Here is a 115,343-nt window from a genome sequence, read left to right as displayed (position 1 = left end):
TTACTTTTTCTAAATGCAGGAGTAATATATCAGCCAGAATATATTTTTTGTAATACGCTGAGTCCAATTATATGGAGCGGAGGAACCAATTTGTGCAGTGTCACTAGGGGTGAATCTTTCAATTTTGCAAGTAGGGCTACTCTCAAAGTCCGAATCCGACAGCTAACTTCGTAAGCGTCTTGAGAGAGGACGGTGCCATGATGGATACATCACTTCATCGATCTGATTAGTATAGGAGAATATCAATCTATGTTTGAGTTCTTTTATACTAAGGAGGATGAGGTACATGGAACTAACACTTATTTGTGTTGGAGAAGAAAGCAAGGTAAATAGTTTAATAGATTTAGTAGCGTTTCAACATGAGTTAATTATTTTTACCGCAAACGAAGAGATAGCGGCTGAAGTGAGGAATTGTGGGTTTGATTGGACGTATAGCTGTAGTAAGGAGCAGGATTTTGCTAGTGTTTGTGAGTGTATTAAGAAGGTGATTTTACTAGGGGATGAGCTTCCAATTATTAGCTTCTTTACAGAACACATTCGCTTTTCTTTTCAAGCACCTATTACTGTTGTTACAAGGAATAAACGATACCCAGCGAGGCTCTATGAAACAATTGGAGCTACATTTGTCGTGTTTACGAATTGTGATAATATTTCTTTTTTATTTTTTGAATAGGGCGGGGGAGAAGAAGATGAAGGTGTTGTTACTAGGAGATATAGCGAATCGTTGGGCGGTATCGGTAGAGCGAGTTCAAGAATTGGTGGTACTTGATCCTATTTTTCCAAGGCCCTATATCATATTGCCATCGAAAGATGCTTTATATTTAAAAACAGATGTTATCGAATATGAGCAGCTACATGCAGAATTGTCACAAGTTTATATTCGCGGGAGAAATTTACGTGCTTTTTTACGAGGAGAATAAATAGTGAATAAAAATAGAGCGAATGCTAAGTGCAACAAGCTATGCACTTCATGTCATTCGCTCTTTTTATTTCGTATTTAAAAGATCATTTATGTGAAAAAGAAAGAAAAGACGAGAAAACAGATGAAAAAATATTAATAACACTCAATGTAAGCGTTTAAATAGATGGATATTTTCTTATTTTCAGTAATTTAGCTCTTTACAAGTGAAAAATAGAGGAGTATATTTACTCTCATAAATCATTCATAAAATTTCCAAAAAAACCTAAAATCGCTGAGTTCCAGAAATGGAGCGGGGGAACCAATTTTGTGCATTGTCACTTGGGGTGAATCTTTCAGTTTTGAAAGTAGGGCTACTCTTTAGGCCCGAATCCGACAGCTAACCTCGTAAGCGTTTAGAGAGGAGGTTTACTTTTTGTTGTTCATTTTTTGAACACTGAGTAGAGCTCAGTGTTCTTTTTTAATATTTTAATGGTAAATTTTAACAATTAGAAATGAGGGATAGCTATGTTAGATGTTGTAATGATCGGGATTTTTGTTGTGTTAGTTGCATCAATGGTAAGTCTTGCAAGTTGGTCAGATAAAGTTGTGAAAGAAGGGAAGCAATCATGATGATTGCCTTATCGATTATTGTTGCAGCAATTACGGTGTACTTAGTGTATGCATTATTAAATCCGGAAAAGTTTTAATTAGGGGGAGTCATTCATTATGATCTGGGTTGCAGTCGTTATTACAATGCTATTGTTTATTCTTGTGGCAAAGCCAACGGGAATTTATTTAGAGAAAGCCTTTCAAGGTAGTAAAAAGCTAGATAAAGTATTCGGGCCTTTTGAAAAACTTATTTTTAAAATTACGGGTGTAAAAGCATACAATCAAACGTGGAAACAGTACGCATTATCATTAGTTTTATTAAATGGATTTATGATTGTTGTCGTATATTTCATTTTCAGACTACAAGGAGTATTGCCATTAAATCCAGCACATATTGAAGGAATGGAGCCTACGCTCGCTTTTAATACAGCAATTAGTTTTATGGCTGATACGAACTTACAGCATTATAGCGGTGAAAATGGTTTATCTTATTTATCACAATTAATTGGAATTACATTCTTAATGTTTGCAGCACCGGCAACGACTTTAGCGCTCGTTATGGCATTTATAAGAGCGCTTGCTGGAAAAGAACTCGGTAACTTTTTTGTTGATTTTACGAGAGCACTAACGAGAGTATTTCTTCCTATCGCATTTATGGCGGCACTAGTGTTTGTTGCACTTGGCGTACCACAAACGTTAGACGGTGCCATTACAGCACAAACAATTGATGGCGCGAAGCAAAGTATATTACGCGGGCCAGTTGCATCATTCGTTTCCATTAAGGAACTTGGAAATAACGGCGGTGGATTTTTCGGAGCTAACTCTACACATCCTTTTGAAAATCCAGGGCAAATGAGTAATATTTTGCAAATGATGCTTATGATGTTGTTGCCAACAGCACTTCCATTTACGTACGGACGAATGGTAGGAAATAAAAAACAAGGTCGCATCCTTTTCGTTTCACTATTCATGGTGTTTTTACTAGGGTTTATAACAATTACGACATCTGAACTAAACGGGAATCCAGCACTAAATGAAATGGGTATTGAACATGTACAAGGAAGTACAGAAGGAAAAGAAGTAAGGTTCGGAACCGTATTTTCTTCACTATACGCAACAGTAACGACAGCTGCTGAAACTGGAGCGGTGAATACGATGCATGATACGTTAACACCAATTGGCGGTCTAGTTCCGCTCGTAAATATGATGTTAAATACAGTATACGGCGGCGTTGGAGCAGGCTTTGTGAACATTATTATGTATGCGATCATCGCAGTTTTTATATCTGGATTAATGGTTGGACGGACACCAGAGTTTTTAGGTAAGAAAATTGAAGGTAAGGAAATGAAATTAATTGCGGTAACGATACTATTTCATCCATTGCTCATTTTAGGATTTTCGGCATTAGCTCTTTCTACACATTTAGGAACAGAAGCGATTTCTAACTCGGGCTTCCACGGTTTAACACAAGTTGTTTATGAGTATACGTCATCAGCTGCGAATAACGGATCTGGATTTGAAGGGTTAGCAGATAATACACCGTTTTGGAATATTACAACTGGTTTAGTTATGTTTTTAGGACGCTATTTCAGTTTAATTACGATGCTAGCTGTTGCAGCTTCATTGAAAGAGAAGACGGTTGTGCCAGAAACAGTCGGAACGTTCCGTACGGATAATAGTTTATTTGGCGGCATTTTCATCGGAACAATTGTAATTGTCGGTGCATTAACATTCTTCCCAATGTTGGTACTCGGTCCAATTGCAGAATTTCTTACATTGAAGTAATGGAGGGTAAATGATGAGACCGGTAGTAGTAAAAGAAAAAAGAGTAAATGAGTCACAAATGCATGTTGTAGAAGATGAAGTTAGACAAGCGAAAACGATGGATCGTGATATCGTAACAAATGCGATGAAACAGTCCTTTGCGAAATTGAATCCAAAAGTCATGATAAAGAATCCGATTATGTTTGTTGTAGAAATTGGATTTATCATTACGTTCATTTTATCGTTTCTTCCAAGTCATTCTAGTAGTGTACCAGGATGGTTTAATATAACAGTTTCTTTCATTCTCTTATTTACAGTTTTATTTGCTAATTTTGCAGAAGCATTAGCGGAAGGACGGGGGAAAGCGCAAGCCGATTCTTTAAAACAGTCGAAGAAAGATGTGTTTGCCAATGTTGTAAAAGAAAATGGGAACATTGTTCAAGTTTCAGCAACGGATCTAAGAAAAGGTGATGTTGTTATTGTAAAACAAGGAGAAATGATTCCAAGTGATGGGGAAGTCATAAAAGGATTAGCATCTGTTGATGAATCTGCGATTACAGGGGAATCAGCTCCTGTAATAAAAGAAGCTGGCGGTGATTTTTGTTCCGTAACAGGCGGTACGATGGTTGTAAGTGATGAGATTACGATTATCATTACGAGTAATCCTGGTGAATCATTTATTGATAAAATGATCTCTTTAGTAGAAGGGGCTGCTCGCCAAAAAACACCGAATGAAATTGCTTTAAATACAGTATTAACGAGTTTAACGCTTATTTTCTTAATCGTTGTTGTGACGCTGCCGATTTTCACAAATTATTTAGGGTTTCAAATTGATACAGCTGTACTTGTAGCATTGTTAGTTTGTTTAATTCCAACGACAATTGGTGGATTATTATCAGCGATAGGTATTGCCGGGATGGACCGTGTGACAAAGTTTAATGTGTTAGCAATGTCGGGTAAAGCAGTAGAAGCTGCTGGCGATATTAATACAATTATTTTAGATAAAACGGGTACGATTACTTTCGGGAACAGAATGGCTCATACATTATTACCTGTAGGAAATGAAACGATTGAGCAAGTTGGAAAGTGGGCTGCGATTAGCTCAGTTTTAGATGAAACACCAGAAGGTCGATCTGTTATCGAGTATGTGCAAGCGAAATCTATATCATATAATAGAGAACTTGCGGAACAAGGTGAGTTTGTTCCATTTAAAGCAGAAACGAGAATGAGTGGTGTTGATTTACAGGACGGAACGAAAGTGAGAAAAGGTGCTGTCGGTAGCGTGATTGAATGGGTTCAGTCACAAGGTGGAACAATTCCGAAAGATGTAAATCAAAAAGCAGATTTCATTTCAAAAGAGGGCGGAACACCACTTGTAGTTGCAGTGAATAATCGTATTTACGGTTTAATCTATTTAAAAGATACAGTAAAACCTGGTATGCGTGAACGTTTTGAACAGTTACGTCAAATGGGGATTAAAACGGTTATGTGTACAGGGGATAACCCATTAACAGCAGCAACCATTGCAAAAGAAGCAGGAGTAGATGAGTTTGTTGCTGAGTGCAAACCAGAAGATAAAATTGCAGTTATTAAAGCAGAGCAAGATAAAGGGAAACTTGTAGCGATGACAGGTGATGGTACAAATGATGCGCCGGCATTAGCACAGGCTGACGTTGGATTGGCGATGAATAGTGGTACGACAGCTGCGAAAGAAGCAGCGAATATGATTGATTTAGATTCGAATCCAACGAAGATTATTGAGGTTGTAGGAATCGGTAAGCAATTGTTAATGACGCGCGGTGCGTTAACGACGTTTAGTATTGCAAATGATATCGCAAAATATTTTGCAATCATTCCAGCAATGTTTACACTTGCGATTCCGCAAATGGAAGCATTAAACATTATGAAATTAACATCACCACTGTCAGCGATTTTATCAGCATTACTATTTAATGCAGTTATTATTCCATTACTCATTCCATTGGCGATGAAAGGTATCGCATATAAACCGATGAGTTCGAATGCACTACTTGGCCGAAACCTACTTATTTATGGGCTTGGTGGAGTGATTGTACCGTTCATTGGAATTAAAGTAATTGATATGATTGTCGGCTTGTTCATATAAGGAAGAGGGGAAAGAGATGGCAAAGAAACAAAGTATACTATCACCAATCATTCGTATTACTTTTACATTTTTAGTGTTGTGCGGACTTGTATATCCACTTATTGTTACTGGTATTGCACAAGCAGTCATGAAGGATAATGCGGATGGAAGTCTAATATATAATGATAAAAATGAAGTGATTGGTTCTAAATTAATCGGTCAAAATTTCACAAATCCACGTTATTTTCATGGGCGTGTTTCTAGTATTGAATATAAAGCAGAGGCATCTGGTTCAAATAACTATGCACCGTCTAATCCAGATTTAGAGAAACGAGTAGAGAAAAGTATTGAAGAGTGGAAGAAACAAAATCCGAGCGTTCCAGTTACAGAAGTACCAATCGATTTAGTGACAAATTCAGGTTCAGGGCTTGATCCTGATATTAGTCCGAAGGCAGCTTCCGTACAGGTAGAGCGTATCTCGAAATTAACGAATATCTCGAAAGAAACACTAGAGCAATTGATTAAAGATCAAACAGAAGGTGCGGCACTTGGTTTATTTGGAGAGACCCGCGTAAACGTCTTAAAGTTAAATTTAGAATTACAGAAACTACTGAAATAGTAACAGTGCTACCTCAATCTAACGGATTGAGGTAGTGTTGTTTCGAAAGAAAGGTTGTGTGTGTTTTGTATGCAGATGACTATAAACCGACGTTTCAAAGGCGAACGCCAGAGGAATATTTAGAATATATTCGTCAGCAAAATCGTGGGAAGTTAAAGCTATATGTAGGGGCTGCTCCAGGAGTAGGGAAAAGTTATAAAATGCTCTATGATGCTAGAGAGATGAAAAAGGACGGTATGGATATTGTAATTGGTTTAATTGAAACGCACGGGAGAAAAGAGACAGAAGACGCAATTGCTGATTTAGAAAAGATTCCTTTAAAAGAAATAGAGTATAAAGGGAAAGTGTTTTATGAACTTGATGTGGAAGGAATTATAAAGCGTGCGCCGCAAGTCGTTGTAGTGGATGAACTTGCACATAGTAATATTCCCAGCTCTAAAAATAAGAAGCGTTATATGGATGTACAAGAATTGTTAGAGGCTGGTATATCCGTATTGTCAGCGTTTAATATTCAACATTTAGAAAGCGTTCATGACATTGTAGCTCAAATTACAAATGTAAAAGTAAGAGAACGAATTCCAGATTTTATTTTACAAAAAGCAAATGAAATTCAGCTCGTTGATGCAACGCCGGAAGTACTTCGGAAGAGGTTAATAGATGGAAAGATATATAAAGAAGAAAAAATTCAGCAAAGCTTACAAAATTTCTTTACGCTTAATAATTTAGGAGCACTAAGAGAATTATCACTTCGGGAAGTCGCTGACGATATGGACGAAAAGATTAGTCAAACAGTGATAGAACCAATCGGAGTGAAAGAAAAAATTCTCGTTTGTGTACAGTACAGTTCAACAGCAGAGAAATTAATAAGACGGGGCTGGCGCATGGCTGATCGCTTAAACGCTGAATTGTATGTATTAAATGTTGAAAGAGAAAATATAGACTCTCTTTCAGCTAGTAAAAAACAAACAATTGAAGAGTGGAAGTCGCTCACGAATCAATTTGATGCAAGTTTTGTATTAGAAGAAGCAAAAGGGAGAAAGCCTGCGGATGTTATTATTGAAGTCGCGAAAAGATTGCAAGTAACGCAAATTTTACTTGGGCAATCAGCGAGAACGCGGTGGGAAGAAATTCGAAAAGGTTCTATTGTAAATGAAATTATGAGACAGACGAAACATATTGATATTCATATTGTTGCGGATCAAAGAGTTTAAAATAGAGACCATCTGTAGGTCTCTATTTTGCTTTTTGTGTGGCAGGGAAGCGTAGCATTTTCATTGCATATAAGATTACAAGTAAAAATATAATTGCGCCTAGGAAGAAAATCCAAAAGTAATTTTGGTTAAATAAAAGAAATCCACCTATAAGTGGGCCTGTGCCCATACCAAGATAGCGGATGAAGTTGTACATACCGATAGCTGTTGCGCGTTCTTGTACGAATTCTTCCGTTAACAAAGTAGTGTGAGTTGGCATAGAAAGTCCTATACTAAAACCGTACAAAGATGTAACGATAATGATGAATGGGATATTAATGCTATATGTGAAAGAGAATAAAACGACACATATAATATTGAAGAAACTCGTAATAAATAAAGTTTGCTTTGTTGTGAGGCGTTTTTGCAAAAACTTGTAGCAAAAACTTCCCAGCATGATAGAAAGAGACATTGGTACAAACATAAGACCAATTTCCTTTACAGTTAAATGAAATGAATTTGTTAAAATACTCGGTAAAAAAACGAGAAAGCAAAAGTAAATACAAAATTGAATGAAGCCAATAAGAGTAATAGAAAATCCAGTTTTATTTTTTAAGATAAACCAGTAATTCTTTTTTGCTTGCGGTTGCTTCATTACAGTAGGTTTTGTTTCTGGAAGTAGTGAAAGGTTTATCATTAATAAAAGAATGCCAAGTATAGATAAAAATAGAAATACAGATAAGTGGCCATTTATACTGCCGAGATAACCACCAATGAGAGGACCAATCGCAGGTGCGAGGGCAAGTAACATTTGGTATAGGCTCATCGCTTCTCCGCGTTCTTTTCCTTCAAATAAATCGCCGATAATCGTTGCTGAAACTACAGGTATAGCCGCTATTCCTATGGCTTGAACAGCTCTAAAAAAGAGAAATAAATAAATGTTTGCCGAAAAAGCACATCCGATTGAACCAATTGTACTAATGACTAAACTAGGGATAAGGACAGATTTTCTCCCTTTTGTATCAATGAAAGGTCCATATACGAGCTGCATAATTGCAAGAATGAACGTGAAAAGTGAAACTGTTACATTTACAAGATAAAGAGAAGTATGAAAAGAACCTTGAATCATGGGCAAGATAGGTGTGTAAATATTTTGAGCGAAGGAACCAAGTAAGGCACTAATACAGACAACATATAAACTGAAATGTAGTTTGGATTTTTTCATTATGTTAACCTCCTCTTTTTTAGTTTCCTTGGAAACTAAATTTAGTTTAACATGTTTTTCTCACTTGTAAATATGGAAAAATGATTTTAAAATGGTATATAGCTAAATTGTTTCTTTGGAAACTTAGGGGGTGAACAGATTGGATTATGCAACGAAACAAATGGAAATACTTTCGGACATTCGTACACTTTTGCATAAAAGAGAAGAACATTTGAAAGGACAAAATGAGAAGTTTCTTCGTGAGACAGGTGTAAGTGGTATGTCTTTATCTGAGTTACATGTAATCGAGTGTATCGGGAAAAATGGTCTGATGAATGTAACGGCAATTACGATAGAAATGGGAATGACGAAGGGTGCGATTTCTAAAGTTTGTACAAAGTTGTTCCAAAAGAAATTCGTTGAGAAGATGCAAATGTTAGACAATCAAAAAGAAATTTTCTTTCGCTTAACGGAAAGCGGAAATGAAATATATAAAGCTCATGATAAATTGCATAAACAAGCTGAAGAAAAGTGGCTGTTACTCTTAGATAGATATACGAAAGAAGAACAAGATTTTATTCAGAGGTTTATAAAGGATGTCTCTGATCATTTGGAAATATAATTGGAAGAAAAAATTCCGTTTTCTCAAGTCTTTTAAATATAATTTCTGAAAGAACTCATATATAATAGAAACAGATACTTAACATGGTGAATAATTAAAGAGTCAATATATATAGAGGAGAGAGTAACATGCTTGAAAATACAGGGTTAGTATTAGAAGGCGGCGGTATGCGTGGTGTATATACGGGCGGGATATTAGAATACTTTATGGAACAAGATTTATATTTTCCATATGTAATCGGTGTATCAGCTGGTGCTTGTCATGCAGCGTCGTATCTTTCCAGACAAAGAAATAGAAATAAAACAGTAAATATTGATTATGCATCACATCCGAAATATTTATCGTATAAAAACTTATGGAGAAAACGTCAGCTATTTGATATGGATTTTATTTTTCATGAAATCCCAGAAAAGCATGTGCCGTTTGATTTTGAAACATACTTTAATAGCCCAGAGCGTTTCCTTGTAGGAACGACGGATTGTGAAACAGGACAGTCTGTTTATTTTGAAAAAGAGGGAACGAATGACGATGCACTAAATTTATTACAAGCTTCTAGTTCATTACCTTTCATTGCACCAGTAGTAAATTATCGTGGTAAGCAATTATTAGATGGCGGGATTTCAGATCCAATTCCAGTTCGTAAAGCACAGGAAGATGGATTTAAAAAATCAGTCGTAATTTTAACAAGAAATCACGGTTACGCAAAGAAAAAATCAAGATTTGGGTGGATTGCTGCGAAAGCTTATAAAAAATATCCGAATCTTGTTAACACGATGCTAAATCGCTATGAAGTGTATAATGAAACACTTCACTACATTGAAAAAGAAGAACAAGCGGGTAATTTATTTGTTATTCGTCCAGAAGTACCGCTTCAAGTAGACCGTATGGAAAAAGATACAGCAAAACTACAAAATCTATATGAGCAAGGCTATGAAGATGCAAAGAGACAGTTTGCAGATTTAAAAGCGTTCTTGCAAAAATAATAATTAGGCTGTGGAGATGGGATTCTCTGCAGTCTTTTTTATTATTGGTTTCGATACCGAATGTTGGTTATACACGTTTTTAGATTATGGTATAATATGGATAAAAGTATGTAGAGAGGTGATACATATGGAAAATGTATATAAAGGGCTTAGACATACTGGATTTATTATGATGCTTATTTTTGGTGGGGTATTTTTACTGCGCTGGTTCATTCATGATGAAATGCTACTGGATCAGCTTATTGGATTTAGTGTAGGAATGGTAATGGTTGTTTCGTCAGTTTTCATTCAAAAGTATAGTAAAGAATTACAGGTAGAAGAGAAATATTAAAAGATTATAAGCTCCTTCATATTTTGGAGGGACCGTTATAGTTTGAATGATTGTTATAAAAGAAAAGTAGAGCATCGAAATCCGATGCTCTACTTTTTTAATGTGGTAAGAATATCAATTGATAAGCAAACAAAATTCCAAATACATATACAAGTGGGTGAACAGCACGGAATTTACCTTTTGCCACTTTCATAAGTGGATATGAAATAAATCCAAGTGCAATACCTGTTGCGATACTTGATGTAAGTGGCATGCTTAAGATTACTAAGAATGCTGGGAATGCTTCATCAAATGCGTCCCAATCGATGTGGCGAACTGAACCCATCATAAGACTACCAACGATAATTAATGATGGTGCAGTAATAGCTGATACACCAGAAACGGCACTTACTAATGGTCCGAAGAATGCTGCTAGAGCGAATAGAACAGCTACTGTAACAGTTGTTAAACCAGTACGACCACCAGCTGCAACACCAGCAGAAGATTCAATGTAAGCTGTTGATGGTGTTGTTCCGAACATAGAACCGATTGTTGCTGAGAATGAGTCAGATAGAAGAGCTCGTCCAGCTTTTGGAAGTTTTCCATCTTTCATAAATCCACCTTGTTGAGCAACGCCAAGTAATGTACCTGTTGTATCGAATAATGTAACAAGGAAGAATGAGAATACAACGCCGTATAATCCGTAGTTAATTACGTCAGATACAGCAGTAATTGGATTTGAAACGATAATTCCTTCTGGTAATCCAGGCATTGATGTAACACCGTTTGAGAATGATAATTGTCCCGTGAAGAAAGCGATAATACCAGTTAATAGCATCCCGATAAATAGTGCGCCATTTACATTTAAAGACATAAGAACAATCGTAATTCCAAGTCCAGCTAATGCTAGTAGTACTGGAGCAGAGTGAAGATCACCAAGTCCAACTAAGTTTGCTTCATTTTTTGTAACGATACCTGTTAAACGTAAACCGATAAAGGCGATGAAAAGACCGATACCAGCAGTAATTGCATGTTTTAAGTTTTCAGGAATTGCTTCCATTAATTTTGTACGGAAAGATGTGAATGATAACAAAATTAAAATCATACCTGCTACGAATACAGCAGAGAATGCAATTGCGAAAGTCATGCCTTCATGAGCTTTTACAACAGAGTAAGAGAAGTAAGCATTTAATCCCATACCTGGTGCAATTGCGATTGGTAAGTTTGTAAAGATCGCCATAAATAATGTTCCGACAACAGCAGCGATAATGGTTGCTGTAAATGCTTGTTCAAATGGAACACCTGCATCCCCAAGGATAACTGGGTTTACGACAATGATATATGCCATTGTTAAGAAGGTAATAATACCTGCCATAATTTCAGTTTTAATAGAAGTTTTATGTTTTGAAAGGTTAAACATATAAACATCCTTTCTGTTTACGAATAATTTTCACAACAGTTATATATAATATTCGTTTTTTATCTATTTTGCAATAGTTTTGCATAAAAAGTTTACAACAATTCATATTTTGTGTCTTAAATTCGAATATTAATCGTAATATGATGTGCGAATTTCAGTTTTTATTATGCACATGATAAGAAAAAGGAGTTGAAAGAAATTATGCCGCAGCAAAAAAACTTTGTAACAATGCCAGCGCAACATCAAAATAAACAACCTGGTATTGAATCATTAATGAATCCTCTACCACAGTTTGAAGATCCAAATTATAAAGGTAGCGAAAAGTTAAAAGGAAAGAATGTATTAATTACAGGGGGAGATAGTGGGATTGGACGAGCTGTTTCCATCGCTTTTGCGAAAGAGGGAGCAAATATTGCGATTGCTTATTTAGATGAGGAAGAAGATGCTAATGAGACGAAGCAGTATGTTGAGAAAGAAGGTGTAAAGTGTGTATTGTTGCCGGGTGATTTAAGTGATGAACAGCATTGTAAAGATGTTGTTCAAGAGACCGTCCAGCAGCTAGGTAGTTTACAGGTTTTAGTAAATAATGTTGCGCAGCAATATCCGCAGCAAGGACTAGAGTATATTACAGCAGAACAGCTAGAAAAGACTTTTCGTATTAATATTTTTTCTTATTTTCACGTTGCGAAAGCCGCACTTTCTCATTTAAAGCAAGGGGATGTCATTATAAATACCGCGTCTATCGTTGCATACGAAGGAAATGAAACGTTAATTGATTATTCCGCAACGAAAGGGGCAATCGTTGCTTTCACAAGATCACTTTCTCAGTCATTAGTGCAAAAAGGGATTCGTGTAAATGGTGTTGCGCCAGGACCAATTTGGACACCACTTATTCCATCGAGCTTTGATGAGAAAAAAGTATCACAGTTTGGAAGCAATGTTCCAATGCAAAGACCTGGTCAACCATATGAATTAGCGCCAGCATATGTATATTTAGCGTCTGGTGATTCATCCTATATTACCGGGCAAATGATACATGTAAATGGGGGCGTTATTGTAAATGGATAGTTTTCATTTATAAGAGCAAAGTAAAGTTAATTCCACTTATTATAGTGAGCGCTAGGGGGGTATAGATGAAAAAGCTATGTTTCGTCATACTATTATTTTTCATTCTACCGGTTAGTGCTTTTGCTAGTACAGATCATTTAATATTAGTGAATCTTACGACAAACCAGTTGTCTTTTTTTGAAAATGGAAATTATACAAAAACATTCCCCGTAACAACTGGAAGAGATCGTACACCTACGCCTGAAGGTAATTTTTGTATTATAACTAAATATAAAAATAAAGAATACCATCGAAAAAAAATAGCTGGTGGTGCACCAAATAACCCTCTTGGTACGAGATGGCTTGGACTAGATAAAAATGAATATGCGATTCATGGGACAAATCGGGAATGGACAATTGGAAGTAGGGAATCAAATGGCTGTATTCGTATGCATGACAGGGATATACAGTGGTTATATGACCGAGTTCAATTACAGACGAAAGTAATCATTTCTCGGTTTCATACGAGCCCGGAATATGAAGCGAATAAGCTTGGTTATCGTGTTGTGAGCTGGAATGGTCGTAAAGTAGAAGAAGAGCAAATTGGTATGCTTACGTTAGTAGATCGCGCCGATATATATTGGCAAGAACCGAATGGACAGCTAACGAAAGTGAAAATGGTATTGCCAAACGAAAGATATGCAGTGTACTCAAAACGAAAAGATGGAATATATTATATAGGAAACAATTTGTATATTGTGGATGAAACAGGAGAAAAAATTCGTTATGAGAAAATTCCTTCTTCGATTTTAAGTAATATATATAAACGAAAATATAATGTTCCGTAATAGGCTACCGTATTATAGACGGTAGCTTATTTCTACTTCCAGTTTAACTGCAACTATTGTACTTTGCTGAATATAATACAGTACAGATAGGGGGCGGTTACATTATGAAAAGTGAATTTGCGTTTAAAGTTTTCTTAGTAACGACCTGTTTATTTATCGTGTATTTGTATGCTTTTCTCGTCTTTTCGTTTTATGTTCCATACGTTGATTTAATATTGTTCTTCGGATTTATTTGGGCGTTTGTTAAGGCAAGGGAAGGGGAGAAAAGTATATATCGGCGTATTACGTTATGCGGGACAGCCGTTCTCGTTATTTTGTACTTTTTTATTATGCATGATTTTTGGAGGGGAATGTAAAAAGCATACGATTAGTCGTATGCTTTTTATGTTTAATATTTTGGCTTAAATGTATGACAACAAGTCTCTACACTTGTTGCTACAGAACTTTCTAGCGTCTCGTTCGTTAAAACTGCACTTGTATACGATTCATTTTCAGTTTGACCAGTTTCATCCGCATCTGGCTGAACGATAATCGCACTTGCTTGACAAAAGTTACCTTGTCCCCAAAATGAACAATTGGAAACAGAGCATCTTACTTCTGGCATAAAACCCCCTCCTTATACATTAGTTTGGAATTTTACGTCCATTTCATGTGTAGAAGGAGTTTCCTTTTCTCGTTATTTTTTCGTTTGTTCAAACCATTCTTTAAACTTTTCTTTTGATTGTTCTCCGCTAATACGGCTTACTTCTTTACCATCTTTAAAATGAATAATCGTTGGCGTTCCTTTAATATCGTACTTATCCCAAGGCTCGTTTAAATTTTCAATATCAATTACTTTCATATCAACATTTAAATCTTTCGCTAAAGGTACAACAATAGGAGAGACCTTTTGACAATGAACGCAAGAGGTTTGATAAAAGTAAATCGTTTGTTCTTTTTTATCTTCTATATTTTTATTGAGATCTTCAAGAGAAATTTTATTTGAGTAGTAACCTTTTTCATCTGTCGATGCGTTTTTCTTTTCCATTTGAGTTACAGCAAAGATTGCCGCAAATAAGACGATAATAATACCGCCAAATATAAGCATTTTTTTCATTCTTTCATCTCCTTATTTGTTTTTGATGACAATAAAGCTACAAACAGCGATTGTAATAAAGCCGATAAGTGCTAAAAACGGGATTGTCACAAAGCCGAACCAGTTTATGTATTCTCCCGTACATGGTACACGGCCGCAAGCTGCCCCTGCAGCCGAAAATGCTGCGACTTTTTGAATTGCATAGTGATATAAAGAAATACAAGCACCAATACTTGCGATCGGTAAAGAATAACTTGCGATGCGATAATCTTTTTTTACTACAGCGATACCGAGCCATAAAACGAATGGATACATGAAAATGCGTTGATACCAACAAAGGACACAAGGCTCAAATTTCATGATTTCGGAAAAGTATAGACTTCCTAGTGTAGCAATAAACGAAGCTCCCCACGCGGTAAATAAAGCATATTCTTGCTTTTTTTCTCGTCCCATATTTTATACCTCTCTTATAATAGTTACATACTAAATTATAGTATGAAGTGGTACAGAAAAGAAAGAAAAAATATGTTTATCAATAAAAGTTTTATACGGGGAAACTTTTATTGATATGAACATTTTAAAAAAGCGCTATTCTCCAGAAGAGAATAGCGCTATAGTTTACATTTGAATTTGCTCTACTTCTTCTATATGTGACTTTTGGGATGCGTGGTCAATATATTGAAATAGGAGCTGCAACTGTTTATCAACTTCTGGAAGTTCTTTACTGTATTGATAAGCGTGTAAAAAATGCTCAATACGCTTAGAAAATAATTGATCGTTCGTTTGAACCATGAGAACGAGTAATTTATCCCAATTACAGCAATACGTGTAATAGAGAGCTTTATCATAGTCGTTATATGTTTGCACTGTGTACCCTCCTTACCGAGAGTTATATATAGTGTGTGATAAGTAAGGAGAAATACACTTGAAAGAATTTGTTAAGAAAAAAAGTGAATGAAAAAAACGAGGTATGTCCTCGTTTTTAAGCTTTTGGCATTGGCGTAGGTGTTGGTTTGCCATAGCCTTCTTTGTATTTATTATCGATATAGTTACGAATTTCAAGCGTTGATTTTCCTTTTTGTTTCATCGAAGCAGATTCAACTGCGATTTCTAGGCAATTGACGCAAGTCGTTGCATGAGAATCCCAAACAACTTCACCATTCTTTTTAATTTCACGAATAAAACAATTTTTATTATTTTTATGTCCTACACTTTCACCGCAACCGCAGTAACATGGAATCCAATCTAATAGTTCTGCATTTTGTCCAGCGACAGTGTAGATATCTTTCATTTGTGGATCAAGCTTGTCTAGGAAGGTAGGAAGTGTGTCGACTCCTTTTGTTTTCTCTTGAATGTCAGCTTGCTGAGTGTGCGATGCGTGGTCATGTTCTTCTTTTTTTGATTCAGAAGATTTTTGGTCATTTGTACTAGTACTTCCGCATCCAGCAAGAATTAAACTCAGTACTGCAAGTAAAGAAAATACATACTTTTTCATTCGCTTGTCCCCTTTACAAATGTATTAATCAAATTGTATCAGAGATTACGGTGTGTCGGGTGAAGATTTTTTTGACCGATTTTTGAAATGCCATCGAACTGAATGGAATAGAAATAAAATTGGGATATAAGCGTATACAATGTATAAACCAGCTTGAGATAGTACTGTGTTTAATGTGTTGATACTTTCACGGTTTGTGAAAAATAAGGATGAAATAAATATGACTGCGATAAAAAGTGGCAATGTAATTTTAAATGGTATGTGAAAAGATCTTTTACTAATGCAACAAGAAGACCAAATGGTTAAACAAAGATTAGGTAAAATAATAAGATACCATAGAAAAATAATAATGTACTCAAACCTTTGGATAAAAGGAACTTTAATGATTTTTAGCATCGTTAATGTTGGCCAAATAGTATGATGTAGTTGCCCAGGGCTATAGTACATAAGGGAAACGATGGCTAGTATTACGTATAGAATTGTTGTAAAAATAATACCACCATGTGCCCATTTGTTTAACGATTTTCCTTTTTTAATAAATGGATAAAAAACAAGGATTGCTTCAAATCCAAGAAATTCTAATGCAGATGCTTTGGTTGCAGTTAGAATTTCTAAAGGTGAATGATTTAGAATTGGGAAAATGTTACGGACATGCGCATATTTCATTGGAAAAACTAAGAATAACAGGACGAAAATCGGTATAATAACGCCCCAAAAACAAATTCCAGTTACAGAACGAAAGCCGCCTCTAATTATGTAATAGGCTACAAGTAAAAATAGGAAAGTTAATTTCCACGGTTTAATTGTAGGAAAGACCCAAACTTGAATAACTTCAATATACGTACGAAGAACAGTAAGACAAAATAATAAAAGGTATGCGGCAAAGCATACGGAAAAAATTTTCCCAATCCATTTTCCGAAACATGTCGTATGAATATTCATTAAATCATTATCTTTTTCTAACATTTTAAGCATACAAAATAAAACGATATGAGTTGCAATACCTGCAATAATAAGAGAAATCCAAGCATCATAACCGGCAAATTGCGCAATTATCCTTTGGTATCCTAACACTCCTACTCCAATTTGAAGAGAGTGTAATAGAAGGAATGTGAAATAAGGGGAAACAGTATGTGTTTTATCTTGTCCAGTCATGATAGCACCTCACTATTCACCGATACCAGATTGTACGACATTAATTTTCACATTAACAGCAATGTCTACGTTAGGATACATATCTTGAATTTGTTTCATGCTCCATTTTCTTGAATGACTACGAATTTCTTCACGTATTCCTATTGGATCGATTTTATTTTCTTGGAATTGTTTTATTAATTCGTTTAAATCCTTTTCAAGCATTTTTTCTATATGTCTTTTTACGTAAGTTACATTTTTACTCTTTGATAAATCCAGCCATCTGGGAGCATTTTTTACGAGTCCATTTAACTTCAAGTGTATGTTAACTTTCGGAATATCACCGTTTGGCGAAAGAGAGCACTCACTATTTCCAGATAAGTTTTGAGTAGCAATTACTCCTTTATGTTTACCTTGACGTATCGGAACTTCGTAACGCCCATTTTTCGTTGGATTAATGAGTAATTTAAATAAAAAAGACCTTTTCCTGTCTGTATACATAGCCACTTTATCCTTTTTTAAAAAAGCGAGTCCTTTAATGGAAGCAGATTTGTCTTCTGATACTTGAATGTAAGGAAGAAATGCATCGCATCCAGATGAATAGAAGTTATATAAAAAAATATTTAAAGCTGTCCGAGGGATTGTCTCATTTTTTATATTTTGTTCCAGTAATTCAGATAGATATAGCGATCCATTTGTTTTCACATGTTTAAGTAATTCTTCTGTTGAACCATCCACAAGTGCTAGTTGTACATCACGGCCAATGTTAGGGTCACGTTGTAAGTTGTTAATAACATCCCCAAGTCCATGTTCGCCAAATGCTTTTCCAAATAGGACAACACGCATTTGACCTACAGCAATCGTATGTGGAGATTTGGCGTTTAGAAGGGAAGAGATTGTTTCAATTGTACCTGCATGAGTGGATTGAGTTTCTGGTTTAGATTGTACGCCTTTTGTGTAATCCGGATATAAAATTGTTCCGCGAAATTTTTTGTTTTTTGTTATATCGAATCCACCTACGTGAATCATTCGCTGTGTATCAACTATATGAGCTTCTGTACAACCAGATTGGAAAATTAAAATGATAATGAAAAAGCATAAAAAAATATTTTTCATTTTTCCTCACCGTCACGTTTTTCTTTCGCTTTGTTTGGATCATAGCGCCATTTCTTTTTGGGCCTTAAAAAAGAAGCTCGTCCCGCAGTTTGACTAAATGGAAGACGAAGGAGTCCTTCAGCTGTACCTAAACCGCGAAATGGGTATAAAGGTAATAAATAAGGTGATCCAAGTGATTTTAAGCGAATTAAATGAGCCAATATGAATACAAATCCGACGATAAGACCTACACCTCCAAATGCTCCGGCTAAAATAATAAGAGGGAAGCGTAATATCCGGATAGTAGAAGACATTTTTACTGTCGGTGTTGTAAAAGAAGCTAGTGCAGACAGCGCAACAGCAATTAGTAAGATGGTGCTCGTTAAAGCAGCCTCAACTGATGCTTGCCCAATTACAATACCACCAACAATACCAATCGTTTGACCAACTTTAGTCGGTAAACGCGCCCCAGCTTCGCGCAGTAATTCGATTGTGATTTCTAAAAAAAGTGCCTCCAAAACAGGTGGAAATGGTACGTTGGCTCTGGAATAAATAATAGGGCCGAGTAAATCTGCTGGAATCATTTGATAGTGATACGTTAATACAGCTGTATAAATAGCTGATGAAAATAGAGAGAATGCCGCTCCAAAAAAGCGAACTAATCTAAGAAATGACCCTGCCATCCATGGTAAATAATAGTCTTCTGGAGAGACGAAAAAATCGAGTAATGTTGCTGGTCCAGCTAATGCATATGGTGAACCGTCTGTTAAAATGACAATTCCTCCGTTTAGTAATGCATAAACAGAACGATCTAAACGCTCTGTAGGTAGTAAAACAGGGAATGGAGAGTTACTATTATCACTAATGAATTGTTCAATCATAGTTGCATCAAAAGGGTAATCAAAATCAATATCTTGTAGACGTTGCGTTGCGGTGTTAATATGCTGTTCATTTGTAATGCCTTCGATGTAAGCAACTACGATTTTGGTTTTTGACATAGAACCAACGCTAACTTCTTTGAAGATTAATTGCTCGGTTACGATATTTCGGCGTAATAAATGTATATTTATATCAACATTTTCAACAAAACCAACTTTAGGGCCAATAACACTATATTCATTTTCCGTGTCATTTACTAAACGAGTTCCTAAAACGGTACTCTCGGCGCGTAGAAGTGCATACGTTGCTTGCCCTGAACCTTTTTTTAGTTGTAATAATACGTATCCACCTAATAATTTCTCACGAATATCATCAATGGACGGATTGATGAGGATGTCTTCAATAGATACGACATTTAAGATGTCATCAATATGTTGAATCTCCTCTAATTTATTTTTTATAGGTGCTAAAATGAATCGCTTAATAATAAGTGATTCTACTGTAGATTTATAATAAAACAAACATAATGTCCCATCTTCTATAATGTTATAAGAAGAAAAGTCGCTTGATTTTTTCATCGTATGGATAAAATCTGGAATAGAACAGAAGGTTTGTTTTTTCTTTTTAGATGATAAACGAAACATTTTCCCACCCCCTAACATATATCATTTACTTGTGTTAGTTTTTGGGAAAGACGGGAATTTATACTTAAAAATTGAAAGTTCATAAAGAAAAGGAAGAGTATTGAAAAACTCTTCCTTTTTGGCATATTAATTTGTTTTCTTTTCCTTAATAGACTTCACTAATTTAATCATTTCTGCTCGTATATCTTCTTTTTTTACATTTAATTTTTCTGCAATTTGTTTCATATCCATTCCGTCTTTTTTCATTTTTAGTACATCATCAAGGGGAGTATTACTTTTTTGAGAGATGATTGTTAATACCGTGAGCTGACGTAATCCGATATTATATTCTTTCATTTTTTGTTTTAGCCCGTCTGGTGTAGATTTTTGCATATTTGCTAATTGTTGCAGTAGTGCTTTTTTTGTTTCTTTATTCATATGATGCTTTTTCAACTTACTTGGGTCTACCCCGAAATGCTCTGCTGTTTTCTCCCAAGAATTATTTTGCTTATAGTAAGCTAAAACGTCCTTAATTTCTTTTTTACTCATTTTTGCAATGTGGGCAGCTTTCCAAATTTCATGTTTGTTATAGCCGAGTTTTTCGAGTGATTGCATTTCTTCTTCTGAAATTGGCTTATGATGATGCAATGTTACTTCTTTTGGCGTAGCAGCGAAAGTAGGGAAGACGGTTGCACCGAATAATAATGTTGCCATAGACATACTTACTGCGATTTTTTTGTACATATAAACTCCTCCTAGATAGATAATGTGGAAAACTGTACACATATCATTTCCATAAAATGTGAAATACTTGTGAACAAATCAAGTTTTTTTATTCACAGTATGAACTGAAGTTTTTGGAAGTTTTCCAACATAAAACATTGATTAATAGTAAAAAACTAAGGTATAATCGAAATTGAAAATCAATATCAACAATAAACGTATACATATAGATAAAAATAAGGGAGAGAAAAATATGACTACATATACTTCCATCGCAAATGTGATTAAAGAAAGACGTTCTGTTCGTACATTTACAGATAAAGCAGTAGACAAAGAGTTATTAATTGAACTATTAAACGACGCAACGTGGGCACCGAATCATAAACATCGTGAACCATGGAATTGTAAATTATACATTGGAGAAGGTCGTCAGAAATTAGTAGACGCAGTATTAAACTCTTTCACAGAAGAAGAAAGAGCGAAACGCGGTAAAATTTTATCGGATCGTTTCTTAAGCACGCCAGCACAAATTGTTGTTTACATAAATGAAGATCCACGTCAAATTCAACGTGACGAAGATTACGCTGCAACATGTGCATTTATGCAAAACTTCCAACTTCTTGCTTGGGAACGCGGTTTAGGTTGTGTTTGGAAATCAGGTGGATTAAACTACAATCCATTATTTATAGAAGGACTTGGTTTAACTAGAGGTCAACGCATCGTTGGAATTCTTCACCTTGGCTATTTCGATAAAGCACCAGAAGGAAAAGCTCGTACACCGATTACGGAGAAGATGGAGATTATTGAAGGTTAATAGATGAGACATTCTCGTTTTTATGAGGGTGTCTTTTTATTATGCAATCAATCCTCATGAAAGCTTGTTCTCAATCATACACTTTCTTAAGGGAAAGTGTAAGGAGGGAAAATAATGAGAGCAAGTGACGATAAAGCACTGCAATATGCAATTGCGGAAATTACGGAAATTGCGACTGGATTTGGGCTTGATTTTTATCCGATGCGTTATGAAATATGTCCAGCGGAAATTATTTATACATTTGGTGCATATGGGATGCCGACGCGGTTTTCACATTGGAGTTTTGGAAAACAGTTTTTCAGAATGAAATTACAATACGATTTAGGTCTTAGTAAAATATACGAACTCGTTATTAACTCTGATCCATGTTATGCCTTTTTATTAGATACGAACTCGTTAATTCAAAATAAATTAATTGTAGCGCACGTGTTAGCGCACTGTGATTTCTTTAAAAATAATATTCGTTTTTCAAATACGAAGCGAGATATGGTAGAAAGTATGTCAGCAACAGCTGAACGGGTGAAAGCATATGAGCATAAGTACGGAAAAGAAGAAGTAGAAACATTTTTAGATGCCGTACTTGCCATTCAAGAGCATATTGATCCGTCGCTTATGCGTCCAAAACTTGCGTGGAGTATTGATGATTTAGAAGAGGAAGAAGTAGAAAAGAAAAAGGCATCGCAATACGATGATTTGTGGAATTTAGATAATCGAAATAAAAAACAGGAACGCTCCAATGTGCGTAAAAAGAAGAAAATCCCACCACAACCAGAAAAAGATTTACTTCTCTTTATTGAAGAATATAGCCGTGAGCTAGAAGATTGGCAGCGGGACATATTAACGATGATGCGTGAGGAAATGTTATATTTCTGGCCGCAGCTTGAAACGAAAATTATGAATGAAGGCTGGGCTTCGTATTGCTAAGGTGCTTTTAATATAAATTTGTGCATCTATTGTTAAAAAATAGCCATGTATCGTATTATGAGGTAATATAATTTCTTTTTATGCATATAAAGATATTATATTATTATATAAAGAAAAATCCCTCTTGGATTGTCCAAGAGGGATAGTCCCAGCTCCACCAACGCGGCGGAGAAAGGTTTCCGTACTGAATATTCCAGCTTATCCAACGCGGTCAAGGAAGAATATCCACTAATATTATATGGTATAGGTAATTTTAATATGATATATTCGATGTGTCAATAAAAAATCCTTTTTTAGGGAGTACGGAGAATGAACTATCATATATATTTTGATGAATCGAATAAATTGGATTTAACTAAACAGTATTCTTATTATGGGGCATTTGGGGGAAATGCCGATGATTTATCTTCTTTAACAAAGGCTGTAAAACCTTACTATGCACATTCAAATAAAGAATTGCATTTTCGTGAATATAAAGATGATAAGCATGTGGCAAAATATTATCAAGTGCTACAAACTATTTTCGAACAAGATGTAAATTTTAATATTTTTATCGTGGATAATGCGCAAGCTTTTGCAATTACTGAGGAATTTAAATACACACATCAAGATTTGCGAAAGATGTTTTATATTAAGATACCTGAGCGTTTATTTTATGGTGTGACAAGAAACATTGAACAAAATTCAAATGTGCGTATCTTTGTAGATCGTAGTAGCGAATATCGTACAATCCGTTTATATTCTAAATTGAAAGAACAAATGAATGCACATGCTGTATATCGGAATATGAAATATCGAGTTATTCATGCTTCGTCTCAGAAATCAGAAGAGAGCATTCCTTTACAGCTCGTAGATTTGGTAATGGGAATTGTAGTATTTTTAATGGAGAAAACGTATGAAAACGATAGTGTTGTGACAAAAGTAAAAAGTGACTTAGTATATCGTTTTCTGGCTGAAAAATGTAATTTAGAGCATTTCCAAACAAAAATTAAAATCTTCCAATGGGATGGAATTGAGCAAAAGCCATTACAAGTACATCTTGCTCCATACATTAATAAGTTTTTCTTACATAAACAAACATTTGATATGCGGGAAATGGTAAAGGTACAAGAGCTATTACTAAAAAATCCAGATATTATGCTTAAAGACTTACGGAAAGAAATGGGATATTCAAACTCTTTAAGAAACATGCTAATTGGTTATTTAGACTATTTGAGTGGAAAAGGGAGAAATGCTGCATTACATTATGTTAAGAAAGATTAAAGGGTAAGTTTTTACCTAGTCGTCATAAAGATGTAATTAATTCCAATGGGTGCAGAGAGAATAATAAAAAACAAGTACATGCCTGAATTAGGATGTGCTTGTTTTTTATTATTTATTCATCAATTTGCTTAGTATCAACTCTATATGTGGAAGGGATGCTATGCATTTCTTGTAATTCATTACATGATTGTGCATTTAACAGATAAAAATCCTTTTTTGATATAGATTTTTTAAAAAGCTCTTCATATGCTAGCTCAATATTACAGAGAAGAGGACGTTCTTTATAAATTGTACATGAATGATTGTCAGTATCATAATGAATACAACAACCATCACCTCTGTTTAAATGAGATAAGGAGTCAATACCTTGTATGTTTTGACAACAGATTCCGCATTTGGTACAAGGAAAAGTCATCATAAAGTGAAAGACTCCTCGCTTAGCATAAACGAATTAAATTCCTCTTGGGTCTGATATTTAAACGATACATTTAATGTTTCGGCAAGTTGATGAATAGTCTCTTCTATATTGTCACCAGTATGAATCGTTTGTTTAACCAGCACAGTTAAGTTTTCTATTTGAGCACCAGTTTCTTGATAAAACTTACAAATACGTTCTTCTTCTTGTTTAATATAATCTATAAGGACTTTACTTAATTCTTCAGCCCTTTTTCGTTCCTCAATTGTTAGTTCCAATTCTTGTTGAGCGCGAGTAAATGCCCCATATAGTTGTTTCATTCCTAGCATTGCGACGGTGGCGCCGACAGCTGCACCGACAGGACCGAGAAGCATTGCTCCTGCTGCGCTGAATACAATTCCTGAAAAAGTAGTAACAGCGTTTTCACCAACTGTCTGTAAAAATTCCTCAATAGATATTTTTCCCTTTATAAGTTGGTAGGAGCTTTCTGTTAATCTAACGGCTGAAGAAGCAAGAGCTGCTGCGACATTCCCTTTCATCATTACACTATCTTTACCGATAAATTTGATGCCGTGGGCAATTCCTGCAACAGCGGCGCTTTTTCCAGCTTGTTTCCCACTATCTGTTCCTATTTGTATAAATCCATCTTTTATTTGTTGCGCCTTTACAAATCTCAACAGTTTGTTGTACAAGTGATACTCCGCCGCCTACACATGCCCCTGCTAAAGCACCATTCATCATAGAAGAGAATGTTCCTTCAGCAAATGTATATATTTTTTCTTTTAGTGCGTATGCTTGTGGTTGATTTGCAGCCTTTAAAGCTTCCTCATATGTAGTACCACCACTTGTAATATTGTTTGCTTCTAGTTTTCCTTTTATATGAGGACCAGCTTGTTCATAGTCTTTGGCGTAAATCCCTTGGGAATTTGCGCGTTTTTCAACTAATTCTCTTACTCTATTTGCTTTTTCACTGTTAACTAAACGGTCCATGTCTCCATATTTTTCACTCGATACCATTCTTGCTAATCGTGAAGCTTTAGCACTAGACTTTGCTTGTACTTCTTTAAGTAATGTATCTCCATTCTTTACTACGATATCAGCGGCAGCATGTGGATCTCCTAAAGAGTCTGTCGTAAAAGCACGCAAACTCTCACCATTCAAGGCAGCATCTTTATTAAATTTAGTTGCCTCAATAATTTCAAAAAGCCGTCCTTGTGTAATAGTAGGTGAACAGTTCATATATTGTTTTGCTACTTTTGTTAGTGTGTCCATTCCTGCAAATGTTTCAATAGTAGCATTACCATATCGTTCAATTTGCTCGGCTACAATTTGAGTTGCGAGAATGTCTAGATTATTTTTCATATGGCAATCACCTAGTACATGTGTTGAATTGATTTTTCTGTGTTTTTAAGGACGTCTTCTAAGATTTTGGATCGTTCACCGTTCTCATCAATAACGGGTGTATCTAATAACCTTTTCAAGATAATCGCAAGCTCAGCAGTATAACGGATTGCAAGTTGTTCATCATCGGAGAAGTTACGATAGTCGATACCTTTCTCATCGATGATAGAAATCATTGTTGCAATATAGTCACCAAAAAGGTTGTTTGTTTCAGTTGTTAAATCTGATAATTTAACAGTATAAGTTTGTATTTCTTTTAAAATAGAAATAGCACTTTTTAATTTCTCGATTTCTACGTTAATTTCTTCCCTTTTAATTTTCATTTCTTCTAGTTTCTTTTTGGTAGATGCAGCAAAAATCACACTTCCTAATGCTAGGGCAGGGGCAAGAGCAATACCACCTAACACAGCAGAGCCACCAGCCATTCCTAATCCACCAGCAGCTAGTGATCCACCACCTAAAAATGCTAACGTTGCATTTGTGGCAGCTACTCCACTTAAAGAAGCGATAGCAGTTCCAGTGGAAGCAGCGCCAAATGTTGTTGCAGCCCCGAGTGCTCCGAAAGCTGCAAGTCCACCGCCAGCAATTGCAGAAACACCAGATTTTAACAAATCAGATGCAGCGATGATTTGTTTTTCTATTTCTCGCATGAAGTGTTTAGAATCAGATACATCTTCAAGGGAATCAATAGTTGTTTTATTTGTAAAATCAACATTTTTTAATTTCTTGAATTCTGAAATGAATTCTTTCATTGTTCCACTAAGAATGTTCAGTTTTAATTCTCCATACTTTTCAAATTGAGTATTTGTATCTTGCCGTGCTTGATCAAATATATTAAATACAGTTTTGTATTGATTCTCCATCGATTCAGCAATATTCTTTGTTTCTTTCATGTTTTTGTATGATTCATGTCCTTTTTTTCCAGCGACTGCAGTGGCAACTGCAGCACCAGCAGCAACAGCTAATGGAATAAATGGTAATGGCATTCAAATCGTTCCCTTCATGAGAAATTTTTCCTATAATATAAATATAATTTAAATAATACGATATTATCAACCTAACATAGAATTCTATATGTATGTCTGAAATCTAAAACGATTGAATTGGGTGGGAATAATGTATCAATCTGTAAGGTATAACAAATATGAACTTCCAAAAATATTTATAAGAAATGGACGAGAATGCTTTTTTGATCCAATTAGAAAGAAATTAATTTTAATTTCTCCAGAAGAAATAGTAAGGCAACAGGTTATTCAGTTTTTAATTAAAGATATGCAAGTTCCGACTGAATATATTGAGGTTGAAGTACCGATGTCTTATTTTAAGAAAGGTTTAAAAGGAAGAGCGGATATTATTGTTTATGGTGAAAGGGATAATCAACTTATCCCTTTGTTAATTATAGAATGCAAAGCAAATCATGTTCCCTTAACGGAAAGTGTTTTTAATCAAGTTATTCGTTATGATGAAATGATCTTTGCGGACATGATTATGGTTACTAATGGTATCGAAACTATTTTTCAAGCATATTGTACAAGTACCAAATTATATAAAAATTTATCTGTTATCCCATCTTATGAAGATTTAGTTGAGAGACAGAATCTTCAAATTGTCCAGGAGAAAGTGGACGAATTGTGGGAGAGACCCGCCTTTTATGATAATTATTCTTCGCAAATAGTAGAGGAATCGAAAGATTGGGGATGGATTGGAGAAGATACTCCTAGTCAATTACATAATTTTATTATTAACTTTATGGGTTTACTACAAGATCAAAGATACCTTTTACGCTCTCAATTTTTTAATGGTGTTAATTTAATTGAAGATGGTGGATTGCGTTACATGTCCTATGGAAATGCAGCAGGTGGAACTTATCCAGGAGATTATCGATACTTTATTGTTGAAGACGGAGAAGGGAACCACCAGATTGCTAGTATGTCTATATTCGCTACAGCAAAAACCGTAAATGATCCAGTTTATAGAACACGAAAAGGGATAACTTATTTGGTTGTTGCAATAGATGATTTTGATAAGAGTCATAATTCTTTGCAATTAAGCATCGATAGATATGTTTTTATAGAAGGAACGAAATGCACAATATGGCACGATGGTACTTTAACGGCTGGAAAAAAAGGAGCTGTTAAAAGAGATAAGGTAATTCAGTTTATGAAACAGAGGGCACCTGAGTTAGTAAATGAAGATAATCAAATTATCTTGGGGATTTTAGATTATTCTAGAGAATTTAAATGGAAGTATCGAGATGTGAAGTTGTTTGTTGCTAATTTAATTAAGTATGCGATATTAAGAGATGATTTTCGAAAAGGTTATTTAGAATAAGAAATACTTATATCGGGAAGGTACTAGAACTCAGTAGGCTTCTGGTATCTTTTTTTATAAAGAAGATAAATTAGTTATTTAATATTTTTTAAAAAGTTATCAAATAACTAATTGACAAGTGAAGTTATAACTGGTAAATTTAAGTCAAGAAGAAAAAGTTATTAAATAACTAAGGAGTGAATAATGTGAAAACTAATTATGGAAGAAGTATTTATGCAGCTTTAGAAAGTATTCGAGGTTATGAAAGAGCGGAAAACTACAAAGGAATGATTTTATTAGCTGGTGTAATAAGTAAAACATTAGAAAAAAATAACAAACCACTCTCTTTGTTACCTAGTGTGTTGGAATCACATTCGAGTACACCGATAGCTATTCAAACATTTCTCTCACAACATCAAGAAGAGGAAATCGGAAAAGCAGCAGCTCGTTTGGCTGAGAACTTAGACAAAAATGCACTTCGTATGTTTTTACAAGCAGTGAGTAATGATGTGACAGGTACTATTGAGGAAGTTTATGCGATTACTTGTAAGTTAGATAATTTATCATCGAAAAAAACTAATCAACAAATTCCTTCATCAATGAAATTGTTATTTGAAAAAGAAATGATAAAAGAGACATTAAATGATATATATATTCAAGGAAATAACGATGATCCATTTTGGTCACTTGTTATTGCAAAGAAGTATCCGAAGCTAGCGGTTCATGCAGATACAATGTCTTTAGATGTATTTGATATGATGCAATTAGGTGCGTATGCATATGGAATATCCAATATTGTAATTAAACAGGGAGACGTATTAAAGAAACCGACTTTCATATTAGAGAAGGGAAATCTTCAACAGTTTGATTGTGTAATTTCTATCCCAGCAATAGGACCCATTAGCTCAAATGTTGGAGAATATGATGAATTTGGTAGATTTTTATTTGGACGATCTTCTAAACGGGATGCTACTTTAGACTACGTCTCCCATGCCCTTGCATCAACAAAGGCAAATGGTCGAGCTATAATTTTAACTTTAGGTGGTTCGCTATTTAGAGGCGGTGTAGAGGAGAAAGTTAGAACAGCAATTGCAAAAAGCAGACAAGTGGAGGGAGTAATCAAGTTCGCGAGTTCAATTCTCCTGAATACTGCGGTAGCACCCTATGCACTATTTTTAAATCGTAATCAATCTCTAGAGGTATCACCTAGTATTAGAATGGTTGATGCGAGTGAAATTATAGGAGTACAAGGTCGAGCTAAAGTATTAGAAAGTGAACATATTGAACGTATTTTATCATTGTATCAAAGTACCGAAAATGTAAATGGAGTAGCGAGCACTGTATCAATAGATGATGTCATTCAAAATAATGGAGAATTCATTCCAGAACGGTATACGATGTCCGAGAGAATTAGTTTACCTGTTATCGGTGAAAGAACTATAAATAAAATAGAAATGATGGATAGAGAGAAAACGGTTGAGCTAGGTGAGATTGCTGAATTAACAAATGGAATCAATATTAAATCAAGTGATGGTCAACATTCTATTCAGATTATCAAAGCTAGTGATATTCAAGGTGGGAAGATAAGTGTAGATGAATTAGAGTCTGTATCAGTTGCAGACCTTTCAGTGATACAAAAAGCAAAGGTTCAAGCAGGAGACATTGTATTGCTTAGCCGCGGAACATCTATAAAATTTGCAGTAGTACCAAAAGGTATCGGAAATGCATATGCTTCTATGAACTTAATGATTATTCGCCCAAAAGAAGGAGTAGATCCTTATTTCGTTCAAACGTTTCTAGAGAGTCCTTTTGGAATATGGCAAATGGAACAGATTCAAATAGGTACGACGATTCAATTAATTAAATTAAGCGATATGAAAAAGATTCGTGTACCAAGCTTAACGCAGGAAGCACAAATTCAGGTAGGTAAGCAGTATCAATTAATAAATCAAACATACGAACAAGCATTGAATGAGGCGTATAAAGCCAAGGTGGAATCAACACTAGGTTTATATGAACAAATAGGACTAATAAATTGGACAAAATAATATCAATAAGTGAAAAAGTATTTGTGTCACTTATAAGAAGTTAGATGATGAAAATATAGTTACGGTGTTTAATCTTATTCAAATATCGTAACTATATTTAAATGAATGTAAAAATTTTACTGCATATGTATAATAAGAGTATACAATATTTAGAAGTTGGTGATGGAGATGAGTAAAAGTAACTTTTCGTTCTTTCGAGAAAAGTGGGATGTGTTAGCTAACCTTGGTGAGACGGCTGAGAAGAATATGCACCATGATCCTCATACAACATTGATGAAACTCCGTTTGTTTGGGGAAACATTAGCTAAAGTTATTTTGGCAATGGAAAATATTAAAGAAGCATATAATACGAGTCAGGTTGATCGTATACAAACATTACGTCGAGAAGGTTTACTAGAAAAAGAGCTTTACGATATGTTTGACGCAATTCGTAAAAAAGGAAATAACGCAGCGCATGAAGCTGGATATGGAACGGTTAAAGAAGCTCAAGCGTTATTGCTTATGTCATTCCGTTTAGGTATTTGGTTTATGGAAGTGTACGGTGATTGGGACTTTGAAGCGCCAGAGTATGTTGAACCTGAAAAGGAAGAAAAAGTAGATGCGTCGGCATTGCAAAAGGAATATGATGAGAAAGTAAAACAGTTAGAAGCAGAATTAGAAAAGGTTCGTAAAGAATCACAGTATGATACATCAGAGGACAAGCAAAGACGTAGTCGTATTTCAAAAAAATATGTGAATCGTTTACTTTTATCCGAAGAAGAGACGAGAACAATTATTGATGAAAAGTTACGTCAAGCTGGTTGGGAAGCTGATAGTGTTAATCTCACTTTCCAAAATGGCATACGTCCAGAAAAGGGACGAAATATGGCGATTGCTGAGTGGACTGTTAAAGGTGGTCGAGCAGATTACGCCTTATTTATTGGTAAACAACTTGTTGGTTTTATTGAGGCTAAAGCAAAGCATAAAAAAATTGCTTCTGTATTAGATAGCCAGACGAAGTTCTACGCCCGTAATGTTTATCAGCATGAAGATGAAACCTTAATGTCAACAACGGGTGAGTACAAAGCTCCATTTTTATACGCAACAAATGGACGTCCGTATTTAAAACAATTAAAAGATGAATCTGGTATTTGGTTCTGGGATTCTCGTAAACGATTAGAGCATTCACGTCCATTAGAAGGATGGCACTCTCCTATGGATTTACAGATGCTGTTAGAACAAGATGACCAGGATGCTGATAAGAAACTAGAAGAAGAAAGTATTGAAAAATTTAGTTTACGCCCTTACCAACAAAATGCCGTGCTGTCTGTAGAAAGTGGTTTAAAGGAAAGCAAGCGGAGAATGCTAGTTGCGATGGCAACGGGGACGGGAAAAACTCGTACAGCGATTGCATTAATGTATCGCCTTATAAAAACGAAAAAGTGTCGTCGAATTCTATTTTTAGTTGACCGTAAATCATTGGGGACACAAACAGAAGACTCTTTGAAAGATACAAAATTTGAGGGGCTTGCATTTACGGATATATATGATGTGAAAACATTAGAACATATATCACCTGAGATAGAAACGAAAGTACATATTGCAACGGTACAAGGTATGGTACAGCGTCTGTTTTATAGTGACAATGCAAACTTACCAACAGTTGGACAATATGATTTTATTATTGTTGATGAAGCGCACCGTGGCTATACAAGTGATCGCGAGATGTCAGAAGAGGAAATGGAATTCCGTGATCAAAATGATTATATTAGTCAATATCGTCGTGTGATCGATTATTTTGACGCAGCATGCTTAGGATTGACGGCAACACCAGCCCTTCATACGACAGATATTTTTGGTATGCCGATTTATAAGTATTCGTATAGTGAAGCAGTATTAGATGGATACTTAGTGGATCATGAGCCACCGTATGTGTTTAAAACCGAGCTAATGGAAGCAGGGATTAAGTTCGAGAAGGGTGATGAAGTACAAGTGTACGATGTCGACCAACAAGAACTAAAGTTAGAAGAGATGGAAGATACGGTTCAATTTGAAGTAGAACAGTTCAACCGAAAGGTAATTACCGAGCCTTTCAATCGTGCTGTTTTAAACAAGTTAACTGATTATGTTGATCCAACTAGTAAAGAGAAAACGTTAATTTTTGCAGTAAATGATGCACATGCTGATACGATTGTACGTCTATTAAAAGAGGCTTACAAAGAGCGTGGTGATGAAGTGGAAGATGATGCTATTATGAAAATTACAGGTTATATTCATAAACCACTTGAAGCGATTAAACGTTTTAAAAACGAGCGTTTACCGAATGTTGTTGTTACAGTAGACTTGTTAACGACAGGTGTTGATGTACCAGCTATTACAAACTTAGTATTTTTACGTCGCGTGCAATCCCGTATTCTGTATGATCAAATGTTAGGACGAGCAACTCGTTTATGTACGGATATTGGAAAAACACATTTCAATATTTATGATGCAGTTGGTATTTATGATAATTTAAAATCATACACAGACATGAAACCTGTTGTGAAACAACAAAATTATTCAATTGATGATTTGTATCAGTCATTAGCAAACGCTAATGATGAAAAAGAAGTGGGTTTTTATCGTGATCAACTTATTGCAAAAATACAACGCAAGAAACAACGCCTGCCAGAAGAAGCAAAGCAGAAATTTACAGAATTGACGAGTGGCAAAAGCATTGATGATTGGGCACATGAATTACAATCTGTAACACCAGAAGCAGCAAGAGAACAAGAACTTTTATTTGAATATGTTTCACAATATCGTACCCAAGGTGAAAAAATATATATTTCCAACCACGATGATCGTGTAACGAAAGTAGAGCGTGGATATGGGGAAGGGAATAATCGCCCTGAAGATTATCTTGAAGGATTTGAGCGTTTTGTAAAAGAAAACATCAACTTAATTCCTGCATTGCAAATTGTGTGTACGCGCCCAAAAGAACTAACACGTCAAGATTTGCGCGAGTTAATTACGATCCTTGAAACGAAAGGGTTCAAGCAATCTCACTTACAAACAGCGTGGAAACAGACGAAAAATGAAGATATTGCAGCAGACATTATTACATTTATTCGTCAAGCAGCTCTCGGCGATGCGTTAGTGGATCATGAGGCACGCATTAAACATGCAATGCAAAAGGTATATAGCTTACATGATTGGACACCGCGCCAAGAAAAATGGTTAGAACGGATTGAAAAACAGTTATTACAAGTACCAGTGTTAGCACCAACTCCAGAAGAGGCATTTTCAGAAGAACCATTCCGTAGTCGAGGTGGTTACAATATGCTGAAACGCGAATTTGGAGAAGAGATTGACAAGATTGTGTATACTATAAATGATTACTTATATATTAGCTAACAATGTGCCTCTATTATGAGGCACACTTTTCATGTAAAGGAAGGGAAAATAAATGAACAACCAAGAAATTGTACAAAAACTATGGAATCTTTGTAACGTACTTCGTGATGATGGTATTACATATCAACAATACCTAACAGAGTTAACATACATTTTATTTTTGAAGATGATGAATGAGAAAGGAAATTCATCTTCTAAAGACAGAGTAAATATAGAGCATGTTATTCCAGAGGAGTATCGTTGGAAAAGCCTAGTCTCTCGCGAGGGAATAGAATTAAAAGAACATTATCAACGCCTTCTTTTAGAACTTGGAAGTTCGGATAATAGCATTTTAAAACAAATTTATGCTGATGCAAGTACAAGCATCTCTGAACCGAAGAACTTAGAGAAAATTATTAAATCCATTGATAATTTAGATTGGTATAATGCGGAAAAAGAAGGACTTGGTGATTTATACGAGGGCTTGCTAGAAAAAAACGCAAGTGAAACGAAGTCAGGGGCAGGGCAATACTTTACACCGCGTGTATTAATTGATGTAATGGTAAAACTTGTTGATCCAAAAATAGGAGAAAGATGCAGCGATCCAGCCGCAGGTACATTTGGATTTATGATTGCAGCTGATCAATACTTAAAAAATCAAACTGATGATTACTTTGATGTTGATCCAGAACAAGCTGAGTTTCAAAAGACAGAAGCATTTACAGGAATGGAGCTTGTAAAAGATACACATCGTCTAGCTTTAATGAATGCCTTACTTCATGGAATCGAAGGACGTTTGGAGCAAGGAGATACTTTATCTAGTAATGGTAAATGGTTAAAGAACTTTGATGTTATTTTAACGAATCCTCCATTTGGTACGAAAAAAGGTGGAGAACGTGCAACGCGTGATGACTTAACATTTGAAACATCGAATAAGCAGTTAAACTTCTTACAGCTTATTTATAATGCATTAAAAGATGATGGAAATGCGCGTGCAGCAGTTGTTTTACCAGATAACGTATTATTCGAAAGTGGAATTGGTGCACAAATTCGTCGAGATTTAATGGACAAATGTAATCTACACACAATTTTACGTCTGCCAACAGGAATTTTCTACGCGCAAGGTGTAAAAACAAACGTACTATTCTTTACAAGAGAAAAAACAGATCGAGATAGTACAAAAGAAGTATGGGTATACGATCTTCGTACAAATATGCCTTCATTCGGAAAGCGTACTCCATTAACGGAAAAACATTTTGATGGATTTATGAAAGCGTATCATGCTGAAAAACGTTCAAATGTAGAAGATGAAAGATGGAATGTGTTTACACGCGAAGAGATTGCTAAAAAGGATGATAGCTTAGATATCGGCTTAATCGCTGATGAATCATTGTCTGCATATGAGAATTTACCAGATCCAATTGAATCGGCAGAAGAAGCAATTGGTAAGTTACAGCAAGCTATTACATTATTAAATGAAGTTGTAGACGAATTGAAAGTGGTGGAAGCAGCTGAGGTGGTTAAGTAATGGGGAAGAAGAAAAAGACCATTGAGGAATTATTGGAAGAATCTTTAGTAGTGGAGGAAGTACAACCTTATCAAGTACCTGAAAATTGGATTTGGATTAATTTAGGTAGTTGTTTAGAAAGCATTCAATATGGTTATACCGAGACAGCTTCATCGGAAGAAATCGGACCGAAATTTTTGCGTATTACCGATATCCAGAATGATAAAGTAGATTGGAATAGTGTACCATATTGTAAAATAAATGAAAAAGATTTGAAAAAATATTTATTAAAAGATGATGATATTGTTGTAGCACGCACAGGTGCTACAACGGGAAAAAGTTATTTAATTAATAAGCCAGCTATTGCTGTGTTTGCTTCTTATTTAATAAGATTGAGAAAGAGTAAAGGTATATATCCAAAATATCTATGGAATTATATGAAAAGTCCAATGTACTGGAAACAGATAATGGTTGTTAAAAAGGGAAGCGCACAGCCAGGAGCCAATGCTCAGATACTGAGCAATCTTTCTTTACCATTACCACCTTTAAATGAACAAAAACGTATTGCAGAGAAAGTGGAAAACTTGTTGAAAAAGATTGAAGAAGCAAAAACGTTGATTGAAGAAGCAAAAGAAACGTTTGAACTTCGTCGAGCAGCTATTTTAGATAAGGCGTTCCGTGGAAAATTAACTAAAGAATGGCATGGACAGCACACGATAAAAAATATTGATGTGGAATATTTAAATGAACCTTTTAAAATTCCACAAAGTTGGAGGTGGATTCAATTAGGTGAAATTTTAGAGATGCAAAATGGTTTATCTAAGCGAAGAGGAACAACAGGAAAGAATATTCCCGTCTTACGGCTTGCAGATATAAAAAATGGAAAGATTGTAACAAATGATCTTCGGGAAATTTTGCTAACTGAAAAAGAGACTGAGAAATATAAACTAAAGATGAATGATTTAATGTTTATTCGTGTCAATGGTAGCTTTGATTTGGTTGGAAAAGCTATTGTTTTTGATATTCCATTAGATGCAGCTTACTGTGATCATCTTATTAGGGCGACCATAAAGTCAAATGAGGTTAATTCACGATATATTTCATATTTTTTTGAATCACCTTTTATGCGCGAACAATTAAGAAGTAAGATTGTATCTTCAGCAGGACAAAATACCATTAGCCAGGGTAGTTTACTGAGTTTATGGATTCCTATCCCTCCTAAAGAAGAATGTGAGCAACTTGTTATTGATTTAGAAAATGTATTATCGAAAGAACAGAAGATATTAGAAAAAATGCAAGAGATGGATAAACTCAAGCGAATCCAGCAGTCTATTCTTTCAAAAGCCTTCTGCGGCGAACTTGGCACAAACGATCCAACCGAAGAAAGCGCAATTGAACTACTCAAAGATGTATTACAAGAAAAAATCAAATAAACTAATGAAAGGGCATCTAATTCCAGATGCCCTTTTGTTATACCTGTAACTTTACTCGCATACAGTAATAGTAGTTTACAAATATAACTTTATTCTCATAACATTACAAAGATAAGGAAGATGCGTAATGACACGTTGGTATAACGTGAATGAAGCATTGAAGGTATTGAAGAGTTACGATATTACGAGTTCGAAGCAAATGATTACTAGATGGTTACGGGAGGGAAAGATTGTGGGTGGGGTGAATGTGAATCGTAAGGAAGGTTGGCGGATTCATGAAAATGATTTAGAGGATTTTATCGAGAAAATGCGACCAGGTTTGAAAAAGTTATTTTTTCATAATGAAGATTTACAGAATGAATTGCAGCAGTTAAAGGAGAAAATGAATAAATTAGAACGTGGAGAACAAGTTGTTCCTGCAGCAGCGAAAAATAATGTGTACGAAGATTGGAAATTGCAGGTTCAATCTTCACAAAAACAGAATGAATTACTCTTGGCACAAGTGGAATCTTTAATGACAGAAAATCAAAAGTTGCGAGAGAAAAATGAATTTCTTCAGAAGGACCTATGTTTATTAATCGAAGAAAAAGCGCAGTTGTTTGAGGAAAAGCGAAATTTGTTGTTAGAAAAGAAATTCAATAATGAGATAAATAAAGGGATAATTCCAAATGAAAAAGGAATGATACAGGAAAGAGAATCTAGAAATAAAACAGAAGACAAGTTAACATTACCTGATTTTAAGCAGGCGTTGATAAAGTGTTCAGATTCAGAATGGAATGAACAGCAGCAGAAAAAGCTATATGATTACTTTTTAAAGCAACTATTTACTGATGATGGTGAATTGAAAGAAGAAATGAAAGGTAAAAATCAAAGATATTACTGTGATTTCGCAAATAAGGAATATGATAAATGGATGCCTTTCATTAAGTGTAAAATTAAACAATCTTTAAATGAGGGAATATCCGATCAAATATTAAATGAAACGATAAAAGGGTAAAGGGGATACTTTCCTTACCCTTCTTTTCTTGCAGGTATATGTTATTTTACTTTTTCTTGTAGGTTCCTCTTTTTATCATCGACCAGTTTCCGCTACGAGTTAGTGCCCACCATATTGAATTATTTTTTGGCTTTTTATAAGTTTCGAATTGCTTCTTGTTAAAAGAAGATTTTTCAAAGATATCGACTAATTCTTGTGCTGTATAAACTTTGCCTGATTCTACACTTTTTTCGAACTCTTGGATGAATAAGAGTGTTTGTTCGTTTAATGAATACTTTGTTTGCATGTTTTTTCCCCTTTAGCATATATTCCATATAAATTCATTATAACATCTCTCGATTTCATAAATATTTGAAAAGAAAGTTTAACAAATGTTATAAAGAAAGGTGTTGAATTAAAAAGTTCTGTTGATGATAACAGTTTGTTGTATATAGAAAATCCATGCTTCGAGCTTTTTTTATTTGTTCATACAAATCCCCTTTTTGAAAACCAAATACACATTTTGAAGAAATCCCAAATAATAAGTGATCTTCACCAAGCATTTTAATAAAAGAAGGTTTAGTATTCTGACTTAAAAATACAGGCTTAGGGTTGTCCATTCCAAAAGGTTCGAGTGTGTATAAATCATGAAAGAGCTGTTCAGAAAACTTGTCTATTGGTAATTTCGATAAGTAATAGGTGGGTGGGATTAGGCATGTTTGTGTTTTTGCAGCTTTTTGAATTGCTGAACGGAATAAAAGAAGGTGCTGTTCTTTCATTGGTATTGATAATCCAGCAGCAGCTCGATGCCCTCCGTATTTCTTCAAGTAATCTCCACAATCTTGAATGACTTTTACGATGGAGAAGTCTGTTTTATTAACGCTTCGTGCAGAGCCTGTCCCAGTGTTAGAAATAACAATGGATGGTTTTTTATATTTTTCAGAAATACGAGATGAAATCAATCCGATTACGCCAGGGTGGAAGTTACCCCAAACTACAATCACGTTGTCCTTATGTAACTGTTCTTGCGAGATTGTTTCTTCAGCAAGTTGGAATTGTTCTTTTGTCATTTGTTTGCGTCGATTGTTGATACATAATAGTTCGTTCCATTTTTCTTTATCTGTTTCGTTAGTTCTAAGCATTTCACCTGTAATATTAGGGTCAGCAATTCTTCCTGTCGCATTGAAAAGAGGACCAATTTGAAATCCAATCGTACTGCTATCCACTTTTTTCACTTTTAAAAGTTTGAAGAGTGTTTTTAAGGCAGGACTTGGATCATTGTTCATTTGTTTTAATCCGTATGAGCAAATAATACGGTTTTCATCTTTTAATGGCATCAAATCGGCAATCGTTCCAATTGTGGCTAACTCAATTAACTCACTACAATATTTTAAAAAAGGTTGTTTTATTGTTTCAAATAGGGCTTGTACAACTTTGAGTGCCACGCCAGCCCCAGCAAGAAATGGAAAGGGATATGTGTCATCATTTCTTTTGGGATTAATGAATGCATAGCAATCAGGGTGACCTTGTAAAATGTCATGGTGATCTGTAACAATGACATCTACTCCTTTTTGTTTAGCAACTTGCATAGCTTCGTGGGCGGATGAACCATTATCGACTGTAATAACAAGTGAAACATTTGAAGGTAATTCATTCATCACTTTTGCGGATAATCCATAACCTTCTGAACGGATTGGGAGTCGTACTGTTATATTGGCATTCAACTTCTTTAAGCCTTTATATAATAAAGTTGAAGACGTAATACCATCCGCATCATAATCACCAAAGATCATGATGTGTTCTTTGTTTTGAATTGCTTTGAGAATTCGATATACTGCCTTTTTCATATCTTGTAAAAGAAACGGAGAATGACAATGTTTCCAATTTGGAACAAGAAATCGTTCAATTGTTTCAAATTGCTCATAACCATGAAGATGTAAGTGATACAAAAATATTGGATGGATGTTTAATTGTTTTGCCATTGTTAATAGAACTTCCTTATTAGGAGGAGTATGCGGCATTTGAATATGTGGAATCCATTTGCCGCTCGTTGATGATAAATGATGTGTATTCATGATGAAGCCTCCATATCTATATAATAGGTTGTAACACAATTTCTAGTTCTTCTTCGTTATGTAGAATCACTTTTTCAATAATTGTTTGTATGAGTGGTTTTATTTCTTCAACAGGAACGATTGATAATGCATCATAGATGTTTTTTAATTTACTTTTCATCCATTCTTCTATTTGAAGTAAATTGATGTTTTCGTTTAATTCAGCGGTAGGTTGTAATGCGAGTTCTAAAGTTTCTAGTCTTCTTTTTTCTTCTTGTAAGTCCTCTAACTCGATTAACCCTGCAGTAAAAGCTTCAACTTTTCGTTTATATCTCTTTTTTGCGGTTGTCAGTTTCATCTGATTTGTTACGTCTGCTTGTCTTTTCTGTAAAGATAATGAAGGATGTAATGAAAAGCTAAATGATTCACATAGATTGGATAGTCCTTTTTTGAAAAGTTCCTCTAACTGATGTGCTTTATATTGCTTACTTGTACAAGTTCCTTTATTTTTGTTAGCCGAACATCTGTATACTCTGTATCGATTTTTTGTTGAACCTGACCAACCGATACTCATTCCAGATCCGCATTTTCCGCACTTTAATAACCCTCCAAGAAGATGTGGACTTGTTTGGGCGCGTGGAGCAAGGGAAGAAGTTTGCATCCGTTTTTGAACTTCATTCCATAATTCATCTGTAACAATGGCTGGAGCAGCATTCTCTTGGATAACCCACTCATCTTCTTTTTTGAATTGCTCTTTTTTCTTTGAGCGATCTTTTCGGTTCCATACGACAGTCCCTTTGTAGACGGGATTAGATAGTAGTAATTTGATGGAACGAATAGACCATTGCTTATTCTGCCGAGAAGGAATACCAAGTGAATTTAGTTTTTTAGCAATTGCATAGAAACCGTGACCTTCTTGTGTGTACCATATGAATATATCTCGGACAATTTTTGCTTCATTTTCATAAATAACGAGTTCTTTATTTTCTAATCGATAACCAAAAGGGTGTTGTGTAAGCCATTTTCCTTTAGAAGCAGCATGATACATATTTTCAAAGACACGTTCGCGAATGCGTTCCCTTTCAAATTCGGCGACTGCTCCTAATACTTGGAGAGTTAATCGTCCAGATGGTGTATTTGTATCAAATGATTCACTAATAGAAACAAATGAAACGTCGTGTTCTTGAAATAAGTCAATTAATGTGAGCAAGTCTAATAATTTCCTACTCATTCGGTCTAGTTTAGTTACAATAATTTTTTTAATGTCACCAGCTTTTACATCTTCAATGAGCCTTGTTAAATGGGGTCGATCGATGCTTTTTGCAGAAAAGCCATCCTCAACATAAACTAAGACGTCTTCACCCCAACCCATTGCGCGGCAATAGGCTGCTAAGCGTTCTTGTTGTTCCTCTAATGAAACGCCTTCTTTCACTTGGTCATCTGTAGAAACGCGGCAGTATAGCGCAATAAATTGGGAAGACTGTTCGTTCATAAAAAACACCTCCTTGTCCATATGTATATGAAAGAAAAAGTTCAACATGATAGATACAAGTTATAGGGTTGTCCTCGTTTCCTCCCCGCATAGATATAGTTCTATAGGGGGGATTTGCAAATGACAGATGGAAACGTCACAATCTCGATTCGAGTCAAAAATGAACAGACGTATATTCACAATTCATTAGAACTTCTGAGTGAATCGGATTTATGTAAGTTGTCCGAGAAGTTTTTTCAATTTGAAAAGCAATTGAAAAGTTTAGCAGCCGTTCACCTCCTCAAATGTAATGAAAGTAAATGTAATATAGAGCAAGTTCAAATCAAAATGAAACAGCAAAAGGAGAATTCATCCTTCATTGGATAAACTCTCCTTTTTTTCTTGTTTGTATTCATATTTATGAACATTTTATTTTTATTTATGAATAATTTTCCGATAGATGTCTATACTATGCATAGAAATTATTTCAAGTTTTGTTGGAAAATATTGAGTCCCTTCGCTAACATTTCAAGTAAAAAAGCAGCAGCTTCTGGGTTTTGTTGATGTAAATTCAATAAAGGTTCTTGCATGGCATTTACCTGTAAAACAAAATTTTGTTCGGTTTCATTTAATGAGTGGATTGAGCTAAATAACCCTAATTCTTCTTGTAGTTTTGGAAGAAGTCGAAGAGGAATGTTATCTGTTTTACCAGTCTCTAAATGACTTAAATACCCTGCTGAGACATCAAGTATAGCTGCGAAGTTATTTAAACTAATGCCTTTTTTTTCGCGTAATATTCGAATGGTTGCTCCTACATGTTCTAACAATTTTGTTCAACTCCTTATAAAAAATATAGATGAAAAGGAAATGATTGAAATGTCAAAGATGAAAGAAATGAAAAAGTTAACACTTGGCTCTGTACAATATGTTCATGATCCTGAAGCGGCGCAAAAATGGTTTGATTTATATATTGAATGTGTAAAAGAAAAGATGTTACAAGAAACTTCTAAAAATGATGGACAAGCGTATATTGAAAATATAGAGGGAGGTGAGTCCTGTCGTTGAAACGGACAGTTGCTTACTATAGAAGTTCAACAACGCTTCAAGAAAATTCGATTGTAATGCAACGCTCTAAGGTGGTGCATTACAGTGTTCAAAAGAAATTTCCAATTCATGAAGAATATAAAGATGAATATGTATCATCTCGAAAGATTAAGTTGTTAGATCGTCCTAGTATGGCGAGGTTAATACAAGGTATTAAAGAGGGAACGATTGAACGACTCCTTGTGTATAAACGAGATCGGTTAGCTAGAAATTTAAATGAACACTTAGAATTGTATAAGTTATTCAAAGAACACGATATTAAAGTTTGTTTTGCATCTGAAAATGAAATTGCTATGACATATACTGCGATAGGTGAATATCTTGAGTGTATTTTAGGTGCCATGAATGAGCATGAAGGAAAACAAATTGCTGAACGGATTATGGAAACTAGAATTGCGAATTTTATAGCAGGTAAATCATCAGGTAATGTGCCTTTTGGTTATAAAACGAAAAAACGAGATAACGGTAGTACATTTATTGAACGTATAGAATCAGAGCTAAAGATGGTAAGAGAAATATATGATGCAATTTTGAGTGATAAATATAAAACATTACAGGAACTGTATCGTGATTTTAATGCACAAGGAAAGCTGAAGAGGAAAACAAGTTGGCATCAACAACTTATCCTTGAAACTGTGTCTAATCCGTTGTACATGGGAACGCAAAAAATGAATTCAAATAATCAGTCGATACCTAGGTATTTAACTGAATTGTCGATTGTTAATGAAGAAGAGTGGAATGAAGCCAACGATAAAATTTTAGGTATGCTAGTTAAACGAAAGCCTAATGTAGCTAAATTTCGGTTTCCGTTAAAAGAAATCCTGCAATGTTATGAATGCCGAAAAGATTTGACTACGAATGAAAGAATGCGAAATGGGAAAAATTATAAAGTTTATGAATGTAAAGAGCATAATGTATTTGTAGTAGCTGATAGCATTGAAAAAGATATTATAAGACATGGAAAAGAGTTTTTTACAAAGATGCTTCAAAGCGATTTTGAAAAATTATATAAACGTAGTCAACAGAAAAGTGTTGAACAGCTACAAAAATGGATAAAAGAACAGGAAAGAATAGTAAGTAATCAAGAAATACAGCTTGCGAAAAAAATTGATCGATGGTTAAAAAACGAAAGTGTTCATCATAAAAAAGAAATGGATTTGACTTATGATGAGTTGAAAGAAGAGAAAAATCGATTAGTGAAGTTACAAACAAGAGTATATGAGATCAAGCATATTAAAGAACAAGCGCAGCAATGGTGTAATGACTTGAAATATGAAAATGTCATTTTGGAATTAAGCGAAGAAAAACGAAAAGAATTTTATCGTGACATAATTGAAGTGATTTATGTCAGTGATTATGAGTATCATATTATTTTTAAGCATCCTTTTATGATGGTACAGGAGGTTTATTGTGAGCCAAAAAATAACTTATCAACGTCTCGAAGACATATTGAAAAAGGGAAGTAGGATAGCGCTTTACGCTCGATATTCCACGGGTAAACAAGATGAGAATGCGCAAATCCACGACGTAAGAAAATTTTTATCGGATTATGGCTGTGAATTATTAGACGATAATATATACATTGATCCGAAGACGTCTGCTGTTAAGGTGCCGATGGATCAAAGGAAGGATTTGCAGAGATTAATAAAAGATTCTAAGGAAAATAAGTTTGATTGTATTGTTTCTTATAAAAATGACAGAATTGCGAGGAATACGCAAGAACATAATGAGCTTCGAACAGAAATGCAAAGGCTCGGAATGCCAGTTGTTTTAAGTAGTACGAGAGAAATATATACAGTAGGAGAAATTGTTCCTCTGACAATAAAGGATGCGTTGACTCAAATTGAACCTCTACTAATTGCAGAACGAACAAGAGATACATTTAGCAGTAAAATAGAAAATGGTGAATGGACTGGTGGACAGGCACCGTATGGATATATTTATGATAAAGAAACGGAACTTTTTGAAATTACAGATAAAAAAGCGGAAGTTGTACAGGAGATTTTTCGTTTATTTAAATTAGGATATGGGCTCCAGCAAATTGCAAATAAACTCACTACAGATAAGCGGGATATAGGGCAGAAATGGTACAAAGACAAAATCAAATATATTATTACGAATCCTTTCTATGCAGGCTATATGACGATGAATCGTTATGTAAAAGGTAAGCTCCAGTTGAAAATGGAGACATGGACGTGGTCTAAAAAACAAGAAAATATTCCAGCAATCATGTCACGAGATGAATGGGAGTATTGTTTCTATTTATATGTTGAGAGACGGAAAAGTCAAACGGTAAGAAAAAGCAGTACCCCTTTTTGGTTACGAGATATATTACATTGTAACGAGTGTCAACAGCCGTACAAAACAAAAAATCAAAAAACGAAAAGTAAACGTAAAAATGGTGACGAAGTAGAGTATGGAAAAATTCTATACGAATGTAGAAATTGTAGTTTGAAGTTGGAAGCAGAAAAAGTTCATGACAAGTTTAAAGAAGATGTAGGGAGAGTTTTAAAAAAATTATTAGAAAACCATCGAGAAAATTTGATAAAACAAACACAACTACAGATAAAAAAGGAACATGAAGAAATTGCTAATGTTCAAAAAGAATTAACGAATAAACGAATAAAACTCATTGAAAATATTGATGTGTTAGATAAAAGGATTAGCCAATTATACAAGGACATAACAACGGGAAAGGGTCTTAAAGCGAATCATACAGAAGATGTATTAGGTAAAGAGGATGAACAAGATGATTGGAATAGCAAGCTTGTAGAAATATTGCTTACAGGAAGATCACAGAAGCATAATGATTTGGAGGGAATAAAGCAGCAACAGCAGCTGGTAGAGGAGAAACAAGAAAGATTAAACATCGCAATGAATGCGCTGAAAAATCAATATCAAGATGAGTTACTCAACTTTTCATTCGATCCAGAAAATGTACAGTCCATGCGGAATTTTTTACTACAATTTGTTAAGGCGGTATATGTATCAAAGGATATGCGCTTAGATTACAAAATATATGAAAATTTAATCAGTGGATGAGCCATCTATTTTATATATAAATAGGTGGTTTATTTGTTTCTGTGTGGGAATCTTTTGCATATCAAAAATAAATTTTCCACTTCAGTTTGGATTTGTGAGACAATAAATGAGAAGGGTATATTGTGATGGCAGATGACGATACATTTACTTCATTTCTCATTACAATCCTTCTTAGGATTGTAATGAGAAATGAACAAAAATAGATAATCTAATGTGTTGATATATCAGGTGTGTACAAGCTATCGAATCAGTAAGAAGATAAAGATGATCGAAAAGTTGTAGTATCAATAAATGGACAAGCTTTTATTAATTTGTACAGGCGGAGGATGGCTAACTCAATTGAAAGTCAATAAAGAGTTGCAATCAAATTATGCTCCACTTCGCTAAAACTCGTTCTTATATTTTCTATGAAACTACTTGAAGTGATAAAAAAAATCTCGGTTTTAGCGCAATGCTAGATACATACAGCTGATGGAATTCTCGGTAATAACAAGTGCTAGCGATCGCTGTTATTTGTTATTACCGAGAAAAAGGGGACAAGGAGTGCTTGTCCCTAGTGGTTTCAAGGGTTCTTGTCCATTTCATGTGGTTGCTACATTTTCAAAATTTAGGGCTCTCGGTTTTTAGGGAAAACATAAATAATTCTTTCGGTTTTAGAGCTTGTTCGGTCTTGTCCTATTTTCAAAGATTTGTAGAAAAGAATCGATTTTTATTAGGTATATTCGATTATAATGATTAAATATGCCTTTCTATTATTTACTAGGATAAAGTTACTGTTATAGCATTACTATTGTAAATTTGCTTAGGTAATATTATTAAGATTCTAAGAAAGATGGCATAGTATATAACCTCAAAACCAAGCTTGATATAGCTTGGTTTTGAGGTTGAATTTAGTTTTCATCCTCTGTAAAATGATCTTTAATGTCCTGCATAGCAGTAGGGAGGTCTTTTTCACCTTTTGCTACTTCAATAAAATTATCAAAACCTACAGAAGCACCTTCAGAAAATTTATCCCATTCCATGTTTTTCACCTCTATTATTTTATATTGAATTACTATTTACAGTCTTCAATTTGTTTTGCAAGTTCATTTCCAGCAATAGCACCTGCAGCTGTTCCTGTAATTGAACCAACACCAAAACCAATTGCTGCACCTACAGGTCCGCCACATACTAACCCTAATCCTGTTAATAAAGATGCCCCAGAGGCTCCTCCAACAACTCCACCAGTTAAATTACTTACAATCCTAGAAAGCACGGCTTGTCCTCCTTTTAAAATGTAATTTTAGTTTTCTTTTTTTTTTGTGTAACACCCTTCTTAAAGTAATTTTTTCCAATTTTTAGAATTATAAACATTAAGTAAGATAAACTTGTCTCATGTTTTCTATTCTTGTCTCATATATTTACTGTATAGGAGAAGAGGAGGGAAAACGTAATGAGTCAAGATCGTGCACTTGCATATGCTATCGATGAAATTACAGAAATTGCGACGGGATTTGGGCTGGATTTTTATCCGATGAGATATGAAGTTTGTCCTGCTGAAATTATTTATACATTCGGGGCATATGGAATGCCTACTCGTTTTTCACATTGGAGCTTTGGAAAACAATTTTTTAAAATGAAGCTTCATTATGATCTAGGACTAAGCAAAATTTATGAGTTGGTAATTAACTCGAATCCATGTTATGCGTTCTTATTAGATACAAATAGCCTTATTCAAAATAAGTTGATTGTTGCACATGTGCTGGCACATTGTGATTTCTTCAAAAATAATATTAGATTTTCAAATACTAAACGAGACATGGTCGAAAGTATGGCTGCGACCGCAGAACGAATAAAAGCATATGAGCACGAATACGGAAGACAGGAAGTCGAAAAGTTTTTAGATGCGGTACTGGCGATTCAAGAACACATTGATCCTTCATTGGTAAGAAATAAATTAGCGTGGACAATAGATGATATGTATGTGGAAGAAAAAGAAGAAACAAGAAAAACGGTTTATGATGATTTATGGGGTTTAGATGATGCGAAGAAAAAGAGAGAATCTCCACTTATCCGTAAAAAAAAGAAATTCCCACCGCAACCAGAAAAAGATTTATTGTTGTTTATCGAAGAATATAGTCGTGAGTTGGAAGAATGGCAACGGGATATTTTAACGATGTTGCGCGAAGAAATGCTTTACTTTTGGGCACAAATGGAAACGAAAATTATGAATGAAGGCTGGGCAAGTCTATGGCATCAAAGGATTTTACGAGAAATGGATTTAACTTCAAGTGAAGCAATTGAGTTTGCAAAATTAAATGCGGGTGTAGTTCAGCCTTCAAAAACAAGCATTAATCCGTACTACCTCGGAATCAAAATGTTTGAGCATATTGAAGAGCGATATGACAATCCAACTGAGGAAATGAAAAGAAGAGGAATAAAACCTGGATCAGGTAAGCAGAAGATTTTTGAAGTGCGTGAGATGGACAGTGATACATCCTTCATTCGTAATTATTTAACGAAAGAATTAGTTATGCGAGAAGATATGTACTTGTTCCAAAGGCAAGGGAAAGAATACAAAGTAGTAGATAAAGAGTGGGAACATGTACGAGATCAACTCGTAAATATGAGAACAAACGGTGGCTTTCCATATCTGATGGTTGAAGATGGAGATTACTTAAAAACTGGTGAATTATACTTAAAGCATTATTATGAAGGAATTGAACTTGATTTGAAGTATTTGGAGAAAGTATTGCCTTATATGTATCAGCTATGGGGAAGAACGGTGCATATGGAGTCGGTTGTGGAGAATAAGGGTGTTGTTTTCTCTTATGATGGGAAGATGGTGCATAGGAAGTATGTTTAGTATATAAATATATTTGGAGAGATGCCTATTGTTAAGCATTACTTTGAAGAGTGGTATTATTCATGAGTATCCAAGTGGTATATTGACACTAGAAAGAGTATTGCAAATGTTAGAATTAGATATTTGGTATTTAGATACGGATGGAGCAGTTGAAATTTATAGAACTTCTGAAATTGCGCATATCACAATAATAAAGTAGGAATGTGTAATCTAAAGGGAAGCTTAAATTAAGAGATCGAATGTATTATCTATTTCAAGAGGAAAAGGGTGTCGCGTAGTTGAATTTTCTACTATGTGACAACCTTTTTTAGTTTACTAATTTCATAGCTCCTAATGGATTTACAAGGTGGTATAATAAGTATATATTTGTATATATTTTCTTGGGGAGAGGGAAGTCAATATGACATTAACAGATGTATTGGGACATATAGGAACTTTTATTGTAGGATGCGTAACTGGCGGTGGTTTCACATTGTTTGCAATCAATCGTCAAAGTAGCAAGGTTACTCAGAACAATAACGTTGTTGGAGGAGATCTTACCGCTGGAGGAAAAAATGATCAACACAAAGAAAATCGTCCAGAATAATAATCGCGTTGATGGGGATTTAATTGCTGGAGATAAGAAGGTATATATTCAGAAAGAAATTGCAAGAGCTGCTGAACCTATCAGAGAAAATATTGGTTTTGAGATGGAAGCAGATGGTCAAAATACGGTGTTAATAAAAAAGTTAAAAGATGGGAAAGTAAATGCAACATCCAGGACCCTAGCAATAGGGTCTAAAATAAAGTCTTTGCAGTTATTGCTTAAAATATGTAAAACACAAAAAGGAAGACAAATAGTAGCTGATATCTATGCGAATTTAATGACGGTTATTAATATGAAATATTTGGCGAAAATGGAAGAGGGAGAGTTATTAAAAACAAGCATGGATAAGATGTATGTTGAATTTACAGATTTGGTCAGGAAATATGATGATTTAATTGAAATAGATGAATCCTTTATTGAAGGATTGCTGTATATAGCTACATCTAACTGTGCTTTGAGATGGAAAGTAGAGGAGGATGAGGCATCATGAATACAACGATGGTTATTAATAGAATGGATAATTGGTTTGTATTTAATGATGTTTATAATGATCCATTTTATGTGGCGATTACTTTGTTGGAGAGATTATCTAGTAGACCTAAGATGGGTTTAGAGTATAGTCGCTTGGATATAATAGGCAAGTTAAAGCATGAAAAAAGCCAAAAGTCTTTAGAAAGTATTGATAAAGCAATTATATTATTATCGAGTAAATCGCTTATTAGAATTCAAGATAATGCTAAAAAAATGTGTACTTCTACTTTATATATAACTCCTAAAGGGGTATTGGCGTTAGAGGAATTCAGAAAGGAAATGGAAAATGTTCATAAAAAAAATTAAAGTAAAGGGAAAGCTACAATTAGAATTAGAATTTCGAGAGAAAAATGTTATTTTAGGGAAGAATAACGCAGGAAAATCAACCTTAATGAATCTAATTATCTATGCCTTAGGAAGCAAAGTAGATGACTTTATTACTGAGATAAAAAAGGGGAAGTGTCAGCAAGTAGAATTGGATGTGCTTTGTAAAAGTGGAAACTTATATCGCTTTATAAGGGGGTTGCCTTACTCTGAAGCTGTAACGGTAATCCCTTTTGATAATGATGAAAATTTATTAGAAGATGAAATGGATATGCTTAATATAAGTGAGTTTTCTGATTTTTTACTAAAAGAAGAAGGGTATCAACCCCAAAACATTACTTTTAGTGGTAAACAACATGCAGCCTTAAGGTTTTATTTCTTATTAAGGGCAGTCTTTGTCGACCAAAATACTAATGCGATTTCTTTGCTAGCCAATATTGGAGGAAGAACCAATGGCTTTATTAATAATCAACGATTGATTAAAAAGGCGATCATTGAAGAGTTGTTAGGAAAAGAGAATCAAGGAATTCAACAAATGAGATTCGAAATGCAATCCTTAATTAAACAAAGAGCGGAGTTTAAATCAACTCTAAATGTAATTAATCAGATTATTAAGAAGGAATCCGAGAATGATAGAGATTTAATTCCTAAAATTGAGTATATTAAAGGTAAAATTGAAGAAATTTTAGTGCAGAAAAATAACTTATCCACCTCAAAGGTAGAAAATATTTTTGATATTAAAATTCAAAATGATAATGAGTTTGATAGAAAGCTTAAGGATAAAAAGAATCAAAGAGAATCTCATGTAGATTACATAAGAAAACTAAAGTTAGAACTAATGGATATAGAAGAGGTAATCGATCAGTTTGAAAAAGAGCTAGAAGATTTGAGAAAAATGATGGTGGCTCGTCAAATATTCACACAAATTCCTATAGATTCTTGCCCAGTATGTTTAAATAAAATTTCTATGGGGAATGTAAAAGAAAATTGTTCATATTGCAATCATAATCCAAATGCTGACAATGAGGAGAATTCATTAAAATACAAAAAAATGTTACAAGAGTCGTTAAAGGAATCATTACAATTGAGGAAAGAGTTGAAAGAGGTATTAACCCATCATTTAGAAATGAAAGAAGATTTAGATTCTGAAATTCAAGAAATGAATAATATATACATAGAAAATGTACAAGCAGAGAAAACACCGTTGGATGAGATGGTACAATCAATTAAAGAAAGATATGAATATTTAATTAAAATGGAGAATAGCTATAGTGATTTCTTAAGACATTTAGAATTTAGAGAATTAATTCAAGGGCAAATGAAAGAGGTTAATGATTGTATAAAAACTTTGAAAGATGAGTTAACAGCATTGGAAAATCATAATTCTGTTGAAGATATAAGTAAGATCAATCATTGGGAGTATTTATTCAGTAGTGTACTAGGGATTACTTTCGGGGAGCAGTGTAAAATAGCATTTACTAAAGATTATATACCTATTATTAATGGAGACAATGCTCAAACCATTGCATCAGCTAGTTTAAAAGTGGCGATAAGACTAGCTTATGTAGTATCACTATTCAAATTGAAAGATATAGAAGATATTAACCATTTAGGTTTCATTTTACTTGATTCTCCTAAGGATAAAGATTTGGATCAGAATAAATATAGAAGATTTTTAGAGATAACAAGTGCGAGTGAAAGCGGACAAATAATTTTAACTGGTAGTATTGAAGAAGAGCATTTATACGATTCTGCTTTTAGGGAGGATCAGATATTATTAAGATTAAACGAGGGGGAAAAGCTATTAAAGGAGAGCGTTTAAAGGAGATTTAATGAATGAGTTTGAAACGATTTTATAAGTTTCAAACTCATTTTGTTGTTTGGGATAACTCTCTTTGTTGTATACGGCTAAAATGTTCGAGATATTTTTTTAGAAAATCTATATTTCGTTATAATATAGATTGAGAGGGGAATCAGGCTATGGAGAAAATATTAACAGCAATTATTGGATCAACGGTATTAAGCGCCTTAATTACAATGCTATATACCAAATTCTTTAATGAAAAAAATCATCAAGCAAAATACATTATTGAAGAACGGCAAAAATGGAGAAATGAGATCAGAGATAAATTAATTGATATTTGTACGACGGAAGATTTATCTATTGTAGATCAATGTAGAACTTTTATTAGATTGAGGTTGAATCCTAATGATGCAGAAGATATCAAGATAATAAAATGTATGGATGAAATATATGAACATATGAAAGTAGGTAGTAAGGAGAATTATTTATCTTATCAAGAGCAGTTAAAATACTTAGGAAGTATTCTTTTGAAACATGATTGGGAAAGAGCAAAACAAGAAACTAAGTTTAAGCGGACATCATTATTTAAGTTAGTAGGGATAATAATGATTTTCTCTATTTTATCTCGACTAGACTATGATTTAATACATTTTTTAGTGGGAAATACGGTGTTCCAAGCACTGGGGAAATATTATCCAGAAATTAGAAAAGAAATAGGTGTTAGCACTGTTAGTTTATTAGTTAATTTAGTAATAAGTTATGTATTGATTAACGGAATGTATAGGTTAATACTGTCGATAGCAATGAAATGTATCAAAAGAGGACAAGAGGATGGAACTTCGGGTGTATGGTATACGATTTGTTTAGGGATCAGTAAGAAGAATAATTTTCGAATAACCAAAGAGAATTCTAGTCAATCAGAGTAGCCATATGAATAAAGAAAATGGCATCTTAATGGGAGGATTTTGATGAAATGATCAAAATAAAAGAAATTTCTATAGCAGGTTGGAAATCTTACGATGAAAAAGGTGTACATTTAAGTGAATTAAAAGATTTTAACATCATTATTGGACCAAATAATACGGGGAAATCAAACTTAATACATTATCTTATGTATATATACTATGATTTTTCTTTTTATGTACCATATAAAGAATGGCTTGATCAACTTAAAGAAAACTACAAGGAAGAAAATTCATGGAATTTACTAGGTGGTAATATTAGCAGTTCTATAGTAGTTGAAGACTTAGAGAATGAAAAAGTCTGGACGTTAGAGGTGATTCATCCAAAAAATACCGAAGCTAAATTTAAGGCGAGCCTTCAGCAAGGTGAAGAGGTTAAAAATTTCGAAGAGAATTCCAAGGCATCTTATGAATGCTGGAAAATGTTAATGGATAAGTTTGATCATATAGTACCTCAAAGAGATTATAATCGTTTTGCAAATGACTCTACAATTGGATTTGATGGTTCGCAGTTAATTAGCTATTTTGATAAATTGAAACCTGAAGAATTTAGCGGATTATCTAATGATTTGACAACTTATTTGACAGATATATTAGGTGAACAAACGATGGTAAAGAAAATAGAGGTTCTACCTAATTTAGATGTAAACCCAGATAGATATTTTTCTAAGAACAAAGCAAAACAGAATCTTGATGGTAGGGATAGCGAGGGGGCTCATTTTCCAGACGTAGCAGACTTAGAGGAAATGGCTGAAAAAGAACAGAAAATACAAATTATTATTGAACAAGGAAGAAATGAGAAGATTCCTTTAAATTTAAATGATTTAGGGACAGGCATTACACAAGTTATTATAATACTATGTTTTCTTTGGTTAAGAGCGAAAATTCACGGTCATAAAAATTTGATTTTATTTATTGAAGAACCAGAGTGTAATTTACATAACGATACATTAATCAGATTTATGAAGTTGTTAGAAAATAAGTTTCAGTATCAATTTTTTGTAACAACACATTCTAATGCATTATTAGACTATTTCTCTACTCGATCAAGTGCTGTTTATAGGGTGCAAAAGACAAGTGGGGGAGCCTCTAGATTTTCTCCATGTTTAAGAAATTTAGATAAATTCCATTTGTTAGATGATTTAGGTGTGACTGCTTCACAACTGTTATTAAGTAACTGTGTAATATGGATTGAAGGTCCTACTGATCGTATTTATTTAAAGAAATGGATAGAGACAAGATCTAACCTTAGAGAAAATGAACATTTTATTTTTGCTATGTATGGGGGGAAAAACCTTTATCATTATACTTTAATGGACGCGGAGGACCATAAAGATTGGATAAAAATATTGAAATCAAGTAGATATGTAGCTATAATAGCGGATTCTGATGGTACATCAGAATTACAGCAAGAAAAAGAAAATACAGCTATTCAGAGAATAAAAAATGAACTGAATACATCTAGGGAATTAGATGATTTTTGTTATATATGGGCTACTAAGAATGTGAAAGAAATTGAAAATTATGTGCCGTATGATTTGCTAAGTCAAGCTATAGAAGAACTTCATAAGGTCCGCAAATATGAACGGGATACAGGTTTACTAAAAAAGAATATAAACTTGTATGAGTCTTTTGGCAAATACTTTGCAAATATGTATACAGGGAAAAATGGACAAGCTTTAAATGAGGATGAAGAAAGAAATGTTTATAATGCGATTGTAAAACTTAAAGTTCCAATTGCACATTATGTCTCTGATAATTGGAAACAAGAATTTGTAGAGCAAAATGAGGAATTAAAGGAACGTTTAGAGGGCTTAATAAATCATATAGAGATGGCTAACAGGATCAAAATATGAATATAAGTATTTCAAAATTTAATGAGATGAGATTTTCTGGGTGTAATAAGCACCTTAGCAATACGAAGGCTGGGCATCCTTCTGGCATCAACGCATACTTCGCGAAATGGACTTAACATCTGATGAAGCAATCGAATTTGCAAAATTAAATGCGGGCGTCGTTCAGCCATCAAAAACGAGTATTAACCCATACTACCTCGGTATTAAAATGTTTGAAGATATAGAGGAGCGCTACAATAACCCTACTGAAGAAATGAAACGACGCGGCGTAAAACCAGGATCTGGTCGAGACAAAATCTTTGAAGTACGCGAAATCGAATGGGATGTATCGTTCCTAAGAAACTATTTAAATAAAGATCTTGTTATGCGAGAAGATATGTACTTATTCCAGCGCCAAGGAAAAGAATATAAAGTAATAGATAAAGAGTGGGAACATGTACGTGATCAACTCGTAAATATGCGTACAAATGGTGGCTTCCCGTACTTAGTAGTAGAAGACGGGGACTACTTAAAAAACGGAGAATTGTACATTAAACATAGTTACGAAGGAATCGAGCTCGATTTAAAATACTTAGAAAAGGTATTACCATATCTTCATCAGCTGTGGGGAAGAACGGTGCATATGGAGTCGATTGTGGAGAGTAAGGGTGTTGTGTTTTCTTATGATGGGAAGATGGTGCATCGGAAGTATGTGTGAGGGGAAGAACGGACATAGGATGCTATGTTCGTTCTTTTTTTATTTGGAACAAGGTCAAATATGCTATTCTTGAAAAAAGGGAGTTACATAGAGAAATGGAGCGATTCAAATGAGCAAAATAGGGGTATGTAAGGTTGATATTACGCCGCCGTTAGGTATTGATTTTGTCGGATATCATAGAGAGACAGGAATAAATAATGTTGAAGAGCGTATTTATGGGACGGTTTTTGTATTTGAAAAAGATGAAATGAAAACTGTATTTATAAGTATTGATAATATTGGAATGTTAGTAGAAGATACGAATATGATTCGTGAGCGAGTAGCAAGTAGGCTTCATGTTCCATTTGAGCGAATAACAGTTGTTTATACACATACACATTCTGGTCCAGAAACTGTTGGTGAGCAACCTTTAGTAAGATCGTATAAAACGATTTTAGTAAATAATGTGGTGCAAGGTGCTGTTACTGCGAATAACAACTTGAAGCGATGTGAAGTTGGCTGGGGTGTTACGACAGGTGATATTGGGGTCAACCGAAGAGAGAGAACATCTGATGGAAGAGCGAAGATGGGAACAAATATAGAGGGCGTTGTAGATAAAAGAATTGGGATGTTAGCAATAAAAGATGCTGAAACGAAGGCGTTATCTGGGATTATAGTATTTTGTACGGCCCATCCGAATGTTTTAAAAGGTGATAGCGATGCATTATCAGCGGACTATCCGGGGATGACAAGAGAGATTCTTGAGAAGATCGTAAACTGTCCTGTTATTATTGTTCAAGGTGCTGCTGGTAATGTGAATGCGAAGTATCGAGGTTCTAAGGAAGCATTAACACAAATGGCTTATACGCTTAGTGGACATGTATTAACGATGTTACCGACAGTTACATATAGCCCAATTGTAAATGTAAGAACGATTTCGAGTATGGTGCAAATGAAGTTGAAGAATATCCCTGAAATTGATGAGATACGAAGCATGGCTTGGTTAGCTGAGAAGCAGTGGGGCGTGAATACGGATGAATGGCTTACTATCGTTTTAGAGAAATATAAGCAAGGTATTCGGCATTTAACTATTGATTTAGAAGTGCAACTGTTTCAAGTGAATGATGGTATGTTTTCAGGTATACCGATGGAACCTTTTTCGGAAACGGCATTAGAAGTGAAAGAGAATCTTCAAAATGAATTGGCTTTCTTTGGTGGATATATGAACGGATATATTGGTTACTTGCCGACAAAGGAAGAAATTTCATATGGTGGTTATGAAGTAGAATTAAGTCCTGTTGTGTATGGAACGGTTACGAATTTATTGATGCCACCGGAGGAAAATACAGCAGATGTAATCGTACAGAAAGCTATAGAACTATACGTAAAAGAACTTAGAGAGATCTAAGTTCTTTTTTGTTTCAAATTTGTGAAAGAAAGCCATATTAATTGAAATTAACTTTTTTATAATTTATTATATACCCATACAGGTATAGGTTTTGTGTTTGTTGTGCATGAGAAAATTAAATAATAAATAATATGGAGGTTTAAAATATGTCCAGAAAAATAGTTGTAGTAGGCGGAGTTGCCGGCGGGGCCTCAGTAGCTGCAAGGCTTCGTCGTTTAAGTGAGGAAGATGAAATTATTATGGTTGAACGCGGTGAATACATTTCATTCGCAAACTGTGGATTGCCATATTATATTGGCGGTGTCATTACAGAAAGACAAAAATTATTAGTACAAACTGTTGAAAGAATGTCGAAGCGTTTTAATTTAGATATACGTGTATTGAGTGAAGTAGTACAGATTAATAAAGAAGAGAAAACAATTACGATAAAGAATGTAACGACAAATGAAACATATAACGAGAAATATGATGTGTTAATTCTTTCACCAGGGGCAAAACCAATTGTTCCATCTATTCCAGGGATTGAAGAAGCGAAGGCACTGTTTACGTTACGAAATGTACCGGATACAGATCGTATTAAAGCATACGTTGATGAGCAGAAACCACGTCATGCGACGGTTATTGGTGGCGGATTTATTGGTGTGGAGATGGTTGAAAATTTAAGAGAACGTGGAATTGATGTTACTCTTGTAGAGATGGCAAATCAAGTGATGCCACCAATCGATTATGAAATGGCGGCATATGTGCATGAGCATTTGAACAAGCACAATGTTGAGCTTGTTTTTGAAGATGGTGTAGATGCATTAGAAGAGAACGGGACTGTTGTACGTTTAAAAAGTGGCTCAGTTATAAAAACAGATATGATTATTTTAGCAATTGGTGTACAACCAGAGAGTAGTTTAGCGAAGGATGCAGGATTAGCATTAGGAGTTAGAGGGACGATAAAAGTAAATGAGAAATTTCAAACGTCTGACCCACATATATATGCAATTGGTGATGCGATAGAAGTGAAAGATTTTGTTACAGAAATAGAAACGATGATTCCTTTAGCGTGGCCAGCTAATCGTCAAGGTCGTATGTTAGCAGATATTATTCATGGTCATACAGATTCTGTATATAAAGGTACACTCGGAACTTCTGTAGCTAAAGTTTTTGATTTAACAGTTGCTTCGACTGGAGTAAATGAGAAAATATTAAAACGATTAAATATACCCTATGATGTAGTGCATGTACAGGCAAATTCGCATGCGGGATACTACCCGAATGCTACGCCAGTGCTAATAAAATTAATTTTTAATAAAGATAGTGGGAAAATTTACGGAGCACAGGCTCTAGGACGTGACGGTGTAGATAAGCGTATGGATGTTATCGCAACGGCAATAAAAGCAAATTTAACTGTACTTGATTTGCCAGATTTAGAATTATCATATGCCCCGCCATATTCTTCTGCAAAAGACCCTGTAAACATGGTAGGGTATGCAGCAAGTAATATAGTAGATGGTTTTGTGGAAACAGTCCAATGGCATGAAATAGATCATATTGTTGAAAATGGTGGATATCTTATTGATGTTCGAGAGCCTAATGAACTAAAACAAGGAATGATTAAAGGTTCTATTAATATTCCGTTAGATGAATTACGTGATCGTTTGGATGAGGTGCCGGTAGATAAAGAAATATATATTACTTGTCAACTTGGTATGAGAGGGTATGTAGCAGCACGCATGTTAATGGAAAAAGGGTATAAGGTAAAGAATGTAGATGGTGGTTTTAAATTGTATGGAACAGTATTACCAGAACGTATTGTATATTGATATTTTTTCATCTTCCACTTCAAAATTTGGTGGAAGATGAAAGCCTATAGATGAAGGTTTCGCTTTGTATTTTGTGAATGTATAAGGTAAAAGTTTAAAATAGGGGTTTACAAAATACCCTACAGGGTATAATATATTGTCATAAGCTATAAATGGTGACATAATGGTAATGAGGTGATTATACAATGGAATATAATCAAGACATGAAAAATAGATTAAAACGTATTGAAGGGCAAGTTCGTGGTGTGCTTCGTATGATGGAAGAAGGAAAAGATTGCCGAGAGGTTATTACACAGTTAACGGCATCTCGTTCTGCACTTGATCGTACAATTGGACTTGTTGTTGGAACGAATTTAGAGCAATGCTTGCGTGAACAGTTTGAAAGTGGTAATGGTTCAAATGAAGAGTTAATTAAAGAAGCTGTTCAATTACTTGTAAAAAGCCGATAATCTGTCAAACGTAAGTGTTGACAGATTTTCAAAAACATTTTAATATACCCCTACAGGTATATGTATATAAGTTATGGAGGAATCACTATGAGTATAAAAGTGGATATGAGTTTAGATTGTAAAGGGTTAGCTTGTCCGATGCCGATTGTGAAAACGAAGAAGGCGATAGAAGGATTGGCATCAGGACAAGTGATTGAAATTAAGGCAACAGATAAAGGATCTACAGTAGATATACAAAGCTGGGCAAATAAAGTAGGGCATCAATATATCGGGACGAAACAAGAGGGCGATGTTTTGATGCATTACATTAGGAAAGCACATGAGCATGAAGTGAACGAAGTAGCAAAGTATCCTCATACAATTACGAATACGGAGTTGGAAGAGAGATTATTAAGCGATGAAGAGTGTATTGTATTAGATGTTCGAGAAGCAGCGGAATTCGCTTTTGGTCATATTCCATCGGCCATTTCGGTGCCGTTAGGAGAGTTAGACAGTGCAGTTTTAGATCAGACGAAACAAATTTATGTTGTTTGCCGAACTGGTAACCGTAGTGATGTAGCTTGCCATATGTTGAAAGAGAAAGGTTATGAAAATGTGAAAAATGTCATTCCAGGTATGTTAGAGTGGCAAGGGAATATAAAGAATTAAATTTTTTTAAATGTAAATATACCATAGGGGGTAAAAAGATGAGTGTTAAATCATTACAAGCAAAAGATGTTGCAGAGAAAGTTTTATTCGGAGAGTTGTTTATTTTAGATGTTCGTAATGAGACGGATTATGAAGATTGGAAAATTGAAGGGAAACAAATCTCATCTATAAATAAACCGTATTTTGATTTGTTAGATGGTGTAGATCATATTGTAAGTGAATTACCTAAAGATAAAGATGTTTTAGTAGTATGCGCAAAAGAAGGGTCTTCTATATTTGTGGCAGAGCAATTAACAGAGGCTGGATTAGAAAATATTTATTATTTAGCTGGTGGTATGAAGGCATGGAGTGAATATGTAAAGCCTGTAAAAGTTGGAGATTTAAAAAATGGCGGAAGTATGTATCAGTTTAACCGTCTTGGAAAAGGCTGTTTATCTTATATGGTCGTTTCAAACGGTGAAGCAGCAGTTATTGATGCAGTAAGAACAGTTGAAGCGTATGAAGAATTTGCGAAAGAGCATGCTGTTACGATTACGAATGTAATGGATACACATTTACATGCAGACCATATTTCTGGAGGACGTAAGTTAGCGGAAAAAGTAGGTGGTACGTATTGGTTACCGCCAAAAGATGCGGAGGAAGTTGTTTTCTCATACGAACCGCTTGTTGAAGGATCTGTTATTACGGTGGGGGGTACTAAAATTGAAATTGACGCATTATACTCACCAGGGCATACGATTGGAAGTACGTCATTTATTGTAGATGATTCCTATTTATTATCAGGCGATATTTTATTTGTAGATTCAATCGGGCGTCCAGATCTTGCTGGGAAAGCTGAAGATTGGGTAAGTGATTTACGTAATACTTTGTATAGCCGATATAAAGAACTATCTCAAAGTTTAATTGTGTTACCGGCTCATTATTCAAAAATAAGTGAAATGGACGAAAGTGGTATTGTTAGTGCAAAATTAAAAGATTTATTTGAGCATAATGCAGGTTTAAATATTGAGGATGAGGGAGAGTTCCGTAAAGTTGTAACAGAGAATTTACCACCTCAACCGAATGCATATCAAGAAATTCGTCAAACAAATATGGGACAATTAAATCCAAATGAAGACGAAGAGCGTGAAATGGAGATTGGTCCAAACCGTTGTGCTGTTCATAATTAATTCGGTTTCAAATGAAATAAACACAGGAGGTATATGAAATGAATGCCAAGCAAGTATTAGATGTAAAAGGATTAGCGTGTCCAATGCCAATTGTAAAAACAAAGAAGGCAATGGAAGCATTACAATCAGGAGAAGTGTTAGAAGTACACGTAACAGATAAAGGTGCGATTAAAGATATTCCAGCATGGTCACAAACAGGCGGTCATGAAGTGTTAAAGCATACAGAAGAAAAAGGCGAATTAAAGTTCTGGATTAAGAAGGCTTAATGATAAAAACAGGAGGTATATGAGATGAATGTAAAGCAAGTATTAGATGTAAAAGGATTAGCGTGTCCAATGCCAATTGTAAAAACAAAGAAGGCAATGGAAGCATTACAATCAGGAGAAGTGTTAGAAGTACACGTAACAGATAAAGGTGCGATTAAAGATATTCCAGCATGGTCACAAACAGGCGGTCATGAAGTGTTAAAACACACGGAAGAAGATGGTGAATTAAAGTTCTGGATCAAGAAAGCATAGCATTTCAATAATAGGCGGAGGAGCAAATCATCTGCTTATTATTGAAAGTAAAGAGGATAATCATATATGTTCTATATAGTTATACCCCTAATAGTATTGGTGCTGGGAAGTTTAGTAAAACGTTACATTCCCGTTTTAAATGTTGCATATATTTCGTTAGAACAAGTAAGGAAAATTGAAAGTGTTATTGTAGATGTACGAAATTATACAGAGAGCGACAGTGATAACAATTCTAGAATTATGTGTATACCATATGCGTATTTAAAACGGTATTATCATGAAATACCAAATAAGCCTTTGCATCTTATTGTTCATAATAAAGTGGATCGGAATTTAAGTATACGCTTTTTAAGAAAGAAGGGGTTCCATATTCAAAGCTATAGTATGTATTTGGATAGGAAAAAAGTATAGAAGGAGTTTGAATAGCTTTATGGATGTGAAGACAATATTGAATATAATCTTAATTGTACTTGTATCGTGGTTTATTATTTCTCGATTCTTACCAGCTAGAGGAGTAAAAAACATTTCCGGAAAAGAATTAAAACGTATGATGGGACAAAATAATAAACAATTTATTGATGTGCGAACAGCTGGTGAGTATAGAGGGAACAATATTAAAGGGTTTCGGAATATCCCATTAAATGAACTAGCTAATAAGGCGCAACAATTAGATAAACAGAAAGAAGTTATTGTTCTTTGTCAAAGTGGAATGAGAAGTAAGCAGGCTGCAAAAGTATTAAAAAAATTAGGATTTCAGCACGTTATCAATGTTTCAGGCGGTATGAATGGTTTGTGAGGAGGGAATGTAAAATGAAAGAAATGACAGCAAAAGAATTAGAAGAAAAATTGGTACGTAAAGAAGCAGTAAATATCGTAGATGTACGTGAAGTAGAAGAAGTAGCTGAAGGGAAAATTCCAGAAGCGTGTAACATTCCACTAGGATTATTGGAGTTCCGTATGCATGAGTTGGATAAAAAGAAAGAGTATATTATCGTTTGTCGTTCTGGCGGAAGAAGTGCACGAGCTGTTCAATTTTTAGAGAGCTACGGTTTTCAAGCAATCAATATGGTAGGTGGTATGTTAGCGTGGGAAGGTAAAGTAGAATAGGGCGAAACAATTTTTTATAAAAATAAAAATACCCCTATAGGTAATTGGAGGGAAAACAACATGGAACAACAGAAGAAAACAACAATCGTTTTATTTAGCGGAGATTATGATAAAGCGATGGCTGCTTATATTATTGCAAATGGTGCAGCGGCGTATGATCAAGAGGTAACTATATTTCATACTTTTTGGGGATTAAATGCTTTAAGGAAAGATGAACATGTGAAGGTAAAGAAAACGTTCATCGAAAAAGTATTTGGAAAAATGATGCCACGCGGTGCTGATAAGATGGGATTATCGAAAATGAATTTTGCAGGTATGGGACCAAAGATGATTAAAGGTATTATGAAAAAACATAATGCGATGCCGTTACCAGATTTAATAGATTTGGCGAAAGAGCAGGGGATTAAACTTGTAGCTTGTCAAATGACAGTAGATTTATTAGGGTTAAAAGAGGAAGAGATTATGGAAGGGGTAGAGTTTGCAGGAGTAGGAGCTTATTTAGCTGATGCTTCGGATGGGAATGTAAACTTATTCATTTAAATGACCTTCTTTTTAGAAGGTGGGGGATATAAGATGAGTTTAGTCGTATTACTTTTTATAATTGGATTTATAGGATCGTTTATATCAGGAATGGTTGGAATTGGCGGTGCAATTATTAATTATCCGATGATTTTATACATTCCGGTATTGCTAGGATTTACTGGCTATACTGCACATGAAGTGAGTGGTATTACAGCGGTGCAAGTATTCTTTGCAACTTTTGCAGGGGCATGGGCTTATCGGAAAAGTAATGATATGGATAAAACGCTCGTTGTGTATATGGGAGCTAGTATATTAATAGGAAGTTTCATAGGTAGTTTTGGTGCTAATGCATTAGAGGAACATACGGTCAATGTTGTTTATGCAGCGTTAGCAACAATTGCTGCTATTATGATGTTCGTACCGAAACGAAATAATGGTGATGAATTGAAATATAATAAATGGATAGCAAGTTTGTTAGCATTTATTGTAGGCGGAGCATCAGGCATTATAGGTGCTGGAGGTTCGTTCCTTTTAGTTCCGATTATGCTAGTTATTTTAAAATTGCCGATACGTACAACGATAGCAACATCTATCGCTATTACGTTTATTTCTTCAGTAGGGATTACAACTGGAAAAGTAATAACTGGACAAGTAGTTGTAATTCCAGCTCTTATTATTGCGATTGCAAGTATCTTTGCAGCACCGCTTGGAGCGCGAGTAGGGAAAAAGATCAATCAAAAAGCACTGCAATATATGTTATCGATTTTGATTGTAGGTACAGCTATTAAGATGTGGATTGATATGATATTGAAATAAAAGGATGGCGCTGCTTGCAGCCCATCCTTTTATTTATGCCCAAATCACTTTCATTAAGTTTTTATATTCGTCATTTGCTAATTTATATAGCATTCTCGTATGTTCAAAGACAAGTGCTGGATTAAAGTTTGGCTCTGAGAATGCAAGAGATGTTGAAATATCAATTGCATTTTGCTTGTTTAATGTGAATTTTGCAAATCGATAAGATGTATTTAATTCATTAATGGTATGTAAAACATCATTTGTTGCTGCTTCATTAGGTACGTGAGCAACATTGAAGCAGTATATATCTACAGTAGGATGTTCGTTTTGGAAAGCAGCGATAAGTTGAATTTTTGCGCCAGCTTCTGTCTCTAATCCTACTGAAAAATGAACAGAACCATCATTTTCATCTATATTTTCTTCCATGTATATATCGTTTGACTTTAAGTAGTCTTTAAAATCTGAGATGTTATGTTTTACTGCAGCTTTCATATGTATGAGCCCCCTGATAATTGGAATAGATTGCTACTATTTATTATAATTTAAAAATATTAAAAAAGATAGTTAGAAAGTTCTGATTTTTAATTGTGACGGAATAAAAAGAAGCAGTACTCTACCTCCATAGAGAACTGCTTCTTTATTATTCATTGTCGTTAGACGATGTTTCTGTATCTTCATTGCTATTTTTATTTTTCATTTCATTGTTACTTGATTCGCGTTCACTTGTATTTTCAGACTTAGATTCTTTTGTTTTCTCTGTACTTGTTTTTTTCGAATCAGAGTCTGTTTTTGTATATGCAGGTAATCCAAGATGAGTACGAAGATCGTTTGTAACCTTTGCTAATTCTTTTTTATCTGGATTGTAGTAATACGTTCGGCCGCCACCAGCGGATTTGCTACATGTATCGTCACCTTTTTCCATATAGCAGTCGTCACCTTGAATTTGTAATTTCTCGATTTCTGAATCCGATCCGTACTTATAGAATGAAAGCATATCATCAAATGTTAAGTTTGTAACGAATTGTCCGTTAATATCATCAATGATGTTGCCAACTTTTGTTACAGAACCAACACTTGTTAGTTTCTTTAAAATAGCCTCGATAACGAGTTGTTGACGTTGTCCACGCATTGCATCACTATCGATGTGTCTTGTCCTAGCAAGAGCAAGAGCTTCTTCGCCATTTAACTTTTGAACACCTTTTTCTAGGTGAATTGCCTCTGCATTATCATTGCTATCTTGCTCAGTAAATTCAACTGGTACATCAACTTCAATACCGCCCAAGTCATCGACGATTTTTATAAATGATTTAAAGTTAAATTTCACAAAATAATCGACAGGAACATTCATTAATTTTTCAACTGCATCAATGCTTGCTTGTGGTCCACCATTTTTTCCATTTTTAGCAGAACCGAATGCATGAGCGTGTGTAATTTTATCTTTTTTCTTTTCTATTGGAATATAAGTATATGTGTCACGTGGGATACTTAATAGTTTTACAGTTTTGCTATCTTTATTAAACGTTGCAAGCAACAGCGCATCTGTTCTAATAGCTTCACCATATTCTTTTCCTCGGACATCGCTTTCATCAACACCCATTACTAAGACAGAGACATTGTTTGTAATAGGTTTTACAGCTCTATCACGTAAATCAGATTTATCACCGCGTGCTAAATCATGTGCGGCATTTCGAACAGCAGAAGATGCTTTATTTACTAAAAACCAAGTATAACCGCCGCCTATTAATAAAACGAATAGTATAGCGCTTATAATAACTTTTATTTTTTTCTTATTTTTTTTCGGGTTACTGCGTGTATTTTCTTGCAAAGATGGGTTTTGCTCCATTTCCTGTACTCCTTCATTTGGATTGAAATACGACACTCATATCCACTTATTATAATGAAATTTAGCGAAAAAAAACATTACAAATCATTTACATTTCGTAAAAATTCAATTTATTTATAAAAAGTCAGATATTCTATATTTTATTTTTCAGATGTAGAATAAGTATAAGGTTTTTTAGTAGAAATGAAAATATGTATTGTGAGAAAGTAATAGAGAAGTAAGATTTGTTGAAATATAGCCAAGAAGAAATGAATAGGTCTACTTGTTTCTTCTATATAATAAAGAAGAATTTGACGGATAAAGGAGAGAACATAATGAATCATACATCATTCCGAGCAATCGTTGTGAACGAAACAGAAAATAAGCAGTTTGTAAGAAACGTTGTCGAGAGAGAAGTAAGTAGTTTACCTGAAGGGGACGTATTCATACAGGTTCATTATTCTTCACTAAATTATAAAGACGCTCTTTCAGCTACTGGTAATAAAGGTGTTACGAGAACATATCCTCATACGCCAGGAATTGATGCAGCAGGAGTGGTTGTGAGTAGTAAAGATGCTACCATTAAGGCAGGAGATCAAGTCATTGTAACGGGATATGATTTAGGGATGAATACTTCTGGTGGTTTCGGAGAATATATTCGCGTGCCAGCGTCTTGGGTTGTCCCTTTACCAGAGGGAATGTCATTAAAGGAAAGTATGATGTACGGGACAGCCGGTTTTACCGCCGCTTTATCAGTATATAAACTTATTAGAGCAGGAGTAATGCCTAGTATGGGAGATGTACTAGTAACGGGTGCTACAGGTGGCGTAGGAAGTGTAGCTGTTAGTATTTTAAGTAAGTTAGGGTTTAGCGTAGTAGGAGCGACAGGAAAAATGGAAGAGGAAGAGATGCTACTACGTCTAGGAGCGAAAAAGGTGATTCATCGCGCAGAATTGAATGATGAATCAGGAAGACCAATGCTTAAAGGAATATACGCCGGGGTTATCGATACTGTAGGTGGACATATGTTAGAAACAGCTTTAAAAACGGTAAAGTATGGCGGGTGCGTAACGACATGCGGTAATGTGGCAGGACAGGAATTACAAACAACGGTATATCCGTTTATTTTGCGAGGCATAAGCCTGTTAGGAGTAGATTCTGTACAGTGCCCAGTAGATGTGAGAAGAGATGTATGGACGCTCCTAGCAAATGAATGGGAAAACAAAGAGTTACTATCTTATACAGAAGAATGTACATTAGAAGAATTAGATGAGAAGTTTACACTTATATTGCAAGGAAAGTTAAAAGGTAGAACGGTTGTAAATATGAAATGAAAAAAGAGACGCTCATGTTAGCGTCTCTTTCCTATTATAATGATTGTTTTAAATGGACTTTACCTTGTTCACCTAAAACACCATCAGCGATATTTACAGCGTGATCGCCAATGCGCTCTAAGTTACTTACCATATCAACGAAGATGATACTTGCATCACCTGAACAGCTACGTTCATTCAGACGTAATACGTGACGTTTACGAAGAACACGTTCCATTTGATCGATTTTACGTTCTTTTGCAATAACTGTTTGAGCTAGTTCAGTATCGAAGTTTGTTAAAGCTTCAACTGCGTCTTGTAATGTTGAAATCGTTAACTCAAGCATTTCATTTAATTCAGCTAGTGCTTCGTTTGATAGGGAAACACGGTTTGAAATTTGGAAATCAACAAGTTCTACAAGGTTTTCTACATGATCACCGACACGTTCAATATCGCCAACGACACCTGCTAAAACGGAATGTTTTTCAGAATCTGTAGGTGAAAGCGGCTTTTCTGATAGTAAAACTAAATACTCGGTAATTTTTTTATCTAAGTTGTTAATAGCTCCTTCTAATTGAGTAGCCATGTCAGCGTGTTTTTTATCTTGTGTGTTTAAAAATTGGTTTGCTTCTTTTAATCCATGTAATGAAAACTCAGCCATACGAATAATCTCTTTTTGTGCTTCAGTTAAAGCAATAGCTGGAGATTGTTCAATAAAGATTGGATTTAAATGTTGCGGTTTGAAATCAATAGCAGCATCTTCCCCGCGAATAATTTTCGTTACAATCCATGCTAATACAGCGATGAATGGGAACTGAATAATTGTATTCGTTACGTTAAATGTTCCGTGTGCAAATGCAATTGTCATCTCTGGATTTAAGTTTAATGACGTTTGGAAGTATTGAATTAAATTTGTAAAAGGTATTAATAAAATTGTAAAGATGATTGTACCGACAATATTAAAGATAACGTGAACTAATGCTGCGCGTCTTGCAGCAATTGAAGTACCGATTGCTGCTAATACAGCTGTAATTGTTGTACCGATGTTATCACCAAACAATACAGGAAGGGCAGCTTGTAAATCGATTGCACCTTGACCGAATAGTTCTTGTAAAATACCGATTGTTGCACTTGAGCTTTGTACAATTAAAGTGAAGACTGTACCAACAACAATACCTAAAATTGGATTATCACTCATGCTAACCGTTAATTCTTGGAATGATTCTAAAGAGCGAAGAGGCTTCATACCTGTGCTCATTAGTTCTAAACCGAAGAATAACATACCAAAACCGAATATAACTTGACCTAAAGAATGTACTTTTTTATTTTTAAAGAAGAATAGTAAGATAGCTCCAACTGCCATAATTGGAAGAGCATATTCTCCGATTTTAATTCCAATAATAAATGCAGTAACTGTCGTGCCGATGTTCGCACCCATAATAACACCGATTGCTTGTCTTAATGTCATAAACCCAGCACTTACAAGTCCGACTGTTAAAGCGGTTGTTCCTGAACTTGATTGGATTAATACGGTAACTAACATACCTGCTAGTACACCCATCAGTGGGTTTGTTGTAAAGCGATCTAGAATATCACGAAGACGATCTCCAGCAGCTTGTTGCAGTCCATCGCCCATGTATTTAATTCCGAATAAGAAAATACCTAATCCACCAATGAACTGGAAGATCATATCTTGAACATTATATTCCACGCATTCCACTCCTTAAATTTCATGTACGATGTAATTATTAACTGAACCGTGAGGCAGTGTAAACGGTTTGCTAGTAAAATTTACACTAAATTTACAAAGAGAAGAAAAGTTTACAATTACTTAAAGAAACAGCTGTATTTTATTGGTTTTCATCTTATATAAATCTTAATTTTGTAAAGAAATCACACTTTTTAGAATAGTATTGTTCGGTTGAATATCAAGGAAAGCGTCTGCGAGTTCATCGTATATTTTTTGATGAAAATTTAAAAAATATGTAGGAAAATGCATGTAGTTTTATAACATCAAAAATAAGATAAAAAAGCCACTGGAATTATCCAGCAGCTTTTTCTGTGTTTTTATTTCCATGCTTTTGTCTTCTTACACTTGTAATGTAAATGAACAGGAAAGCAATAAGTAGTAGAGAGGAATAACGATATACAGTTGCGTAGTTTGTAAAATGTGCAATGAATCCAAAAATAATCGCGCCAGCACCAATTCCAAGGTCAAATGCTGAGAAGAATGTAGCTGTTGCGACTCCTCGTCGGTGCGGTGCTACTCGGTCAATCATCCACGCTTGTAGTGCAGGTTGAATCGCTCCGAAACCACTTCCGTAGCATGCTGCTGCAATAATTAAGCTTGGAATGGTAGTTGTATACGACAATAAAATAATCCCTGTAAACGTAATAATAACTCCTGGAATAATTACGAAAGAATGACCTTTCGCATCATATAACTTTCCGGAAAATGGACGAGTAACAGCGATTGCAAGTGCATTAAATAAGAAGAAGAGGCTTATATCAGCAATGCCGACTTCCGTAGCAAATAACGTAATAAAGCTTCCGATTCCCCCGTACATTAATGTAATACATAATATTAATAATGAAGGAAGTAAAGCTTTGCGCTCAATAAATCCATCGAGAAAGGTACCAGATGTTTGCTGTGGTGATTGCGGCGATTTTTTGATTTGAAGTAGTTTCGTTAATATTAATGAAACAATTGTACAGGAAAGTGCACATAAAAAAAGAATCGTGAAGTTATATGTTTGCATAAGCCAAAGTCCGATAAGTGGACCGAGCGCCATTGCAATCGTTCCAGAAAGACCGAAATATCCCATGCCTTCACCGCGGCGAGCTTGCGGAATTAAATCGGAAACGACAGTTCCATATGTAGTCGTTGTAATACCAAAACCAGCTCCGTGTAAAATTCGAACGGCAAGCAATAGGAAAACAGTTGAAGCGAAAAGATAACTACCCATAGCGAGTAAACAAATAGCAGTACCGATCATTAAAATGATTTTTTTGCTGAATTTTTGCAAGGCATTTCCAGTTAGCGGTCTAACAAAAAGTGCCGCAACAGTAAACATACCGACAACAAATCCAATATTGGAACTTGTACCTCCAATTTCTTTCACATAAACAGGTAAAGTCGGAATTAACATTTGAAATCCTAAAAACATACATAAGTTTGCTAGAATTAGCGCGACAAATTCTTTCGTCCATAACGGTTCTCGTTTTACGAGTATTGCTTCTCCCATATATTCATCCCCTATATAAAAAATTTCTCTTTTCTTTCGAGTATATGTATTGGCCAATGTAACAGTCAAGGAAGGTGCCTTGAAAACGTACAACAATTTTCGAGGTAAAAAACTGACAAATTTGTGGAAAGACTACACAACTATGAAAAAAAGATGTAAAGTATAGATGTATAGACTGGTAGTTGTTATGAATGATAGAAATTGTTTTTTCTTTAAAGAAAGCGGATTCAAAAAGTAGTGAATGAGAAGGGGATATATACTTTTTCGCTACATATATTTGAAAAGGTTTACAATATGATGAAGAAAGAGGCGTGTACATATGAGACGATTAGGTATTTCTATTTATCCAGAACATTCAACAGTAGAGAAAGATAAAGAGTATTTAACATTAGCAAGTAAATACGGATTTACTCGTGTATTTACATGTTTATTATCTGTAGATGGTGAAAAAGAGAAAATTATAGAAGAGTTTAAAGAAACGATTTCTCATGCAAATGCATTAGGATTCCAAGTGTTAGTTGATATTAGTCCAGCTGTTTTTGAGCAATTAGGTATTTCATATAACGATTTATCGTTTTTCCATGAACTAGGTGCGTACGGTATTCGTTTAGATGTTGGTTTCTCAGGATTAGAAGAATCAATTATGACGTACAATCCGTATGGCTTAAAAATTGAGATCAATATGAGTAACGGTACGAAGTATGTAGATAACATTATGAGTCATAGACCAAATCGCGAAAATTTAATTGGTTGCCATAATTTTTATCCGCATCGTTATTCTGGATTATCATATGATCATTTTATGAAATGCTCGAAACAATTTAAAGATTACGGTATGAGAACGGCTGCTTTTATTTCATCATTTGATGCAACATATGGACCTTGGCCAGTAACAGAAGGATTATGTACGTTAGAGCAACATCGTGAATTACCAATGACAACACAAGCGAAGCATTTATTTGCAACAGAATTAATTGATGATGTTATTATTGCGAATGCTTATGCATCAGAAGTAGAATTACAAGCACTAGGTGCATTAAATAAAGAGAAACAAACATTTGATATAGAGTTATATGATACAACGACAGAACTAGAAAAAATTATCGTATTAGACGAACCTCATTTTTATCGCGGGGATGTATCTGAATATATGATTCGCTCTACACAAAGCCGTGTGAAATATAAAAAAGAAGAGTTTAAACCTCATCATACACGTGAAATTAAGCGCGGCGATCTTCTAATTGATAATGAGCAATATGGCCAATATAAAGGTGAATTGCAAATTGCATTAAAAGATATGGTGAATACAGGAAAAACAAATGTAGTTGGTCGAATTGTAGAAGAAGAGATTTTCTTATTAGATTATTTGCAAGCATGGGATAAATTCGGATTTACATTAAAGAAATAGATAAAATAAAAGGGAAAAACTACTGATTTCAGCAGCTTTTTCCTTTTTATATATAAATTGCGAGAGGAAGAGCTATGACAAAGGTGCATCAGCGATTAGTTTCTATTTTAGAGGAGTTTTTAGAAGAGAAATCGATGTTAAATCGAGCTTTTTTAGCGAGCCGTTTACATGTATCAACGAAGACGATTCAAAAAGATATAAAATTATTAAATGATATATTGGAAGAAAATGGAGCGAAAATTGAATCGCAAAGAGGGACTGGATACGAACTAGAAATTATACAAGCGAAGAAGTTTGAAGAGTTTTGCGTGAGTCTATTTCAAAAACAGACGGAAAAGATCCCAACTTCTTACGAAGAAAGGATAGCTTACATTCTACAACGTATTTTAACGACAGATGGGTATGTGAAGCTTTCACAGTTAGCAGAGGAGATTTATGTAAGTAAATCGACTGTAAATTTAATTATGAAAGATGTGACAGATATATGTGGTCGCTATCAATTACAAATTGAAAAGAGACCGTATTATGGTATACGTATTGTCGGAGAGGAGTTTCATATTCGTTCTTGTTTATCACAATATGGTTTACCGCGTTATGACCATACTCCGTTTCATGAGCAATTTGAGCAGAATGATACATACTTATCGCTACCTCATATACCGCTTATCCGTTCGATTATATTAAAGTATATCGAAGGAGGAACGATATACTTATCAGATATAGAAATTGATAATTTAGTCATTCATATTGCAATTGCATTAAAGCGTTGTGAAGATCAACATTATATGAAAGGACTACATGTAGAGCAAGCTGAACTTATAATAAAGAAAGAATATACAATTGCGAAAGAGATTTTAGGGGATTTAGAGAAAGAGTTGCATCTTTCATTTCCAGAAGAAGAAGTTTTATATGTGACGATGCATTTATTAAGTACTGCTGTTACAGCGAAAGATCGTTATGAAAATGTGGAAGAACTATTAGGAAAAGATCTATATGCATTCATGCAACATATTCTTTTTAAAGTAGCGGAAGAACGGAATCTTATTTTTTATTATGATGAAGAATTATTATTTGGGTTTGGTGTTCATTTAAAAACGTTATTAAATCGTTTGAAGTATAAGTTAAATACGAGAAATCCTCTTTTGGCAGAAGTGAAAAAGAATTATCCGTATGCTTTTGAAATTGCGGTTCTCGTTGGAGATATAATTGGTGAATATACGGGAGAATCGATTCCGGAAAGTGAAATTGGTTATATTGCGATTCACTTTGGCGGAGCGATGAGCCGTTTACAGGAACAGAATCAAAAGAAAAGATGTTTATTAGTTTGTGCAACTGGTCAAGGAAGTGCCCAACTATTGAAATATAAAATTCTATCACAGTTCCGAGATAAATTAGAGATTGTGGGAATTACCGGTTATTATCAATTGAAAGTAGAAGACCTTTATAAAGATAAAATAGATTGTATTATTAGTACGATTCATATACCAAGTGGTTTACCTGTGCCTGTTATAAAAGTAAACTCAATATTTGATGATAAAGAGATTAAGTCAATTGGTCAGCAGTTATTTACGCATGTGAATACTAGTGTACAGCAATATATGAAGGAAGATTTAATCTTTTTAAATCACAATGCTTCTACGAAGGAAGAGGTTATCCGATTTTTATGTGAGAAAGCTGCTGAGAAAAACTATGTCCCAGAACACTTTTATGACTCTGTTATGGAAAGAGAGAATACATCCCCTACAGCGGTTGGGAATTTAGTTGCGATTCCACATCCGATGCAGTTATTAAGTGAGAAAACATTTTTGATGTTTTGTACACTTAATAAAGCGGTTGACTGGGGAGATAAGAAAGTACAAGTTATTATTTTATTTAGTGTAAAGCGCAATAATAATGAAGATTTACAAAAGCTTTATGATTTTTTATATGATATTATGTCTAATCAAAATACGATAGAGAAATTAGCTCAGGCTGAAGTGGTTGAAGATTTTCAAGAGATATTATTATCGTTATAAGAGAAGTATATAAAAACTTCCGTTACACAACGGAAGTTTTTTATGTTTAATTGTATGCGTTTTCATAATAAGATAACAATATAGAAAAAAGATGGCTTGGGGGAATTTAAAATGACTGATATGCAAACTCCATTTGCGTTAATTTTACATGGTGGCAACGCGAGAAGCGCGTCACTTGAAGCAATTGCTTTTGCAAGACAAGGAGATTTTGAGAATGCGAGTGAAAAGATGAAACTTGCTAGGGAAGAAATTTCAGCAGCTCATCGTATTCAAACAGACTTAATTCAAGAAGAAGCAGGAGGAAATCATGCAGAAATCAGTTTACTGTTAGTGCATGCACAAGATCATTTAATGAATGCAATTACAGTGAAAGAACTTGCTGAAGAATTTATCACTCTTCATAAACGAATAGAAGAGAAAGTGACAGTATAAGATGTACATTTTATTATGTTGTGCAGCAGGCATGTCAACGAGTATGGTTGTAAGAAAAATGCAAGAAGAGGCAATGAAACAAGGGAAGGATTATAAAATTAAAGCAGTTGATTCAGAACTTGTGAAACTGGAAATAAAAAATGCTGATGTTGTTTTAATTGGTCCGCAAGTGAAATATTTATTTCCAGCCGTAGAGTTTCTTGCAAATTCATACAATATACCAGTTGCGATTATAGACCAACGGGATTATGGCATGTGTGATGGTTTGAAAGTATTGAAACAAGCAGAACAATTAGTTTTAGCATAATTATATTTTTTTAAATATAAACATTATAATGTTATAACTTTATTTCATTCTTTCATAGAAAAGAGAAAGAGGAGGGGTTTTGATGAATGGTTTTATGAGTTTTATGGAACAAAAGATTATGCCAACAACACAAAAGATTGCCGGACAGCGACATTTATTAGCAATTCGAAACGGGGTTATTTCTACATTACCGTTAACGATTGTCGGATCATTTTTCGTTATCTTTTTAAACTTACCAATTGATGCATATATGGAGTGGATTGCACCGTTTCGCCATATTTTAGATATTCCATTCCGATTTACAGTAGGACTAATGGCGTTATACGCAGCATTTGGGGTAGGGGCTTCGCTCGCGAACTTTTATCAGCTCAATCAGTTAAGTGCAGGGTTATTATCTGTACTCGCCTTTTTACTAGCATCAGTTGAACCCATTCAAATTACGAAAGCCGTACCAGGTGTTATTGATGCAGGTAGATACATTTCAGTAGGAACATTAAGTGCAACATCTTTATTCGGCGCAATTGTTACAGCTTTAATTGCAGTAGAAATTTATCACTTTATGATTAAGCATAATATCTCAATTAAATTACCAGATAGTGTACCACCAGCAGTTTCAAATTCGTTTGCAGCATTAATTCCAACGTTAGCAGTTATTCTTTTATTCTGGGGCATTCGCTACGGTTTGAAATTTGATGTAAATACAACAATCACATATTTAATCGCACCACTAAAATCAGTATTAGTAGGAAATAATTTATTCGGCGGTTTATTAACAGTATTCTTAATCGTATTCTTCTGGTCATTCGGTATACATGGCCCTGCGATTTTAGGACCGATCATTCGTCCAATGTGGGATTCTGCAATTCTTGAAAATATGGAAGTATTCACAGCTACAGGAAATGCACATCAATTACCAAACTTATTTACAGAGCAATTTATTCAATGGTTCGTATGGATTGGTGGATCAGGCTCAACGTTAGCTTTAGTAATTATGTTTATGTTCTCTAAATCTAAGTTCTTAAAAGAGTTAGGTAGATTATCATTCGTGCCAGGCTTATTCAATATTAATGAACCAATTATTTTCGGGGCACCAATTGTAATGAACCCAATCTTAATTATTCCGTTCGTAATTACACCGTTAGTTACAACGACAGTATCATATTTCGCAGTTGTTTCAGGTATGATTCCGATGATGATGGCGAAATTGCCATTTACGATGTTAGCGCCAATTGCAGCGATTATTAGTACGGACTGGACAATTATGGCTGGTGTACTTGTACTTGTTAACTTTGTTATCTCATTCGTTATTTACTATCCGTTCTTCAAAATGTATGAGAAACAACAATTAGCAGGAGAGGAGAAAACAGAATGCTCGGAGCAATTATCATCTTAATTACATTTGTAGCGGGGCAGTGTATTGCACATTATTCAAAATGGGTACAAAGTAAATCTTTATTAGTTTTACTACTAGTATCAATTGTATTTATCGGTAGTTCAATGGGTGCCTATGTAATGCTAAGCTTACAATCACCGTACGTAATTATTGTACCAACGATTTTATGTGCAACATGTTTATCTGCAAAATATAGATTTACGAGCATGGCATTAATACAACGTGTGAAGGAGATGCAAAAGCATGGAGCGTAAATTAGGAATTTCACTTTATCCAGAGCATTCAACGAAAGAAAAAGATATGGCATACATTTCGGCAGCGGCACGCCACGGTTTTTCAAGAATATTCACATGCCTATTGTCTGTGAATCGTCCGAAAGAAGAAATTGTAGCTGAATTTAAAGAAATTATTCATCACGCAAAAGATAACAATATGGAAGTTATTTTAGATGTAGCTCCAGCTGTCTTTGATCAGCTCGGTATTAGTTATAGTGATCTATCATTCTTCGCAGAGTTAGGTGCAGACGGTATTCGATTAGATTTAGGGTTTGACGGATTAACTGAAGCGAAAATGACGAATAATCCGTACGGCTTAAAAATTGAGCTGAACGTAAGTAACGATATTGCTTACTTAGAAAATATTCTTTCGCATCAGGCAAATAAGTCAGCTTTAATCGGTTGTCATAACTTCTATCCGCAAAAATTTACTGGACTTCCGTACGACTATTTCATTCGCTGTAGTGAACGCTTTAAAAAACATGGTATTCGCACGGCAGCGTTTATTACGTCACATGCAGCTAACATCGGCCCATGGGATATTAACGACGGATTATGTACATTAGAACAGCATCGTAACTTACCGATTGAAGTACAAGCGAAACATTTATGGGCGACAGGGCTTATTGATGACGTTATTATCGGAAATGCTTATGCGAGTGAAGAAGAGTTAGAGAAACTAGGAAACTTAAATCGTTACATGTTACAGCTGAAAGTAAACTTTGTAGACGAGGCGACTGAAGTAGAGAAGAGAGCCACGCTGCAAGAATTACACGTAAGACGCGGTGACATAACAGAATATATGGTACGTTCTACAGAAGTACGTAAAAAGTACAAAGACTATGACTTCCCGGTGCGCGAAAGTGTACGACAGGAAAGAGGCCAAGTTGTAATTGGTAACAACTCATTTGGTAAGTATAAAGGCGAATTACAAATCATTCTAAAAGAAATGCCGATAGATGAACGAAAAAATATTGTCGGTACAATTGCAGAAGAAGAGTTATTCTTACTAGATTATGTAGGAGCTTGGACGCAGTTTACTTGTGTGGAATAGGGAAGTACAAGGAGAGGATGCCGTGGCATCCTCTTTTTTTTGGTGAAATAGTGGTTTATCGTATATAGAATGCAAAGAGATAGACTTAATTTGGACGGGAGAGAAGGAGATGGAAGAGTATATAGATGATTTATTAAGACGGATGGCTGACGAAGAAGCAGGAGTTCGGCAATGTGCGTATGAAGAAGCGAGGCAGTTAAATGATTTATCGCTTTGTTCTTGTTTCTAGGAGACGTAAAAATGAAGTAGAGTCTACAGATGAATCAGAGGTTATCATTGCACTTCATTTTTTACATAAGTTTGCTAATCATGAAGAAGTTTTACAGACGTTTGACAAAGTGCACAAAAAACGTGGGAACTTGTTTATGTTAGAGAGGAAGTGGCTTCGAGATAATATTGCTTACTTCCAAGAGAAAGAATGTAAGCATCAAAAAAAGAGTCAGCCTCAATGAGACTGACTCTTTTTTTACAAACTAGTTTAATACTTTAACTGTAACTGTTTTACGTCCCCAGTTACTTGATGTACCTTTATCAGGCATTAAAACGTCGATTTTATTTCCTTTAATAGCTCCACCAGTATCACCAGCGATTGCTACTCCGTAACCTTCAACCCATACTTTTGAACCTAATGGAATGACACTTGGATCAACTGCGATTAGTTTCATGTTTGGATTAGCTGTTAAGTTGTGACCTAAAGCTGATTTTACTTGGTCGCCTGCTTTATAACCATTTTCAAGTGGATCTGCTGTGTAAGCTGTTGCTACAACGCGTAACTCACGAGAAGATGATGGTGCACTTGTTTCAGTTTCTTTTGCAACAGGTTGTTGTGTAGCTGGTTTTTGAGCTTTAGCTGCTTCACGAGCTTTAGCTGCTTCTTGAGCCTCAGCTGCTTCACGAGCTTTAGTTGCTTCACGAGCTTCAGCTGCTTCTTGAGCTTTAGCTGCTTCACGAGCTTTAGCTGCCTCTTGAGCTTTAGCCGCTGCTTGAGCTTCAGCTGCTGCTTGAGCTTTAGCTGCTTCACGAGCTTTAGCTGCTTCTTGAGCCTTAGCTTCTGCTTGAGCTTCAGCTTCTGCTTGAGCTTTAGCTTCTGCCTGAGCTTTAGCTGTCTCTTGAGCCTTAGCTGCTTCACGAGCTTTAGCCGCTGCTTGAGCTTCAGCTGCTTCGCGAGCTTTAGTTGCTTCCTCCGCTTTAGCTTTTGCTTGCGTTTCAGCTACTTCACGAGCTTTAGTTGTTGCCACGGCTTTAGCTGTATCTTGAACTGTAGTTGTTTTTTCAGCTTTAACTACTGGTTGAACTTTAACTGGAGCTTTACCTGTTAAGTAAGGAACGTGAACGTAAGCTGTTTTTCCGTTATATTCAAATTGGATCCAACCATTTTCAACTTGGTGTGTTGTTTCGATTACGTCATCTTGTTTCAATTTCCCAAGAATCTCTGAGTCTGTGTTTGCACCAGCACGTACGTTTAATACGTTAGCTGTTACGTAGTAAGTGTCTTTTGTGTAGTCAGCGCTAATGAAAGCCTCCTTACCGCTATTCAATTTCACTTTTGACCATCCGTTTTCTGTATGTAAAACGTTAACTTTATATCCATCTAATAATTTTCCTACAACTTTTGATTCAGTAGTTGGGTTTTCTCGTACATTTAGTACATCAGTCGTTACGATTGTTTCTGCTTTAGCAGATGTTGTGAAAATCCCAAGACCAAAAACCGCTGCTGTTGCTATACCCATAAATTTTTTCATAATAGCCTCCATTGCATTTGTTTTCGTTGACCTCATTATAGCAACCATTATTTTCTTATTTGCGAAAAACATAAAATTACAAAGCTTTCGTAACGGGTCATTAATATTTTGTAATAATTCCAGTAATATCCTAAAAGCGCTTTCTTATAGTTTTTAGGGGAGGTTAGAGCACATGATGCATAAAAAAGGTAGTATTTCAATTTCTGATAGGTTAATAGTATTTCTATAGTATTACGTAATTATTTCGTAATCATTACAAAAATGGCGTATTTTGCTGTCGGAACAGAAAATTAGTTATGTAAAAATAACTATTTTAGTTGTGGAGAAATAAAAATGAGGTGAAATTTAATAAAATATCGCTATAATTGTTACAAAATAAGTCGAGGTATGGAAAAAATTACGCCTTGATTTTAGGGTGTCACATATTATTTTTGCAATAATAGGATTGTAGGATAGTGGTAATGCGAAATGAAAGTTGCAAGGATAAAAAGATAATCGCAACATGAAACATATATAATAGAAGAAACATGATTTAAAGGGACGATATTGTTATGAATTGGTTCGTGAATTCCTGTAGATTCATATTTTTAATAAAACGTTGATAAAATTGAATTATTCTTCAATACAATAAAAAATAGTGGAGATTTGCTTCGAATTACAAATAATAGAATGATTATACGCTGTTTTTTAAAGAATTATAAACTAAATATAGAACAAAAGTTCGATTGGTGGTAAAATATTCATAAAGATATTTTGTAGTATTTTTTGGGAATTAGGTGCGTGGTTTAACATATACAAATAGTTATGAAAATGAGTATATATAGGAGGGAGATTAAATAAAGAAAATTTAGTAATGATAAGTTGGAAAGTAGTTCAGTAAGAAATCATTATCCTGTTAAAGGTGATGGAGGATTTTGGAGATGACAAAAGAGGAAATCGTTAAGCTATTTATAAATACGATAGTAAAGATAGCCCCAGAGAAATTAGATGAATACATAGAAAAAATTAAAAGAAATAGCCATTCTTCTAAATAAATAGGCTATTTCTTCTCAGGTTTCGTATGATTTTTATTTAGCGCCTGAGCGATAGAAAGCATTTGTTCTAATGCTATATCTTTTTCATCTTTTGGTAACGGTTCTAGCCATTCCATGATTTCTTTAAACTTTTTATATTTGTGTGCATTTAAATCTATTTCTTTACTTTCTCCATATAAGTAGTCAATAGTAACATTAAATCTTTTTGAAACTTTTTCTAATGTTTCTCGTCCAGGAAAGGCTTTCCCATTTTCAAATTTAGAAACAGTTCCTTTTGTTAAGCCAACCTCTTTCCCGAATTGTTCTTGGCTTAGCTTATTATGTATTCTAATTTGTTTTAATCTATCTTTTATTTCCATTATATATTGTCTCCCCTTTAAACGAGTTTCCAAAAATAACTCTTATTTTTATTATAAAGTTTTCAGATAGAAAACGTAAAGAGGAAAGGGTTGATATAATTTGAAGCTATGTAAAGAACTGTTTGATCCTTCAATTTGTGAAATACGTAAGGTTAAAGAAAGGGAATACAAAACTTTTCATAGCATAAAAAAATTTTTAAGTATTTGGTTTCACTGTATGAAACTAAGCTAGGAGAAATAGATTCTCATTAGAAAAATGCTTTTGTTTTAATAAGCAGATTGAATTATGTTCTCCAATAAATATAGATTGTTTTTTTAGTAAGAAGAATTTTATACAAAAATAAATTATATTCTTAGGAGGTTTTTAATTTGGAACAACCAATTTTATTATCAATTATGGATAAAGAAACAGAAAAGAAAATACAAAAAGTAGTTATAAGTATTTTGAAGGAACATCGTGCATTAAAGGTGCGTTTTGGAGATGATGTTGTGCAACAGCAGGGGGAAATTGATTTGTTTCCTGAAATTTGTAATACTAAGCAGATTAATCAAATGAAGTATAGACAGGTTGAAAAAGCTTTAAAGTATAGCTTAGATGAGGACGAGAGAAACATTATTGAGATGAAGTATTTAAGCGATCAAAAATTAAGAGATGATTATATTTATAATGAATTGTTAATAAAGAAAGACTCTTATTATGAAAAGAAGAAGAATGCTCTTCGCTTAATTGCTACGGCTTTAGGGGTGATTTGAGCATCATAAGTAAAGGTTTACTATATCCGAATGGGAAAATAGTGAGATATTTTCAATAGATTTACATAATCAATAAAGATAGTAGAAGGAGAAATTTCCGATGAAGAGAGGGATAATTAAGGGGAATTTATAAATATGGATGAATGATAATCTTAGTATCAGAAGGGGAAAACAAAATCCCTTCTGGTGAATAAGCGTTCCACCAGAATAGGACGCACTCGGGTTATCGTACAGTGATGCTTTCATAGGTCACCATGCACTTTGTTCGCGTAGATAACCAGCGGGGCCTTGGAGGTAAGAGTACTCCTGTGTGGTGTGTGTATTACTCAACTTTGTAGATATTATCTGAGCTAAATATACAAATGAATATTTTTTATTTCATGTATGTTTAACCTCCTACATTTAAGCAAGTTTAGGAATGAGAAGATAGTATTTTTAAGGGTTGAATAAGTTTATATACTCTCAAACTTAATACATTTAAAGTAGCGAAATAGCTTTTGGTGTATTAGGTAAAAGAGTAGTACAAGGAGGTATGATAAAGGAAGAAAATATGTATACACTTCTCCTGAATCAACAAATTTGGAAAAATATAGAAGTAAGTAACTATAAAGGTGCAAAGCGTAGCCTAATTAAAAATTAATTAGTATGGAAAAGGTTATTAAAGATAAAAACTATCCCTCCTATACAAATAAATCTTAGTGATTTAATAAAAAGCGAAGAGAGACATTTGTCTTTCTTTTTTATTTGAAAAAAGAGAAAGGAACGTGGCTCATATTGCTAGTTTAATAAAGATATTTGGAGCGACATTCGGAGCTTTTTGTGGGTATTTTTTTGGAGGGTTTGATGTTGCATTGAAAGTATTGGTAATAATAGCAGTTATTGATTATCTGTCTGGAATGATTGCAGCAGGGTATAGCGGAGAATTGAAAAGTAAAGTTGGCTTTAAGGGCATTGCTAAAAAGGTGATGTTATTTTTATTAATTGGAGTTGCAGCACAGCTAGATTCATTATTTGGTAGTAATAGTGGAATTCGAGAAGCAACAATCTTTTTCTTTATAGGAAATGAAGCATTATCAGTTTTAGAAAATGCTGGTCGTATAGGGATTAAGATTCCGAAAATATTAATCAGTGCTGTTGAAGTTTTAAATAATGAACAAAAACAAGAACATAAAAAGGAGAAATGAAGTAATGGGACACATTGTAGATATTTCAAAATGGAACGGTAATATAGATTGGAGTGTAGCGGCTCCACAGCTTGATTTAGTTATTGCTAGGGTGCAAGATGGCTCAAATTACGTAGATCCTATGTATAAAGAATACGTTCAAGCTATGAAAAGTTATAAAGTACCGTATGGAAATTACGCATTTTGCCGCTTTACGTCTGTTGCGGATGCTAAGAAAGAAGCGCAAGATTTTTGGGCGCGAGGTGACAAAGGTGCATTATTTTGGGTTGCAGACGTTGAGGTTAAGACAATGGGTGATATGCAAAGTGGGACGCAAGCATTTATCGATGAATTACGCCGTTTAGGAGCAAAAAAAGTTGGTTTATACGTAGGGCATCATACTTATGAAGCGTTTGGTGCAGCAAATATTAAAGCTGATTTTACATGGATTCCACGTTATGGCGGGAATAAACCAGCTTATCCTTGTGACATTTGGCAGTATACTGAGACAGGAAATGTATCTGGTATTGGTAAATGTGATTTGAATTATTTAATTGGTAACAAGTCATTATCTTGGTTTCTTGATGGAAATGGTGATAACAATGGGCAACAAAGTCGACCGGTAGGTATTGGGATCGCTATCTCAAAATATCCTGTTGGATATGAGGTGAACTTAAATACAAATCCAACTGATTTTATATTTTCAGGTAATTCTATTAAAGATAAAAACCCATATTTAATTTATAAAGCTTGGTGGATCCCAGAATATATGATTAATTTCGGCGGGGATCAACAATGGGCAAAATTAGAGCATTTCGATGTTCAATGGTTTTATGCTTATTCAAAATATCCTTCTGGTTATCAAATTAGACATTACGATGGACCGAATGGAAAAGATACTGGTTTTGTCGATGGTAGCGAGCCGTATCGATTATTTGGGCGTCAAGATGGACATGTTGATATTGGTGGGAATCGTTGGATTCGTGAAGAACATGTAGTAATTAGATAATACAAAAGGCCAACTTATTTAAGTGGCCTTTTGTATTTTTTATTAAGTATTATTTGAAATTAATGGGATCGTTACTTTATATAAATTAAGTAGAAGAAAAGGAAAGGTGATATATATGTTAAAACATAGTGTAATGATGGATGTATTAGCGAATGCGGATACGAAGGAAAATGTAGAAAAGTCATTTTATGCATATAATGAAGCTTCTTTTACATCAGCTAAATCAAATGGAGGCGTGGAATATCCGCCTCAAACAATTCTTATAAGAGAAAAACGAAACAATGGTTGGTGGAAAATTCAAACTTGGGAAGGCGAGAAGTGGATCAATTTAAATGGTGAGAAAAAGTATGTAGAGAAACCATTCTATACGTATAATGAGCCATCATTTGTGTCTGCAAAAGGAGGAGGAGGCCAATCCTTTTTAGCACAAGAGGTACCTGTTATCGATGGGACGACAAGTGGCTGGTTAAAAATTATTTCTTATGAAGGAGAAAAATGGATCAATCCAAACGGTGAGAAAAAGTATGTAGAAAAATCATTCTATACGTACAATGAGCCATCTTTCGTATCTCCAAAAGGAGGAGGAGGTCAAGTCTTTACAGCGCAAGAGGTACCTGTTATTGATGGTACAACAAGTGGTTGGTTAAAGATTATTTCTTATGAAGGAGAAAAATGGATTAATCCAAATGGTGAGAAAAAGTATGTAGAAAAATCATTCTACACGTATAATGAGCCATCTTTCGTATCCCCAAAAGGAGGAGAAGGCCAAGTCTTTACAGCGCAAGAGGTACCTGTTATTGATGGTACAACAAGTGGTTGGTTAAAGATTATTTCTTACGAAGGAGAGAAATGGATCAATCCAAATGGTGAGAAAAAGTATATAGAAAAATCATTCTATACGTACAATGAATCATCATTTGTATCTGCAAAAGGAAATGGAGGCCAAGCTTTTTCAGCACAAGAGGTACTTGTTATTGATGGTACAACAAGTGGCTGGTTAAAGATTATTTCTTATGAAGGAGAAAAATGGATTAATCCAAATGCTTCTGAGGTCTCAGGAGTAATTGAATTAGCTCTAAAACAATTAGGGAAGCCATACGTCTTTGGAGCATCGGGGCCTAATTCCTTTGATTGTAGTGGTTTCATATACTATGTATATAAAAATAATGGGTATAGTATTTCAAGGAATAGTGTAGCAGGATATTGGCCGATGGTAATTAAAATTAATGATCCGCAGCCTGGAGATTTAGTCTTTTTACAAAACACATATACACCTGGCCCATCACATATGGGGATTTATCTTGGAAACGGTGAGTTCATTCATGCAGGAAGTGAACAGACGGGTGTTGTAAGAGGAAATGTGTTTAGTTCATATAATCAAAAACATTTCCTTGGTTATGGTAGATTTCAAAAATAAGTTAGCAACGTTAGCATATAAACATCTTTTAAGATGTTTATAAGGGTAATTAAATAAAGTGATTTAATAGATTATAAAACAGCTATCAATTTTGATAGCTGTTTTTGATAGTTATGAAAAACCACAATGAATTTTCTAAAATGAAATATTCATTGTTTCAGAGATTATTAATTGAAATATACGAAAGGATATAGGTGATATATATGTTAAAACATAGTGTAATGACGGGTGTATTAGCGAATGCGGATACGAAGGAAAATGTAGAAAAGTCATTTTATGCATATAATGAAGCTTCTTTTACATCAGTTAAATCAAATGGAGGCGTGGAATATCCGCCTCAAACCATTCTTATAAGGGAAAAACGAAACAATGGTTGGTGGAAAATTCAAACTTGGGAAGGCGAGAAGTGGATTAATTTAAATGGTGAGAAAAAGTATGTAGAAAAATCATTCTATACGTACAATGAGCCATCTTTCGTATCTCCAAAAGGAGGAGGAGGTCAAGTCTTTACAGCGCAAGAGGTACCTGTGATTGATGGTACAACAAGTGGTTGGTTAAAGATTATTTCTTATGAAGGAGAAAAATGGATCAATCCAAATGGTGAGAAAAAGTATGTAGAAAAATCATTCTACACGTACAATGAGCCATCTTTCGTATCTGCGAAAGGAGGAGGAGGCCAAGTCTTTACAGCGCAAGAGGTACCTGTGATTGATGGTACAACAAGTGGTTGGTTAAAGATTATTTCTTATGAAGGAGAAAAATGGATCAATCCAAATGGTGAGAAAAAGTATGTAGAAAAATCATTCTACACGTATAATGAGCCATCTTTCGTATCCCCAAAAGGAGGAGGAGGCCAAGTCTTTACAGCGCAAGAGGTACCTGTGATTGATGGCACAACAAGTGGTTGGTTAAAGATTATTTCTTATGAAGGAGAAAAATGGATCAATCCAAATGGTGAGAAAAAGTATGTAGAAAAATCATTCTACACGTACAATGAACCATCATTTGTATCCACAAAAGGAAATGGAGGCCAAGCTTTTTCAGCACAAGAGGTGCTTGTTATTGATGGTACAACAAGTGGCTGGTTAAAGATTATTTCTTATGAAGGGGAAAAATGGATTAATCCAAACGGTGGCATTGAAATGGTTTTCGAGTCTACAGCGTATAGTGTAGAGAACAGTCCTCCACATGAACGCATTACTGCATATGGTATTGATATAGGGAAAAACCCAAATATCAAGTTAATTGCTGTTGATCCTAAAGTAATTCCATTAGGAACGCAAGTAGATGTTGAGGGTTATGGTGTAGCCATTGCCGGTGATACGGGTGGTGCTATTAAAGGGAAAATAATTGATGTACTTTTCCCGACTGAAAGAGAAGCTATTAAGTGGGGACGCAAAAAGGTGAAAATAAGAATTCTTAATTAATCTTTTAATACACGAATATTGTTATTTGAGATTTGCTTAGATGATGCACATAATAAAGTTGTTCATTTCTTTTGGTATAGAAAAAGAGGTTGCACGTAGGCAACCTCTTTTTTACTCATATCGTAAACATTCAATTGGATCCAGTTTTGCAGCTTTGTTAGCTGGTAGTAGACCGAATATAATACCGATTAACATGGAGATACCTACTGCAAGAAGTCCAAGTTCTTTTGAGACAACGAGTGGCCATCCAGCAAAGATGGAGACGATCCAAGCGAAGAAGATACCGAGCATGAAACCGATGAAACCACCGAGTCCTGTTAAAATACAAGATTCAATTAAGAATTGTGTTAATACTTTACCACGCGTTGCACCAAGAGCTTTACGAATACCGATCTCACGTGTACGCTCTGTTACAGATACAAGCATAATGTTCATTACACCGATACCACCAACAAGTAAGGAGATAGCGGCAATACCACCGAATACCATTTTCATCATACCGATTGATTCATCTAATTGCTTCGTAAATTCACCTAAGTCTTGTGCTTCGAATTTGTGCTCAAATTTAGGAGCTTTCATTTCGTTTAAAACAGAAACGGCTTGTTTTTCTACACTTTTACGTTCGGCCGGAGAGGTCATTGTTAATCTTACAGAGTCATACTCAGTTACTCCTGAAATGACAGGCGCGTTTTCAAGTGATGTATAACCCTCAGGCATAGGCATTCCAAAGTCATTTTTCGTTTCGTATACACCGACTATTTTATACGGCTTTCCTTTTATATCTGCGTATTGATTTGATTCCCAACCACTAAATAATTTGTTGAAAGCTTCTTCATTTAATATAACAGCAGGGATTGCTTGGTTTAGCTCACTGTCGTTTAATTCACGACCGTGAACTAATTTTATCTTCGAATCTGTCATAAAGGCGCCTGTTCCGCCTTTTAAATCAAGATTTACATCTTTTGAACCAGCAGATGCTTTTACTTTCATACTTACATCTGGATATACATCTTTAACGCCTGGTACAGTTTGCAGTCGGTTTAGCATATCAGCTGTAATTTTGGCATTATCTGTTCCATAGTCAGGATTGTTGTAGTAAATCGTTACTTCGTTATCTTTCCCTTGGCCTAACTCTTTTTTAAACTTTGCGTTTGTACCATCACCCATTGAAATGATAGTAATAATGGCACTAATACCGATAATAATACCTAACATCGTTAAAATAGAACGCATTTTATGAGCAAAGATAGAGGAAAGGGCCATGCGTATATTTTCACTCGTGTTCAAAATTAACCTCTCCAATCTTGGACGATATTTCCGTCACGAATTACAATTTGACGTGCTGCTGCTTCCCCAATTTCACGATCATGGGTAATCATAATGATTGTTGAGCCTTGTTTATTTAATTCGTAAAAGAGGTCCATAATTTGTGTACTTGTTTTCGTATCAAGTGCCCCCGTTGGTTCATCGGCTAAGATAAACTTCGGGTTATTTACGATTGCGCGTGCAACAGCGACACGCTGTTTTTGTCCACCTGATAATTCGTTCGGCAGGTGAGTAGCACGATCAGCTAAACCTACTTTTGTTAAAGCAGCTAATGAGCGCTCGCGCCTTTCTTTTTTATCGACTCCAGCGTAAATAAGAGGGAGCTCTACATTTTGAAGTGCTGAAAGTCTCGGTAATAACATAAAGTTTTGGAATACGAATCCGATTTCTTTATTACGTACGTGTGCAAGTTCTGTTTCAGACATGTTTGAAATGTTTTGACCAGCTAGTTCGTACGTACCTGTCGTCGGTTTATCTAAACAACCAATAATGTTCATTAATGTTGATTTACCAGAACCAGAAGGTCCCATAATCGAAGTGAATTCTCCTTGGTTCAGTGTTACGTCAATTCCGTGTAATATTTGAACGGACTCTGCACCATTTTGGAAGGATTTCGTGATGCCTTTTAAGTTAATCACTGGGCGACAACCTCCATACCATCTTTTAAGTCTTTTTCAGGTTTAGAAATAATTTCCTCTCCTTTTTTCACTCCAGAAACTTTTGCTTCGCTATCAGTCTCGAATTCAACAGTAACTGTTTGTTCTTTCGCTTTACCGTCTTTTACAACAAACACAACATTTTTATCACCTTTTTTCACGATGCTGCTTTTCGGAACAATTGTACCAGTTGCTTCGCCAGATTTACTTGTTACGTAAACGTGGAAGCCGTTTTGTAATTCTTCACTATTATCTAAAGTGACAGTGAATTGATAGTTAGAAACTGTTTTGTTTTCGTCCATACTCTTTAATGGAGTAGAACCGATTTCTGTTACTTTTCCTGTCCAAGTCTTACCAGCAACGGTTTTTGATGAAACAGTAACTTCTTGCCCAACTTTCATACTAGCAAGCTCATATTCAGAAAGTTGACCTTTTACTTTAAATGGACCAGCATGACGAAGTGTAATACCGCTCATACCTGTTTTTTCGTCAGCGACTTTTACGATATCATCAATTACGCCATCAGCAGGACTCGTTACAGAAAGTGTGTTTACTTTCTCTTTTGCTGCTTTAATCATTTCATCAGCTTTTTCAACTTCAAACTTTTTCATTTCAAGCTGTGATTCTAATTGTTGTACCTCGATTTCTGATGCTTTTAATGCTTCAGCAGGAAGACCTGCATTTTTATCTTTTTGTAATTTTTGTTTCGCTGCATCAATTTGTTTTTGGAATAATGTTACTTCTTTTTGGGCGATTTTCTTTTGCATTTCTGCTTCAGTTACACCTTGTTTCGCAGTTGGGTCATTGTATTTAAATAGAAGCTGCCCTTTTTTTACTTCATCACCTTTTTTTACAGCTAATTCATACGTACCTTTTGTTGGATCAAATGAAATTGTTTCAATTCCGTTTGGAATGACTTCACCGCCAAATTTTTGCGCGTTTTCAATCTGTTTTTCTGTTACTTTATATCCGCTATATGCCATTGCTACTTCTGAACCGCCGCCAGCAAATGCAAAGTATGATCCAGCTGCAATTCCGATTGCTACTACACTAGTAATTAACACTTTATTTTTCTTCTTCATCTATTTATCACCTTTTCGTTCGTTTTAGTATCTACATTAAGTATAGAAGAGGGAAAGAATCTGACAAATCGTTTTAGCTTACAATAACCTTACAGTTTTGTAAGGTATGAATATGTAAATGTAAGGTAGAGCTTGTCCCAGTGTAAGCAAATGAATTGACGCGTGTTTTTTTTCTTACAATAATATTGTATGAAGGAGAGGAGGAAGGAAGATGGAAGCTTATTTTAGTGCGCATCCATTAAAACCGTTTATTCCCTACTCAAGGCAACATGCCATTATATTATTTATTCTGTTGGTGGGAATCGTTTTTTTATATCAATACCAAGATGTATTACGTCAAAATGAGTGGAATATAACGGTTCGATATGCGATTGCATTTCTATTTATAGGGAGTGAAATTGGACTTCATATGTGGGAGTGGAAAGCAGGGATTTTTGAGCTAGCCACTTCATTACCGTTTGAGTTATGTACGATTAGTTTGTTGTTAGCGTCAATTATGATCATAACGAAAAGTTACCGTATATATGAGATTGTATTTTTTACAGGAATTATTGGTGCATCACAAGCCATTTTAACGCCAAACTTGCAGTATGCTTTTCCGCATTTTCGGTTCATTGAATATTTTATCGCGCATATATTGCTCATTTGGGCACCGCTCTTTATGACTTGGGTGGAAGGATATCGTCCGACAGTACAATCTATTAAACGCACAATGATATTTTTAAACATATTGATTCCGATTGTTTCGTTTGTAAATTACAAAACAGGTGGTAATTATATGTTTTTAGCTCATAAGCCAGAAACAGCTTCATTACTTGATATGTTAGGACCACATCCTTACTATATTATTTCATTAGAAATAGCTGCGCTTATTGGATGTTTTATTTTGTATATGCCGTTTGCGAAAAGAGAAAAACAGTTACACAAAGAATCGTTAGGGTCATAACCTAGCGATTTTTTATATATTAAATATTTACAATTCAGAAAATTAAGAATAAAATTAAGAGGTAAATTATAGAGAGAGAAGGGCGAAAATGGTCAAAAAAGTATTTTTGAATGGGATGGAAGTGACGTTTCAATTTCTTATTTCGATTTTGGGTATTATTTGTTTAGGGACATTGCCGAAACTATTTTATGGATTTGAGCTGCATGCATCACAGTACATAAAGAGTTTACAAGAAGTGTTTGTGAATTTAATGGACATCTCCAATTTTAAATATGTGGGAGATAAATTTTTATTTCCACAGTTGTTTGTCCATTATAAAGAAACAATTATTATATTTTTAGCTGCTTTTTTCATTTCATTATTTGTAGCATTTTGTATTGTTTATGTAATTATGAGTAGTTCACCGCGTATACAACATCGAATTAAATCATTTCTTATCTTCCTAGAATCCATTCCAGATATCCTTCTTATTTTAGTATCACAAATTTTAGTTGTATGGTTTTTTAAACAAACAGGTTTTTTACCTTTTCAAATTGCTTCAATTGGAGGCGAGTCGATTAGGGGGTTGCCAATATTGTGTTTGAGCATCCCGACTACGATTATGTTTGTAAAAATGATCGTGCTTCGTTTTGAAAATGAACTAGAAAAAGATTATGTACTATTTGCTAAGGCGAAAGGGCTGGGGCGCTTTCATATTTTAAATCGCCATATTTTACGAAATGTGTTGCTTAGTACATTATTCTTTGCGAAAACGAATATCTTTTTTATGTTATCTAATTTATATATTATAGAATGGATTTTTAATACGGGTGGTATTTTTATGTTTTTGAAATCGTATTTCGGTATTAGAGTTGAGGTTTTCATTGTTAGTGTACTTCTTATATATATTCCGATTTTTATTTTATTTAAATTGTTTCATTATCTCATTCCGGCTGCGATGAAGGAGAGATTATAATATGTGGACGTATATAAAACGTGATAAAAGATTTTGGATAAGTATTGGGTTTCTTCTCCTATTAGTTCTTTTGAGCATCGGAAATACGTTATGGAATGATGGACATATTAGACAAGTTACATTGCAATATGATGCGGATGAAAATCCACAAGTGCCACCGTTTCCACCTTCATTACAATTTTTACTCGGGACAGACCGGAAAGGGTATGACCTGTTACATTTAGTCATTGAGGGCGCGAAGTGGACGATTGGTATATCTATTTTAATTGCGGCACTTAGAATGGTAATAGGTGTGTTTTTCGGTGTCGTACTCGGAACGTATATAAAAAGAGGATTTTCAAAAATTGAGGCTTTCTTTGATAGTTTTACAGTTATTCCGACAGTTATGATTGCGTATTTTTTTCTTCAATTTGCAAGTACATTTGGAAGTGGGGAGGAAACAACAACCTTTTTTGAAAGGGCTTCGTTTCAAGTTGTCTTACTTGTAATGCTTGTAATGCCAGTTATTGCACTGTATGTTGCGAAGGAAGTTCGTAAATTGCGAACGGAGGAATTTGTTGATGCCGCGCGCATATTAGGTGGATCGAGAAGACATATTGTTATAAAACATCTTTTTCCGCACCTTTATATGACGTTTATACTTGTATTTTTTCAGCAGTTTACGCAGACTCTTACTATTTTAATGCACTTAGGGTTACTAGAAATATTCTTTGGCGGAACGATTAAGTTTTTAGGACCGATAGAAGAAATAGAATCTTACACACATGAATGGTCAGGGTTAATTGGAGTCTATTTTAGATCATTAACAGTGAATCCGTGGATCCCTCTCGTTCCGATTACATTTTTTGGACTTACTATTTTTTCAGGAAATATGATTGTAAAAAGTATCGAAGAGGCGATGATGAAAGTAAGGTTAGGAGGAGAGCTAAAGAAGGATGTTGTAGAAGAGGAACAATCTGTTGTGCAGTCGAAAGAAGAGTTATTTACTTTTAAGCATACGATGTGAAAATAAAAAGAAGCAAGCATGTATTTCATGCTTGCTTCTTTACTTTATTTTGTAGAAACTTCGCCTTCAGCTTCTGTTTGCGGAATAAAGTATCCGATTATACCACCAATTATTGCCGGAACGATCCAACCGATTCCTAAGTTATAAAAAGGAATCGTGTGTACGATATTAGCGATAAAACTTGGTATCATTCCCACATTATCAAGTGCATGAATACAACTAATAATGAATGCTGCGATCATTGCTCCGATGTAGACAGAAGGTTTACGTTTCGTATATTTATCTATAAATGATACGAAAATTAAAATAATCGTAATTGGATATAAAATAATTAATACAGGTAATGTAATTTTGATTAATAAACTTAAACCTAAGTTTGAAATCACGAAGCTGAAAATACAAACGTATAGTACGAGCTTTTTGTAAGAAACATTTGTTAATACTGTTGCGAAATAGTTGGCAAATGCACTTACAACACCAATTGCTGTCGTTAAACAAGCGAAGATAATGGCGATGCTTAATAAAACATTACCGCTTGTCCCAAAGAAGTGGTACATAACAGTCGCTAATAGTTGACCACCGTTCTCGAATTGTCCTAAGTTGCCGTTTGAAGCACCGATATAACCGAGTAAGAAGTACACAATTGTTAAAAATAGAGCTGCAATGCTTCCGCAAATAATTGTATATTTAGCGATAGATTTCTTCTCTTGTATACCGTTTTGGCGAATTGCATTTACAACAATTGTTGATAGTACGAGTGCACCGATTGCATCTAACGTTAAAAATCCTTCAAGAAATCCTTTGAAAAACGGAATTTCTTTATAGTCACCAACAGGTTCTGCAAACGTTCCTGGTGAAAGAATTGCTTTTGTTGCCATAATCGCAATAATTCCAAGTAAAATTGGTGTTAATATTTTTCCGATATGATCTACTAATTTTGATGGATTTAATGATAAGAAGTAGACGACTGTAAAGAAAATCGCACTAAAGATTAACATAGAGTACCATTGGTCTGGGAAAAGTGGTGCAATCCCAATTTCGTAAGATACAGATCCAGTTCGTGGAATAACAAATAGTGGGCCGATTGAAAGATAAATAATGATAGCAAATATTGCTGCGAATTTTGGGTGAACACGGCTTGCTAAAGTGTTAAAACTACCACCGGCAAGGGCAACAGCGACGATAGCTAGTAAAGATAAACCGACGTCTGTAATAATAAATCCTGTAATGGAAATCCACATATTTTCTCCGGAAGAAAGACCGAGAAGGGGCGGGAAAATCATATTACCAGCACCGAAGAAAACTGCGAATAGTAGTAAACTAATCGAAAGTATTTGCGCTGGTTTTAAAGTTGTACGCATATAAAGAAAATCCTCCTAATGAGTGTTTTTGTCGAAAATTCAAATAATTTGTCGAGTAACTGTTATTATTTTAAAGGTCTGATGACTAGAAAGCAATAGGGAATTTTGAAAAAATTAAAAAATAATGCATTAAATCGAATAAATATACTATTTATATGTTTAATAGGAAGGATTTAACTTATAGCGTAAAAAAACACATATCACTAGGATACGTGTTTTAAAAAAATATTTTTTTATCACGTTCTTCTTTTAAAATTTCAACCGCTTCTCGGAAACGTTGTGAATGGACGATTTCTCGTTCACGTAAGAAGCGTAGGCTGTCATTTATATCTGGATCATCTGATAAGTTAATAAGCCATTGATATGTTGCGCGTGCTTTTTCTTCAGCCGCAATATCCTCGTATAGGTCGGCAATTGGATCACCTTTAGCCTGTATATAGGTTGCAGTAAATGGAACACCGGCAGCGTTATGGTAGTGGAGTGCACTATCATGATCAGCGTAATGAGGGTCAAGACCAGCAGCTTTCATTTGTTCAGGAGTCGCATCTTTCGTCAGCTTATAAACCATTGTAGCAATCATTTCAAGATGAGCAAATTCTTCTGTACCAATATCAGTAAGTAGGCCAATGACTTTGTCAGGAATTGTATAACGTTGATTTAAGTAACGGAGTGCAGCAGCTAATTCTCCATCTGCACCGCCGTATTGTTCAATTAATAATTTTGCAAGTGCTGGATTGCAAGTTCCTACTTTAACAGGGTATTGTAATTTTTTTTCATAAATCCACATAGTTTCTCTCCTTTATATTTGCCATGGCCAAGGACCTTTGCTCCATTCCCAAGGGGCATTAGAATAGCTGTTTCCAAACTGTTGGAGTGGCCCGTATTTTTCTTCCATCTTTTGTTTTAATACTCTTCGTTTATAGGAAAAGTCATTAAATTGATTAATCGCGGCAGTGTCATCTGGATGTGTATCTAAATAAAGAGTGAGTTCGACTAGTACAAAGTCTAGTTCTTGAAGCTCCAGTAACAGCTTATAATATTCTTCTGGTAGCGATTGAGTCACGTCAGTAGTCACCGCCCTTTTTTATAAGGATTTTCATAATAGTCATAAAAAACAGGCCATAAAGTCCCTTTTTGTAGCGCTTCTTTTGGCGTGAATTGTGGTAAGTTTGGCGGTTGAAAGCCTAAAAATAAATTAGGAGGAGTAGAGTAAAATTTTTTTCCGATAGGAGGGCAAGGATCTTGAGGACTATGATAGGGCACGAATGATCTCATATATTTATTCACGAATAAACCTCCTTACATGTTCATTACTACGTATTGTATTCAGACATAATGAGCATTTATGACACATATAAAAAAGTAATAGGTACGGGGGGAATGAATGTGGAGACTGTGAAACAATTCATTGTATTGGAAGTGAAAAACTTAAAGGAAACGTTATATTTTTACGAAGGGATTTTAGGAATTAAACCTAGTTTAGAAAGACCACAATTAGATGTAACGGGGGTTTGGTATGATGCCGATTCAACGAGAATTAGTTTTGTTATGAATCGCATGTTAGGTGGGCAGGAAAAAAGTGTTACAGATTCATGTGAGGATTTAACATTTACGATTTCTGACATAGAGAAATTGAAAAAGAAGCTAGCGTTTTATGAAATTTTATATACAGAAAATGAATATGCAAAGAGTATTGTAGTACAAGACCCAGATGGATATAAACTTCAAGTGGTAGAGAAGGATGAATAGACGGAGGGGATTTGGTGGAGAGAAATTATGAAGAAAGTGCGTTGTTTGAGCATCAATTTTGGCTAAAAGTGCTGAGTGATCATGCGCAATTTTTACTTGATGCGTTAGCTCCAAAGGAAAAAGAAGATATAAAGAAAGCTACTTATTTTGTTGAAACATTTACGAATCTGTTAAATAAAGTTCGTAATGTGAATCTCGTGGCATTTTCCAAAGAGGCGGAACAAGCAGCTAAGGAGATTCGGACGTTTAAATTAAATATTATACAGAAACAGTTGGAAGGGAAAATTACTATTCATTTTACGCCGACTTTTATTAATCATATGGTAAACGAAGTGGAAGAGTATATAACGGTTTTAGAGTTTTTGAAGAAGGGGGAAATTCCACCTGTTTTTCATGAACTTCATTATCATCTCGTTTGGTTAACAGATGCAGCTGGTCATGCAGGCTCTATTTCTGGTGGGTTAGATCTTGTTGAAAAAAGATTAAAAGAGAAAAGCGAAGAATTTACGAAGCATTTTGAACAATTTTACTTAAAGGCGGTTGAGATGACTGGATATTTACGAACGGAGCTTCATCATTTTCCAGCATTAAAGAAGTTTACAAAAGATGTTTCACTTGAATTGAAATTATTTTCACATTTTTTACATGAAGTGGAAGAACTCGAGTTGTCCAATGAAGTATTAAGTGTATTATCAGCGAGAATGGCAGATCATATGGCAAGGGAAGAATGTTATTATTTATTAAAATTAGCTCAATCATCTGGACTTGAAATGCCGAAATGTAATCCGCTTTAAAGAAAAAGAGGTCAATTTTATTTGGCCTCTTTTTCTGTTTTATTGTCTCTTTTTATTTTTGCTTGTTCAATACTTGCCTGTAATGTCTCCATAATATTGATGATGTTTGGAGCAGGAGAGATGGTTTCCGTTTTTTCCTGTTCTTCAATTTTATTTTCTATTAATTCGGTAAGGGCTTCTTTATATTCATCTGTATATAACTCTTGTTCGAAAGGGTTTGTAAGGTGGTGAATTAAGTTGATTGCTGCGGTGAGTTCTTGTTTTTGAATCGGATAATTTTCGTTACTTGGTAAGTTAGGTATATTTGTTATATCGCGAATTTCATTAGGGTAGTGAATGGTTTGCAACATAAGTCCATCTTCAAAGTTACGGATAATAGCTAAATGTTGTTTTTTTCTAATGGAAATATGGATAAGACCAAGTTTATTCGTACGTTCAAGAGCTTCTTTTAATAATAGATACGATTTTTCGTGTCCTGGAGTAGGGCCTATAAAATAAGAACGATCATAGAGAACAGAATCAATTTCGTTATTTTGGATAAAAGATATAATACGAATAGATCGCGGTTCGTGAGCTTTTTGCAACGCAGATAATTCTTTTTCATCCATAATAATGTACTTATGAGGTGCGTATTCATAGGCTTTTACAATATCTTTATCATCGACTTCTTCATCTGTACAATCGGGAGCGAATTTTTTATATTTAATAGGTGTTAAGCATTCTTTATGGAGGCTTAAAAATTTTATGTCGTTTTCTTCTACGGCGCTATATAGTTTAATTCCTATATTTAATAGTCCAAGTGAAAGTGCACCTTTCCATACGGTATGCAAATGAAATCTCTCCTTTCATTCAAAAATGATTATGTATATTATGAGATAGTAAGAAATTTCCTATACGTTTTTTGTTTTTTATGGAAGGGTAAGCAAAAGGGATTGGAATATAAAATATATTGACAAGCCCTCTAAAATATTTTAATGTGATTGTATAAAATTGTGTATATAAAGGGGAGTAACTTATTACAGTAAAGTCGTCATTACAGGGAGAAACCCTCGGCTTTATTGGCAACGTTTCGTTGTTAGTGAGACCTTTACCAGCAATGGTAAAGGCCCCTTATTGTCTTTTTTAGGACCCTTACCATATTTGGTAGGGGCCTTTTTGTATACAAGGAGAGGAGATATAAAAATGAAAAAACTTATTAGTAGATTAAGAGTTGTATTTCATGTTCGCCGATTTGTTCCATTCCTATTTGACTTTTTTACTTCAAAAGAGGTTTCAATAAAGAAGAAAATCTTATCCATTGCTTTTTTAGTTGGTTATGTAGCGATGCCGCTCGATTTAATTCCAGACTTCTTACCGTTCATCGGTATTTTAGATGATATTGGAATTGTGTTATTTATTTTGAACCGAATTGTAAAAATGGCTCCAGTTCAATTACAAGAAAAGCATAACGTAAACGTAGGATAGGAGTTAAAATATGGAGCAAATTATTTTAGATATAATTGAGTTTTTAAAGCAGTTTTCTTATTTTGGAGTTGTATTAGCTTTAACGTTTGAATTTATTCCGGCAGAAGTCGTTTTGCCTATGGTTGGGTATTGGGTATACGAGGGTGATATGAATTTTTGGCTAGCTGTATTAGCTGGAACACTTGGCGGAACGACAGGACCGTTAACGTTATACGCACTCGGTTATTACGGTGGTCGTCCTCTATTAATAAAGTACGGGAAATACTTCTTTATTAAAGAAGAACAAATTCAAAAAGCAGATGATTTCTTTGAGAAATATGGACCAGTTGTAGCATTTGTTGGACGCTTTGTACCTGGCGTTCGAACGCTTATTTCTGTTCCATGTGGTATGGCGAAAATGAACATATGGAAATTTAGTATATATACATTTGTAGCAATGTTCCCGTTAACGACTTTATATGTCTATTTTGGAATGAAATTAGGTCCACATTGGGAAAAGGCTGCGGATGTTGTGGGGCAATATATGTTACCGATATTACTAGTCGTAGTTATCGTTGTCGGTGGTATTTTAATCTATAAATTTATGAAGAAAAGGAACAGAACGGAATCTATTTAGTCATTTGAATATTTTTTGAAAATAAATGAATAGTACAGGCAAAAGACTCTGAGGGACATACACATATAGGGAATATAAAAGAGAGAGGGGAAACAACTATGTCTTGTGATTGCTCAGGGTCAGCTTTAACTTGTTGTCCAGATAAAAATTATGTGCAAGATAAAGTGTGTAGTCCGTGGTCTGCTACTGTAGTTGCAACAGCAATTGATAATGTTCTCTATACAAATAATATTAACCAAAACGTAGTGGGGACTGGTTTTGTTAAATATGATGTTGGACCAGGACCAATTACTGTAGAGGCGCTTGATTCTGCTGGTACTGTAATAGATACACAAACATTAAACCCAGGAACGAGTATCGGGTTTACGTATCGGCGTTTTGACATTATACAAGTTGTGTTACCTGCAACACCTGCTGGAACGTATCAGGGAGAATTTTGTATTACAACACGTTATCCACTTTCATAGCAGAATAGGAGAGGATTAAAATGGGAATGAGAAGTTCCAGTTTGTCTTGTTGTTCTAATAAAACGCTTGTACAAGATCAAGTATGTACAGACTGGTCTATTACAGGTGCTGGTACTCAAATTGTATATACAAATAATATCACGCAAGAAGTATATGGTTCAGGTTACGTGAAATATGATGTAGGTGCGGCTCCAATTACAGTTGATTTTTTAGTAGGTGCTACAGTAATTGATACAATTACCGTACAACCACAAAGTAGTGGTACTTTCACTGTACGATATTTTACGACTGTTCGAATTACTACAACAGGAACAACTGTTAATCAAGGTGAGTTTTGTATTACAGTACGTTATCCGATTTCATAAAAAGCATACCGCAAATGGTATGCTTTTTTAATTGAGGAAGTAATAAGATTGGTATTTTATAAACAACATGTAAATTGGCAACAGTACTTGCCTTCTAAATATAGTGAAGGATTATGTTGGATATTAGCAATATTAACTGACTGTAAGTCTTTTCCTGTGTACGATATTGTATTACCAGGAAACACAGTGAAAATATTGGTTACTGCTCCAACGATTTCAATGGTAATTGCTTCTGTGCTGCTAGTACTATTGTAAACCGAGACAGTGCCTGATATAGGCAGCATTCCATCACTTTGCCACAGTATCATCGATTGTGATTCATCTTTGGCGGAGGGAATGTTGTTATTCGTTATAAGGAAATTTCCTGCAAATTCATTTGTTACTCGCTCGCAATCTGGATCTGGAGGAGGGGGAGGTGGACAAGGATCTGGGCAAATGATAGACAAAGGAGCAAAACAGCCAATGTTTTTTTTATTCTTCAATACAACCCCCTCCTTTTTAAGTAGTCTTTTACTACTATTAAATGTGGAAGCATGGCCGATGTGTTAAAAAAAAGAAGAAATTGTTAAAAATTAAGATTGTCTAATAGGCTGAAACCTTAAATTATTATTCATGTTATAGAAAAGATTATATGTGGATAGACATGGGAAAAGAATGCTCAGACTCTTTTAGACAAAAAGTGGTTGTATACAATAGTAAGAAGAAAGTTGAACTTAACCTTTAATTAACTGTATATTTACAAAAATCTAATAAAATTCATTTGTTATTTAAACGACATTAATATGCTTTAGATAAAATATCCCTTGTAATGAATCGATTATTATGAGGAGGATTCACGTGGACAGAATGGTTTTGCGAAAAGTAAAAGGTCTTATTGGATTATTAATGGTTTTTGTATTAGCATTTGTATCATTTCCGTGGAGTACATCAGTTAAAGCGGAAGAGAAGAAGCAAGAAAAGGCACCGAGTGAGAAGAAGATCGTTTTTCCGGTTGTAAGTGATGTACATATTAAGAATAGTGGAACAGATGATACGTTTCGCTGGAAACGAGCAATCGAGCAACTGAATACACTTGCACCTAAACAAGATGCGTTTGTAATTGTGGGAGATTTTACTGATTCAGGATCACTGCAACAATATGATCGTTTCATGCAAGTGTATAATGAAAATGCAAATAAAGATGCAGTGCGAATGAATTCTCTAGGAAATCATGATTATTGGAACGGTTTATCTGTAGAGGGCGCACAGAAGCGTTTCTTAGAAAAGACAGGAATGGAATCAATTTATTATCATAAAGTGGTAAAAGGGTATCACTTCCTTGTTATGTCTCCAGAGGACGGGACAACTCATGGATATTATTCGGACAAGCAAATTAATTGGTTAAAAGAAGAAATGGCAAAGGCACAAAAAGATGATCCAGAAAAACCAATTTTCGTATTTTTACACCAACACATTAAAGAGACAGTTTACGGTAGTCATGAATGGGGAACAAAAGATAGCGCAAAAATTAATACGGTATTAAAAGAATATCCGCAGGCTATTACGTTTTCAGGTCATTCACATTATCCGTTAGATGATCCAAGATCGATTCATCAAAAAGACTTTACATCAGTTGGTACATCTTCTATAAGTTACATGGAAGTTGAAGGTGGTAAAGTACAAGGGAATATCCCGCCAGGAGCTAGCACATTAAGCCAAGGCTTATTAGTAGAAGTAGACGATAAAGAAGTAACGATCAATCGCCGTGATTTCCATACAAATTCTTGGACAGGCGAGCCTTGGAAAATTAAATTACCAGCAAAGAAAGACACATTTACACATATAGAAGATCGTGATAAAGAAAAGCCATACTTTGCTAAGGATGCAAAGCTTGCGGTATCAAATGTAACAGAAAATGCGGCAACAGTAACATTTCCACAAGCATTGGACAACCTTCTTGTACATTCTTATCGTGTACAAGCTAGAGATAAGCAAACGGGCGAAATAAAGAATAAATTGTTAGCATTCTCAGAGTTTTATCGTGATCCAGTACCAAAAGATCTTACGTTTACGCTTGCAGGATTAGATGGTGGAAAAACATATATGCTTGAAGTAGTTGCAATCGATTCGTTCGGTAATGAAAGTGCGCAGCCGTTAACGGCAGAAGTTACTACGAAAAAAGATAATATTGATCCGAATGTAAAAGTGCCAAAGGCAGATGTTTTTGATGTGAATTTCTTAGATGGTACATTTAAAGATAATTCATCGTTTGGAACGAAGGGCGATGTGAAAGGGAATGTATCTATTGCATACGATAAAGCTTTAAAAACAAATGTAATGAAATTGAATGGACAAGCTAATACATTTGGATACCTTCCATTTTCAGCAGCACAAAAAGAGAAAGTAGCAAATACGTTCACGCTAGAAACTGTATTTTCAATGAATGAAATTCGCGGACAAGGTATTTTGCAAAATACAGAGAGTGGCGGAATTGGTTTTGAATCTACAGGAAGTGGATATGTTGAATTATGGGCTCACATTGGCGGCAGTTATAAACGCGTTGGCGTTCAATTAGAAGCAAACAAAACATATCACTTAACAGGAACGTATAACGGAAGTGAAGTAGCTATTTATGTAGATGGTAAAAAAGTAAATAGCCAACCGGCTACAGGAAAAGTGTATCATCCAAATGTACCATTTGCACTTGGAGCGGATCCTGATAGCAATGGGAATGGCGGTATTCCGTTAAATGGACAAATCGCACTTGCAAGATTATATAGTAAAGCGTTAAGTTCTTCAGAAGTATTAGCGGCGTACAATGAGTTTTCTAACCGTACGAAATTAGAGCAAGTAAATGCGTTATTTGAAGAGCTTGGAAAAGTAAAAGAAGTGCTAGCTGGTACGTATGAGTTTGGTGATAAGCCAGGTCAATATTCAAAGGAAGCATTTCAAGAATTAGAGAAAAGCTATAATAATGCAAAGCAAGCATTTGAAAATGTAGGGAGTACGGGAGAGCAAATCGTTCAAACGTATAACGAATTAAAAACAGCTAATGTAACATTTGTACAATCTAAAGTAGTAGAACAACCGAAAACACCGAAAGAAAAATTACAAATCAATATTGAATCTGCAAAAGCAGTAGTGAAAAAAGCGCAAGCTGCAAATGTAACGGACGGTTCAGTGAAAGCACTGAGTCAAAAAATTACAGTGGCCGAAGCTGTAGTGAAAGATGTAAAAGTAAAAGATGCACAAGTAGAAACGATGAATCGTACATTAGAGTATACGATTTCACTTGTTGAAAAAAGCATAAACAAATAAGAGAGAAGAAAAGAAGCTTATCATGATAGGCTTCTTTTTTGTTATACTAAAAATAGCATAGAATGAAGGAGCGAATAATTTGGAAGAGAAAAAGCTAAAAAGAATTCTTGAATATGTATGGATCGCGGTTGTGCTCCTTGTAGGATATTATTTCTTAAAAGAAAAAAGTATATGGGTTCTATTTTTAATGACGTTTTTATTAGCGGGTTTAGGCACGTTATTTATTAATTTCTTCTTTGATAGTTTAAATGCATGGAAGAAGAAAAAGAAGGGAACGAAGTAAAGGAGGGAATATATGCAAAAGTGGAAGCTCATATATCAGGTGATTATTTTCCTATTACTTGTAGGTATTGGAATTGTGAAATACGCAACGCCAATAGGAAATTGGGCATCGTTTACAGCTTGCATCGGCATATTTTTCATTTTACAATCGTTAACGAAAAAATATAATAGTACAGAAAAATAGCTCGCCGCTAAAACGGCGAGCTATTTTGTTATGCTTTTTTCTTTTCATCATTCGTTTTTTCGGTAGCTAAGTGACTATGCTTTCTAGAGTAGAAGAAATAGAAGCATAAGCCGACTATAAGCCAAACGGCAAAGCTAATCCATGTCGTTTTAGACAAATTGATCATTAAATATAAGCAGCAAAGAATCGCGACAACTGGTAGTACAGGTACGAAAGGTGTGCGGAATCCGCGTTTTAAGTCAGGGTGTGTTTTTCGTAAAATAAGTACTGCGCAGCAAACGAATGTGAAGGCTGTTAATGTCCCGATGTTTACTAAATTCGCTAATACGTGCAGATCTAAAAGTCCTGCTAATAAAGCGGCAACAACACCAGTAATCCACGTGTTTAATAAAGGGATTTTCACTCTTTTATTTACACGTGCTAACGCTTTTGGAAGTAAACCGTCACGGCTCATCGCATACGAAACGCGAACTTGTCCATACATAACGACTAAGAGAACGGTTGTCATTCCAGTCATCGCTCCAACAGCGAGTAGTCCTGCAATTGTATCCTCGCCAACGAAATGTAAGGCAAATGCAACTGGATCAGAAACATCTAATTGTGTATAAGGAACCATACCTGTTAAAACGAAAGATACAATCATATATAAAACAGTACAAATAAGAAGGGAACCGATAATGCCAATTGGTAAATCGCGCTGTGGTTTTTTCGTTTCTTCCGCAGCGGTTGCGATTGCATCAAAGCCTAAGAAGGCGAAGAATACAGTAGCAGCTCCAGTAATAATACCGTCGTATCCGAATGGAATGAACGGCGTCCAATTTTCAGGCTTTACATATTTTGCGCCTGCTACGATAAAGGCGATAATAACGGCTAACTTGATAAGAACCATAATATTATTAATGCGTGCGCTTTCGCGTATACCAAAACTTAAAAGCCCCGTAATGATGAGTAAAATACAAACAGCTGGTAAATCGATGAGACCACCTTTTCCTACGCCAGGTGCTGAGGCGACTATGGCGGGCAGATGGACGTTAAATCCTTGTAGTAAAGATTGTAAATAACCAGACCAACCGACAGCTACTGCTGCGACTGCAAGTAAATATTCGAGCATTAAACACCATCCGACGATGAAGGCGACGACTTCACCGACTGTCATGTATGCGTAAGTATACACACTTCCTGAGACAGGAATAGAAGAAGCAAATTCAGCATAACAAAAGGCTACACAAGCACAAGTAAATGCAGCAATAAGAAATGATAGCATAATACCAGGACCAGAATGTTTCGCTGCAACAATACCTGTTAATACAAATATACCTGTCCCAATTACGGCGCCAATTCCTAAAAACGTTAAATCGAGTGCAGTTAATGTTCTATCTAGCTGCTTTGGTGATTCAGTACTAAGCGCTTTTTTTCGTAATAATGACTTCACTTTGGACTCTCCCCCCGTTTTTTCATTTCCATAACTGCGAATGTAGTATGAGCCCACTAGAAAAGAGTATGTAAGTAAATGGAGGTACAGTTATGGTGCATAGTTTTTTAAAATTGCTGGATTAATCTTAATATAATTCAGAATATTTTGTCAAATGAAAATATGACAAATAAAATGCGGATGAATAGGAGAAACTACTTGCAGGAATGGACGAGGGTTAACGCCCCACTGATCAAAGTTAAAGTAGGAGAAGATGTTATGTTATTTTATTTTGAACTTGTCGTCATTTTACTTTGTACGAAATTAGCTGGTGATATTAGCGTGAGGCTTGGCCAGCCTTCTGTACTTGGTAAATTAATTATCGGTATTATTATCGGTCCAGCTGTACTTGGTATTATAAATAGTTCTGAATTAATCGATGAACTGAGTGAGATTGGTGTTTTGCTACTTATGTTTATGGCTGGACTTGAAACAGATTTAGAAGAGTTAAATCGGAATTTGAAATCGTCATTTGCAGTAGCAGCTGGTGGAATTATTTTTCCTTTCATAGGTGGTTATGTAACAGGATTGCTGTTTGGATTAATACAATCTCATGCCATTTTTTTAGGATTATTACTTTGCGCAACGTCAGTTAGTATTACAGTGCAAACGCTAAGAGATTTAGGGAAAATGAATACGAGAGAAAGTACAACGATTTTAGGTGCTGCCGTATTTGATGACGTCATCGTCGTTATTTTATTAGCGTTTGTTATGAGCTTTTTAGGAACGCAAGATGTGAATATAACACTTGTTATCGTAAAGAAAATTATCTTCTTTGTTAGCATTGTTTTTATTGCATGGAAAGTTGTTCCTTGGATTATGAAAATGCTCGTGCCGCTTCGTGTAACAGAAGCGTTAATTAGCGCGGCTCTTATTATTTGCTTCTCTTTTTCTTATTACAGTGAAATGATGGGAATTGCAGGCATTATTGGAGCATTTGCAGCCGGAATTGCCATTTCTCAAACAGAGTATAAGCACGAAGTAGAACATAAAATTGAACCGATTGCGTATGCAATATTTGTACCGGTGTTCTTCGTAAGTATCGGAATGGAAATTACATTTCAAGGTATCGGAAGCCAACTTTGGTTCATTATCATCATGACGCTTATTGCGATTTTCACAAAGTTAATTGGATCCGGTTTAGGAGCAAGACTAACAGGATTCAATCTTCAATCTTCTATTAGTATTGGTGCGGGAATGGTATCGCGTGGTGAAGTAGCACTTATCATCGCAGCGAATGGACTTACGGCGAATTTATTAGCGAAAGAAAATTTCACAGCGATTGTTATTGTTGTTATATTGACAACGATTATTACCCCGCCGCTTTTGAAGAAGTATTTTGTATAGAGAGGAAGAGCTTATCTGATGTGGGTAAGCTCTTTTTTTATTGGAAAAGCAATAGTCATGTGGCATGAAAGGTTTGTAATTATGGTAAAATCTATGTATGTGATATGACAAGGAGAGGGATGTGTTTGAGGATTACGAAGGAAAAGATTATAGGTGTAATTATACTTCTTTTATTGTGCATACCATTTACTGCATGGAAAGAATCAAAAGTGAAAGATTTTCCGGTTTCTATTTTCTCGGAAGAAGCAGATGGTGAGTACGATCAGAAGCTGAAATATACTGCTTTTTTACCTGATGTTGCGATTTGGATGAACGGTTGGGAAAAGAAGTGGACAGAAGGGGAAAGAACTGTTTATCAAAAAGGGAATCGCATTGTAAATGTGTTTCATCCTCCTGGCGATGATGGTTTTTACCTTCTTGAAGCAAGAGAAAATAAGTGAACGCAACCGTAAGAAGTGGAGGTTAAATAGTGAAAGCTTCAACATTACTATTTAAAATTGAAAGTAATATGGATCAATTTTCACCAGCTGAAAAAAAGGTTGCCATGTACATAATGGAGAATGCAGAGATTGTTCCGAACTTAACGACGAAAGAAGTGTCAACGAATGCAGGTGCAAGTGAAGCGAGTGTTGTTCGTTTTTGTAAGTCGATTGGGATTGGGAGCTTTAAAGCATTTAAAATCGCGCTCGTTCGTGAATTAACGATTGCTGATTATAATATTAATGATTTTTCAGTGATGAATACGGAAGATGGCCCGTACGACTTGTTTAATAAAGTTACATATGTGAATAAAGCTGCAATTGAGGCGAGCGTTACGGCTATTGATAAGAAGGAGCTTGAGAAAGCAGCGGATCGTATTGTAAATGCGGATAAAATTATATTTTACGGAGTAGGTGGATCAGCAACTCCAGCAATGGACGGGGCTTATAAATTTACAAGACTCGGATTTACAGCGATGATGCTATCTGATTTTCATATGATGTTGCCGCTTGTGACGAATTTAAAAGAAGGCGATATATTTGTGGCGATTTCAACATCTGGTCGTACGAAAGATGTACTTGAAATGGCGCAATATGCGAAGAGACAAGGTGCAACAGTTATTGCAATTACAAAGCTTGATCAATCATCACCGTTATATAAAGAGGCGGATATTCGCCTTTGTATGCCAGATGTAGAACAAGATCATCGTATTGCAAGTATTGCTTCAAGAATGACGCAATTGAACATGATAGATGCTCTATATGTGATTACCTTTAATCGCATTGGTAATAAAGTGCTAGATCAATTTATGGATACAAGAGAAGAAGCTTTGCGATTACGGAAGCTGAAATGAAAAGATGGGGAAACCCATCTTTTTTGCATACGGACGGACATAAATTCGTCATGAAAAGAAATTAAATTTCATAAAATAATAAAGTGATATTGATTTTAAATTTCTTAAAGTTATAATGAAAGTATGAAATTAAATTTCAAAGTAGGTGGGAATATGTTAGAAAATTTATCGACAGAACATCGCAATGAGAAGACGATGAATTTAGATGAGATGAGCATAAAAGAAGTTTTGCAAAGTATGAATGAAGAAGATCGAACTGTTGCATTAGCAGTTGAAAATGAAATAGAACAAATTGAAAAGGTTGTAGGGGCTGTTATTCAATCTTTCGAAGAAGAGGGCCGATTAATTTACATTGGGGCTGGTACGAGTGGCCGTTTAGGTATTTTGGACGCAGTGGAATGTCCGCCGACATTTGGCACAGACGATAAAATGGTGCAAGGATTTATAGCAGGTGGATTGAAAGCGTTTACTAAAGCGGTAGAAGGTGCAGAAGATCGCGAAGAATTAGCAGAAGAAGATTTGAAAAGTATTGGATTAAATGAGAAAGATACAGTGATTGGAATTGCAGCAAGTGGTCGAACTCCTTATGTTATTGGTGGCTTGAAGTACGCGAATAGCGTAGGAGCGAGTACAGCTAGTATCTCCTGTAATAAAAATGCTGAAATAAGTAAATATGCAAAACTAAACGTGGAAGTAGAAACAGGCGCAGAAATTTTAACAGGATCAACGCGTTTGAAAGCTGGTACAGCGCAAAAACTAGTGCTCAATATGATTTCAACAGCATCTATGATTGGTGTAGGGAAAGTATATAAAAACTTGATGGTAGATGTTCAATCTACAAATGAAAAGTTAATAGAACGATCAAAACGAATTATTGTGGAAGCAACAGGTGTTAGTTATGAAGTAGCGGCAGAGCATTATGAAAAAGCAGAACGTAACGTGAAAGCTGCGATTGTTATGGTGTTATTGCAGTGTGAGTATGGGGAAGCACTGGAGAAACTAAAAGAAGCGAAAGGGTTTGTGAAGAAGGCACTATAAAATAATAGGGAGGGGGATTCTATTATGAAGAAAGAAGAGAGAATGGCCAGAGAAATTTCAGAGCAACTTGGGGGAGTAAAAAATATTCGTGGCATTGCTCATTGTATGACGAGACTACGATTAACGCTTCATGATGAAAGTAAAGTGAACATGGACCTTTTGAAAAAGGTTGAAGGGGTTATGGGCGTTATTGAAGATGAGACGCTTCAAGTTGTCGTTGGTCCGGGAACGGTAAATAAAGTAGCAGCAGAGATGGAAGGTTTAACGGGACTGCGAATTGGTGAGGTGGCAGATCATCACCTTGAAGATCTTGGGCAAGAGATGAAGTCAGAGATTAAAAAGAAAAATAATACACCGGTGAAAAACTTTTTAAGAAAAATAGGAAGTATTTTCATTCCGTTAATTCCGGGTCTTGTTGCGTCAGGTATTATAAACGGGGTTGCTAACTTTGCGAAAAACGCAGGTGCTGATCCGAATGCAACGTGGCTACAAATGTTATTACTTATTGGCGGCGGTATCTTTACATTCTTAGGCATTTTAGTCGGCTGGAATACAGCGAAAGAGTTTGGCGGGACTCCAGTTCTTGGGGCGATTGCTGGTATTTTAATTTTTAACCCGGCGATGGCGAATGTAAAATTATTCGGTGAAGCGCTCGTACCCGGACGGGGCGGATTGTTTGCCGTTATTTTTGCAGCGTGGCTTATGGTTGTAGTGGAAAGACAAGTTCGAAAAGCTGTACCAAATGCAGTTGATATTATCATAACGCCACTTATTACTGTGTTAGTCGTAAGTATCGTAACGATGTTAGCAATTCAGCCGGTAGCAGGTTTCTTATCTGAAGGAATTACGAGCGGAATTAATGGTATTTTAAGTATTGGCGGAGCGTTTGCTGGGGCAGTACTTGCTGGAACATTTTTACCGCTCGTTATGGTCGGATTACATCACGGTTTAACACCGATTCACATGGAGTTTATTAATCAAACGCACGTAACGCCTTTATTACCGGTACTTGCAATGGCTGGCGCTGGGCAAGTAGGAGCAGCGATTGCTATTTTTGTAAAAACAAAAAACAAACGACTGCGTAACGTAATTAAAGGGGCATTACCAGTTGGATTTTTAGGAATTGGTGAACCGTTATTATACGGGGTTACATTACCACTGGGAAAACCGTTTCTTACAGCTTGTTTAGGAGCAGCAGTTGGCGGTGCGTTCCAAGCAGTTATGAAAACAGCTGCACTCGGAATTGGTGTATCAGGATTATCATTAATTCCGTTAATTGCTGATAATAAATATTTATTATATTTCCTTGGATTAGTAGTGGCATATACGTTCGGATTCATCTTTACGTACTTCTTCGGATTTAAAGAAGAAATGGCAGAAAACATATAGAGAAAGGGATTCCTTTCTCTTTTTCTATTTATAGAAAGGGAGATTCATATGATTGGAGTTTCAATTTACCTTGCAAAAGAACGAGTAAAGAAGCAAGAAGAGTGGCTAAAAGTAGCGAAGGAAAACGGGTTTTCATCTATTTTTACATCATTGCACATTCCTGAAGATGACCCTGGTACGTATAAAGAGCTAATTCAAATACTTGGGAAACAAGCTCTTGAAAATAACATGGAATTAATGGTCGATGTTTCTCCAAAATCGTTACACCATTTAGGGATGACGTATGAAAATGTGGAGGATCTACTGGACTGGGGTATTACAGGCTTAAGAATGGACTACGGCATTGCGCCAAAAGAAATCGCACGCGTATCTCACAAGATGAAAGTAGCTTTAAATGCGAGCACGATTACAGATTCATTTTGGAAAGAGTTAATTACTGAAAAGATACGGGTCGAGAATGTAGAAGCGTGGCATAATTTTTACCCGCGTCCAGAAACAGGACTAGCAAAGTCCTTTTTACAAAAACAAAACCAATACTTGCATGAGTGCGGAATAAAAACGATGGCATTTATTCCGGGAGATGGTGAAAAGCGTGGTCCACTATATGAAGGCTTACCGACGCTAGAAAAGCATCGTTATATGAGACCGCTCGAAGCGTACTTAGAACTTGTACAACATTGTGGTGTTGATAAAGTGTTAATCGGGGATATAAGCGGAAGTGTAGAAAGTGTACAAGAGATAGCGAGTGCGAGTAGAGGGATTATTCCATTGCGTTACAAATCATTTATAACTGATAATGAAGTATTAAAAGTGGTGGAGCAAGTGCATACAAATAGGCTGGATCCAGCCCGTGATGTCATTCGGTCTGTAGAATCACGAGAAGAACATAAAGTGATTTTACAGCCAATGAATGCAATTGTAAGAAAGAAAGGCAGCATTACAATTGATAATGAATTGTACGGTAGATATGCAGGAGAGATGCAAGTTGCTATACATGATTTGCCTGTAGATGAGAAAGTGAACGTTGTTGGCATGGTTGTAGAAGAGGATATTTCTTTATTGCCGTATGTTGGCGCTGGAAAAATGTTTCAACTTTTTTGTGCGATAGAGTAAAAGCTTGAATTAACGCTACTTTGTAGGAAAACATTATCCGTAAAAGGGATAATGTTTTTTGTTTTCTTTAAAAAAGTATTTGACGAATGAAATGAAATACCGTATTGTTTTGACTTGTAAATAAAAGTTCACCATAACAAAACAAAAAGGAGAGAAAAAAATGAATCAATATATTGGGAATTTAATTATTCGTATCGTGTTAGGAGTAACGTTCTTTGCACATGGTTTAGCGAAGTTTCAATCAGGTATCGATAACGTAGCAGGCTGGTTTACAAGCATTGGCTTACCGGGTGGTCTAGCGTATGGCGTAGCAACAGTTGAATTAGTTGGTGGTATATTATTAATTATCGGTTTAGGCGTAAAGTATGTAGGATTGTTATTCGCTCTTATTTTAGCTGGAGCTATCGTAAAGGTAAATGGAGCAGCAGGTTTATTAGGAGATGGAAAGAATCCAGGATATGAATTAGACCTTGCATTATTATCAATGGGTGCGTATTTATTCGTTGTAAAAGCAGAAGGATATGTAGACCGTTTCATAAAAGAGAAAGTAATGAAAACGAAGTAGATTTTATTTATAAATTGTTGACTTAAAGGATCATTGTAACTATAATGATTACAACGTGTAGATTAAGAATAAAACAATTTAAATATTTTTTTGGGTAGGTTGTAATTATTTTGGTTACAACTTGCCCGAAAATAAATGAAACGGGAGGAAGTAATATGTCTAAATCAAATTTAGAAATAATTCGAAGTACGTATGAAGGATCAGCTTCTTCGAATGCAAAACATTTAGCAGAAGCCCTCTCTGAAAAAGTAGAATGGACAGAGGCAGAAGGGTTCCCGTACGGTGGGACTTATATAGGTGTAGAAGCGATTATGGAAAATGTATTTAGCCGATTAGGATCAGAATGGGATGATTATAAAGCAAGTGTAAATACATACCATGAAGTAAACGGAAAAGATGTAATTATTGCTGAAGGTATATATTCTGGAGTTTATAAAAAAACGGGAAAATCATTTGAAGCAGAATTTGTTCATGTATGGCAACTTGAAAATGGAAAAATCATAAAATTCAAGCAATGTGTGGATAGTTATATTGTGCGAGAAGCGCTTAAGGTTTAAAATAAAATAAGGAAACAAATGGAATCGACTGTGTGCAGGCGATTCCATTTGTTTATGTGATTATTAGGGGAATGGGGAATACATAATATGAAAAAATGGATTATAGGGACAATTACAGTGATCGTAATTGCGATAGGAGCTGTATTCGGTGTTACTAAAGGTGTTAATTATATAGAAGAAGAGGAGAAGAGTCTTAAAGCGCAAAAAGTAATGGGACAACAAGGAAAGAAAGCAGAGGAAGAGAAGCAACAAGTTAGTGAAGCTGAAATTATTTCTACAATGCATAGGATGGTACATCAAAAAGTGAAATCCTCTGAAAAATGGGGATTTATTGAAATGACAAATAAGGAAATTCGTGGTGCGAAGAACGCAGTAGAAAGCGGTACGAATTTTAAATATAAGTCAGAGTTACTTTCTACTTTGGAGCGCTGGGAGAAAGGGGATTTTTCACAAACGGTTGAGGAGCATAACTTTTTGTGGGAAATTCAAGGTGGTGATACTGGAAAGGCGACAGAACGTTTATCGCCAGAAGAAGAAAAGCAATATGTGAAAGAAATGAAACGTAAATAAAAACATCGCCACTTCGCTGGCGATGTTTTTGGATTAAGAATGTTTTCGCATTAAAGCTCTAGTTGGCTGAACAGCAACTGTTTTGAAATGGGAAAATAAATAACATCCTGTCACAACGATCATTGTCCCTAAAATTTGAATCCACGTTAATTCTTCTCCGAGGAAAAGGAATGCTAAAATAGCTGTGAAAATGGGATTGAAGTTTAGAAAAATGCCGGATGTAGTTGCTCCTAATTTTTGTACGCCAACATTCCAAAATACCATACAAAGAACTGTGGAAATGAGTCCAGTATATAAAAGTGATGTTATAAAAGAAGTGTTGATATTTGTAACAGTGAAGCTTCCTATGTTAAATGGCAGTAATAAAATAACGCCGAAAATACCAGAGTAAAGCGTCGCCATAAGCGGTGTCGTTGTTTTTGTTGCCCATTTACTACAAACAGAATACATTCCCCAAATGCAAACAGCGGCAATCATCCATAAGTCACCACTATTAAAATGTAGTGAAAATAAAAGTGCAAAGTTACCTTTTAATAGGACAAGAATAACTCCAAAGAATGAAAGAATCATGGATAGAATTTGAAGTGTATTTACTTTTTCTTTTAGAAATAAGACAGAAAATAGTGCAATAGAAATCGCGTTTAATGTAGAAATAAGCCCTACATTTGTTGCGGATGTTTTTTCTAATGCTAAAAATTGAAAGATGTTAAAAAGAGCAACCCCTGAAATTCCCATCAATATTAACGGAAGTATCGCAGCGCGTGGTGGAATGATTTTCTTTTCTTTAAACCATACCATTGGTAATAAACAAACAATCGCAATCATCCATCTTAAACTTGTAAGTGTCATTGGAGATGCGTGATCAACAAGTGATTTTCCAACGACAAAGTTTCCTCCCCATAATAAGCTCGTTAGTAATAGTAAAAAGACATAAAAATAAGGCATATTAAAATCCCCTTTGTTGTAATCAATGTGAATTGTAAATAATTTTAGCATTTTTCTTTATTGTGTAATATATTCTTTTGTATAATGGATAAAAATCGATAAAATGTTTTGCTGTGAATGATATTTAAAGAAGGATGTTCAGTTTTATATAAGTTATAAGGTGTTTTTTCGAATAATCATCGGTAAGAAAAAAGGGGGAATTATAATGGAGTCGTCTGTTATTAAAGTGTTGGATGATCTAGATGTCCAAATTTTAGATATATTGCAGAAGGAGTCACAAGTAAGTAATGCAGAGCTTGCACGACGTGTTAATTTATCACCAGCTGCAATGCATGCAAGAATAAAAAGATTAGATGGAGAAGGATTCATTGATAAGCAAGTAGCTATTTTAAATCAAGAGAAGCTTGGTTTTGACTTGTTATGCTTCATTTTTATGAGTACGAATATTCATCAATTTGACAAGTTGGAAGTGTTGGAAAAAGAATTAGAAGCGATGCCTGAAGTGTTAGAATGTCACTGCTTAACAGGAGAATATGATTATTTATTAAAGGTCGCAAATCGTGATCGTAAAGAATTAGAGCAGTTTATTAGAAAGCTGAATAAGCTTGGTATTACAAAGATACAGACGAGTTTAGCACTTCGTGAAATTAAATATTCGACGGTATTACCGATACGAAATGAGGAACCGAGCATCGATTAGATTGCTTGGTTTTTTGTTTGTATAAAGTGATTGACGAGAAGAAAAGAGAGATGTATTATTATATAAAATTATGTATTAAAATTCATTTCGAGTTATAAATATTAATATCGGGGGCAAGGGGATAGCATATGAAAATCTGTAATGCGGTTACGAGTGATGTGAAAGAAATTTATAGTCTTATTGAGATTTATGCAAAAGAGGGAGTGGTTTTACCGCGTTCTCTTTTGTCTCTCTATCAATATTTACAATGTTTATATGTTATGAAAGAAGAGGGAGAAATCGTCGGAGTTGCTGGTTTACATGTGTTAGGAGAGGATCTTGCAGAAGTACGATCTTTAGTCGTTTCGCATACATATGCAGGAAAAGGGATCGGACGTATGTTAGTAAACCATGTAATAAATGAGGCGGCGAAAATAAAAGTGAGTAGAGTTATTTCTTTAACATATGAAACGGAATTTTTTCAAAAGTGCGGGTTTGTTTTTGTGAATAGAGATGCATTACCAGAAAAAGTATGGATTGATTGTAGACATTGTCCAAAGGTTGATTATTGTGATGAGGTGGCGATGATTCGGTATGTTAGGTGAAATAAATGTAAAGAAGAGCAGCTAGCAAAAGCTAACTGCTCTATTCAAGGGATCTCTCCAAGGGGGAGTGGAGAAAATATTATGTTACTAGCAGTATTGACAGATTATTAGGAAATATACAAATCGGATGAAAGAAATTTTAAATAAACTTTCGGCATTGACAGTTTTTAAAATATTCATGTACAATATATATGAATGACATTCAGTCATTTCTTCTTTGGAAGGATGTAGTTAGTTTGAAAACGGAATAAATATAAAAGTAAATGAGGATGATAGTTGTTTATATATAGTAGGGATGAAAGAGCATATTTTTTTAAAATAAAAATGACTGATAGTCAGTCATAAGAGGTGAGAGGTATGAAAAATAAAGCTTGGTTATATGTCATATTAACATGTATCTTTGAAATTTTTTGGGTGTTTGGTTTTAATACAGCGAATACTTGGTGGCATTGGATTATTATTTTAGGAGTTATCGCTGTTGATTTTCACTTCCTTTCTAAAGCGTGTGAACATCTTGCAACAGGGACTGTATATGCTGTTTTCGCCGGAGCTGGTACGGTAGGTACTTTCTTAATGGATGTATTCCTTTTCGGCGGGAGTTTCAGTGTAGGAAAATTATTCTTTATCGTGATGGTTGTAGCTGGCGTTATCGGTTTAAAGCTAGCTGATAATAAAGAAGATACTATGGAAGGAGCTGCTTAAAGATGGGTTGGTTTTTCGTATTTTGTGCTGCAATTAGTGAAATAGTCGGTGTAATCGGTCTTAAAATGTATAGTAAAGATAAAACATTAGCAAATGGGGCTCTTTATATAGGCGGGTTTGCTACATCCTTTGCATTCTTGTATACATCTTTCTTATTTTTACAAGTAAGTGTCGCGTATGCGGTTTGGATTGGTATTGGAACAGCAGGTGCCGTTTTATTAAACATGTTCCTGTTTGGTGAGTCGAAAAGTAAAGCACGTATCATTAGTGTAGCTCTTATTGTATGCGGCGTGACAGGGTTAAAGGCTCTTTCTTAAAGGTATTTGGCATTTTTATCTCCTAATTTTTTGTTAGGAGATTTTATTATGAAAAAAATGATTTCCTCGCAAAGTTCACTATCATTGACAGTACAATCGATTATCTTATAAAATGAGTGACAGTCATTCAATACGCGTGTGAAAGGGTTTAGATGATGAATAAAAAAGAGAAAATTGTCTATGCAGCGATTGAAGTGTTTCAGGAAAAGGGCGTTGAAAAAACGAAGATTTCTGATATCGTGAAATTAGCTGGCATTGCACAAGGAACTTTCTATTTATATTTTCCTTCTAAGTTATCTGTTATGCCTGCAATAGCAGAAGTGATGGTTGAAAAGATGATACTTGCAGTAAAAGAAAAAGTGCAAAACGATGCGCCTTTCTCAAGTAAAGTAACGCAAGTAATAGATGCGGTGTTTCACTTCATAGAGGAATATCGTGAAATACAAGCTTTAATGTATGCGGGTCTTGCATCTACAGAACATATAAAAGAATGGGAAGCTGTGTATGAGCCTCTTTATATGTGGCTAAGTGAATTTTTAAATGAGGCGAAAGAAGCGGGTGAAATTCGTGATTCGGTTCACGCAGAGCGAACAGCGAAGTTATTTATCGCTCTAGTTGAATCAGCAGCGGAGCAAGTGTATTTATATGATCATAAAGATGATGAGCAAGTCGAGTTACAAAAGGCAGAAGTACTAGATTTTTTAACACATGCATTACATATAAAGAAATAGTGAGATGAACCTGTCTGAGAAGGTAGGTTCATTTTTGAGGAAAACTGAATGATAGTCATTCACCTAATGCGTATGTATGTGTGGAAGGATACAGCGAAATTCTAACGAGTAGGGGCATCTCTACTCATGATTAGCCCACAAATAGCAGGATAAAGAAAAAGCTTCTTGGGCATTATTTTTTTGAGGGGAGCTTACGGGAAGAGGTGTTGAAAGTGAAGAAACCGATAAAAGAACAAAAGATGGTATTGGTCATTCTTTTGAGTAATATATTTATCGCTTTTTTAGGGATTGGATTAATCATTCCGGTTATGCCGTCCTTTATGAATGATATGGGTTTAACAGGTAAGACGATGGGATATCTCGTTGCAGTGTTTGCAATGGCTCAGCTTATTGCTTCACCTATTACAGGCCGGTGGGTCGACCTTTATGGTAGGAAGAAAATGATAATCATTGGATTATTTATTTTTGGTGTTTCAGAGCTTCTTTTT

Annotated in this window: 124 protein-coding genes, 3 pseudogenes and 2 riboswitches (1 of these 129 running past the window's edge); of the genes and pseudogenes, 89 read left to right on the top strand and 38 right to left on the bottom strand. The window is 35.0% G+C overall.

What is annotated here, in order from left to right:
* The first annotated feature begins 45 nt into the window (after nt 1–45).
* A riboswitch (cyclic di-AMP (ydaO/yuaA leader) is annotated at nt 46–193 on the top strand.
* Nucleotides 194–286: 93 nt separating this feature from the next.
* The 8 genes from PQF83_RS20765 to kdpDN all read left to right on the top strand — a co-directional run bounded on the left by PQF83_RS20765 (nt 287) and on the right by kdpDN (nt 7,208).
* Nucleotides 287–673 (top strand): hypothetical protein, encoded by a 387-nt coding sequence (locus tag PQF83_RS20765; RefSeq protein WP_000424071.1) that lies wholly within the window; start codon nt 287–289, stop codon nt 671–673.
* Nucleotides 674–689: 16 nt separating this feature from the next.
* Nucleotides 690–920, top strand: a complete 231-nt coding sequence (locus PQF83_RS20760) for a hypothetical protein (RefSeq protein WP_000866315.1) — start codon at nt 690–692, stop codon at nt 918–920.
* Between the two features lie 261 nt (nt 921–1,181).
* Nucleotides 1,182–1,327: riboswitch (cyclic di-AMP (ydaO/yuaA leader) on the top strand.
* A 99-nt stretch (nt 1,328–1,426) separates the two neighbouring features.
* Nucleotides 1,427–1,531 (top strand): SipW-dependent-type signal peptide-containing protein, encoded by a 105-nt coding sequence (locus tag PQF83_RS20755; protein WP_000887892.1) that lies wholly within the window; start codon nt 1,427–1,429, stop codon nt 1,529–1,531.
* Nucleotides 1,528–1,608 carry a K(+)-transporting ATPase subunit F gene (gene kdpF, locus PQF83_RS20750; protein ID WP_000972376.1) on the top strand — a complete coding sequence of 27 codons (81 nt, stop codon included), beginning with the start codon at nt 1,528–1,530 and terminating at the stop codon, nt 1,606–1,608. The genes PQF83_RS20755 and kdpF overlap by 4 nt, the downstream gene beginning before the upstream one ends.
* Before the next feature lie 19 nt (nt 1,609–1,627).
* The gene (gene kdpA / locus PQF83_RS20745; RefSeq protein ID WP_000638337.1) at nt 1,628–3,295 is read left to right on the top strand and encodes a potassium-transporting ATPase subunit KdpA; all 1,668 of its coding nucleotides are present in this window, start codon (nt 1,628–1,630) and stop codon (nt 3,293–3,295) included.
* 13 nt (nt 3,296–3,308) lie between these two features.
* Nucleotides 3,309–5,399, top strand: a complete 2,091-nt coding sequence (gene kdpB / locus PQF83_RS20740) for a potassium-transporting ATPase subunit KdpB (protein WP_001248035.1) — start codon at nt 3,309–3,311, stop codon at nt 5,397–5,399.
* A 16-nt stretch (nt 5,400–5,415) separates the two neighbouring features.
* Entirely contained in the window at nt 5,416–5,997 is a 582-nt protein-coding gene (kdpC, locus tag PQF83_RS20735; protein ID WP_001085563.1) for a K(+)-transporting ATPase subunit C, read from the top strand.
* 56 nt (nt 5,998–6,053) lie between these two features.
* Nucleotides 6,054–7,208: a KdpD-like non-kinase potassium sensor gene (gene kdpDN, locus PQF83_RS20730; RefSeq protein ID WP_080015023.1), complete on the top strand. Its 1,155-nt coding sequence runs from the start codon at nt 6,054–6,056 to the stop codon at nt 7,206–7,208.
* Between the two features lie 22 nt (nt 7,209–7,230).
* On the opposite strand, the gene PQF83_RS20725 is transcribed toward kdpDN, so the two are convergent.
* Nucleotides 7,231–8,412: an MFS transporter gene (locus tag PQF83_RS20725; protein WP_000748688.1), complete on the bottom strand. Its 1,182-nt coding sequence runs from the start codon at nt 8,410–8,412 to the stop codon at nt 7,231–7,233.
* 139 nt (nt 8,413–8,551) lie between these two features.
* On the opposite strand from PQF83_RS20725, the gene PQF83_RS20720 reads away from it, so the two are divergent.
* From PQF83_RS20720 to PQF83_RS20710, 3 genes are all read left to right on the top strand, one after another.
* Complete coding sequence (locus PQF83_RS20720; RefSeq protein ID WP_000384218.1) at nt 8,552–9,013, top strand: MarR family transcriptional regulator; 462 nt, start codon at nt 8,552–8,554, stop codon at nt 9,011–9,013.
* A 128-nt stretch (nt 9,014–9,141) separates the two neighbouring features.
* Nucleotides 9,142–9,996, top strand: a complete 855-nt coding sequence (locus PQF83_RS20715) for a patatin-like phospholipase family protein (protein WP_000892678.1) — start codon at nt 9,142–9,144, stop codon at nt 9,994–9,996.
* A 127-nt stretch (nt 9,997–10,123) separates the two neighbouring features.
* Complete coding sequence (locus PQF83_RS20710; RefSeq protein ID WP_000432811.1) at nt 10,124–10,327, top strand: hypothetical protein; 204 nt, start codon at nt 10,124–10,126, stop codon at nt 10,325–10,327.
* A 97-nt stretch (nt 10,328–10,424) separates the two neighbouring features.
* On the opposite strand, the gene PQF83_RS20705 is transcribed toward PQF83_RS20710, so the two are convergent.
* Complete coding sequence (locus tag PQF83_RS20705) at nt 10,425–11,726, bottom strand: NCS2 family permease (protein ID WP_000482726.1); 1,302 nt, start codon at nt 11,724–11,726, stop codon at nt 10,425–10,427.
* A 201-nt stretch (nt 11,727–11,927) separates the two neighbouring features.
* Here PQF83_RS20705 and PQF83_RS20700 point away from each other — a divergent pair, with 201 nt between their 5' ends.
* The 3 genes from PQF83_RS20700 to PQF83_RS20690 all read left to right on the top strand — a co-directional run bounded on the left by PQF83_RS20700 (nt 11,928) and on the right by PQF83_RS20690 (nt 13,977).
* A complete protein-coding gene (locus PQF83_RS20700; RefSeq protein WP_001136274.1) occupies nt 11,928–12,794 on the top strand; it encodes an SDR family oxidoreductase in 867 nt (288 codons plus the stop codon).
* Nucleotides 12,795–12,859: 65 nt separating this feature from the next.
* Nucleotides 12,860–13,621, top strand: coding sequence for a L,D-transpeptidase (locus tag PQF83_RS20695; RefSeq protein ID WP_000732022.1), 762 nt, complete (start codon nt 12,860–12,862; stop codon nt 13,619–13,621).
* A 104-nt stretch (nt 13,622–13,725) separates the two neighbouring features.
* The gene (locus PQF83_RS20690) at nt 13,726–13,977 is read left to right on the top strand and encodes a hypothetical protein (protein WP_000834195.1); all 252 of its coding nucleotides are present in this window, start codon (nt 13,726–13,728) and stop codon (nt 13,975–13,977) included.
* Between the two features lie 32 nt (nt 13,978–14,009).
* On the opposite strand, the gene PQF83_RS20685 is transcribed toward PQF83_RS20690, so the two are convergent.
* The 9 genes from PQF83_RS20685 to PQF83_RS20645 all read right to left on the bottom strand — a co-directional run bounded on the left by PQF83_RS20685 (nt 14,010) and on the right by PQF83_RS20645 (nt 20,666).
* Complete coding sequence (locus PQF83_RS20685) at nt 14,010–14,225, bottom strand: DUF1540 domain-containing protein (protein WP_001115486.1); 216 nt, start codon at nt 14,223–14,225, stop codon at nt 14,010–14,012.
* A 72-nt stretch (nt 14,226–14,297) separates the two neighbouring features.
* Entirely contained in the window at nt 14,298–14,717 is a 420-nt protein-coding gene (locus PQF83_RS20680) for a thioredoxin family protein (protein ID WP_000738457.1), read from the bottom strand.
* A 12-nt stretch (nt 14,718–14,729) separates the two neighbouring features.
* Nucleotides 14,730–15,149, bottom strand: a complete 420-nt coding sequence (locus PQF83_RS20675; RefSeq protein ID WP_000532258.1) for a disulfide formation protein C — start codon at nt 15,147–15,149, stop codon at nt 14,730–14,732.
* A gap of 165 nt (nt 15,150–15,314) precedes the next feature.
* Complete coding sequence (locus PQF83_RS20670; RefSeq protein WP_001195458.1) at nt 15,315–15,563, bottom strand: YhdB family protein; 249 nt, start codon at nt 15,561–15,563, stop codon at nt 15,315–15,317.
* A 115-nt stretch (nt 15,564–15,678) separates the two neighbouring features.
* Complete coding sequence (locus tag PQF83_RS20665; protein WP_000761036.1) at nt 15,679–16,191, bottom strand: PCYCGC domain-containing protein; 513 nt, start codon at nt 16,189–16,191, stop codon at nt 15,679–15,681.
* Nucleotides 16,192–16,236: 45 nt separating this feature from the next.
* Nucleotides 16,237–17,346 (bottom strand): GerAB/ArcD/ProY family transporter, encoded by a 1,110-nt coding sequence (locus tag PQF83_RS20660; RefSeq protein WP_000147535.1) that lies wholly within the window; start codon nt 17,344–17,346, stop codon nt 16,237–16,239.
* A gap of 12 nt (nt 17,347–17,358) precedes the next feature.
* Entirely contained in the window at nt 17,359–18,441 is a 1,083-nt protein-coding gene (gerYC, locus tag PQF83_RS20655; protein WP_000789229.1) for a spore germination protein GerYC, read from the bottom strand.
* Nucleotides 18,438–19,943: a spore germination protein GerYA gene (gene gerYA / locus PQF83_RS20650; protein ID WP_000489326.1), complete on the bottom strand. Its 1,506-nt coding sequence runs from the start codon at nt 19,941–19,943 to the stop codon at nt 18,438–18,440. Before gerYA ends, gerYC begins: the two co-directional genes overlap by 4 nt.
* A gap of 126 nt (nt 19,944–20,069) precedes the next feature.
* Nucleotides 20,070–20,666 (bottom strand): hypothetical protein, encoded by a 597-nt coding sequence (locus PQF83_RS20645; protein WP_000276977.1) that lies wholly within the window; start codon nt 20,664–20,666, stop codon nt 20,070–20,072.
* A 232-nt stretch (nt 20,667–20,898) separates the two neighbouring features.
* Between PQF83_RS20645 and PQF83_RS20640 the strand changes: the two genes are divergently transcribed.
* From PQF83_RS20640 to PQF83_RS20630, 3 genes and pseudogenes are all read left to right on the top strand, one after another.
* Nucleotides 20,899–21,459 carry a nitroreductase family protein gene (locus PQF83_RS20640; protein WP_000214810.1) on the top strand — a complete coding sequence of 187 codons (561 nt, stop codon included), beginning with the start codon at nt 20,899–20,901 and terminating at the stop codon, nt 21,457–21,459.
* Between the two features lie 114 nt (nt 21,460–21,573).
* Nucleotides 21,574–22,377 (top strand): annotated as a pseudogene (gene spoVR / locus PQF83_RS20635) (stage V sporulation protein SpoVR); the annotation flags it as partial.
* A 315-nt stretch (nt 22,378–22,692) separates the two neighbouring features.
* Entirely contained in the window at nt 22,693–23,646 is a 954-nt protein-coding gene (locus PQF83_RS20630) for a DUF3800 domain-containing protein (protein ID WP_097648726.1), read from the top strand.
* Between the two features lie 112 nt (nt 23,647–23,758).
* Here PQF83_RS20630 and PQF83_RS20625 read toward each other — a convergent pair whose 3' ends face one another.
* The 4 genes from PQF83_RS20625 to PQF83_RS20610 are packed head-to-tail and all read right to left on the bottom strand — an operon-like array spanning nt 23,759 to nt 26,448.
* Nucleotides 23,759–24,064, bottom strand: a complete 306-nt coding sequence (locus tag PQF83_RS20625; protein ID WP_272792337.1) for a YkgJ family cysteine cluster protein — start codon at nt 24,062–24,064, stop codon at nt 23,759–23,761.
* Nucleotides 24,061–24,753: a hypothetical protein gene (locus PQF83_RS20620; RefSeq protein ID WP_272792336.1), complete on the bottom strand. Its 693-nt coding sequence runs from the start codon at nt 24,751–24,753 to the stop codon at nt 24,061–24,063. Before PQF83_RS20620 ends, PQF83_RS20625 begins: the two co-directional genes overlap by 4 nt.
* Nucleotides 24,680–25,423: a hypothetical protein gene (locus PQF83_RS20615; protein ID WP_272792335.1), complete on the bottom strand. Its 744-nt coding sequence runs from the start codon at nt 25,421–25,423 to the stop codon at nt 24,680–24,682. The genes PQF83_RS20620 and PQF83_RS20615 overlap by 74 nt, the downstream gene beginning before the upstream one ends.
* A gap of 11 nt (nt 25,424–25,434) precedes the next feature.
* Nucleotides 25,435–26,448 carry a hypothetical protein gene (locus tag PQF83_RS20610; RefSeq protein WP_272792334.1) on the bottom strand — a complete coding sequence of 338 codons (1,014 nt, stop codon included), beginning with the start codon at nt 26,446–26,448 and terminating at the stop codon, nt 25,435–25,437.
* A 130-nt stretch (nt 26,449–26,578) separates the two neighbouring features.
* On the opposite strand from PQF83_RS20610, the gene PQF83_RS20605 reads away from it, so the two are divergent.
* The 6 genes from PQF83_RS20605 (at nt 26,579) to PQF83_RS20580 (ending at nt 37,111) form a co-directional block, all read left to right on the top strand.
* Nucleotides 26,579–27,793: a type I restriction enzyme HsdR N-terminal domain-containing protein gene (locus PQF83_RS20605; RefSeq protein WP_272792333.1), complete on the top strand. Its 1,215-nt coding sequence runs from the start codon at nt 26,579–26,581 to the stop codon at nt 27,791–27,793.
* Between the two features lie 185 nt (nt 27,794–27,978).
* Nucleotides 27,979–29,820, top strand: a complete 1,842-nt coding sequence (locus tag PQF83_RS20600) for an N-6 DNA methylase (protein ID WP_272792332.1) — start codon at nt 27,979–27,981, stop codon at nt 29,818–29,820.
* A 168-nt stretch (nt 29,821–29,988) separates the two neighbouring features.
* Nucleotides 29,989–33,195, top strand: a complete 3,207-nt coding sequence (gene hsdR, locus PQF83_RS20595; RefSeq protein WP_272792331.1) for a type I restriction-modification system endonuclease — start codon at nt 29,989–29,991, stop codon at nt 33,193–33,195.
* Between the two features lie 52 nt (nt 33,196–33,247).
* A complete protein-coding gene (locus PQF83_RS20590; RefSeq protein ID WP_272792330.1) occupies nt 33,248–34,702 on the top strand; it encodes a class I SAM-dependent DNA methyltransferase in 1,455 nt (484 codons plus the stop codon).
* Nucleotides 34,702–36,114 (top strand): restriction endonuclease subunit S, encoded by a 1,413-nt coding sequence (locus PQF83_RS20585; RefSeq protein WP_272792329.1) that lies wholly within the window; start codon nt 34,702–34,704, stop codon nt 36,112–36,114. Before PQF83_RS20590 ends, PQF83_RS20585 begins: the two co-directional genes overlap by 1 nt.
* Nucleotides 36,115–36,241: 127 nt before the next feature.
* A complete protein-coding gene (locus PQF83_RS20580) occupies nt 36,242–37,111 on the top strand; it encodes a helix-turn-helix domain-containing protein (protein ID WP_272792328.1) in 870 nt (289 codons plus the stop codon).
* A gap of 46 nt (nt 37,112–37,157) precedes the next feature.
* Here PQF83_RS20580 and PQF83_RS20575 read toward each other — a convergent pair whose 3' ends face one another.
* From PQF83_RS20575 to PQF83_RS20565, 3 genes are all read right to left on the bottom strand, one after another.
* A complete protein-coding gene (locus tag PQF83_RS20575; protein WP_272792327.1) occupies nt 37,158–37,397 on the bottom strand; it encodes a hypothetical protein in 240 nt (79 codons plus the stop codon).
* Between the two features lie 88 nt (nt 37,398–37,485).
* The gene (recJ, locus tag PQF83_RS20570) at nt 37,486–39,165 is read right to left on the bottom strand and encodes a single-stranded-DNA-specific exonuclease RecJ (protein ID WP_272792326.1); all 1,680 of its coding nucleotides are present in this window, start codon (nt 39,163–39,165) and stop codon (nt 37,486–37,488) included.
* Between the two features lie 16 nt (nt 39,166–39,181).
* Complete coding sequence (locus PQF83_RS20565) at nt 39,182–40,636, bottom strand: recombinase family protein (RefSeq protein ID WP_272792325.1); 1,455 nt, start codon at nt 40,634–40,636, stop codon at nt 39,182–39,184.
* Between the two features lie 120 nt (nt 40,637–40,756).
* On the opposite strand from PQF83_RS20565, the gene PQF83_RS20560 reads away from it, so the two are divergent.
* Nucleotides 40,757–41,002: a hypothetical protein gene (locus PQF83_RS20560; protein ID WP_272792324.1), complete on the top strand. Its 246-nt coding sequence runs from the start codon at nt 40,757–40,759 to the stop codon at nt 41,000–41,002.
* 95 nt (nt 41,003–41,097) lie between these two features.
* Here PQF83_RS20560 and PQF83_RS20555 read toward each other — a convergent pair whose 3' ends face one another.
* Entirely contained in the window at nt 41,098–41,442 is a 345-nt protein-coding gene (locus tag PQF83_RS20555; protein ID WP_272792323.1) for a helix-turn-helix domain-containing protein, read from the bottom strand.
* A 49-nt stretch (nt 41,443–41,491) separates the two neighbouring features.
* Between PQF83_RS20555 and PQF83_RS20550 the strand changes: the two genes are divergently transcribed.
* Genes PQF83_RS20550 through PQF83_RS20540 form a run of 3 tightly spaced genes read left to right on the top strand, consistent with a single transcriptional unit; the run spans nt 41,492 to nt 44,761 of the window.
* On the top strand, nt 41,492–41,680 hold the full coding sequence (locus PQF83_RS20550) for a hypothetical protein (protein WP_272792322.1): 189 nt from the start codon (nt 41,492–41,494) through the stop codon (nt 41,678–41,680).
* Nucleotides 41,677–43,185, top strand: a complete 1,509-nt coding sequence (locus PQF83_RS20545; protein WP_272792321.1) for a recombinase family protein — start codon at nt 41,677–41,679, stop codon at nt 43,183–43,185. Before PQF83_RS20550 ends, PQF83_RS20545 begins: the two co-directional genes overlap by 4 nt.
* Nucleotides 43,130–44,761 carry a recombinase family protein gene (locus tag PQF83_RS20540; RefSeq protein ID WP_272792320.1) on the top strand — a complete coding sequence of 544 codons (1,632 nt, stop codon included), beginning with the start codon at nt 43,130–43,132 and terminating at the stop codon, nt 44,759–44,761. Before PQF83_RS20545 ends, PQF83_RS20540 begins: the two co-directional genes overlap by 56 nt.
* Before the next feature lie 890 nt (nt 44,762–45,651).
* Here PQF83_RS20540 and PQF83_RS20535 read toward each other — a convergent pair.
* Together PQF83_RS20535 and PQF83_RS20530 are read right to left on the bottom strand one after the other, a co-directional pair.
* Nucleotides 45,652–45,783: a hypothetical protein gene (locus tag PQF83_RS20535; RefSeq protein WP_265176984.1), complete on the bottom strand. Its 132-nt coding sequence runs from the start codon at nt 45,781–45,783 to the stop codon at nt 45,652–45,654.
* Nucleotides 45,784–45,815: 32 nt separating this feature from the next.
* Entirely contained in the window at nt 45,816–46,016 is a 201-nt protein-coding gene (locus PQF83_RS20530; RefSeq protein WP_001996744.1) for a hypothetical protein, read from the bottom strand.
* 177 nt (nt 46,017–46,193) lie between these two features.
* Here PQF83_RS20530 and PQF83_RS20525 point away from each other — a divergent pair, with 177 nt between their 5' ends.
* From PQF83_RS20525 to PQF83_RS20430, 21 genes and pseudogenes are all read left to right on the top strand, one after another.
* The gene (locus PQF83_RS20525) at nt 46,194–47,606 is read left to right on the top strand and encodes a SpoVR family protein (RefSeq protein ID WP_000076370.1); all 1,413 of its coding nucleotides are present in this window, start codon (nt 46,194–46,196) and stop codon (nt 47,604–47,606) included.
* Nucleotides 47,607–47,634: 28 nt separating this feature from the next.
* Nucleotides 47,635–47,805 carry a hypothetical protein gene (locus PQF83_RS20520; protein ID WP_272792319.1) on the top strand — a complete coding sequence of 57 codons (171 nt, stop codon included), beginning with the start codon at nt 47,635–47,637 and terminating at the stop codon, nt 47,803–47,805.
* 201 nt (nt 47,806–48,006) lie between these two features.
* Nucleotides 48,007–48,192 (top strand): hypothetical protein, encoded by a 186-nt coding sequence (locus tag PQF83_RS20515; RefSeq protein WP_086405351.1) that lies wholly within the window; start codon nt 48,007–48,009, stop codon nt 48,190–48,192.
* On the top strand, nt 48,161–48,682 hold the full coding sequence (locus PQF83_RS20510) for a hypothetical protein (protein WP_272792318.1): 522 nt from the start codon (nt 48,161–48,163) through the stop codon (nt 48,680–48,682). Before PQF83_RS20515 ends, PQF83_RS20510 begins: the two co-directional genes overlap by 32 nt.
* Nucleotides 48,679–49,029 carry a hypothetical protein gene (locus PQF83_RS20505; protein WP_272792317.1) on the top strand — a complete coding sequence of 117 codons (351 nt, stop codon included), beginning with the start codon at nt 48,679–48,681 and terminating at the stop codon, nt 49,027–49,029. Before PQF83_RS20510 ends, PQF83_RS20505 begins: the two co-directional genes overlap by 4 nt.
* A complete protein-coding gene (locus PQF83_RS20500; protein WP_272792316.1) occupies nt 49,010–50,869 on the top strand; it encodes a hypothetical protein in 1,860 nt (619 codons plus the stop codon). The genes PQF83_RS20505 and PQF83_RS20500 overlap by 20 nt, the downstream gene beginning before the upstream one ends.
* Before the next feature lie 158 nt (nt 50,870–51,027).
* Nucleotides 51,028–51,777, top strand: coding sequence for a hypothetical protein (locus PQF83_RS20495; RefSeq protein ID WP_272792315.1), 750 nt, complete (start codon nt 51,028–51,030; stop codon nt 51,775–51,777).
* A 47-nt stretch (nt 51,778–51,824) separates the two neighbouring features.
* On the top strand, nt 51,825–53,669 hold the full coding sequence (locus tag PQF83_RS20490) for an ATP-dependent nuclease (protein ID WP_272792314.1): 1,845 nt from the start codon (nt 51,825–51,827) through the stop codon (nt 53,667–53,669).
* Nucleotides 53,670–53,733: 64 nt separating this feature from the next.
* Nucleotides 53,734–54,366, top strand: a pseudogene (spoVR, locus tag PQF83_RS20485) (stage V sporulation protein SpoVR); the annotation flags it as partial.
* A 109-nt stretch (nt 54,367–54,475) separates the two neighbouring features.
* Complete coding sequence (locus PQF83_RS20480) at nt 54,476–55,753, top strand: neutral/alkaline non-lysosomal ceramidase N-terminal domain-containing protein (protein WP_000034535.1); 1,278 nt, start codon at nt 54,476–54,478, stop codon at nt 55,751–55,753.
* A gap of 146 nt (nt 55,754–55,899) precedes the next feature.
* On the top strand, nt 55,900–57,564 hold the full coding sequence (cdr, locus tag PQF83_RS20475; RefSeq protein WP_000087598.1) for a CoA-disulfide reductase: 1,665 nt from the start codon (nt 55,900–55,902) through the stop codon (nt 57,562–57,564).
* 185 nt (nt 57,565–57,749) lie between these two features.
* Nucleotides 57,750–58,013 (top strand): metal-sensitive transcriptional regulator, encoded by a 264-nt coding sequence (locus PQF83_RS20470; RefSeq protein WP_000456206.1) that lies wholly within the window; start codon nt 57,750–57,752, stop codon nt 58,011–58,013.
* Nucleotides 58,014–58,100: 87 nt separating this feature from the next.
* Nucleotides 58,101–58,661 (top strand): sulfurtransferase TusA family protein, encoded by a 561-nt coding sequence (locus PQF83_RS20465; RefSeq protein WP_000023966.1) that lies wholly within the window; start codon nt 58,101–58,103, stop codon nt 58,659–58,661.
* 38 nt (nt 58,662–58,699) lie between these two features.
* Nucleotides 58,700–59,830, top strand: a complete 1,131-nt coding sequence (locus tag PQF83_RS20460; protein ID WP_000114199.1) for an MBL fold metallo-hydrolase — start codon at nt 58,700–58,702, stop codon at nt 59,828–59,830.
* Between the two features lie 38 nt (nt 59,831–59,868).
* Nucleotides 59,869–60,096, top strand: coding sequence for a sulfurtransferase TusA family protein (locus PQF83_RS20455; RefSeq protein ID WP_000992270.1), 228 nt, complete (start codon nt 59,869–59,871; stop codon nt 60,094–60,096).
* A gap of 24 nt (nt 60,097–60,120) precedes the next feature.
* Nucleotides 60,121–60,348 (top strand): sulfurtransferase TusA family protein, encoded by a 228-nt coding sequence (locus PQF83_RS20450; protein ID WP_001101369.1) that lies wholly within the window; start codon nt 60,121–60,123, stop codon nt 60,346–60,348.
* Nucleotides 60,349–60,414: 66 nt separating this feature from the next.
* Nucleotides 60,415–60,759, top strand: coding sequence for a hypothetical protein (locus PQF83_RS28520; RefSeq protein ID WP_000499413.1), 345 nt, complete (start codon nt 60,415–60,417; stop codon nt 60,757–60,759).
* Between the two features lie 19 nt (nt 60,760–60,778).
* Nucleotides 60,779–61,144, top strand: a complete 366-nt coding sequence (locus PQF83_RS20445) for a rhodanese-like domain-containing protein (RefSeq protein WP_000382692.1) — start codon at nt 60,779–60,781, stop codon at nt 61,142–61,144.
* A gap of 14 nt (nt 61,145–61,158) precedes the next feature.
* Entirely contained in the window at nt 61,159–61,455 is a 297-nt protein-coding gene (locus tag PQF83_RS20440) for a rhodanese-like domain-containing protein (RefSeq protein WP_000661803.1), read from the top strand.
* Nucleotides 61,456–61,515: 60 nt separating this feature from the next.
* Nucleotides 61,516–61,995 (top strand): DsrE/DsrF/DrsH-like family protein, encoded by a 480-nt coding sequence (locus tag PQF83_RS20435; RefSeq protein WP_000437728.1) that lies wholly within the window; start codon nt 61,516–61,518, stop codon nt 61,993–61,995.
* Between the two features lie 33 nt (nt 61,996–62,028).
* Nucleotides 62,029–62,793 carry a sulfite exporter TauE/SafE family protein gene (locus PQF83_RS20430; RefSeq protein WP_000060723.1) on the top strand — a complete coding sequence of 255 codons (765 nt, stop codon included), beginning with the start codon at nt 62,029–62,031 and terminating at the stop codon, nt 62,791–62,793.
* Between the two features lie 33 nt (nt 62,794–62,826).
* On the opposite strand, the gene PQF83_RS20425 is transcribed toward PQF83_RS20430, so the two are convergent.
* Together PQF83_RS20425 and PQF83_RS20420 are read right to left on the bottom strand one after the other, a co-directional pair.
* Entirely contained in the window at nt 62,827–63,267 is a 441-nt protein-coding gene (locus PQF83_RS20425; RefSeq protein WP_000642365.1) for a YbjN domain-containing protein, read from the bottom strand.
* Nucleotides 63,268–63,415: 148 nt separating this feature from the next.
* Nucleotides 63,416–64,618: an LCP family protein gene (locus tag PQF83_RS20420; RefSeq protein WP_000437431.1), complete on the bottom strand. Its 1,203-nt coding sequence runs from the start codon at nt 64,616–64,618 to the stop codon at nt 63,416–63,418.
* A 314-nt stretch (nt 64,619–64,932) separates the two neighbouring features.
* On the opposite strand from PQF83_RS20420, the gene PQF83_RS20415 reads away from it, so the two are divergent.
* Entirely contained in the window at nt 64,933–65,931 is a 999-nt protein-coding gene (locus PQF83_RS20415; RefSeq protein ID WP_001016975.1) for a YhdH/YhfP family quinone oxidoreductase, read from the top strand.
* 34 nt (nt 65,932–65,965) lie between these two features.
* Here the strand turns inward: PQF83_RS20415 and PQF83_RS20410 are convergent, their stop codons facing one another.
* Nucleotides 65,966–67,621, bottom strand: a complete 1,656-nt coding sequence (locus PQF83_RS20410) for a Na/Pi cotransporter family protein (protein WP_000456257.1) — start codon at nt 67,619–67,621, stop codon at nt 65,966–65,968.
* A 331-nt stretch (nt 67,622–67,952) separates the two neighbouring features.
* Nucleotides 67,953–69,155 carry an MFS transporter gene (locus tag PQF83_RS20405; RefSeq protein ID WP_000503266.1) on the bottom strand — a complete coding sequence of 401 codons (1,203 nt, stop codon included), beginning with the start codon at nt 69,153–69,155 and terminating at the stop codon, nt 67,953–67,955.
* A gap of 319 nt (nt 69,156–69,474) precedes the next feature.
* Between PQF83_RS20405 and PQF83_RS20400 the strand changes: the two genes are divergently transcribed.
* The 8 genes and pseudogenes from PQF83_RS20400 to PQF83_RS20365 all read left to right on the top strand — a co-directional run.
* Nucleotides 69,475–70,563 carry a DUF871 domain-containing protein gene (locus tag PQF83_RS20400; RefSeq protein WP_001253343.1) on the top strand — a complete coding sequence of 363 codons (1,089 nt, stop codon included), beginning with the start codon at nt 69,475–69,477 and terminating at the stop codon, nt 70,561–70,563.
* A 74-nt stretch (nt 70,564–70,637) separates the two neighbouring features.
* Nucleotides 70,638–72,578 carry a BglG family transcription antiterminator gene (locus tag PQF83_RS20395; protein WP_000169840.1) on the top strand — a complete coding sequence of 647 codons (1,941 nt, stop codon included), beginning with the start codon at nt 70,638–70,640 and terminating at the stop codon, nt 72,576–72,578.
* A gap of 111 nt (nt 72,579–72,689) precedes the next feature.
* Nucleotides 72,690–73,010, top strand: coding sequence for a PTS lactose/cellobiose transporter subunit IIA (locus PQF83_RS20390; protein WP_000131334.1), 321 nt, complete (start codon nt 72,690–72,692; stop codon nt 73,008–73,010).
* Nucleotide 73,011: 1 nt separating this feature from the next.
* On the top strand, nt 73,012–73,317 hold the full coding sequence (locus PQF83_RS20385) for a PTS sugar transporter subunit IIB (protein WP_000275647.1): 306 nt from the start codon (nt 73,012–73,014) through the stop codon (nt 73,315–73,317).
* Nucleotides 73,318–73,399: 82 nt separating this feature from the next.
* On the top strand, nt 73,400–74,710 hold the full coding sequence (locus PQF83_RS20380; protein ID WP_001013054.1) for a PTS sugar transporter subunit IIC: 1,311 nt from the start codon (nt 73,400–73,402) through the stop codon (nt 74,708–74,710).
* Nucleotides 74,686–74,964: a hypothetical protein gene (locus PQF83_RS20375; protein ID WP_000900037.1), complete on the top strand. Its 279-nt coding sequence runs from the start codon at nt 74,686–74,688 to the stop codon at nt 74,962–74,964. The genes PQF83_RS20380 and PQF83_RS20375 overlap by 25 nt, the downstream gene beginning before the upstream one ends.
* On the top strand, nt 74,954–76,039 hold the full coding sequence (locus tag PQF83_RS20370) for a DUF871 domain-containing protein (protein ID WP_000440031.1): 1,086 nt from the start codon (nt 74,954–74,956) through the stop codon (nt 76,037–76,039). Before PQF83_RS20375 ends, PQF83_RS20370 begins: the two co-directional genes overlap by 11 nt.
* A 218-nt stretch (nt 76,040–76,257) precedes the next feature.
* Nucleotides 76,258–76,491: pseudogene (locus tag PQF83_RS20365) on the top strand (hypothetical protein); the annotation flags it as partial.
* A gap of 21 nt (nt 76,492–76,512) precedes the next feature.
* Here PQF83_RS20365 and entC read toward each other — a convergent pair.
* Nucleotides 76,513–77,904, bottom strand: a complete 1,392-nt coding sequence (entC, locus tag PQF83_RS20360; RefSeq protein ID WP_048520127.1) for a cell wall-binding protein EntC — start codon at nt 77,902–77,904, stop codon at nt 76,513–76,515.
* 916 nt (nt 77,905–78,820) lie between these two features.
* The gene (locus tag PQF83_RS20355) at nt 78,821–79,174 is read right to left on the bottom strand and encodes a helix-turn-helix domain-containing protein (protein WP_000402994.1); all 354 of its coding nucleotides are present in this window, start codon (nt 79,172–79,174) and stop codon (nt 78,821–78,823) included.
* 369 nt (nt 79,175–79,543) lie between these two features.
* Here PQF83_RS20355 and PQF83_RS20350 point away from each other — a divergent pair, with 369 nt between their 5' ends.
* The 5 genes from PQF83_RS20350 to PQF83_RS20330 all read left to right on the top strand — a co-directional run bounded on the left by PQF83_RS20350 (nt 79,544) and on the right by PQF83_RS20330 (nt 84,943).
* Complete coding sequence (locus PQF83_RS20350; protein ID WP_000437483.1) at nt 79,544–79,927, top strand: ArpU family phage packaging/lysis transcriptional regulator; 384 nt, start codon at nt 79,544–79,546, stop codon at nt 79,925–79,927.
* Between the two features lie 764 nt (nt 79,928–80,691).
* Nucleotides 80,692–81,111 carry a phage holin family protein gene (locus PQF83_RS20345; protein ID WP_000930103.1) on the top strand — a complete coding sequence of 140 codons (420 nt, stop codon included), beginning with the start codon at nt 80,692–80,694 and terminating at the stop codon, nt 81,109–81,111.
* A gap of 4 nt (nt 81,112–81,115) precedes the next feature.
* Nucleotides 81,116–82,099: a glycoside hydrolase family 25 protein gene (locus tag PQF83_RS20340; protein ID WP_000509862.1), complete on the top strand. Its 984-nt coding sequence runs from the start codon at nt 81,116–81,118 to the stop codon at nt 82,097–82,099.
* Nucleotides 82,100–82,214: 115 nt separating this feature from the next.
* The gene (locus tag PQF83_RS20335) at nt 82,215–83,516 is read left to right on the top strand and encodes a C40 family peptidase (RefSeq protein ID WP_000912189.1); all 1,302 of its coding nucleotides are present in this window, start codon (nt 82,215–82,217) and stop codon (nt 83,514–83,516) included.
* Between the two features lie 203 nt (nt 83,517–83,719).
* Nucleotides 83,720–84,943 (top strand): 3D domain-containing protein, encoded by a 1,224-nt coding sequence (locus PQF83_RS20330; RefSeq protein WP_048520129.1) that lies wholly within the window; start codon nt 83,720–83,722, stop codon nt 84,941–84,943.
* A 111-nt stretch (nt 84,944–85,054) separates the two neighbouring features.
* Here PQF83_RS20330 and PQF83_RS20325 read toward each other — a convergent pair whose 3' ends face one another.
* Genes PQF83_RS20325 through PQF83_RS20315 form a run of 3 tightly spaced genes read right to left on the bottom strand, consistent with a single transcriptional unit; the run spans nt 85,055 to nt 88,007 of the window.
* The gene (locus PQF83_RS20325; protein ID WP_001996759.1) at nt 85,055–86,206 is read right to left on the bottom strand and encodes an ABC transporter permease; all 1,152 of its coding nucleotides are present in this window, start codon (nt 86,204–86,206) and stop codon (nt 85,055–85,057) included.
* Nucleotides 86,207–86,232: 26 nt separating this feature from the next.
* Nucleotides 86,233–86,907: an ABC transporter ATP-binding protein gene (locus PQF83_RS20320; protein ID WP_000609099.1), complete on the bottom strand. Its 675-nt coding sequence runs from the start codon at nt 86,905–86,907 to the stop codon at nt 86,233–86,235.
* Nucleotides 86,904–88,007, bottom strand: a complete 1,104-nt coding sequence (locus PQF83_RS20315; RefSeq protein WP_000728818.1) for an efflux RND transporter periplasmic adaptor subunit — start codon at nt 88,005–88,007, stop codon at nt 86,904–86,906. Before PQF83_RS20315 ends, PQF83_RS20320 begins: the two co-directional genes overlap by 4 nt.
* Nucleotides 88,008–88,218: 211 nt before the next feature.
* On the opposite strand from PQF83_RS20315, the gene PQF83_RS20310 reads away from it, so the two are divergent.
* The 3 genes from PQF83_RS20310 to PQF83_RS20300 all read left to right on the top strand — a co-directional run bounded on the left by PQF83_RS20310 (nt 88,219) and on the right by PQF83_RS20300 (nt 90,914).
* The gene (locus PQF83_RS20310; RefSeq protein ID WP_000388673.1) at nt 88,219–88,953 is read left to right on the top strand and encodes a YwaF family protein; all 735 of its coding nucleotides are present in this window, start codon (nt 88,219–88,221) and stop codon (nt 88,951–88,953) included.
* An 88-nt stretch (nt 88,954–89,041) separates the two neighbouring features.
* Nucleotides 89,042–89,908: an ABC transporter permease subunit gene (locus PQF83_RS20305; protein ID WP_000239660.1), complete on the top strand. Its 867-nt coding sequence runs from the start codon at nt 89,042–89,044 to the stop codon at nt 89,906–89,908.
* 1 nt (nt 89,909) lies between these two features.
* Nucleotides 89,910–90,914, top strand: coding sequence for an ABC transporter permease (locus PQF83_RS20300; protein ID WP_000269951.1), 1,005 nt, complete (start codon nt 89,910–89,912; stop codon nt 90,912–90,914).
* Nucleotides 90,915–90,958: 44 nt separating this feature from the next.
* Here the strand turns inward: PQF83_RS20300 and brnQ2 are convergent, their stop codons facing one another.
* The 4 genes from brnQ2 to PQF83_RS20280 form a co-directional block, all read right to left on the bottom strand.
* Nucleotides 90,959–92,275 (bottom strand): branched-chain amino acid transport system II carrier protein BrnQ2, encoded by a 1,317-nt coding sequence (brnQ2, locus tag PQF83_RS20295; RefSeq protein WP_001260893.1) that lies wholly within the window; start codon nt 92,273–92,275, stop codon nt 90,959–90,961.
* 217 nt (nt 92,276–92,492) lie between these two features.
* A complete protein-coding gene (cotJC, locus tag PQF83_RS20290; RefSeq protein ID WP_000265273.1) occupies nt 92,493–93,062 on the bottom strand; it encodes a spore coat protein CotJC in 570 nt (189 codons plus the stop codon).
* A 12-nt stretch (nt 93,063–93,074) separates the two neighbouring features.
* Nucleotides 93,075–93,338: a spore coat protein CotJB gene (locus tag PQF83_RS20285; protein WP_000194491.1), complete on the bottom strand. Its 264-nt coding sequence runs from the start codon at nt 93,336–93,338 to the stop codon at nt 93,075–93,077.
* An 8-nt stretch (nt 93,339–93,346) separates the two neighbouring features.
* Nucleotides 93,347–93,562 (bottom strand): spore coat associated protein CotJA, encoded by a 216-nt coding sequence (locus tag PQF83_RS20280; RefSeq protein ID WP_001046258.1) that lies wholly within the window; start codon nt 93,560–93,562, stop codon nt 93,347–93,349.
* A gap of 48 nt (nt 93,563–93,610) precedes the next feature.
* Between PQF83_RS20280 and PQF83_RS20275 the strand changes: the two genes are divergently transcribed.
* Nucleotides 93,611–94,024: a VOC family protein gene (locus PQF83_RS20275; protein WP_141402924.1), complete on the top strand. Its 414-nt coding sequence runs from the start codon at nt 93,611–93,613 to the stop codon at nt 94,022–94,024.
* Between the two features lie 14 nt (nt 94,025–94,038).
* Nucleotides 94,039–94,818: a DUF2935 domain-containing protein gene (locus tag PQF83_RS20270; protein WP_000440969.1), complete on the top strand. Its 780-nt coding sequence runs from the start codon at nt 94,039–94,041 to the stop codon at nt 94,816–94,818.
* A 17-nt stretch (nt 94,819–94,835) separates the two neighbouring features.
* On the opposite strand, the gene ku is transcribed toward PQF83_RS20270, so the two are convergent.
* Complete coding sequence (gene ku, locus PQF83_RS20265) at nt 94,836–95,648, bottom strand: non-homologous end joining protein Ku (protein ID WP_000557757.1); 813 nt, start codon at nt 95,646–95,648, stop codon at nt 94,836–94,838.
* Between the two features lie 352 nt (nt 95,649–96,000).
* Here ku and PQF83_RS20260 point away from each other — a divergent pair, with 352 nt between their 5' ends.
* From PQF83_RS20260 to PQF83_RS20245, 4 genes are all read left to right on the top strand, one after another.
* Nucleotides 96,001–96,282 (top strand): YkvA family protein, encoded by a 282-nt coding sequence (locus PQF83_RS20260; protein WP_000733844.1) that lies wholly within the window; start codon nt 96,001–96,003, stop codon nt 96,280–96,282.
* A 10-nt stretch (nt 96,283–96,292) separates the two neighbouring features.
* Nucleotides 96,293–96,898, top strand: a complete 606-nt coding sequence (locus PQF83_RS20255; RefSeq protein ID WP_000435019.1) for a DedA family protein — start codon at nt 96,293–96,295, stop codon at nt 96,896–96,898.
* Nucleotides 96,899–96,996: 98 nt separating this feature from the next.
* On the top strand, nt 96,997–97,365 hold the full coding sequence (locus PQF83_RS20250) for a DUF3992 domain-containing protein (protein WP_001277521.1): 369 nt from the start codon (nt 96,997–96,999) through the stop codon (nt 97,363–97,365).
* 20 nt (nt 97,366–97,385) lie between these two features.
* Complete coding sequence (locus tag PQF83_RS20245; RefSeq protein ID WP_000525809.1) at nt 97,386–97,730, top strand: DUF3992 domain-containing protein; 345 nt, start codon at nt 97,386–97,388, stop codon at nt 97,728–97,730.
* 56 nt (nt 97,731–97,786) lie between these two features.
* On the opposite strand, the gene PQF83_RS20240 is transcribed toward PQF83_RS20245, so the two are convergent.
* Nucleotides 97,787–98,212 carry an S-Ena type endospore appendage gene (locus PQF83_RS20240; RefSeq protein ID WP_000791313.1) on the bottom strand — a complete coding sequence of 142 codons (426 nt, stop codon included), beginning with the start codon at nt 98,210–98,212 and terminating at the stop codon, nt 97,787–97,789.
* Nucleotides 98,213–98,567: 355 nt separating this feature from the next.
* On the opposite strand from PQF83_RS20240, the gene PQF83_RS20235 reads away from it, so the two are divergent.
* The 3 genes from PQF83_RS20235 (at nt 98,568) to PQF83_RS20225 (ending at nt 101,493) form a co-directional block, all read left to right on the top strand.
* Nucleotides 98,568–101,027: a LamG-like jellyroll fold domain-containing protein gene (locus tag PQF83_RS20235; protein WP_000375641.1), complete on the top strand. Its 2,460-nt coding sequence runs from the start codon at nt 98,568–98,570 to the stop codon at nt 101,025–101,027.
* A 79-nt stretch (nt 101,028–101,106) separates the two neighbouring features.
* Nucleotides 101,107–101,310: a hypothetical protein gene (locus PQF83_RS20230; RefSeq protein ID WP_000391504.1), complete on the top strand. Its 204-nt coding sequence runs from the start codon at nt 101,107–101,109 to the stop codon at nt 101,308–101,310.
* A 12-nt stretch (nt 101,311–101,322) separates the two neighbouring features.
* Nucleotides 101,323–101,493 (top strand): hypothetical protein, encoded by a 171-nt coding sequence (locus PQF83_RS20225; RefSeq protein WP_001174836.1) that lies wholly within the window; start codon nt 101,323–101,325, stop codon nt 101,491–101,493.
* Nucleotides 101,494–101,521: 28 nt separating this feature from the next.
* On the opposite strand, the gene PQF83_RS20220 is transcribed toward PQF83_RS20225, so the two are convergent.
* A complete protein-coding gene (locus tag PQF83_RS20220) occupies nt 101,522–102,925 on the bottom strand; it encodes an amino acid permease (protein WP_000838719.1) in 1,404 nt (467 codons plus the stop codon).
* 180 nt (nt 102,926–103,105) lie between these two features.
* Here PQF83_RS20220 and PQF83_RS20215 point away from each other — a divergent pair, with 180 nt between their 5' ends.
* The 9 genes from PQF83_RS20215 to PQF83_RS20175 all read left to right on the top strand — a co-directional run bounded on the left by PQF83_RS20215 (nt 103,106) and on the right by PQF83_RS20175 (nt 110,876).
* Nucleotides 103,106–104,311, top strand: coding sequence for a cation:proton antiporter (locus PQF83_RS20215; protein WP_117611429.1), 1,206 nt, complete (start codon nt 103,106–103,108; stop codon nt 104,309–104,311).
* A gap of 125 nt (nt 104,312–104,436) precedes the next feature.
* Nucleotides 104,437–104,751: a hypothetical protein gene (locus PQF83_RS20210; protein WP_001223240.1), complete on the top strand. Its 315-nt coding sequence runs from the start codon at nt 104,437–104,439 to the stop codon at nt 104,749–104,751.
* Between the two features lie 29 nt (nt 104,752–104,780).
* Nucleotides 104,781–105,644, top strand: a complete 864-nt coding sequence (locus tag PQF83_RS20205; protein WP_000648162.1) for a MurR/RpiR family transcriptional regulator — start codon at nt 104,781–104,783, stop codon at nt 105,642–105,644.
* Between the two features lie 153 nt (nt 105,645–105,797).
* Nucleotides 105,798–106,682 carry an N-acetylmuramic acid 6-phosphate etherase gene (gene murQ, locus PQF83_RS20200; protein WP_000892362.1) on the top strand — a complete coding sequence of 295 codons (885 nt, stop codon included), beginning with the start codon at nt 105,798–105,800 and terminating at the stop codon, nt 106,680–106,682.
* A gap of 24 nt (nt 106,683–106,706) precedes the next feature.
* The gene (locus PQF83_RS20195; protein WP_000711318.1) at nt 106,707–108,071 is read left to right on the top strand and encodes a PTS transporter subunit EIIC; all 1,365 of its coding nucleotides are present in this window, start codon (nt 106,707–106,709) and stop codon (nt 108,069–108,071) included.
* Between the two features lie 48 nt (nt 108,072–108,119).
* Nucleotides 108,120–109,184 carry a DUF871 domain-containing protein gene (locus tag PQF83_RS20190; RefSeq protein ID WP_000580607.1) on the top strand — a complete coding sequence of 355 codons (1,065 nt, stop codon included), beginning with the start codon at nt 108,120–108,122 and terminating at the stop codon, nt 109,182–109,184.
* 160 nt (nt 109,185–109,344) lie between these two features.
* Nucleotides 109,345–109,749: a DoxX family protein gene (locus PQF83_RS20185; RefSeq protein WP_001077745.1), complete on the top strand. Its 405-nt coding sequence runs from the start codon at nt 109,345–109,347 to the stop codon at nt 109,747–109,749.
* Nucleotides 109,750–109,904: 155 nt separating this feature from the next.
* Nucleotides 109,905–110,306 (top strand): nuclear transport factor 2 family protein, encoded by a 402-nt coding sequence (locus PQF83_RS20180; RefSeq protein ID WP_000045917.1) that lies wholly within the window; start codon nt 109,905–109,907, stop codon nt 110,304–110,306.
* Nucleotides 110,307–110,393: 87 nt separating this feature from the next.
* Entirely contained in the window at nt 110,394–110,876 is a 483-nt protein-coding gene (locus tag PQF83_RS20175; protein ID WP_000758766.1) for a DUF6241 domain-containing protein, read from the top strand.
* Between the two features lie 33 nt (nt 110,877–110,909).
* Here PQF83_RS20175 and PQF83_RS20170 read toward each other — a convergent pair whose 3' ends face one another.
* Entirely contained in the window at nt 110,910–111,821 is a 912-nt protein-coding gene (locus tag PQF83_RS20170; protein WP_001146278.1) for a DMT family transporter, read from the bottom strand.
* A gap of 205 nt (nt 111,822–112,026) precedes the next feature.
* Between PQF83_RS20170 and PQF83_RS20165 the strand changes: the two genes are divergently transcribed.
* The 6 genes from PQF83_RS20165 to PQF83_RS20140 form a co-directional block, all read left to right on the top strand.
* On the top strand, nt 112,027–112,521 hold the full coding sequence (locus tag PQF83_RS20165) for an Lrp/AsnC family transcriptional regulator (protein ID WP_000446092.1): 495 nt from the start codon (nt 112,027–112,029) through the stop codon (nt 112,519–112,521).
* Between the two features lie 128 nt (nt 112,522–112,649).
* A complete protein-coding gene (locus tag PQF83_RS20160; protein ID WP_000686658.1) occupies nt 112,650–113,105 on the top strand; it encodes an N-acetyltransferase in 456 nt (151 codons plus the stop codon).
* Between the two features lie 357 nt (nt 113,106–113,462).
* A complete protein-coding gene (locus tag PQF83_RS20155) occupies nt 113,463–113,807 on the top strand; it encodes a DMT family transporter (RefSeq protein WP_000790625.1) in 345 nt (114 codons plus the stop codon).
* A 2-nt stretch (nt 113,808–113,809) separates the two neighbouring features.
* A complete protein-coding gene (locus tag PQF83_RS20150; protein WP_000539674.1) occupies nt 113,810–114,124 on the top strand; it encodes a DMT family transporter in 315 nt (104 codons plus the stop codon).
* A gap of 152 nt (nt 114,125–114,276) precedes the next feature.
* A complete protein-coding gene (locus PQF83_RS20145; RefSeq protein WP_002163739.1) occupies nt 114,277–114,855 on the top strand; it encodes a TetR family transcriptional regulator in 579 nt (192 codons plus the stop codon).
* 212 nt (nt 114,856–115,067) lie between these two features.
* Nucleotides 115,068–115,343, top strand: partial view of an MFS transporter gene (locus PQF83_RS20140; protein ID WP_000742938.1) — the 5' end (the start) only. Its footprint extends 927 nt past the window's final position; only the first 276 of its 1,203 coding nucleotides appear in the window; the start codon lies at nt 115,068–115,070; its stop codon lies beyond the right edge, outside the window.

This window comes from Bacillus sp. FF-1 (assembly GCF_028548245.1).
GTDB lineage: Bacteria > Bacillota > Bacilli > Bacillales > Bacillaceae_G > Bacillus_A > Bacillus_A paranthracis.
The sequence above is the reverse complement of the archived record's forward strand: the minus strand, read 5'-3'. Positions and strand labels throughout refer to the sequence as shown.

Bases quoted from the DNA above. Each gene is read 5' to 3' on its own strand.
- cotJC (WP_000265273.1), bottom strand. From the start codon at position 93,062: ATGTGGATTTATGAAAAAAAATTACAATACCCTGTTAAAGTAGGAACT.
- PQF83_RS28520 (WP_000499413.1), top strand. From the start codon at position 60,415: ATGTTCTATATAGTTATACCCCTAATAGTATTGGTGCTGGGAAGTTTA.
- kdpF (WP_000972376.1), top strand. From the start codon at position 1,528: ATGATGATTGCCTTATCGATTATTGTTGCAGCAATTACGGTGTACTTA.
- PQF83_RS20190 (WP_000580607.1), top strand. From the start codon at position 108,120: ATGATTGGAGTTTCAATTTACCTTGCAAAAGAACGAGTAAAGAAGCAA.
- PQF83_RS20160 (WP_000686658.1), top strand. From the start codon at position 112,650: ATGAAAATCTGTAATGCGGTTACGAGTGATGTGAAAGAAATTTATAGT.
- PQF83_RS20335 (WP_000912189.1), top strand. From the start codon at position 82,215: ATGTTAAAACATAGTGTAATGATGGATGTATTAGCGAATGCGGATACG.
- PQF83_RS20495 (WP_272792315.1), top strand. From the start codon at position 51,028: ATGGAGAAAATATTAACAGCAATTATTGGATCAACGGTATTAAGCGCC.
- PQF83_RS20645 (WP_000276977.1), bottom strand. From the start codon at position 20,666: ATGTACAAAAAAATCGCAGTAAGTATGTCTATGGCAACATTATTATTC.
- PQF83_RS20170 (WP_001146278.1), bottom strand. From the start codon at position 111,821: ATGCCTTATTTTTATGTCTTTTTACTATTACTAACGAGCTTATTATGG.
- PQF83_RS20330 (WP_048520129.1), top strand. From the start codon at position 83,720: ATGTTAAAACATAGTGTAATGACGGGTGTATTAGCGAATGCGGATACG.
- PQF83_RS20440 (WP_000661803.1), top strand. From the start codon at position 61,159: ATGAAAGAAATGACAGCAAAAGAATTAGAAGAAAAATTGGTACGTAAA.
- PQF83_RS20390 (WP_000131334.1), top strand. From the start codon at position 72,690: ATGACTGATATGCAAACTCCATTTGCGTTAATTTTACATGGTGGCAAC.
- PQF83_RS20185 (WP_001077745.1), top strand. From the start codon at position 109,345: ATGAATCAATATATTGGGAATTTAATTATTCGTATCGTGTTAGGAGTA.
- PQF83_RS20625 (WP_272792337.1), bottom strand. From the start codon at position 24,064: ATGATGACTTTTCCTTGTACCAAATGCGGAATCTGTTGTCAAAACATA.
- PQF83_RS20695 (WP_000732022.1), top strand. From the start codon at position 12,860: ATGAAAAAGCTATGTTTCGTCATACTATTATTTTTCATTCTACCGGTT.
- PQF83_RS20560 (WP_272792324.1), top strand. From the start codon at position 40,757: ATGACAGATGGAAACGTCACAATCTCGATTCGAGTCAAAAATGAACAG.
- PQF83_RS20505 (WP_272792317.1), top strand. From the start codon at position 48,679: ATGAATACAACGATGGTTATTAATAGAATGGATAATTGGTTTGTATTT.
- PQF83_RS20630 (WP_097648726.1), top strand. From the start codon at position 22,693: ATGAACTATCATATATATTTTGATGAATCGAATAAATTGGATTTAACT.
- PQF83_RS20550 (WP_272792322.1), top strand. From the start codon at position 41,492: ATGTCAAAGATGAAAGAAATGAAAAAGTTAACACTTGGCTCTGTACAA.
- PQF83_RS20340 (WP_000509862.1), top strand. From the start codon at position 81,116: ATGGGACACATTGTAGATATTTCAAAATGGAACGGTAATATAGATTGG.
- PQF83_RS20500 (WP_272792316.1), top strand. From the start codon at position 49,010: ATGTTCATAAAAAAAATTAAAGTAAAGGGAAAGCTACAATTAGAATTA.
- PQF83_RS20375 (WP_000900037.1), top strand. From the start codon at position 74,686: ATGCTCGGAGCAATTATCATCTTAATTACATTTGTAGCGGGGCAGTGT.
- PQF83_RS20435 (WP_000437728.1), top strand. From the start codon at position 61,516: ATGGAACAACAGAAGAAAACAACAATCGTTTTATTTAGCGGAGATTAT.
- cdr (WP_000087598.1), top strand. From the start codon at position 55,900: ATGTCCAGAAAAATAGTTGTAGTAGGCGGAGTTGCCGGCGGGGCCTCA.
- PQF83_RS20690 (WP_000834195.1), top strand. From the start codon at position 13,726: ATGAAAAGTGAATTTGCGTTTAAAGTTTTCTTAGTAACGACCTGTTTA.
- PQF83_RS20445 (WP_000382692.1), top strand. From the start codon at position 60,779: ATGGATGTGAAGACAATATTGAATATAATCTTAATTGTACTTGTATCG.
- PQF83_RS20250 (WP_001277521.1), top strand. From the start codon at position 96,997: ATGTCTTGTGATTGCTCAGGGTCAGCTTTAACTTGTTGTCCAGATAAA.
- PQF83_RS20380 (WP_001013054.1), top strand. From the start codon at position 73,400: ATGAATGGTTTTATGAGTTTTATGGAACAAAAGATTATGCCAACAACA.
- PQF83_RS20255 (WP_000435019.1), top strand. From the start codon at position 96,293: ATGGAGCAAATTATTTTAGATATAATTGAGTTTTTAAAGCAGTTTTCT.
- PQF83_RS20510 (WP_272792318.1), top strand. From the start codon at position 48,161: ATGATCAACACAAAGAAAATCGTCCAGAATAATAATCGCGTTGATGGG.
- PQF83_RS20180 (WP_000045917.1), top strand. From the start codon at position 109,905: ATGTCTAAATCAAATTTAGAAATAATTCGAAGTACGTATGAAGGATCA.
- PQF83_RS20370 (WP_000440031.1), top strand. From the start codon at position 74,954: ATGGAGCGTAAATTAGGAATTTCACTTTATCCAGAGCATTCAACGAAA.
- PQF83_RS20415 (WP_001016975.1), top strand. From the start codon at position 64,933: ATGAATCATACATCATTCCGAGCAATCGTTGTGAACGAAACAGAAAAT.
- PQF83_RS20665 (WP_000761036.1), bottom strand. From the start codon at position 16,191: ATGAAAAAGTATGTATTTTCTTTACTTGCAGTACTGAGTTTAATTCTT.
- PQF83_RS20685 (WP_001115486.1), bottom strand. From the start codon at position 14,225: ATGCCAGAAGTAAGATGCTCTGTTTCCAATTGTTCATTTTGGGGACAA.
- PQF83_RS20470 (WP_000456206.1), top strand. From the start codon at position 57,750: ATGGAATATAATCAAGACATGAAAAATAGATTAAAACGTATTGAAGGG.
- kdpC (WP_001085563.1), top strand. From the start codon at position 5,416: ATGGCAAAGAAACAAAGTATACTATCACCAATCATTCGTATTACTTTT.
- PQF83_RS20765 (WP_000424071.1), top strand. From the start codon at position 287: ATGGAACTAACACTTATTTGTGTTGGAGAAGAAAGCAAGGTAAATAGT.
- PQF83_RS20155 (WP_000790625.1), top strand. From the start codon at position 113,463: ATGAAAAATAAAGCTTGGTTATATGTCATATTAACATGTATCTTTGAA.
- PQF83_RS20165 (WP_000446092.1), top strand. From the start codon at position 112,027: ATGGAGTCGTCTGTTATTAAAGTGTTGGATGATCTAGATGTCCAAATT.
- PQF83_RS20535 (WP_265176984.1), bottom strand. From the start codon at position 45,783: ATGGAATGGGATAAATTTTCTGAAGGTGCTTCTGTAGGTTTTGATAAT.
- PQF83_RS20705 (WP_000482726.1), bottom strand. From the start codon at position 11,726: ATGTTTAACCTTTCAAAACATAAAACTTCTATTAAAACTGAAATTATG.
- gerYA (WP_000489326.1), bottom strand. From the start codon at position 19,943: ATGTTTCGTTTATCATCTAAAAAGAAAAAACAAACCTTCTGTTCTATT.
- PQF83_RS20355 (WP_000402994.1), bottom strand. From the start codon at position 79,174: ATGGAAATAAAAGATAGATTAAAACAAATTAGAATACATAATAAGCTA.
- PQF83_RS20225 (WP_001174836.1), top strand. From the start codon at position 101,323: ATGCAAAAGTGGAAGCTCATATATCAGGTGATTATTTTCCTATTACTT.
- PQF83_RS20610 (WP_272792334.1), bottom strand. From the start codon at position 26,448: ATGCCATTACCATTTATTCCATTAGCTGTTGCTGCTGGTGCTGCAGTT.
- PQF83_RS20660 (WP_000147535.1), bottom strand. From the start codon at position 17,346: ATGACTGGACAAGATAAAACACATACTGTTTCCCCTTATTTCACATTC.
- PQF83_RS20460 (WP_000114199.1), top strand. From the start codon at position 58,700: ATGAGTGTTAAATCATTACAAGCAAAAGATGTTGCAGAGAAAGTTTTA.
- PQF83_RS20465 (WP_000023966.1), top strand. From the start codon at position 58,101: ATGAGTATAAAAGTGGATATGAGTTTAGATTGTAAAGGGTTAGCTTGT.
- brnQ2 (WP_001260893.1), bottom strand. From the start codon at position 92,275: ATGCGTACAACTTTAAAACCAGCGCAAATACTTTCGATTAGTTTACTA.
- PQF83_RS20405 (WP_000503266.1), bottom strand. From the start codon at position 69,155: ATGGGAGAAGCAATACTCGTAAAACGAGAACCGTTATGGACGAAAGAA.
- PQF83_RS20145 (WP_002163739.1), top strand. From the start codon at position 114,277: ATGATGAATAAAAAAGAGAAAATTGTCTATGCAGCGATTGAAGTGTTT.
- kdpB (WP_001248035.1), top strand. From the start codon at position 3,309: ATGAGACCGGTAGTAGTAAAAGAAAAAAGAGTAAATGAGTCACAAATG.
- PQF83_RS20515 (WP_086405351.1), top strand. From the start codon at position 48,007: ATGACATTAACAGATGTATTGGGACATATAGGAACTTTTATTGTAGGA.
- PQF83_RS20675 (WP_000532258.1), bottom strand. From the start codon at position 15,149: ATGGGACGAGAAAAAAAGCAAGAATATGCTTTATTTACCGCGTGGGGA.
- murQ (WP_000892362.1), top strand. From the start codon at position 105,798: ATGTTAGAAAATTTATCGACAGAACATCGCAATGAGAAGACGATGAAT.
- PQF83_RS20195 (WP_000711318.1), top strand. From the start codon at position 106,707: ATGAAGAAAGAAGAGAGAATGGCCAGAGAAATTTCAGAGCAACTTGGG.
- PQF83_RS20450 (WP_001101369.1), top strand. From the start codon at position 60,121: ATGAATGTAAAGCAAGTATTAGATGTAAAAGGATTAGCGTGTCCAATG.
- PQF83_RS20615 (WP_272792335.1), bottom strand. From the start codon at position 25,423: ATGAAAAATAATCTAGACATTCTCGCAACTCAAATTGTAGCCGAGCAA.
- PQF83_RS20640 (WP_000214810.1), top strand. From the start codon at position 20,899: ATGACTACATATACTTCCATCGCAAATGTGATTAAAGAAAGACGTTCT.
- PQF83_RS20605 (WP_272792333.1), top strand. From the start codon at position 26,579: ATGTATCAATCTGTAAGGTATAACAAATATGAACTTCCAAAAATATTT.
- PQF83_RS20430 (WP_000060723.1), top strand. From the start codon at position 62,029: ATGAGTTTAGTCGTATTACTTTTTATAATTGGATTTATAGGATCGTTT.
- PQF83_RS20455 (WP_000992270.1), top strand. From the start codon at position 59,869: ATGAATGCCAAGCAAGTATTAGATGTAAAAGGATTAGCGTGTCCAATG.
- gerYC (WP_000789229.1), bottom strand. From the start codon at position 18,441: ATGAAAAATATTTTTTTATGCTTTTTCATTATCATTTTAATTTTCCAA.
- recJ (WP_272792326.1), bottom strand. From the start codon at position 39,165: ATGAATACACATCATTTATCATCAACGAGCGGCAAATGGATTCCACAT.
- kdpA (WP_000638337.1), top strand. From the start codon at position 1,628: ATGATCTGGGTTGCAGTCGTTATTACAATGCTATTGTTTATTCTTGTG.
- PQF83_RS20305 (WP_000239660.1), top strand. From the start codon at position 89,042: ATGGTCAAAAAAGTATTTTTGAATGGGATGGAAGTGACGTTTCAATTT.
- PQF83_RS20760 (WP_000866315.1), top strand. From the start codon at position 690: ATGAAGGTGTTGTTACTAGGAGATATAGCGAATCGTTGGGCGGTATCG.
- hsdR (WP_272792331.1), top strand. From the start codon at position 29,989: ATGAGTAAAAGTAACTTTTCGTTCTTTCGAGAAAAGTGGGATGTGTTA.
- PQF83_RS20300 (WP_000269951.1), top strand. From the start codon at position 89,910: ATGTGGACGTATATAAAACGTGATAAAAGATTTTGGATAAGTATTGGG.
- PQF83_RS20215 (WP_117611429.1), top strand. From the start codon at position 103,106: ATGAATAGGAGAAACTACTTGCAGGAATGGACGAGGGTTAACGCCCCA.
- PQF83_RS20490 (WP_272792314.1), top strand. From the start codon at position 51,825: ATGATCAAAATAAAAGAAATTTCTATAGCAGGTTGGAAATCTTACGAT.
- PQF83_RS20175 (WP_000758766.1), top strand. From the start codon at position 110,394: ATGAAAAAATGGATTATAGGGACAATTACAGTGATCGTAATTGCGATA.
- PQF83_RS20590 (WP_272792330.1), top strand. From the start codon at position 33,248: ATGAACAACCAAGAAATTGTACAAAAACTATGGAATCTTTGTAACGTA.
- PQF83_RS20710 (WP_000432811.1), top strand. From the start codon at position 10,124: ATGGAAAATGTATATAAAGGGCTTAGACATACTGGATTTATTATGATG.
- PQF83_RS20385 (WP_000275647.1), top strand. From the start codon at position 73,012: ATGTACATTTTATTATGTTGTGCAGCAGGCATGTCAACGAGTATGGTT.
- PQF83_RS20395 (WP_000169840.1), top strand. From the start codon at position 70,638: ATGACAAAGGTGCATCAGCGATTAGTTTCTATTTTAGAGGAGTTTTTA.
- PQF83_RS20400 (WP_001253343.1), top strand. From the start codon at position 69,475: ATGAGACGATTAGGTATTTCTATTTATCCAGAACATTCAACAGTAGAG.
- PQF83_RS20420 (WP_000437431.1), bottom strand. From the start codon at position 64,618: ATGGAGCAAAACCCATCTTTGCAAGAAAATACACGCAGTAACCCGAAA.
- PQF83_RS20325 (WP_001996759.1), bottom strand. From the start codon at position 86,206: ATGGCCCTTTCCTCTATCTTTGCTCATAAAATGCGTTCTATTTTAACG.
- PQF83_RS20680 (WP_000738457.1), bottom strand. From the start codon at position 14,717: ATGAAAAAAATGCTTATATTTGGCGGTATTATTATCGTCTTATTTGCG.
- PQF83_RS20525 (WP_000076370.1), top strand. From the start codon at position 46,194: ATGAGTCAAGATCGTGCACTTGCATATGCTATCGATGAAATTACAGAA.
- PQF83_RS20575 (WP_272792327.1), bottom strand. From the start codon at position 37,397: ATGCAAACAAAGTATTCATTAAACGAACAAACACTCTTATTCATCCAA.
- PQF83_RS20260 (WP_000733844.1), top strand. From the start codon at position 96,001: ATGAAAAAACTTATTAGTAGATTAAGAGTTGTATTTCATGTTCGCCGA.
- PQF83_RS20585 (WP_272792329.1), top strand. From the start codon at position 34,702: ATGGGGAAGAAGAAAAAGACCATTGAGGAATTATTGGAAGAATCTTTA.
- PQF83_RS20700 (WP_001136274.1), top strand. From the start codon at position 11,928: ATGCCGCAGCAAAAAAACTTTGTAACAATGCCAGCGCAACATCAAAAT.
- PQF83_RS20565 (WP_272792325.1), bottom strand. From the start codon at position 40,636: ATGAACGAACAGTCTTCCCAATTTATTGCGCTATACTGCCGCGTTTCT.
- PQF83_RS20425 (WP_000642365.1), bottom strand. From the start codon at position 63,267: ATGAAAGCTGCAGTAAAACATAACATCTCAGATTTTAAAGACTACTTA.
- PQF83_RS20310 (WP_000388673.1), top strand. From the start codon at position 88,219: ATGGAAGCTTATTTTAGTGCGCATCCATTAAAACCGTTTATTCCCTAC.
- PQF83_RS20480 (WP_000034535.1), top strand. From the start codon at position 54,476: ATGAGCAAAATAGGGGTATGTAAGGTTGATATTACGCCGCCGTTAGGT.
- PQF83_RS20315 (WP_000728818.1), bottom strand. From the start codon at position 88,007: ATGAAGAAGAAAAATAAAGTGTTAATTACTAGTGTAGTAGCAATCGGA.
- PQF83_RS20715 (WP_000892678.1), top strand. From the start codon at position 9,142: ATGCTTGAAAATACAGGGTTAGTATTAGAAGGCGGCGGTATGCGTGGT.
- PQF83_RS20245 (WP_000525809.1), top strand. From the start codon at position 97,386: ATGGGAATGAGAAGTTCCAGTTTGTCTTGTTGTTCTAATAAAACGCTT.
- PQF83_RS20275 (WP_141402924.1), top strand. From the start codon at position 93,611: ATGAGCATTTATGACACATATAAAAAAGTAATAGGTACGGGGGGAATG.
- PQF83_RS20150 (WP_000539674.1), top strand. From the start codon at position 113,810: ATGGGTTGGTTTTTCGTATTTTGTGCTGCAATTAGTGAAATAGTCGGT.
- PQF83_RS20725 (WP_000748688.1), bottom strand. From the start codon at position 8,412: ATGAAAAAATCCAAACTACATTTCAGTTTATATGTTGTCTGTATTAGT.
- PQF83_RS20580 (WP_272792328.1), top strand. From the start codon at position 36,242: ATGACACGTTGGTATAACGTGAATGAAGCATTGAAGGTATTGAAGAGT.
- PQF83_RS20755 (WP_000887892.1), top strand. From the start codon at position 1,427: ATGTTAGATGTTGTAATGATCGGGATTTTTGTTGTGTTAGTTGCATCA.